We start from the raw sequence: 115,343 nt of genomic DNA on the forward strand, positions 1-115,343 counted from the left end.
AACGCCTGTCTTCGGTCGGCGCGAAAGGCACGTTACGGCGTGAAACCGCTACCCGTCCATGTCTGTAGAAGATGCAACTAACTCGTGACCAGGTACGAATGTGCGCAGGGTGAGCTTCGGGCGTGGCGGGGTGTGACAGAAAACGCACTCATGGCGCTGAGGAAGATACGGGCCGTGCACGGTCCGTACGCGCGACGGCCGGGGCCTCTCCTGTGGGGGGTGGCGGCCCCGGCCGTTGCCCTCACCGGTACGGCCGGCGAGCGCCGGCGTTCCGCCCCGGCGGGCCCGCCGCAGTGGGGTTTCCCGTCAGCGAGAGCCGTCCGCACGGCCGTTCGGGGCCCAGTCGTCACGGGGCCGGGTCCGCGCCCGGTGCACCCCCGCCGCACGGGCGGCGCGGAAGGCGGCCACGGCCCGCCGCTCGGCCTCCCGCTCCCGTTCGGGTGCGCCGCCGCCCGCACGCAGTGCCGCACCGAACCGCGTCTCGATTTCGGGCAGTCCAGGCCGTCCGGGGACGGGTTCGGGCAGTCCAGGCCGTCCGGACCCGGGTTCGGGCAGTCCAGGCCGTCCGGGGACGGGTTCGGGCAGTCCAGGCCGTCCGGGGACGGGTTCGGGCAGTCCAGGCCGTCCGGGGACGGCGGACGGCCCGCCTGTGCCGTGCCGTCGCATCATGTCCGCCACCGGTCCCGTCCTCGTCCCGTACGCCGGGCCGTTCGTCCCACGGTCCTGTCCGCTCACTCCGGCTCCCCCAGCGCCCGGGGCTCCGCATCCGTCACACCCGCGCCCGCCGCACCCGGCACACCCCTGTCCGCCCCGTCCGCCGCGTCCGCCGCGCCCCCGTCCGCCGCGTTCGGCAGGCCGAGTTGCCGGGCCAGCCGGCGCAGCCCGCGGTGGGCGGCCGTGCGGACCGCGCCGGGACGCTTGCCGAGGACGCGTGCGGCGGCCGGCCCGTCGAGGCCGACGACCACCCGCAGCAGCACGGCCTCGGCCTGGTCCCGCGGCAGCGCCCGCACCAGCTCCAGCGCCCGCTCGGTGGACAGGGACTCCAGGGCCTGGTCGTGCGTGCTGTGCCGGCCGGGCAGGTCCAGGGCGGCCTGGTCGAGCGCGGCCGCCCGGGGCCGGGTACGCCGGCGGCGCAGCTGGTCCAGAGCGCGGTGCCGGGCGATGGTCGCGGTCCAGCCGCGGAATCCGGCGCCGTCGCCCTTGAACCGGCCGAGATCCCGGGCGATCTCCAGCCAGGCCTCGGACGCCACGTCCTCGGCGTCGTCGCCGACCAGACCCCGCAGATAGCCGAGCAGCGCGGGCTGCACGATCCGGTAGGCCACCGCGAAGGCGGTCTCGTCCCCGGCCTGGGCCCGCGCGACGGCCGCGCCCAGCTCCGCGTCCCGCGGTCGCGGCCGGCGTTCCCCTCCCTGGTCCAAGACCGTCCTCGTCCGTGCCCAGTTCGGGCCGCCGCGTGGCGCGCCCCCCGGGGTGCGCCTGGCTGCGGCCGTGTCCGCGTCCTCCACGGTCATCAGCGCCGGGCCACACGGAAGTGTCACAGCGGCCCTGGGCACGCGCGACGGCAGTCCTCGTGCCGGTTCCCTCGTCACGGGCCGGTGTCCGCCACGTCCACGCCGGCGTCCGGTACGCCTGCGCCGGATTCCGGCACGCCTGCACCGGTTTCCGGTACGCCTGTGCCGGTTTCCGGTACGCCTACGCCGGCGCGCCCCCGCCGGACCGGATCAGGCCGGGGTTGTCGCGTCCCGGCACAGCAGGCGCAGCGACCCGTGACCGCCGAAGCAGCGCCGGGCCTCGTCGATGGGGTCCCACAGCCGGCCGTCCGGGGTGCGCACCCAGTACTCCCCGCCGGTCGCCCACCACTCGGCGCCGGCCCGGCGCACGATCACCTCGCCGGCGTAGGCGCCGAAGGCGCGCAGTTCGGTCTCCACCGCGACGTACGGCGGCCGCTCGTGGCGTATCTCCTCGATGATCCGGTCCACCCGCCACAGGCTCTGCGCCGAGTAGTCGAGCCGTATCCGCGCTCCCTCGCGCATGGTCGCGACCACGTCCGCCGCCCACCGCACGGGCTTCGCCGCGGCGTGCGGCCTGATCTGCTGCTGTGCTGTCACGTACTGGGCTGTCACATAGGGAAAAGCGGCCTGGGAGGGGTATCCGTCACGGAATTCCGGCGCGTTTCGCCAACCGGCGCAGGACCGCCCCATGTCCACCGCACGACAGTCACAGGACCCGCCCGGCCACGGGGTTTGAGCCGCCGAAGCGCCCTTTCCCCGGGTCTGCCGGCGGCGGGAGTCCGGGCGCGCGGGGCCCTCCGCGGCGGAGTCCCGCGCTCGGGGGTCCCCGGCTTCGGAGTCCTACTCTCCGGCGTCCGCGGTCTCCGCCGTGCCCCGGGCCCGGCGGGAGACCACCGCGCGCAGTACCCGGCGACCCTCGACCGAGACCTCCAGGGCGTGGCGCAGGCCGTTCGCGCCGTGGCCGGCGAGGAGTTCCAGGACGGCGATCTGCCGGCGCAGCTCGGCGGCGACCAGCGGCCGGAGATCCTCCGTGGCACCCGCGCGCCCGGCGTCGAGGCCGCCCTCGTCCGTGCTGCCGGTGGCGGGGTCGAGCAGCCGGTGGACACGCAGGGAGGCGACCGAGCAGGCGTCGGCCCAGGGCCTCACCGTGCCCGCGGTGCGCTCGGTCGGGGCGGCGTCCAGCATGCGGCGGGTGAGCCGGGCGGCCTCGTCCTCGGCGGCCGGTGCGGTACCGAGCGCGGCGCGCGCCTTGTCCAGGCCGCCGCCCCAGTCGGAGTTGTCGGCTAGGGCCGCCCACAGCGGGCGCAGCAGTTCGTCGTCACCGCCGAGCAGGGGCAGGCACCGATCCAAACAAGCCAAGCCGCTGGCCGCCAGTCCGCGCTCGTCGGCCTGTGCGATCAGTTCCACCAGGCTCATGAAAGCCTCCCTCGCCAGGGCACCGCCCGGTACGGAGCCCGCACTTCCCCTTACTGCGTGCGACGGCCCGGGAGTGTCACTGTCGAAGGGTTTCAGCCAAGCACCGGGGACGGCGGCGGGCCCTCGAGCACCTTGCGGCCCTGCATGGCGGTCAGTTTGAGGACCACCACGGCGCAGAGCACGGCGCCCGCGATGTCGAGAGAATCGCCGACGAGCATCAGCCGGGCCGCGTCGCGCATGTCGGCCGCCGTCCCGGCCCGCTCGGACCGGGAGGACGCGAACCGGCCGGCGACGAGGGAGACGAGCCACGTCGCCCACCAGGCGTTGACCACCACGTGCCCGGCCCATCCGTCCCGGGGGGCGCTGGCGTCCCAGCTGTCCAGGACGATCCGGCGGGGGAACCACAGGTTCACGACCGGGCAGAACCAGCCGGCGATCGCCCAGCCGCGCTTGAGGCTGTGCCGGGAGGCGTCGAACACCTCGGCGTTCACCCTCACCCGCCACAGCCAGCACAGGTAGACGGCCATGGTCGCCAGCATCGTGATCGTCTGGGCGACACCGGCGGCGCTGTAGAGCATGTCGGCACGGTCGATCCGGTGCGCTACGTCCGCTCCGCCGAGGCCGTCCGCGAGGTCTCCCGCGACGGCCTCCGTCGTGCGGTCCGCGAGGACGGCGAACAGGTCGGCCACGACGACGAGCCCGAGCAGGGCGGCGGTGGCCCGGCCGAGTACGGCCGGTGAGCGCAGCCAGGCGCCGTGGGGCGCCCCGGCGTACGGCGGTGCCTCGTGAGGCGGTGCGGGCGGCGGCGTGTCGGCGCACCGGTGACACAGGGTGCTGCCGGACGTCGCGGTGAAGTCGCGACAGCGCACGCAGATCATGCTGGGGATCCCCCGGGAACGGACGGAACGGGAAGGACGAGGGAACCCACGCGGCTCGCGGGCTCTCTCCCCTGAGCCCGGCGCGCGTGGGGAACCAGCGGAACCTACGTTCCGGGACCGGCCTCCGTCCACTCGGTCGTCCACTCGGTTCCCGGCGGGTGCCTCAGCCCAGCCGGTCCGCCAGCTGCTTGAAGTCGGCCCAGGTCAGTGCGGGCTTGCCCGGGTCCCACAGCTTCTGCGCGGTGGCCCGCAACGGCATCCGGATCCCGGCGGCGACCTGGTCCTGCGTCTGCGCGTTCGGGAAGTCGCCCCACACGGCGAACGTCCCGCCGAGGATCTGCCCGTCGTAGCGCGCCGGCACGGCGGTCGTGCCGCGCACCACCCGCGGGTTCCACTGCTCGTAGATCCGCTGCCCCGTCGGATACACGAAGGTCTGCGGCTGCCCGAGCACGTAGTACAGGAACTCGTCGTTGTAGTTGATCATCTTCCGCCCCGCGCCCAGATACTCCACCGGCTCCCGGGCGCCGATCTCCTTGCCGGTCCAGTAGGCGACCTGGAGGTCCTTGGCGGGCTGTACGGAGGTGCCCCGGAAGAAGCCGTCGTTCCAGGCCCGGATCGTCTTGTCGTGGGCGCGGACGGTGCCGGCCCGGTCGTTCAGCCAGCCCGTGGTGAGGTCGGCGACGGTGCCGCCGGAGCCGTAGGCCCGCCGTGCCGCCGCGGCCAGCTGCGGATAGGACGCCTGCGGGTCCTTCACCGTCAGCGCCTGGTACTCGTCGCCGCCGAGATGCCACTGGCCGCCGGTGAACAGGCCCGCGTACTCGTTCAGCAGATCGTCGACGATCTTCGCGGCGGCCGGCTTCGAGATGTCGACGGCGCCCCGGGTCGCCACCCCGTTCGCGTTGCGCAGCTGCAGGTCCGGGTGGGCGGCGATGACGGCGCCCAGGTGGCCCGGCGAGTCGATCTCGGGCACGACGGTGATGTGCCGGCTGTTCGCCAGGTCCACGATCCTCTTGACCTGCGCCTTGGTCAGATGGTCCTTGGAGACGATCTCGGGGTGGGTGCCGGATTCGATCCGGAAGGCCTGGTCGTCGGAGAAGTGCAGCCCCAGCTCGTTGTACTTCAGGTCGCCCAGCTCGCGGACGCGGTCCTCGATCCAGGCCTCGCTGTACGGCTTGCGCGCGATGTCCACCATGAACCCGCGCACCGGTTTGGCGGGCTCGTCCCGCACGACCCCCTCCGGAGCCGTGCCGCCGCCGTGGACCTCCTGCTTCAGCGTGCGGGTGCCGTAGAAGACCCCGGCCTGGCCGGGCCCGCGTACGTCGACCCGCCCGTCGCGGACGGTCATCGTGTACGACTCCGGGTTCCCGCCGCCGCCGAGCGCGAGCCGTACGTCACCGGCGCGCACGTCGTCCTTCTTCCCCGCGTAGGCCAGCCCCAGCTCGCCGGCCAGCAGCTTCCCCTCGTCGGCCAGGCCGGCGTCGGCGACCACCACCCGCTCGCCCCGCTGCGGCTTCCAGCCGGGGCCGCGCGCCGGGGTGTGGGAGCGGACCGCGGGGATGGTGTGCGGTGCCTGCGACAGCGGATAGGACCGGCTCGGCGACGGACTCGCCGACGGTGCGGCCTCTCTGCCGGCGTCGGCACCGGAGACCCGGGCGGAGGACTGCCGCGTACCGCCCTTCGCGTTCGCGTCGTCGCCGTTCGCCGAGGCCCACACGCCCACGCCGGTGCCGAGCGCGACGGTCCCGACGAACGCGGCGGTCACCACCGCGCGCTTCCGTATCACCTGCTGCGCCGTACCCCGGCGCTTGTGCTGGGTCACTCTGCCAACGTACGACCGATCGCCGCCTTATTCGTCACCCAGGCATCCCGAAACTCTTCCGTCCGGGTGAAATTCGGGCATCGTGCGGACACACAGTGACCATTCTCGATAACCTGACGACACACCTTTCACAGCATCCCCTGCCACACCGCATGTGACGCGAGGACCCACGCTGCCCGCCCACCGCCTTCCGTATCTCCCCACGCCCCTCGGCGCCTTCAACGGCGCCCCGGCCGACGAGGCCCGTGCCCTTCTGCTGCACTGCCTGCACAGCCTGCGCTGGGCCCACCGGCTCGCGGAGCACCGCCCCTACCCCGACCTCGGCGCCCTCCTGGCCGCCGCGGACGAGGCGGCCTACGACCTGTCGCCGGCCGACCTGTCGGAGGCGCTGGCCGGGGAGTCGCTGCCCGAGCTGCCCGAGGACGCCTACTCGGCGGCCCACATGGCGCTGAGCGCGGCGAACGCGGCCTACGAGGCCAGATTCGGACACGCGTTCGTCATCTTTCTGGGTGATGTGCACCCGGACGAGGCCCTCGATCGCATCCTGGAAGCGATCCGATCACGATTGGCGAACGATCCCGAGGAGGAGCGGGTCATGGCCGCGGAGGAGCTGCGGCGCCTCGCGAGGGGCCGGCTGGAGGAGCTCTTGAAGGCCGCGGGAAGCTGCGCGACCGGCCACAACGCGCCCGCGGCGGGTAAATGACGCCGCATACCTACCCGAATGCCGCGTCTCTAGCCCGTCCGGTGCCACTTTGATCACACAGTCAGGCCCCCCGTCGGGCACGGCGCAGCGCCTCGCTACGATGCTGGGGGCCGGTGGACCGTACCCGGCCGGGCCCGACCGACAGTGAAGCCGGCGCGGCCCTAGTCCCCGCTCCCGGAGGGTTCTTCCGTGCCGGCTGGAACGCTGTACCGCGGCCGGGAAGGAATGTGGTCCTGGGTGGCTCATCGAGTCACCGGCGTCCTCATCTTCTTCTTCCTGTTCGTCCATGTCCTGGACACCGCTCTCGTGCGTGTCTCCCCCGAGGACTACGACAAGGTCGTAGCCACGTACAAGACACCGATCGTCGCGCTGCTGGAGTACGGCCTCGTCGCCGCCGTCCTCTTCCACGCTCTCAACGGCCTGCGCGTCATCGCCGTCGACTTCTGGTCGAAGGGCCCGCGCTACCAGAAGCAGATGCTCTGGTGCGTCGGCGTCCTCTGGCTCGCCCTGATGGCGGGGGCGCTCAAACCCGTCCTCGGCCACGCCGCTCGTGTTCTGTTCGGGAGCTGACGCGCATGTCCACGACTGAAATCGCCTCCGGAGTCGGCCCCGTCGAGGGCGCCCCCGTGTACACCGTCGACAACCCCGCCCCGCTCATCGAGGCGCCGCGCAAGCGCACCAAGAAGTCCCCGAAGTCGACCCGGGGCAACTTCGAGATGGCGGCCTGGCTGTTCATGCGCCTGTCCGGCATCGTGCTGGTCGTCCTGGTCATCGGCCACCTGCTGATCCAGCTGGTGCTGGACGGCGGCGTCTCCAAGATCGGCTTCGCCTTCGTGGCCGGCCGCTGGGCGTCCCCGTTCTGGCAGGTCTGGGACCTTCTGATGCTGTGGCTGGCGATGCTGCACGGTGCCAACGGCCTGCGTACGGTCATCAACGACTACGCCGAGCGGGCGAACTCCCGGCTGTGGCTCAAGGGCCTGCTCTACACCGCCACGGTGTTCACCATCCTGCTGGGCACGCTGGTGATCTTCACCTTCGACCCGAACATCCGCTAGGCACGGGGCTGCGAGAATCATGAAGATCCACAAGTACGACACCGTCATCGTCGGCGCCGGCGGCGCGGGCATGCGCGCCGCCATCGAGGCGACGAAGCGCAGCCGCACCGCCGTGCTGACCAAGCTCTACCCCACCCGCTCCCACACGGGCGCCGCGCAGGGCGGCATGGCCGCCGCGCTCGCCAACGTGGAGGAGGACAACTGGGAGTGGCACACCTTCGACACGGTCAAGGGCGGTGACTACCTGGTCGACCAGGACGCCGCCGAGATCCTGGCGAAGGAGGCCATCGACGCCGTCCTCGACCTGGAGAAGATGGGCCTGCCGTTCAACCGGACCCCGAACGGCACCATCGACCAGCGCCGCTTCGGCGGTCACTCCCGCAACCACGGCGAGGCCCCGGTCCGCCGGTCCTGCTACGCCGCGGACCGCACCGGCCACATGATCCTCCAGACGCTGTACCAGAACTGCGTGAAGGAGGGTGTGGAGTTCTTCAACGAGTTCTACGTCCTTGACCAGCTGATCACCGAGGTCGACGGCGTCAAGAGGTCGGCCGGCGTGGTGGCGTACGAGCTGGCCACCGGCGAGATCCACATCTTCCAGGCGAAGGCCGTGATCTACGCCTCCGGCGGCACCGGCAAGTTCTTCAAGGTGACGTCCAACGCGCACACCCTCACCGGTGACGGCCAGGCCGCCGTCTACCGCCGGGGCCTGCCGCTGGAGGACATGGAGTTCTTCCAGTTCCACCCGACCGGCATCTGGCGCATGGGCATCCTGCTCACCGAGGGCGCCCGCGGTGAGGGCGGCATCCTGCGCAACAAGGACGGCGAGCGCTTCATGGAGAAGTACGCGCCGGTCATGAAGGACCTCGCGTCCCGTGACGTCGTCTCCCGCTCCATCTACACGGAGATCCGCGAGGGCCGCGGCTGCGGTCCCGAGGGCGACCACGTCTACCTGGACCTGACCCACCTGCCGCCGGAGCAGCTGGACGCCAAGCTCCCGGACATCACCGAGTTCGCGCGCACCTACCTCGGTATCGAGCCCTACACGGACCCGATCCCGATCCAGCCGACCGCGCACTACGCGATGGGCGGCATCCCGACGAACGTCGAGGGTGAGGTCCTGGCGGACAACACCACCGTCGTCCCGGGCCTGTACGCGGCCGGCGAGGTCGCCTGCGTGTCGGTGCACGGCGCCAACCGCCTCGGCACCAACTCGCTGCTGGACATCAACGTCTTCGGCCGCCGCGCCGGCATCGCCGCCGCCGAGTACTCGGCGAAGGAGGACTTCGTCGAGCTGCCCGAGGCCCCGGAGTCCCTGGTCGTCGAGCAGATCGAGCGGCTGCGCTCCTCCACCGGCAACGAGCGGGTGGCCACGCTCCGTCGCGAGCTGCAGGAGACCATGGACGCGAACGTCATGGTGTTCCGCACCGAGCAGACGATCAAGACGGCCGTCGAGAAGATCGCCGAGCTGCGCGAGCGCTACAAGAACGTGTCGATCCAGGACAAGGGCAAGCGGTTCAACACCGACCTCCTCGAGGCCATCGAGCTGGGCAACCTGCTCGACCTGGCCGAGGTCATGGCGGTGTCCGCCCTGGCCCGCAAGGAGTCCCGCGGCGGTCACTACCGCGAGGACTACCCGAACCGCGACGACGTCAACTTCATGCGCCACACCATGGCGTACCGCGAGGTCGGCGCCGACGGTTCGGAAACCGTCCGTCTCGACTACAAGCCGGTCGTCCAGACCCGCTACCAGCCGATGGAGCGTAAGTACTGATGGCTACCCCTGTTCTGGACAAGGCGGACGCGGCCGGCCAGCCCGAGCCCGGCTTCGCCGACTCCCCCTACATCACGGTCACCTTCCGCGTCCGGCGGTTCAACCCGGAGGTCTCGGCGGAGGCCACCTGGGAAGACTTCCAGCTGGAGATCGACCCCAAGGAGCGGGTCCTCGACGGCCTCCACAAGATCAAGTGGGACGTCGACGGCACCCTCACCTTCCGCCGCTCGTGTGCGCACGGCATCTGCGGCTCGGACGCGATGCGGATCAACGGCAAGAACCGCCTCGCCTGCAAGACGCTGATCAAGGACATCAACCCCGAGAAGCCCATCACGGTCGAGCCCATCAAGGGCCTGACGGTCCTGAAGGACCTGGTCGTGGACATGGAGCCGTTCTTCCAGGCGTACCGGGACGTCATGCCGTTCCTGGTCACGAACGACACCAACGAGCCGACCCGTGAGCGGCTGCAGTCCGCCGAGGACCGCGAGCGCTTCGACGACACCACCAAGTGCATCCTGTGCGCCGCGTGCACGTCGTCCTGCCCGGTGTTCTGGAACGACGGCCAGTACTTCGGTCCGGCCGCGATCGTCAACGCCCACCGCTTCATCTTCGACTCGCGCGACGAGGCCGCGGAGCAGCGGCTGGAGATCCTCAACGACCGCGACGGTGTGTGGCGTTGCCGCACGACCTTCAACTGCACGGACGCCTGCCCGCGCGGTATCGAGGTCACGAAGGCGATCCAGGAAGTGAAGCGCGCCCTGATCACGCGCCGCTTCTGATCCACACCGCAGCACGGCCGAGGGCCCCGTCTCCGTCAGGAGGCGGGGCCCTCGGCCGTGTTCGGACGGTGTCAGCCGCGCAGCGGGTTGCCCTGCTTGTCCGTGCGGTCGTTGCTGGTCAGGAACAGGATGCCGTCGATCAGCGCCCAGACGCCGAGGCCGCCGCAGGTGAACAGCTGCGCGATGGCGACACCCGTGGAGCCGACGTAGAAGCGGCCGGCGCCGAAGCTGCCGAGGAAGATCTGCAGGATGCCCGCGACGATCTTCGACTTCTCGGAGTAGGGGCGGCCCTGCGGGTCGACGCCGTAGGGGGCCTGGGGAGTGGGGACGGACATGTTCGTGCTCCTGAAGTGCCGTGAAGACGGAAGTGAGGAGCCCCGGGGACGGGGTGCTCCGACGTGCGCGCAGGGGAGAACCCGACGCGGCACACGACCGCCGTCCCCCCTGTGTCCGCGAGTATAGGGAGCGTAAAGAACGAAAAAACGCCAGGTGGCCGATTGTTCGTTTTTCGTGATCGTTCGCGGCCGGGCGCCGTGCGGCCACCGGCCGGGGTCACCCGGCGAGGTTGCGAACGACCGCCCAGACGAGGGCGGTCGCCGGCACCGCCACCTGCACCCACCGGGCCGGCCGGGGGCGCCAGGCGCGCCCGCGAAGCCCCTCCCACGTCCAACGGCCCCACAGCGCCAGCGCGAAGGGCGCGGCGAGCAGCAGGGCGCGGTTGTCCAGCCACGCCTGGGCGAGGTGACCGTGCATCAGGTCGTAGACCATGCGCGTGCCGCCACAGGCCGGGCAGAGCAGGCCGGTGACCAGATGGAACGGGCACCGCGGCAGGAACCGCCCCGGCCGGTGCGGGTCGGTGCCGTAGAGGTGGGCCAGCCCCGCCGCGCCCGCGACGAGCACCGCGACCGGTGCGGTCGCGGGGTTGCGCAGCAGGGGCCGGCCCAGCGCATCAGCCACGCAGGACGCGTCCCTGACCGTCGGTCTGGTTGTCGCTGACCAGCAGCATGATGCCGTCGATGAGTGCCCAGATGCCGAGGCCGCCGCAGGTGAACAGCTGCGCCAGGCCGATGCCGACGCTGCCTATGTAGAACCGGCCCACACCCAAGGTGCCGAGGGTCAGCTGGAGCACACCGGCGACGATCTTCGACTTGTCGGAGTAGGGCCGCCCGTAGAGGTCGTAGCCGTAGGGGGCGTTGGGGTCACCGGTGTAGGTCCCGGGCGGGGGCACGTAGGCCCCGGGGCCGGGGTAGCCGGGCGGCGGATAGCCGCCCTGGGGGTAGCCGCCCTGGGGGTAGCCGCCCTGGGGGTAGCCGCCCTGCGGCTGGCCCCCCTGGGGGGCAGCGCCCGCCGGATGGCCGGGGGGCTGGGGGTAGCCGTATCCGGGCTGGGGCGGCTGCTGCGGCTGTTCGGTCACGGTCGTTCTCCGGTGGCCTTGACTGGACTGACTTGGCTGACCGTCGGATGGCCGGAAATACGGCGTTCGACGGCGAAAGCACATCTTGCCGGAGAACGACGGCCGCTGAGAAGTCGATTCCGGCGCGGACCGATCACACGACACCGGCAATGTCCGGTTCCGGCCGACCTGACACCTAATCTGATGGCATGTCAGATGACCAGTCGTACGAGCTGCTCGGTTTCGACAACGTGCTGCTGCCCGTCGGCGACCTCGCCGAGGCGATCGGATTCTACGAGCGGGCCGGGTTCACCGTCGGATTCCGGTTCGACGAGGCCGGGATCGCGCTGCTGAAGGTCGGCGGGGAGACGCCCGGCCTCCTGCTGCGCGCCGAGGAGGCGGTGGCGCACCGGACGCCGCCCTGGCCCTCGCCGCGCATCTGGCTGGAGGTGCCGGACGCGCGGGTGGCGGCGCGGGAGCTGGCCGCGGCGGGCATCGAGCCCCTGGACGGGGTGTTCCCGGGGGCCACCGGCTGGACCCTGGAGATCGCCGACCCCTGGGGGAACATCCTCGGCCTCACGGACTACACCAAGCGCCCCGCGCTGGGCCGGAGAGCCTGACCGGCGCCCCGCGACCGGGTGGAGCACCCGGCCGGCGCCCCACGACCGGCCGGAGGGCCCGGCCGGAGGGGCCCGAGTCCGAGCCGACGTCCGGCCGACCTTGACTTGAACACGTTCAAAAACAGGTCTACAGTCATCCCCGTCAGCGTTTTGAACGCGTTCAAGAAGGGGTGGGGCATGGACCGCACCGTCATCGCCTACGTCATCTACCTGGTCGTCAGCATCGCGCTCACGGTCTGGGTGGCCCGCACGCTCAGCCAGAACGGCCGGATCTTCCTCGCCGACGTCCTGCGGGGCAACGAGAAGCTCGCGGACGCCGTCAACCACCTGCTGGTGGTCGGCTTCTACCTCGTCAACCTGGGCTTCGTGGCGCTGTACCTGAGCGACGACGCGACGATCGAGGACACCCGCGGCATCTTCGAGGCCCTGTCGACCAAGCTCGGCGTGGTCCTGCTGGTGCTCGGCGTGATGCACCTGGGCAACGTGTACGTCCTCAACAAGATCCGCCGGCGCGGGATGATGGAACGGGAGCAGGTGCCTCCCGTCACCCCGCAGGAGTGGGTCGCCCCGACGGCCGGCGCGTGACGGTCATGACCCCCGTGACCACCACGCAGGGGCGGGGCGCCACGAGCGCCCCGGTCCACGGGCTGACCGTCCTGTACGACGCCGAGTGCGCCCTCTGCACTCATCTGCGCGACTGGCTGGCGCGGCAGCCGCAGCTGGTGCCGCTGAGGCTGGTGCCGGCCGGCTCGGCCGAGGCGCGCGGCCGCTTCCCGGGGCTCGGCCACTCGGCCACCCTCGACGAGCTCACCGTCGTCGGCGACCTCGGACAGGTCTACCGGGGCCCGCGCGCCTGGATCGTCGTCCTGTGGGCGCTGCGCGCGCACCGCCCGCTCGCCCACCGGCTCGCCGGCCCGGCCGGTGCCCCGCTGGCCCGGGGTGCCGTGCTCGCCGCCGCGAAATGGCGTGGCGCGCACGGGCGGGGACAGGGGCCGGGGCCACGGCAAGGGCGGCCGCAGCAGGTGGGCGGCGCACCTTGGCGCGGTCCGCAGTGGGGAGGTCAGGCGTACGGCCGCGCGGACGGCTGGGTGTACCGCCCGGGCTCGGGCTGGAGCCACGAGCCGCCGACCTGCTCCGACGGCGCCTGCGCAAGTCGTTAGTCTCTTCTACCGTGTCCGCGAAGAACGCCGGCCCCGACGCGGCCGGCCCCCAGAGCAGCAAGTCCGAGCAGACCCGCGCGCTGATCCTGGAGACCGCGATGCGGTTGTTCCAGGAGGGCGGGTACGACAAGACGACCATGCGGGCCATCGCCAAGGAGGCCGGGGTCTCCGTGGGCAACGCCTACTACTACTTCGCGGGCAAGGAACACCTGATCCAGGGGTTCTACGACCGGATCGCCACCGAGCACCAGGCGGCGGTCCGGGAGGTCCTGGACCGGGAGACGGACCTGGAGGCACGGCTGGCCGGCGTGCTCACCGCCTGGCTCGACATCGCCCGGCCGTACCACGAGTTCGCCGTGCAGTTCTTCAAGAACGCCGCCGACCCCGACAGCCCGCTCAGTCCCTTCTCCCCGGAGAGCGAGCACGCCCGCGAGCAGGCGATCAGCGTGCACCGGGAGGTACTGGCCGGCTCCAGGTCCAAGGTGGCGCCCGAACTGCGAGAGGTGCTGCCGGAGTTGATGTGGCTCTCCCAGATGGGGCTGGTCCTGTACTGGGTCTTCGACCGCACGGAGGGGCGCGAGCGCAGCTATCGGCTGGCGCGGCGCGGGGCCCGGCTGACCGCGCGCGGGGTCGCCCTGGCCCGGTTCCGCGTCCTGCGCCCGCTCGTGCTGGAGATCCACGAGCTGTTCACGGACTTCCTGCCGGGCATGACGAAGGCACTGCCGGACCCGGGACGCAAGCGGGACGAGTGATCGCTTTCGGGTGAAGGCGCGGGAGGGGACACGCGCCCACCGCGTCCGCGCTCCCGGCGAGACCGTCACGCTGCCCGACTCGATCGGCGCCGGGGTCACGCTCGGAGTCGGGCATGGCGCCGGGGTCACGCTCGGCGTCGAGCATGGCCGGGGTCACGCTCGACGCCGGGCAGATCGTCGAGGCCGGGCAGAAGAAGGCCGGCTGATCAGATCCAGCCCAGCCGCCACAGCCGGAAGACGCCCGTGCCGTCGTCCAGGTACTGGCCGCCGCCCACGTCCTCCGTGCTGACCACGTACTCCTTGCGCTGCCACAGCGGGATCAGCGGCACGTCCCTGGCCACGTCGGCCTGCAGGTCGCGGAAGTCGTTGGTCACCCGGCTGCGGTCGGCGAACTGCTGGCTGTCCAGGATGAGATGGTCGACCAGCTTGTTGCTGTACCCGGTGCTCATGGTGGAGCCGGTGCCGACGAGCGGGCCGCCGAAGGTGTCCGGGTCGGGATAGTCCGCCACCCAGCCCACCGCCCAGGCGTCCATCTTCCCGGCGGCCCAGCGCTTCTGGAAGTCGGTCCACTCGTAGCCCTTGACGTCGACCTTGAACAGGCCGTCCGCCTCCAGCTGCTTCTTCAGCGCCGCGGCCTCCTCCGCACCGGCGCCGCGGCCGATGCCGTAGCCGAAGGTGAACCGTACCGGCAGGCTCACGCCGGCCTCGGTGAGCAGCGCGCGCGCCTTCTCGGCACTGCGCGCCGGGTAGTCGTCGAAGAACGACGTGGTGTGGCCGATGATGCCGGTCGGGACCAGGGAGTACAGCGGATCGACCGTGCCCTCGTAGACCGTCGCGGCCAGCTGCTCGCGGTTGACCAGCCAGGCCATCGCCCGCCGCACACGGGCGTCGTGCAGCGGGGAGGCGGCGCGGGTGTTGAGGTACAGGTTGCGGGTCTCGGAACTGTCGGACTCGGTGACCCGCATGGCGGGGTCGCTCGGATTCAGCTGCGACAGCACGTCCGGTGACAGCGTCCGGGTGGCGACGTCGACCTGCCTGGCCTTCCAGGCGCCGTCGAGCTTCTGCGAGTCGGGGTAGTAACGCAGCGCGATGGGGCGGCCGGTGCCGCCGAGGTAGCCCTTGTAGTGCGTGTTCGGCTCGAGGTCGGCCTTCTGGTCCTTGGCGTACCCCGTCAGCGTGTACGGCCCGGTGCCGTCGACCGCCGAGCCGGAACGCAGGGCACCGAACGGGTACTTGTCCTTGTCCACGATCGAACCGGCGCCCGTGGCGACCTTCAGCGGGAAGGTGGCGTCCGGCGAGGACAGATGGAAGGTGACCGTCTGCGCGTCGTCGGCGGTCACCGAGCCGAGCGTGCTGAACAGGGACACGGGGCCCACATCGGAATCGATCTTCTTCATGCGGTCGAAGGAGTACTTCACGTCAGCGGCCGTCATCTCGCGGCCGCTCGGGAAGGTGATCCCCGTGCGCAGCCTGCACTGGTACGTCTTCAGGCCGCTGCCCTCGAAACCGCAGCTCTTCGCCGCGTCCGGGACCGGTTCGACCCCGCCCGGCTCGAAGGTCAGCAGCGACTGGAAGACGTTGCTGAACAACGCCCAGGAACCGGCGTCATAGGCGCCGGCCGGATCCAGTGCGGTGACGGCGTCCGTCGTGCCGACCGTGATCGTCTTGTTCTTGTTCTCCTGCGACGGCAACAGCTGCCAGCCGCCGATTCCCACGACCGCCAGCACGAGCAGTGTCACGAGAATGCGCATGCGAACAGATCGCATGGTGGTGCCCTCCCCAGGCCCCCCAGGGCCCTACCCCTGGCCAGCACGATTCGGCCACTCCCCTAAGTGGCGCGGCTCACCTAATCACACCTGTTTCAGGTGGGGGAAGGCCTTTCTGGCGAGATGAGAAAGAACTTACCGAGGCGTTGTTTCCGCCCGATACATAGCACCTTCACAGGTATCCGGGTGCCCACGCGGGTGGGCGGGCCCCAGGCGCCCGCGCCCCGGCTGACGTACGGCGGACGGCCAGGGCGACGAGCGCGGGGGCGATGACCGCCCCGGGCCGTCCCCCGCTATGACGTACGGCGCAGTGCGCGCAGTCCGCGCAACCCGATGACCCCTATGACCGTCCCCAATACGAAGGAGACGACCGCCAGCAGCAGGTGCACCCAGAAGTACGCGGTCGGGTGACCGTCGTCGAAGGCGAGCCCGCTGCTGTCCTTGACGAGGTTCTTGACGAAAGTGACCCAGATGACCCAGCTCCACACCCCGAAGGCGAGCAGGAACCAGGAGACCGGGCGGCTGAGCTTCATAGCCCCAGTATCGCCGTCCCGTGTCCGGTTCCGTGCCGGGGGTGGGGCGGGAGGCGCGACTTCGCCGTTTGCTCCGGGTACGTTCTCGGTCGTGCCCGCAGTCAAGAAGACCGTCCGGCGATCGTTGCTGGTCACCTCCGCCACCCTGCTGTCCCTCTCCGTCACCGCGCCCGCCGCCCTCGCCGCGCCGACCCCCTCGGCGAGTCCGACGGCCACGCCACCGGCCCGGATGTCGGGGGTGGGCGGCGCCCGGCTCGGTCTGCCCGGCACCCAGGTGAACCTCGCGCACGGCGTGCCCGTGCTGCCCAAGGACCTCACCGCGCGTTCGTGGATCGTCTCCGACGCCGAGTCCGGTCAGGTGCTAGCCGCGCACAACGCGCACTGGCGGCTGCCCCCGGCGAGCACCCTGAAGATGCTGTTCGCGGACACCGTGCTGCCCAGGTTCCCCAAGGCCACCGAGCACAAGGTGGTGCCCTCGGACCTCGCGGGCATGGGCGCCGGCTCCAGCGTGGTCGGGATAAAGGAGGGGGACACCTACACGGTCCACGACCTGTGGCTCGGGGTCTTCCTTCGCTCCGGCAACGACGCCGTGCACGTGCTGTCCCGGATGAACGGCGGCATCAAGCAGACCGTGCGGGACATGCAGGCCCACGCCGAGGAACTGCAGGCCCTGGACACCCATGTGGTCTCCCCCGACGGCTACGACGAGCCCGAGCAGGTGTCGTCCGCCTACGACCTGACGCTGTTCGCCCGTTCCGGACTGCAGAAGAAGGACTTCCGCGACTACTGCTCGACGGTGCGGGCGACGTTCGGGGCCGGTGAGATCCGGAACACCAACCGGTTGCTGAGCGGCGACACCGACGTGCCCGTGTACCAGGGCATCGCGGGTGTCAAGAACGGCAACACCACCCACGCTGGCGCCACCTTCACCGGAGTCGCCGAGCGGGGCGGCAAGGTACTGCTGGTCACGGTGATGAACCCGGAGAAGCACGAGCACAACGAGGTCTACAAGGAGACCGCGAAGCTGCTCGACTGGGGCTTCCAGGCGGCCGGCAAGGTCACTCCGGTGGGCGAGCTGGTGCCTCCGCGGAGCGCCGCGCCGAGCTCCACGGAGCCGAATCCCCGCGCCTCCGCCACCGGGCGGGCGGCCGGGGGGACCGGGGTCGGCTCGAGGCCGGTGGCGAGCGCCGCCACGGGGTCCGGCTCCCGTGGCATCGGCATCGCCCTGGCCGTCGCCGGCGGGTTGCTGGTGCTGCTCGGGGGCGGCGTGTTCCTGATCAACCGCCGCTGGCCGCTGCCGGACCTGGTGCGGCGCCGGACGCGCCCCTGAGTTCGACCTCCTTGCTCTTCGTCGCCGTCCAGGAGGCGCAGAACAGGACGAGTTTCGCGGTGAAGTTGATCCACAGCAGCAGTGCCACCGGGACGCCGAACGCGCCGTACACGCTCTTCCCGGCGACCCCCTGGATGTAGCCGCTGATCAGCAGCTTCAGCACCTCGAAGCCGATCGCGCCGAGCAGCGCGGCGACCAGCAGGCGGCGCCGCTGCGGCTCGACCCCGGGCAGCAGGGTCAGGACGTAGAGCAGGACGAGGAAGTCGGCGAGGACCGCGACGGTGAACGCGGCGATCCGCAGCAGCAGACTGCCCCAGCTCTGCTCGTCCAGGCCGATCTGCCGGGACAGCCAGCCGACGGCGGCCGAGGCGAGCGTGGACGCGGCGAGCGTGACCAGCAGGGCGCCGCCGAGACCGAGGAGGATGCCGGCGTCCTTGGCCTTGGCGAGCACCGGGTTCTCCTCGCGGTCGGGCAGCTCCCAGACCGCGCGCAGGCAGTCCCGCACCTGGCCGACCCAGCCGATGCCGGTGAACAGCAGCGCGGCGCCCGCGATGACGCCGACGGTGCCGGCGTTCTGCGCCAGGGAGCTGACGTCCAACTGCTGGGAGAGGCCCGGGAACTGGTCGGCGATCTTGTGCTCGACCGTCTTCTGGCGGGACGGGCTGAGCGTGGCGGCGGTGAGGGCCGCGGCCACGGTCAGCAGCGGGAACAGCGCGACGAAGCTGACGAACGTCATGGCGGCGGCCAGCCGGGTCCACTTCACCCGGTCCAGCCGCTCGTAGCTGCGCCACGCGTGCGTGGTCATGAGCCGGGTGATGATCGGCCCGATGCCCGGCAGTCTCTTCAGCCAGTCCATGATCCGTTCCTGCCCCCGCGGTCCCTCTCCACACCGCTGAAATGACGTCAATATCAGGGGACATCCCACTAATCACCCGTTCTCAGGAAGGGTGGGGATGTTTTGTAACTAATGGGCTGTATCAGGGCGATACGGTCACCGGCATGTCTGGAGACACAGTTGCCGTCACCGGCTGGGGACGCACCGCCCCCACCGCCGCCCGTCTGATCCGCCCGCGCAGCTACGAGGAGGCCGCGGCGGCCGTCCGCGACTGCGGAGTGCGCGGGGCCGTCCCCCGCGGACTGGGACGGGCCCACGGCGACGCGGCGCAGAACGCCGGCGGCGCCGTCCTCGACATGACGGGCCTCGACCGCATCCATGTGGTCGACGCGAGCGAGGGCATCGTGCTGTGCGACGCCGGAGTCTCCCTGCGGCGGCTGACGGACGTCCTGCTGCCGCTCGGCTGGTTCGTGCCGGTCACCGCCGGTACCCGCCGGGTGACGGTCGGCGGGGCCATCGGCGCCGACCTGCACGGCAGGAACCACCACGTCTCCGGCTCCTTCTCCCGCCATGTGCTGTCCCTGGAACTGCTCACCGCCGACGGTGAGGTCCGCACGGTGAGTCCCGGCACCCCGCTGTTCGAGGCGACGGCCGGTGGCATGGGCCTGACCGGGATCATCCTGACGGCCACCTTCCGGCTGTTGCCGGTGGAGACGGCGTACCTGACGGTGGACACCGAACGCGCCGCCGACCTCGACGACCTGATGGCCCGGCTGAGCGCCGGCGACCACCGCTACCGCTACTCGGCCGCCCGGATCGACCTGCTGGCCCGCGGCGCGGCGACCGGCCGCGGCGTCCTCACCCGAGCCGAACACGCGCCCCTGGACGCCCTCGGCAAGGGCACGCGCGGGTGGCGGCACCCGCTGTCCGTCCGCCCGCGCCGGCTTCCGTCCACCCCCGCCCTGGTCCCGTCCGTCCCCGCCCGCGTCCCGTCCCTCGCCGCCCGCGTCCCGTCCGCGCCCGCCCTGCTCCCGGGCGGTCTGCCCGGCCCGGCCGCCCTGCTCCCGGGCGGTCTGCCCGGCCCGGCCGCCCTGCTCCCGGGCGGTCTGCTCGGCCCGGCCGCCGTCGCCCTCGTCAACGAACTGTGGTTCCGCACGGCGCCCCGCGCGCGTACCGGCGAGATCCAGCGCCTGTCCGCCTTCTTCCACCCCCTCGACGGCATGCCCCACCGCAGCCGCCTGCACGGCCGCGGCGGCTCCGTGCAGTACCAGTTCGTCATCGGCCACGGCCGGGAGGAGGCGCTGCACCGGATCGTGCGCCGCCTCGCCGAACGCCGCCTCCCGTCCTTCCCGGCCGTCCTCAAGCGCTTCGGGGACGCCGGCCCCGGCTGGCTCTCCTTCCCCGCGCCCGGCTGGACGCTCACCGTGGACATCCCGGCCGCGCTGCCCGGGCTCGCCGCGTTCCTGGACGAACTCGACGAGGCGGTCGCCGCGGCCGGCGGGCGGGTCTGCCTCGCGGAGGACTCCCGGCTGCGCCCGGACCTGCTCGGCGCCATGTACCCGCGTGTGGCCGACTTCCGGGACCTGCGCGCGCGGCTCGATCCGCGGGGGGTGTTCGTCTCCGACCTCGCCCGCCGGCTCCACCTCTGACCCCTGAGCCACGCACCCCCGTCCCCGCACCCGGGCCGGCGGCCCCGTCCCTCCTCCGGTCCACCCGCTCCCGTCCGGACCCCCACCCCGCCGCTCCCCCTCGGGCGCCGCCCCGCCACCCCGCCGCTCCCCTCTCCGGAGCCCCGTCCCCGGACTCCTCCCCGGACTCCCCCCGCCGGATTCCCGGCCTCCTCCAGACCCCTAGGAGCTGACGTGAAGGACGCCTTCGGCCTCCCCCAGTCCCTGCTCGTCCTCGGCGGCACGTCCGAGATCGCGCTGGCCACCGCGCGCCGTCTGATCGGCCGCCGCACCCGTACGGTGTGGCTGGCGGGCCGCCCCTGCGCCGCCCTGGAACAGGCCGCGGAGAGCCTGCGCGCGCTGGGTGCCGACGCCCGTACGGTCGCCTTCGACGCCCTCGATCCCGAGTCCCACGAGACGGTCCTCGGCAAGGTCTTCACCGAGGGCGACATCGACTTGGTGCTGCTCGCCTTCGGCATCCACGGCGACCAGGCCCACGACGAGCGCGACCCGGTGCGCGCGGTGCGGGTCGCCCAGACGAACTACACGGGAGCCGTCTCCGCGGGCCTGGTCGCCGCCCGGGCGCTGCAGACCCAGGGACACGGCTCCCTGGTGGTCCTCTCCTCCGTCGCCGGCGAACGGGCGCGCCGCGCCGACTTCATCTACGGCTCCAGCAAGGCCGGCCTCGACGCCTTCGCGCAGGGCCTCGGTGACGCGCTGCACGGCACCGGCGTGCACGTCATGGTCGTACGCCCCGGCGCCGTCCGTGCGAGGGTGCCGGCCGGCCGGCGGCAGGCCGCGCTCACGACCACCCCGGACGCGGTCGCCGCGGCGATCGAGCTGGGCCTGCGCCGCCGCTCGGAGGCGGTGTGGGTACCCGGCGCCCTTCGCCTGGTGATGTCGGCCCTGCGGCACGCGCCGCGATCGGTCTTCCGCAGACTGCCGATCTGAGCGGGGCTCCGTGGGGCCCCGTTCTCGGCGGCGCGTGGCGCGGTCGCGGCGGGGCGGGGCGGGGCGGGGCGGTGTCGCAGGGGCCGGTCGCGGCGGGGCGGACGGTGTGCCGCGGGGGCGGCGCGGGGTGCCGTGCGGTCTAGCGGCTGGCGATCGTCCCGCGCTCGACGCCGGCGTGGCCGGCCTGCGGCGGCACCACGGAACCCCCGAAGGTGTACTCCCGCAGCTTGCGCCACACCCCGTCGGCGCCCTGCTCGTAGAGCGCGAACCCGGTGCACGGCCACTCGGCCTCGAAGTCCGCCAGCTCCTCGAAGGCGCGGTCCATCGCCGCGTCGTCGATACCGTGCGCGACGGTGACGTGCGGGTGGTACGGGAACTGCAGCTCGCGCTCCACCGGCCCGGACTCGTCGCGCACCCGCAGCTGCAGCCAGGCGCACGCCTCGGCGCCCTGCACGACCCGGACGTAGACCACCGGTGACAGGGGGCGGAAGGTGCCGGTGCCGGACAGCCGCATCGGGAACGGCCGGCCGGCCGCGGCGACCCCGGCGAGGTGCGCCTCGACGGCCGGCAGCGCGGCCTCGTCGACCTCGGTCGGCGGGAGCAGCGTGACGTGCGTGGGGATGCCGTGGGCCGCGGCGTCGCCGAAGCCCGCGCGCCGCTCCTGGAGCAGGCTGCCGTGAGGCTCCGGAACCGCGATCGACACGCCGATCGTTACGGTCCCCACGTCGTCTCCTGTCGTCGCGTCTGTTGTGTTCTCAGTCGTCCGGGTATCGACTGTACGGCCATGACCGTCCTGGGGGCAGGCGCAACCGAAGTGATGTGCAGCGCTCCGCACTCGGGACCCACGTGCGGTCGTACGCCTCAGTGCTTCGCGGGCAGGAAGCCCACCCGGTCGTACGCCTGCGCGAGCGTCTCGGCGGCGACCGCACGAGCCTTCTCCACACCCTTGGCCAGGATCGAGTCGAGGGTCTCGGGGTCGTCCAGGTACTGCTGGGTGCGCTCCCGGAACGGCGTCACGAACTCCACCATGACGTCGGCGAGATCCGTCTTGAGCGCGCCGTAGCCCTTGCCCTCGTACTTCGCCTCCAGGCCGGCGATGCCCTCGCCGGTGAGCGTGGAGTAGATCGTGAGCAGGTTGCTGACACCCGGCTTGTTCTCGCTGTCGAAGCGGATCACCGTGTCGGTGTCCGTGACCGCGCTCCTGACCTTCTTCGCCGTCGTCTTCGGCTCGTCCAGCAGGTTGATCAGGCCCTTCGGCGTGGACGCCGACTTGCTCATCTTGATCGACGGATCCTGCAGGTCGTAGATCTTCGCCGTCTCCTTGAGGATGTACGGGCTCGGGACGGTGAAGGTCTGGCCGAACCGGCCGTTGAACCGCTCGGCGAGGTCGCGGGTCAGCTCGATGTGCTGGCGCTGGTCCTCGCCGACCGGCACCTCGTTGGCCTGGTACAGCAGGATGTCGGCGACCTGCAGGATCGGGTACGTGAAGAGCCCGACGGAGGCGCGGTCGGCGCCCTGCTTCGCGGACTTGTCCTTGAACTGGGTCATGCGGGAGGCCTCGCCGAAGCCGGTGAGGCAGTTCATGACCCAGGCGAGCTGGGCGTGCTCCGGGACGTGGCTCTGCACGAAGAGCGTGCAGCGGTCCGGGTCGAGGCCGGCGGCCAGCAGCTGGGCCGCGGCGAGCCGGGTGTTGGCACGCAGTTCCCGGGGGTCCTGCGCGACCGTGATCGCGTGCAGGTCGACGACCATGTAGAACGCGTCGTGGGTCTCCTGCAGGGCCACCCACTGGCGGACGGCGCCGAGGTAGTTGCCGAGGTGGAACGAGCCGGCGGTGGGCTGGATACCGGAGAGCACGCGGGGTCGGTCAGTCGCCATGCCCACCATTCTCTCAGGTGTCGGGGGCCGATCCGGAACTGGCCGGGCGTCCTCGGCCCCGGCGGTCCTCCGACACGCCGCACGGCGGCCCGGCGCAGTGCCGGGCCGCCGTGCGGGAGGAGCCTCGCCGGGGGCCGACCGGCCGGTGGCGGCCGGTGTTGCCCGGGGCAGGTCAGCCGAGGTCGATCTCCGGGTAGAGCGGGAAGCCGGCCACCAGGTCGGTCGCCCGCTGGGAGATCTCGTCCGCGACCTTGGGGTCGAGGATGTGCTGGGCCTTGGACGGGGCGCCCTTGCCGGTGGTGCCCGGCTCGGTGGTGGTCAGGACGCGGTCGATGAGGCCGGCGACCTCGTCCATCTCGGCGGTGCCGAGGCCACGGGTGGTCAGGGCGGGGGTGCCGATGCGGATGCCGGAGGTGTACCAGGCGCCGTTGGGGTCGGCGGGGATGGCGTTGCGGTTGGTGACGATGCCGGATTGCAGCAGGGCGGCCTCGGCCTGACGGCCGGTGAGGCCGTAGGAGGTGGCGACGTCGATCAGGTTGAGATGGTTGTCCGTGCCGCCGGTCACCAGGGTGGCGCCGCGCCGCCCCAGCCCCTCGGCCAGCGCACGGGAGTTGTCCACGATGCGCCGGGCGTAGTCCTGGAAGTCGGGACGGCGGGCCTCCGCGAGGGCGACCGCCTTGGCGGCCATGACGTGCGGGAGCGGTCCGCCGAGGACCATCGGGCAGCCGCGGTCGACCTGGTCCTTCAGCGAGTCGTCGCACAGGACCATGCCGCCGCGGGGGCCGCGCAGCGACTTGTGGGTGGTGGTGGTGACGATCTGGGCGTGCGGCACCGGGTCGAAGTCGCCGGTGAGGACCTTGCCGGCGACGAGGCCCGCGAAGTGGGCCATGTCGACCATCAGGGTCGCCCCCACCTCGTCGGCGATCTCGCGCATGATCCGGAAGTTCACGAGCCGGGGGTAGGCGGAGTAACCGGCGACGATGATCAGCGGCTTGAACTCGCGGGCCTGGGCGCGCAGGGCCTCGTAGTCGATGAGACCGGTGGCCGGGTCGGTGCCGTAGGAGCGCTGGTCGAACATCTTGCCGGAGATGTTCGGGCGGAAGCCGTGGGTGAGGTGGCCGCCGGCGTCCAGGGACATGCCGAGCATGCGCTGGTTGCCGAAGGCCTGGCGCAGTTCGGCCCAGTCGGCCTCGCTGAGGTCGTTGACCTGGCGGACGCCCGTCTTCTGCAGGAAGGGTGCCTCGACGCGGTCGGCCAGGACGGCCCAGAAGGCGACGAGGTTGGCGTCGATGCCGGAGTGCGGCTGGACGTAGGCGTGGCGGGCGCCGAAGAGCTCGCGGGCGTGCTCGGCGGCCAGGGACTCCACGGTGTCGACGTTGCGGCAGCCGGCGTAGAAGCGGCGGCCGACGGTGCCCTCGGCGTACTTGTCGCTGAACCAGTTGCCCATCGCCAGGAGGGTGGCCGGGGAGGCGTAGTTCTCGGAGGCGATCAGCTTGAGCATCTCGCGCTGGTCGGTGACCTCCTGGCCGATGGCGTCGGCGATGCGCGGTTCGACGGCGCGGATCACGTCGAGGGCGGCGCGGAAGGCGGTGGACTCGGTGGAGAGCGGCTGCTCTGGCATGGGGACCTCCGGACGGTGTGCGGACAGCGTTCGCGTTCGGCCCAGGCGCACGGCACTGTTTCCCGTTCGGGCCGCTTCCCGATGGTCCGTCCCATCCCAGCGCGCCAGTCACGGCCCGCTCGTCAGCCTACCGGGCGCGCCGTTCCGGGCAGGTCCCGCGTCCACCATGCGAGCGAGGATCGCCCGCGGGTCCACGGTGCGGCTCGCGCCGCCACGGGTCGTCGGCGGGGCCGGCCCGGACCGGGGGCCGGAGCGGCTGCGGACGGTGCCGGACGTCCGGGGCCGGGGCCGGGGGTGCCTAGAGGATCACGTGGGGCAGGAAGCGGGCGTACTCGTCGGTGATCAGGCCCGAGGACTCGCGGATGCCGAGGCCCGCCGGCTCCTCGCCGACGACCCAGGCACCGAGGACGACGTGGTTGCCGTCGAAGGCGGGCAGCGGGGCGAGCTGCTGGTAGCAGCAGGGCTCGTCGCGGAGCACCGCGGGCTCGCCGGGCGGGTGCACGGTGACGCCCTCGCCCTCGCGGCCGAGCAGGGGTTTGGCGACGTAGCCGGTCGACCGCGCCAGCTCGCGGGGGCCGTCGAGGTGGGCGGGCAGCAGGTTGGGATGGCCGGGGTACAGCTCCCAGAGGATCGCCAGCAGGGCCTTGTTGCTGAGGAGCATCTTCCAGGCGGGTTCGATCCACAGGGTGCTGCCGGTGCCGCCGCCGTTGTCGAGGGTGTCCAGGACGTGCCCCGCGAAGGCGTCGGTGGTGAGCCACTCCCAGGGGTACAGCTTGAACAGGGCCCGAATGAACCTGAGCCGGTTGTCGACGAAGCGGCCGGAGAGGGTGTCCCAGCCGATCTCCTCCATGGACAGCCAGTCCGTGTCGAGGCCGGCCTGTTCGGCGGTCTCCTTCAGGTAGGCGACCGTCATCAGGTCCTCGCCGAGTTCGTCGGCCGAGGAGTGCGCGAAGTGCAGCGGGCTGCCCGGGGGCAGCAGGGCGGCCTGCGCGCGCCAGGCGTCGACGAGGCGCTCGTGCAGGGAGTTCCACTGGTCGGCGCCGGGGAAGCGGTCCTCCATCCAGAACCACTGCGGCGAGGCCGCCTCGACCAGCGAGGTCGGGGTGTCGGCGTTGTACTCCAGCAGTTTGGCCGGTCCGGTGCCGTCGTAGCGGAGGTCGAAGCGGCCGTAGACGGACGGGAGTTCGGCGCGGCGGTGCCAGGCCTCGGTGACCGCGGCGGCCACCCGCGGGTCGGTGATGCCGAGGTCGGCGAGGCGGTCCTCGGCCACGATGTGCTCGGCGGCCGCGAGGCACATGCGGTGCAGTTCCCCGACGGTCTCCTCCAGCGCCTCGACCTCACCGAGGGGGAAGACGTAGTAGGCGCTCTCGTCCCAGTAGGGGCGCAGGGAGCCGTCGGGCTGCCGGGTGAGCGGATAGACGAGCCCCTGCTCCTCGACGGTCTGCTGCCAGCCGGGGCGGGGGGTGATCGTACGGCGTTCCATGTGGTGTTCCCCGGTCAGCCGCCGGAGCCGCCCTTCCCGCCGCCGAAGCCGCCGCGGTGGACTCCGCCGCCGCCCGAGGAACCGCCGGAGCCCTTGCTCGGCTTGGTGAAGGAACCGCTTCCCACCCAGGAGCCCTTCTTCTTGCCGCCGTAGTACCAGCCGGTGTGCGAAGAGGACTTGGTGGACTTGCAGTTCTTGTCGGAGACGACCTTGTAGCCCTTGCCGTAGGTGTAGCTGTCGCGGTCCACGCAGCGCTTGTCCGGGTCGGACGAGCAGGCGGTCAGGGCGGCGGCCAGCAGGCCCATGCCGCCGAGGACGACCGTGCCGGAGCGCAGCCGCCTGCGGGTCTGCGGGTGTGTGGTGGTCATGCTCTCGTGTCTCCCCCGTGCTCGGACCGAGCTGTTCTGTCACTGACACGTCAGCGTAGAGACCGGCGGGGACGGCCGTACAGGCACCCCGGTGCTTTCCCGGTCGCCTAGAGTCCCTCTGTGTTGTTCGGAATGGTGTGCGCCCTCGGCGCGGCGGTCTGCTTCGGCACCGCGACGGTGTTGCAGGCGGTGGCCGCGCGGGCGGCGGGCACGGACGGGGGTGGCGGGGATGCGGCGCTGTTGCTGCGGGCGCTGCGGCAGTGGCGGTACGTCGCCGGGCTGGCGCTCGACGGGGTGGGCTTCCTGCTGCAGATCGTGGCGCTGCGGTCGGTGCCGATCTACGCGGTGGGCGCGGCGCTGGCGGCCAGCCTCGCGGTGACGGCCGTGGTGGCGGCGCGGCTGCTCCGTGTACGGCTGAGCGGGCTGGAGTGGGCCGCGGTGGCGGTCGTGTGCGCGGGCCTCGGGATGCTCGGGCTGGCCTCGGGCGCGGAGGGTGCGCGCACGGGGCCGGACTGGCTGGGATACGCGCTGGTGGCGGTGGCGGTGGGCGTGCTGCTGCTCGGCGGGATCGGCGGGCGGCTGTCCGGCCGGACCCGGGCGTTGCTGATGGGACTCGGGGCCGGGTTCGGGTTCGGGGTGGTGGAGGTCGCGGTGCGGCTCATCGACTCGCTGCGGCCGGCCGAGCTGCTGGCCAACCCGGCGACGTACGCGCTGCTGCTGGGCGGCGGAGCGGCGTTCCTGCTGCTCACCTCGGCCCTTCAGCGCGGCTCCGTGACCACGGCGACGGCCGGGATAGTCATCGGCGAGACGATCGGCCCGGCGGCGGTCGGCGTGGTCTGGCTCGGCGACCGCACGCGGGAGGGGCTGGGCTGGCTCGCCGTCCTGGGCTTCGCGGTGGCGGTGGCGGGTGCGCTCCTGCTGGCGCGATTCGGCGAGGCGCCGGCGGAGGAGGGGGCGGCCCTCCCGGCTCCGGCGGGGAAGGGGTAGCCCCTCCCGGCTCCGGTGAGGGCGGCTCCAGTGCTGTGACCGATGCTGATCTCGCCGTACCGGTCCTGCACCTCGTCGGTGTAGAGCTGGTCGGCCTGGGCGATCTGCCGGTAGAAGGCCGCCTGGCCGGGGTCGCCGGGCCAGGGCCGGGCGAGCCGGTCGAGGACTGCCTCCATGCACTAGGGAAGCACCCGGCACAGTGCCTCCAGCGTGCCCGTCCAGGCGCTGTCCGGGGGTGTCGCGTATCCCACGACCAGTGCGTCCACCGCCTCCGCGACCGCCTCCGGATGCCGGTGGAACGCCAGCCCGTGCAGGGCCAGTCCCTGCCAGGCCGCGGCCTGCACCACCGACTGTTCCGTGCCCGGCGGCAGGCGCAGCACCGCGTGCAGCCCGGCCGCGATCCCCGTCACCCGCACCTCGGGCGCGCGGTCGGCCACAGCCTCGGTGAGGGCGTCCCGGCGGCGCCGGTAGCGCAGCCGGGAGGAGCGGACGTGCCGGTCGTAGGCGCCGGAGGCGATGAACTCGGCGAGCGTGAGCTGGTCGAGCACGCCGACGGTGTCCATGTCGCCCTTGGCCGACAGCGCGTCCTGCGCCAGGGCCGGTGGCAGCACCATCCAGCCCAGCCGCAGCCCGGGCGCGAGGGACTTGCTGGCGGTGCCGAGGTGGACCACGCGGTCGGGGTCGAGGCCCTGGAGCGCGCCGACGGGCTGCCGGTCGTAGCGGAACTCGCCGTCGTAGTCGTCCTCCAGGACCAGCCCGCCGGTGCGCCGGGCCCAGTCCACGACGGCCGCCCGCCGGTCGGGGTGCAGGGCCGTACCCAGCGGGAACTGATGGGCCGGAGTCAGCAGGACGGCCCCTTCGGTGGTCAACGGACTCGGGTCGGTGCCGAGTTCGTCGTAGGGCAGCGCGCGGGTGACGAGGCCCGCGCGCCGCAGCAGCCGCCAGTGCGCGTCGAGCCCGTACGACTCCACCGCCACCGTGCGCGCCCCGCGGGCCGCGAGCACGGTGGCGAGGATACGCAGCGCGTGCGCGAAACCCGAGGTGATCAGGACGGTGTCCGGGTCGGCGCGGACGCCCCGCGCGCGGGCGAGGTAGCCGGCGAGTGCGCAGCGCAGTTCGGCCCGGCCGCGCGGGTCGCCGTAGCCGAGGGAGTCGTGGGGGGCGGCGGTCAGGGCGCGGCGGGCGGCCTTCAGCCACTCGGTGCGCGGGAAGGCGGCCAGGTCGGGGCTGCCCGGGACGAGGCTGTACGCCGGGCGGGCGGGCTCCCGGTGATGGGGCGCCGTGGCCGCGTTTGGCGCCGGTACGACGGCGGCCCGGTCCGCCACGCGGGTGCCCGAGCCCTGCCGGGCGGTGAGCCAGCCCTCGGCGACCAGGTCGGCGTAGGCCTCGGCGACGGTGTTGCGGGCGATGCCGAGATCGGCGGCGAGGGAGCGGGAGGAGGGCAGCCGGGTGCCGGGAGCCAGGCGGCCGGTGCGGACCGCGTCACGCAGGGCGTCGGTCAGGCCCCGGCGCAGGCCCCCCGCACCGGCCGGTTCGAGGTGCAGGTCGACGCCCAGAGTGGCCCAGGATCTCGCCATGGAAATGGACCATACTCCTGGGCTGCCCGGCTCCTAGGGTCGAGGGCATGAGCACAGCACAGGAAACCCCCGCATACGCATCCGAGCAGGCCCCGCGACTGGCCTGGGCCCAGCACGCACCCGAGGTGTACAAGGCGATGATCCGGCTGGACACCGCCGCCAAGCAGGGACTGGACCCGAAGCTCTACGAGCTGGTCAAGATCCGCGCCTCGCAGGTCAACCACTGCGCGTTCTGCCTCGACATGCACACCAAGGACGCGCTCGCGGCCGGTGAGAGCGTGGAGCGGATCGTGCAGCTGAGCGCGTGGGAGGAGTCCCGGCACTTCTACACGGAGAAGGAGATCGCGGCGATCGAGCTGACCGAGGCGGTCACCGTGCTGACGGACGGGTTCGTGCCGGACGAGGTGTTCGAGCGGGCGGCCAAGCACTTCGAGGAGGCCGAGCTGGCCCAGCTGATCGCCGCGATCACGGTGATCAACGCCTGGAACCGGTTCGGTGTGACCACCCGGATGACGCCGGGCCACTACCGGCCGGGGCAGCACAAGTGAGCCGTGCCCAGGCCTCGGACCGGACGGCCGGCAAGGTCGGCGACTTCCGCGCGCTGCATCTCGGGCGGGCTCAGGGAGACCCGCTGGTGCTGCCCGGCCCCTGGGACGCGGCGAGTGCGCGGACCTTCGCGGCGGCCGGGTTCCCGGCACTGGCCACGCCGAGCGCCGGGGTGGCCGCCTCTCTCGGGTACGAGGACGGGAGCACCCCGGCCGACGAGATGTTCGCGGCGGTCGCCCGGATCGCCCGGTCGGTGGACGTGCCGGTGTCCGCGGACGTGGAGGGCGGCTACGGGCTCGCCCCGCAGGAGCTGGTGGAGCGGCTGCTGGAGGCGGGTGCCGTCGGCTGCAACCTGGAGGACTCGGCGCCCGGGGGCGTTCTGAAGGATCCGCACGGGCACGCCGAGTACCTCGCCGAGGTGTGCTCGGCCGCGGCCGGCCGGCTCTTCGTCAACGCCCGGGTCGACACCTTCGTCCACGGCGACGGCGACCCCGAACGGGCCCTGGAGCGATCCGCGTTGTACGTGGCGGCGGGCGCGGACTGCATCTATCCGATCGCGGCACCGCCGGCCGTACTACCACTGCTGCGGGCCGGGATCCAGGGTCCGCTGAACGCCCTGGCCGTACTGGACGGGGACGGCCCCTCGCCCGGCGCACTGGCCGGACTCGGGGCCACCCGGATCACCTTCGGGCCGGGGCTCCAGCGGCGGACGCTGGCCGCGCTGCGGGAGACCGCGGCCGGTCTGCTCGCGTAGGTACGCCGGTCCCCTCGGCCAGGACCGCCGGCCTTCCCGCCCGGCACCGGCGGCCCGCTCGCCCGGGGAGGTTCAGGACAGCCACCGCTTCCACACGGCCGGGTGGCTGTCCACCCACTTCTTAGCCGCGTCCTGGGGGCTCAGCTTCTGGTCGGCGATCATCAGCGAGACCTCGTTCTGGTCCTCCGTCGTCCACTTGAACTTCTTCAGGAAGGCCGCCGCCCTGCCGCCGGACTTCGCGAAGTCCGCGTTGAGGTACTTCTTCAGCGGGGTGTGCGGATAGGCGCAGGTGATCTTGGCCGTGTCCGCGTCACAGCCTTCCTTGTACGGCGGCAGCTTCACCTCCGTCATGGGGACCTTCTTCGACAGCCACTGGGGCGTGTACCAGTAGGTCAGGAAGGGCTTCTTCTCCTTGGCGAACTGCTTCATCTGGGTGATCTGCGCCGCCTCGGAACCGGCGAAGACGACCTGGTAGTCCAGCTTCAGGTTCTTCACCAGCGCCTTGTCGTTGGTGACGTAGGACGGGGAGCCGTCCATCAGCTGCCCCTTGCCGCCGCTCTCCGCGGTGCGGAAGAGCGAGGCGTACTTGTTCAGGTTCCGCCAGTCGGTGATGTCCGGGTGCTGCTCGGCCAGGTAGGTCGGCACGAACCAGCCGATGTGCCCGGTCACTCCGAGGCCGCCGGCGTCGGCGATCGTCTTCTTGTCCTCGACGTACCGCTTCTCCTGCTCCGGGTGGCCCCAGTCCTCCAGGAGGGCGTCGACCCGGCCCTGGCTGAGCGCGTCCCAGGCGGGCACCTCGTCCACCTGGACGGTGTCGACCCGGTAGCCGAGCTTGTGTTCCAGGATGTACTGGGCGACGGCCACGTCGGACTGCGCGCCCACCCAGGACTGCACGGAGAGCGTGACGGTCTTCGAGCCCTGCGCGTTGGCGAACGGGCTGGCCTGCTTGGTCATGTCGGCCGCGCCGCACCCGGCGGTCAGTCCCAGTGCGGCGACGGCGGCGGCGACCGAGGCGGTCGTACGGAATCGCATGTCAGGCTCCCTTCCTCGGACGCCGTTCGGTGGGCTGGGTCACCCGGTCGAGCATCAGGCCCAGGCAGACGATGGCCGCACCGGCCACCAGACCGGTCGCCAGGTCGCCCTGGGCGAGGCCGAACACCACGTTGTAGCCGAGCGCGCCACCGCCGACGAGGCCGCCGACGACGACCACGGCGAGGACGAGCACCACGCACTGGTTGACGGCGAGCAGCATGGCGTGCCGGGCCAGCGGCAGCTGGACCTGCCACAGTTGCTGGGCGCCGGTGGCTCCCAGCGAGCGAGCCGACTCCAGCGCGCCCGCGTCGACCTGGCGCAGCCCCTGGCTGACGATGCGTACGACGGCGGGCAGGGCGTAGATCACGGCGGCAGCGGCGGCGGGCGCCCGGCCCACACCGAACAGCGCCACGACCGGGATCAGGTACACGAACTGCGGCATGGTCTGGCAGACGTCCAGCACCGGTCGCAGCAGCCGCTCACAGCGGGCGCTGCGGGCCGCGGCGACGGCGGCGCCGAAGCCGATCACCAGGGTGACGGCCACCGCGGCCAGCACCTGGGAGAGGGTGTCCAGGGAAGGGTTCCACACCCCGAGGACGCCGATCGCGGCCATCGCCAGCACCGCGGTGAGGGCCGTGCGCCAGGTGCCGATCAGCCAGGCCACGGCGGCGACGATCAGGAGCAGGCCCCACCAGGGCAGCCCCTGCAGACCGTCCCGGATCGGGTTCAGCACCCAGGTGGTGAAGTGGGCGGCCCAGTCGGCGGTGCCGCCGACGACGGGGACGCCGCTGTAGAGGTGATCGACCATCCAGTCCTTGGCGGTGTTCACCGGCGCGGCGATGTCGGCGACCCAGGAGTCCGGCCAGGTCAGCCGGTCCGAGAGCCGTCCGGCCAGGAGCACGGCGACCGTCACCGCGGCCGGTACGGCCCAGCGGGCCGCCGGGCCCTGCGATGCGCTCTCGGCGCCGGAGCCCAGCCGTTCGCCGACGGCCGCGGTGACCCGGTCGAGCACGACGGCGAGCAGCACGATGGGGATGCCGGCCGCCAGCGCGGCACCGACGTCGACGGAGGCCAGCGCCTGGTAGACGCGGTCACCCAGGCCGCCGGCGCCGATCATCGAGGCGATCACGGCCATGGACAGCGCCATCATGATCGTCTGGTTGACGCCCAGCATGATCTCCTTGCGGGCGAGCGGCAGCCGGGCGGTCAGCAGCCGCTGCCGGAAGGTGGCGCCGAGCGACTGCACCGCCTCCATCACCCCGGCGTCCGCGGCGCGCAGACCGAGCGCGGTGAGACGGGCCATGGGCGGGGCCGCGTACACGACGGTGGCGAGGACGGCCGCGGGGACGCCGATGCCGAAGACCAGCACGACGGGGAGGAGGTAGGCGAAGGCCGGGAGCACCTGCATGGTGTCCAGGACCGGGCGCAGGGCGCGCTCCAGGCGCGTGGACAGCCCGGCGGCGAGGCCGAGGACCGCGCCGACGGCGACGGAGGCCACGACGGCGACGACCATGAGGGCGAGGGTCTGCATGGTCGGGACCCACATGCCGAGGGCCCCGCAGGCGAGGAAGGCGGCCGCGGTGCCGCAGGCCAGGCGGACACCCGCCACGCGCCATGCGACGACGGCGCCGAACACCGTGACGCCGGCCCAGCCCGCGGCGAGCAGCGTGAGGTAGACGGCGCGGACCGAGAGGACGACCGCGTTGCTGATGTAGCCGAAGAAGTACAGGAACAGGGGGTGGCTGTCCCGGTTGTCGATGACCCAGTCGCTGGCCGACTGCAGGGGTCTGGTCAGGTCGACGGTCAGCTCATGGGGCCATGTTCCGCTGCCCCAACGGGTGAGGAAGGGCAGCAGGACCGCGGTGAGGAGGGCGAGCAGGAGGAGCTTGCCCGCGGCCCGGCTCTTGAGGATGCGGGGCCTGCCGGCGCGGGACGCGGAGACCGTGAGCGTTGCCATCAGACGGCCTCCGGACTGGTGCGGGGGCTCGGCGGGGTCGCCTGCCGGGGCCGTACCGCGCCGGTACCGGCGGCGTCGGCGGCGGGGCCGGCCACGGCCGGGGCGGTGGGGCCGCCCGCCGGGGTCGTGCCCGCGACCACACCCAGGAGGGCGTCGGAGTCCACGACGCCCAGGCACCTGCCCGCGTCCATCACCCGGGCCGGAGCCCCCGCGCGGGCCACCGCCTCGATCGCCTCCGCGACCGTGGCCTCCGGGCGGACCGCCGGGCCGCCGGCCGTCTCCTCGGCGGACGCCGGACGCATGGCCGTACGGACCGTCAGCACCTGTTCGCGCGGCACGTCCCGGACGAACTCGCGGACGTAGTCGTCGGCCGGGGAGCCGACGATCTGTTCCGGAGTGCCGAGCTGGACCACCTGGCCGTCGCGCATCAGGGCGATGCGGTCGCCGAGCTTCAGCGCCTCGGAGAGGTCGTGGGTGATGAACACCATCGTGCGGCCCTCCTCACGGTGCAGGCGGACCACCTCTTCCTGCATGTCGCGCCGGATGAGCGGGTCGAGGGCGCTGAACGGCTCGTCGAACAGCAGCACCTCGGGGTCCACGGCCAGGGCGCGGGCCAGGCCCACCCGCTGGCGCTGGCCGCCGGAGAGCTGGCCGGGGCGGCGCTTCTCCATGCCTTCGAGGCCGACCTTTGCGACGACCTCGGCGGCCCGCTCACGCCGCTCGGACCGGCCGACGCCCTGGATCTCCAGGCCGTAGGCGACGTTGTCGAGGACGGTGCGGTGCGGCAGCAGGCCGAAGTGCTGGAAGACCATGGCGGCGCGGTGCCGGCGCAGCTCGCGCAGGCGGCCCCTGTCCATCGCGCGGACGTCCTCCCCGTCGATGGAGATCGACCCGGCCGTCGGCTCGATCAGGCGGGTCAGACAGCGGACGAGGGTGGACTTGCCGGAGCCCGACAGGCCCATCACGACGAAGACCTCGCCCTTGCGGACGTCGAAGGAGACGTCCCGGACGGCGGCGGTGCAGCCGGTACGGGAGCGCAGTTCGGCGGCGTCCAGGCCGCTCAGTTCGGGGTCGGCGGGAACGCGGTCGGCCTTCGGGCCGAAGACCTTCCACAGGCCGTCCACGGAGAAGACGGGGGCGTCGGTGGGGGGCTTACGGGTGGGGACGGTGAGAGTCATCGCAGGTCACCTCCGATAAGGTCGACGGCCTTCTCCCCGACCATGAGCACGCCGATCATCGGGTTCACGGCGGGCATGGTCGGGAAGACGGAGGCGTCGGCGATGCGGATGCCGGACAGACCTCGGATGCGCAGCTCCGGGTCGACCACGGCCGTTTCGTCGTCGGCGGCGCCCATCTTGCAGGTGCCGGCCGGGTGGTAGACGGTGTGCGCGACCTTGCGCGCGTACTCGCTCAGTTCGGCGTCGCCGAGGATCTCCGGACCCGGGCACACCTCGCGCTTGAGCCAGCCGGCCAGCGGCTCGGTCTTGGCGATCTCGCGGGCGATGCGGATGCCGTCGACGAGGGTACGGGCGTCGTAGTCGTCCTCGTCGGTGAAGTACCGGAAGTCCAGTGCCGGCTTCACGGACGGGTCGGCGCTGGTCAGGAACACGCGGCCGCGGCTCTTGGGCTTGGGGATGTTGGGGGTCATCGAGACGCCGTGGGCGGGGCGTTCGTAGCCGAGGCGCTCCGGGTTGTCCGTGAACGGGATCTGGTAGAAGTGGAACATCAGGTCCGGGCCCGCGTGTTCGGGGTCGCGGCGCACGAACAGGCCCGCGTCGGAGTCCATCGCGGAGTTCTCCGGGATCGGCCCGTCGGTCTCCCAGACGATCACCGACTCGGGGTGGTCGAGCAGGTTCTCACCGACGCCCGGCAGGTCGTGCGCGACCGGGATGCCCAGTGCCTCGAGGTCCTTGCGGGGCCCGATGCCCGAATGCAGCAGCAGCCGCGGGGAGTCGACGGCGCCCGCGCACAGGACGACCTCGTTGCGGGCCCGTATCAGCAGTTCCTCGCCGTCCGCGGTGCGGACGTGGACGCCCTCGGCGCGGGTGCCGTTCAGCTCCAGCCTGTACGCCCAGGTCTCCAGGAAGATTCGCAGGCCCGGGCGCTCGTCCAGCACCGGGTGGAGATAGGCGACGGAGGCGGAGGAGCGCTTGTTGTTCTCCGGGTGGTAGGCGAGGTCGAAGAAGCCGACGCCCTCGGTGAACGGCTTCTTGTTGAAGCCCTCGATCCGGGGCACTCCGAGCGCCGATTCGGCGGCGTCGACGAAGTCGCGGGCGATGGCGTTGCGGTCCTTCTCGTCGACGGAGACGATGTTGTTCTTCAGGCGGGCGAAGTAGGCCTCCATCGGGACCGCGCCCCAGCCCTCGGCGCCGGCGGCCTCCCACTCGTCCCAGTCGGAGGGCAGCGGCTTGAAGGAGATGAGGGTGTTGTGCGAGGAGCAGCCGCCGAGGACGCGGGCGCGGCTGTGCCGGATGTGGGAGTTGCCGCGGGGCTGCTCCGTCGTCGGGTAGTCGTAGTCGAGTTCCCCGCCGAGCAGGCCCATCCAGCGGCGCAGGGTGAGGACGTCGTCGCGGCCGACGTCGCTCGGGCCGCCCTCGATGACGGCGACGGTGACGTCGGGGTCCTCGGTGAGGCGGGAGGCGATGACGGAGCCCGCCGTGCCGCCGCCGATGACGACGTAGTCGAATTCGTGGGTGTGATCCGGCATGGGGTGGTTACTCCTGCAGGGTGGGAGGACGTACGGAGTGCTGCGGCTGGTTCGCCGGCGGGGCGTGGGGTCCCGGCCGGCGGACCGGCGCGGGGTCTCAGCCGGCGAACCAGCGCACCGGCGCGGGCGCGAGGTTCTGGTAGATGTGCTTGGTCTCGCGGTACTCGGCGAGCCCGGCGGGGCCCAGTTCGCGGCCGGTGCCGCTCCTGCCGAAGCCGCCCCATTCCGCCTGCGGCAGGTAGGGGTGGAAGTCGTTGATCCAGACGGTGCCGTGGCGCAGCCGGCCGGCGACCCGGCGGGCCTTGCCGGGATCGGTGGTCCACACGGCACCGGCCAGGCCGTACTCGGTGTCGTTGGCGAGGCGGACGGCCTCTTCCTCGGTCTGGAAGGTCTCGACGGTGAGGACGGGACCGAAGACCTCCTCGCGTACGACCTTCATCTCGCGGTGGCAGGCGTCGAGGATGGTGGGCTCGTAGAAGTAGCCGGACTCGGGCCGCTCGGGCGACGGTTCCGGCCGCTTGCCGCCGCAGCGCAGCACGGCGCCCTCGGCGAGCGCGGAGGCGACGTACGCCTCCACCTTGGCGCGCTGCTGCTCGGAGACGAGGGGGCCGCACTCGACGCCGTCCCCGGTGCCGCGGCCGAGCCTGATCTTCTGGGCGCGGCGGGCCAGTTCGCCGACGAAGCGGTCGCGGACCGACTCCTCGACGATGAGGCGTGCGCCGGCCGAGCAGACCTGGCCGCTGTGGATGAAGGCGGCGTTGAGGGCCTGGTCGACCGCGGTGTCGAAGTCCTTCTCGGTGGCGCAGGCGTCGGCGAAGACCACGTTGGGGTTCTTGCCGCCGAGTTCGAGGGCGACCTTCTTCACGCTCGGGGCGGCGGCCTGGGCGACCTTGGTGCCGCTGATCAGGCCGCCGGTGAAGGAGACCAGGTCGACGTCGGGGTGCTCGGCGAGCCGGGCGCCGACGGTGTGGCCGGGGCCGGTGACGATGTTGGCGACACCGGCGGGCAGCCCGGCCTCGGCCAGCAGCTCGATCAGTGCGACGGTGGTCAGCGGGGTGATCTCGCTCGGCTTGATCACGAAGGTGTTGCCGGCCGCGAGGGCCGGGGCGACCTTCCAGCTGGCCTGGAGGAGGGGGTAGTTCCAGGGGGTGATCAGCGCGCAGACGCCGACCGGCTCGTGCACGACGACGCTGTGGACGTCGGGTGTGCCGGCGTCGACCACCCGGCCCGGGGCCTCGGCGGCGACCAGGTCGGCGAAGTAGCGGAAGGCGTCGGCGACACAGTCGATGTCGACGCGGCCCTCCTCGACGGTCTTGCCCGCGTCCCGGCTCTCCAGCAGGCCCAGCTCCTCGCGGTCACGGGTGAGGAGATCGGCGACGCGGCGCAGCAGGGCGGCACGCTCGGCGACCGGGGTGCGGGGCCACGGACCGTGGTCGAACGCCTGCCGGGCGGCGGCCACCGCCCGCTCCGCGTCCGTCTCGTCACCCTCGGCGACCACGGCGAACGGCCGGGCGTCCGCGGGGTCGAGGATCTCGCGCGTCGCGCCGGAGCTCGCGCCCGCCCACTCGCCCCCCGCGTGAATGGTCTCCGGGGCCTGTCGTACCGTTCTTTCCGCCATGATCGGTGTTGCCTTCCGTTCCGGTGCCGTACCCCTGCGTCACGTGGGTGTCACGCTCGGGGACCGTGGCCGCCTGCCCAGGACCTGCGGATGGCATGCGCAATCGTGGCCGAAAGTGCGCGGCGTCACTGAAAATGTGGTCGAAAGCGGACAAAAGTGGGGCGGGGGCGGTCGCCCCGAGCCGCCGGAAGAGGCGCCGGTCCGGGAGGAGCGCAGACGCCGCTCAGCAGGCGGGCGTGACAGGGCGCAGGCACCGGTCCGGGGACGAACGTGAGCGGTCGGGAGCGGGCGGAGGTGCCGGGCCGGGGAGGGGCTAACCGGCCGCCGACCCCCGCAGCAGCAGCTCCCGCACGCAGCCGCGCAGCCAGGCGTGCGCGGGGTCGGCGTCGTGGCGCGGGTGCCAGGCGAACCCCACCCGCACCGTGGGCAGGGGCAGGGGGATCTCGAAGACGACCAGGCCGAGGACGTCGGCGAGCGGGCGGTCCCAGTGGCTGACCAGGCCGATCAGGTCGGTCTCGCGCAGCACGAACAGCGAGGCCGGGTAGGTGCCGACGGTGCCCACCACCCGCCGCCGCAGGCCGAGGCCGGCGAGCGCGTCGTCGATCGGGCCGCGCTGCCTGCCGCGCCGGGAGACGATGAGGTGCCCCGCCTCCCCGGCGAACCGCTCGGCGGTCAACTCCCCGTCGAGCAGGGGGTGTCCGGCCCGTACGACACCCAGCAGGCGGTCCTCGTGCACGGTCTCCACATGCACCTCGGGCGCGATCGAGTCGATCACGCCGACCTCCAGGTCGGCGGTGCCCTGCCGCAGGTACGGGGCGTCCTCGTGGCTCTCGGACAGGAAGCGCAGGCGGATCCCGGGCGCCTCGCGGGCGGCGCGGGCGAAGAGGGCCGCGCCCTGGGTGGCGGCGATCGCGTCGTGGCCGATGATCGTGAAGGTGCGGCTGACCGTGCGCAGGTCGGCGTCCCGGCCCGGCGCGAACAGTGCGCGGGCCCGCTCCACCACCGCGCTCACCTCGGCGCGCACGGCCAGCGCATGCGGGGTCGGCACCATCCGGCGGCCGGCGCGCACCAGCACGGGATCGCCGAGCGCCTTGCGGATCCGGCCGAGCGTCCGGCTCATGGCGGGCTCGGACAGGTGCAGCCGGCGGGCGGCGCCCTGCACGCTCTGCTCCTCCAGCAGCACGTCCAGCGCGACCAGCAGATTCAGATCCAGGCCCGCGGATTGCGTCATGTGCAGGTACCCCTTGCAAAGGTTGCACTGGAAGACAGGTCACCGGCGAGCCTACGGTGAGAGCGCGCGAGAGCGCAGCCCACACCCACCGCCTAGCTCCCCGGAGGAGCCGTGCCCTCGCACGCCCTGAAACGCCCGGTCCTGCTCACCCTGTGCGCCTGCGTCCTGGTCGCCCAGAGCATGGTCGCCGCCATCAACCTGCTGATCCCCCAACTGGGTTCGTCCGCCCTGCACCCCTCGCACACCGAGCTGCTGTGGACGATCGACGCCTATGTCATCGTCTTCGCGGGGCTGCTCGTTCCGGCCGGCGCGCTCGGCGACCGCTACGGCCGCAAGGGCGCCCTGCTCACCGGGCTCGGACTGTTCGCGGCGGGCGCCGCCACCAGCGCGCTCGCCACCGCCCCCGCCGTGCTGATCGCGGGGCGGGGCCTGTCCGGCGCCGGAGCCGCCCTGATCACCCCGGCCACGCTGGCGATCCTGATGCGGCTGTCCGCACCCGAGCACCGGGCCCGCTCGATGACCGCCTGGACCACGGCCCTCGGCATCGGCGGCGCGGTGGGCAACCTGGGCGGCGGACTGGCCGGCCAGTTCCTCACCTGGCGTGCCCTGTTCGCGGTGATGGTCCCGCTCGCGGTCCTGCTGGCCGGTGCCGTCGCGATCACCACCCCACGCACGGAACGCTCCGCCCGGAGCAACCCAGACCCGCTCGGCACCGCACTGCTGACCGCGGGCCTGGTCGCCGTGCTGTTCGGCGTCATCGAGGGCCCGGCGTACGGCTGGGCCTCCGCGCGCATCCTCGGTTCCTTCGCGGCGGGCGCGCTGCTGATCGCGGGCTTCACCCGGAACGCCCTGCGCTCCCCCGCCCCGCTGTTCGACCCGCGGGTCTTCGCCTCCGCCCGGCTGCGGGCGGCCTCGCTCGGCATGGCCACCGGCTTCTTCGGCCTGTTCGCCCTGTTCTTCGTCAACTCGCAGTACCTGCAGGGCACCAAGGGCTTCGGCGCGGCCGTCACCGGCCTCGCGATCCTGCCGCTGACCGTCGGCATGATGCTGGCGCCGAGGCTGGCCACCCGCTGGGCGAGGCACCCCCGGGCCGTCGTCGGCACCGGTCTCGCCCTGATCGGCCTGGGCCTGCTCGGCGCGTCCACCGCCGGCGCGGCCACCCCCTACTGGGCGTACGCCGGCTGGCTGCTGGTGATCTCGGCCGGCACCGGGCTGTCCATGCCCGCCCTGACCCTCGGCGTGGTCACCTCGCTCCCCGCCCACCAGTCGGGCCTAGGCTCCGGCCTCGGCACCACCGCCCGGGAGACGGGCGCCGCCCTGGGCGTCGCGGTCACCGGCACCGTGCTGTCCTCCCACGCCGACCTCACCGACGGCATGGGGCCGGCCCTGCGCACGGTCGCGCTGGCCGTGCTGGCGGCGACGGCACTGGTGGTGAAGGGCTACGGGAGCGGGACCGGCAGCGGCAGCGGCAGCGGCAGCGGCAGCGGCAGCGGCACGGTGGCGTCCGGAGCGAAGCGGGAGCCGGTACCGGCGGGCGCGGAGCGTCCTTGACGGGGTGCTGCCCGAGTGCGGGCGCCGCTCCCGGAAGAACCGCGTGGGCCCTGCTCCGGGAGAACCGGAGCGGGGCCCACGCGGGTTTCACGGCGTGCTCGCCGCAGGCTCGCTCAGAGGAGGCCGAGGGCGCGTACCGCCTCGCGCTCCTCCGCCAGCTCCTTGACGGAGGCGTCGATGCGGGCGCGGGAGAACTCGTTGATGTCCAGGCCCTGGACGATCTCGTACTTGCCGTCCTTGGTGGTGACCGGGAAGGAGGAGATCAGGCCCTCCGGAACGCCGTAGGAGCCGTCCGACGGGATGCCCATGGAGGTCCAGTCGCCTTCGGCGGTGCCGTTGACCCAGGTGTGGACGTGGTCGATGGCGGCGTTCGCGGCGGAGGCGGCCGACGAGGCACCGCGGGCCTCGATGATCGCGGCACCGCGCTTGGCGACGGTCGGGATGAAGTCCTCGGCCAGCCACTTCTCGTCGTTCACGGTCTCGGCGGCGTTCTTGCCGGCGACCGTGGCGTGGAAGATGTCCGGGTACTGGGTGGCGGAGTGGTTGCCCCAGATGGTCAGGCGCTTGATGTCGGCGACCGTCGAGCCCGTCTTCTTCGCGAGCTGGGTCAGCGCGCGGTTGTGGTCCAGGCGGGTCATCGCGGTGAAGCGCTCGGCCGGGACGTCCGGCGCGGCGGCCTGCGCGATGAGCGCGTTGGTGTTGGCCGGGTTGCCGACGACGAGCACCTTGATGTCGTCCGCGGCGTGGTCGTTGATGGCCTTGCCCTGCGGCTTGAAGATGCCGCCGTTGGCCTCCAGCAGGTCACCGCGCTCCATGCCCTTGGTGCGCGGACGGGCGCCCACCAGCAGGGCCACGTTGGCGCCGTCGAAGGCGACGTTCGGGTCGTCGGAGATCTCGATGCCCTGCAGCAGCGGGAAGGCGCAGTCGTCCAGCTCCATGGCCGTGCCCTCGGCCGCCTTGAGCGCCGGGGTGATCTCCAGCAGACGCAGCTTGACCGGCACGTCCGCGCCGAGCAGCTGGCCGGAGGCGATGCGGAAGAGCAGGGCGTAACCGATCTGGCCGGCCGCGCCGGTGACGGTGACGTTCACGGGAGTGCGGGTCATGGCGTTCTCCGTATGACAGCTGGCGGTGGGGCGTCCCTGCCCCGGGCGGATGATCGATCTCTTGGCGTCAAGAGAGATCCACCGGTCAGGCTATCGCGCATCCGGCATGCGAGACGTCCGGGGCCGTGTGGCTCACCCCACAAGGGGATCAACCGGGGCGGGACCCCGGAACGTCACCGCACACGAGGGCGGCCGCCCGGCCGGGAGGCCGCACACGAGGAGGCGGCCGCCCGTCCGGGAGAGGGGGGACGGAGACGGCCGCCGGGGGGATGCCGGCTTGCCGGACTCCCGTGGGGGTACGGTTCGCGTTCCCGGGATCGCGGCCGCCATGCGCCCTCTCCCGGAATCTCACCGCGTTGACGTCGGACGGCCCGTCGCCCCGGACGCCGGAGCGACCGTCCTGACTCGTGCAAGCCGTTCGTTCTGACGCCAGAGGCATCGCGCTGACGCCCGGGCCATCGCGCTGACGACGGACAGCCCGGCGCCCCGGACGCCCGAGCCACCGCGCTACCTCGTGCAGCCCGTCGCCCCGGACGCCAGGGTGGCGCAGGACTTCGCCTGTGCCGCGTTCTTCACGGCGACCATGGGGGTGTACGCGATGGTGTCCCCCGCGGAGGTGATGGTGCCCTTCTGCTCCGCCCCGCCCGCGCTCACCCGCACCTCGTCGCCCGGCACGGCGCCGGTGACGCGGCCCCAGGCGGTGCCACAGGTCTTGCTGTAGCGGACCTCCAGGGTGGCGGTGCCGACGGTGACGGACTCGGCCGTGGTCACCAGGTCGCCGCTGCACCCCATGGCCTCGGCGTCCTTGCCCGTGCACGCGGCACCGGCGCACTTCACCCCGGGCGGCAGGCTCGCGTGGCGGCCGGCGGCCGGCGAGGGCGACTTGGCGGCGCCCCCCTTCCCGTCGCGGTCGCCCCGCTCGGTGAAGAAGAAGACGGCGGCGATGACGACCAGGACGCCGACGAGACCCGCGAGGAACATCGTCACCCGCCGCCGGCCGGAACCCGCTCCGGGAGGGCCGCCCGCGGGCCCGGGCGCCTGCGGCCGGCCGTCGTTCGGGGACCGCCCGCCCGGAGTGCCGGCGGAAGCCTCGGGAACGACCGGCGGCCGCGTCCAGGAACCGGCGCCGAGAGCAGCACCGGCACCGGCACCCGCCTTCACGGAGGCGTCCGCGCCCGCCCCGGCACCGGCACCCGCACTGCCGTTGCCACTACCACCGGCACCGGGGCGGGCGCTCGCCGGGGAGGGGCCCCGGTATCCGGCCAGCCCCCAGGAGTTGCCGCCGGAGCCCGCACCCGTCGCGCCGCCGTCGGCGGACGGCCCACGGCTCCCGCCGTCGGCCACCTCGCGGTTGTCGCTCTCCGCGGCGCCGGCGCCTGCGCCGGGGGCCGCCGGCCGGCCGGGGAACGTCGGGGAGACACCCGCGGGACCGGCGACGCCCGGGGTGAGGGCGGAACCGCCGTTCTTGCGGGCGGACGGCCATCCGCCCGCCTTGCCCGTCCCGCCCGTCTTGGCCGCCGCGCTCGCCCCGCCCGCCTTGGCCGCCCCGCTCGCCGCGGCCGCCTTGGCCGCCCCGCTCGCCGCGGCCGCCCCGCCCGTCCCGGACTCTCCCAGTGCGGCGCGCGCCTGCGCGATCCGCATGGCCTCCATCGTGCGGTCGTGACGCATCTCCGCCCGGCTCCACGCCCGTTCGGCCAGCTCCCACAGGGTGACGAGGTGGACGGGGTTGGTACCGGTGGCCTCGGCGAGCGCGACGATCGCGCCCTTGGGCGCGAGGAGCCGGCCGCCCAGATAACGCTCCCACGACGCCTTGCCGTAGCCCGTGCTGTCGGCCAGTGCCGCGACGCTCAGGCCGCTGCGGTCCACGAGCCGCCGCAACTGGCTGGTGAACTCCGCGATCTGCGGGTCCAGATCCTCGGGCAAGGCCTTCCAACGAGGCATCGCTCCCCCTCTTCCCCCCGGTCGGTGCTCTTGTTTCTCACGCACGGCCCCCCGGTCCGCCCCCGCGTTCGGGTACCGGTGCCGGCTACCCACAGGGATGCGCTGGCCAAGGATCCCAGTTCCCGGAGTCGGAGCGCACGGGAGCGTGCACCGCCGCGGCGGTGCGGCCGTACGCCCGGTGCTGCGAGGTCCTCGTAAAATATCCCGAACCATCGATACATCGACACCTGAAGGGCGCCCACGGCAGTGCGCGCGGACACCGTAGCGGAACGGTCACTTCCGTGCCACAGCGCAGGGACAGGCGTTGAACAGGGAGTTCAGGGGCGGAAGGCTGAGCACGGACGGCGGCTCGTCCCTGCTCGGGGGAAGGGATGGGCCGTCGTTCCGTCGTGACGGGGCCTCAGCCGCCCGGCGTCACCAGTCCCGTCTCGTACGCGAGCACCACCGCCTGGGCCCGGCTGCCCAGATCCAGCTTGGTCATCGTGCGGTTGAGATGGGTCTTGACGGTGGCCTCGCTGATGTAGAGGCGGTCGGCGATCTGCATGTTGGACAGGCCGCGTGCGGTGAGTCGCAGGACCTCCACCTCGCGCGAGGTGAGCACATCGAGGTCGGACGGGGCCGCGGCGTCCCGGGCGGTGGTCCGCTGCCGGGCGAACGCCTCCACCAGGCGCCGGGTGACCGTGGGCGCGAACAGCGCGTCACCGCCGTCGACCGCGGTGATCGCGGCGAGCAGACGCTCGGGCCCGGAGTCCTTGAGCAGGAATCCCGAGGCCCCGGCACGCAACGCCCCGTAGACGTACTCGTCCAGGTCGAAGGTGGTCAGCACCAGTACCCGGGGCGGTCGGTCGGCGGCGTGGGCGAGGATGCGTTCGGTGGCCTCGATGCCGTTGACGCCGGGCATCCGGATGTCCATGAGGATCACGTCGGGGCGCATCTCAGCGGCGAGCCGTACGGCCTCCTCGCCGTCCCCCGCCGCGCCCACCACCTCGTAGCCGGGCGCGGCCTCGAGCAGGCCCACGAGTCCGGCGCGGATGAGGAACTGGTCGTCCACGACGAGCACTCTGATCATGCCGTACGGTCGTCCCCCCGCCCTGCGTCTACCGCTCCGCCTCCGGCACGGCCCCTCGGCCCCGCCCGGCCGCCGAGGTGGGCAGGGTCAGCCGGACCTCGTAACCGCCCGCGGGGCGCGGGCCGACGCTGATCGTCCCGCCGTAGAGCTTGGCCCGCTCGCGCATGCCGATCAAGCCGTGCCCGCCGCGCGTCGGCACTCTGGCCGGAATCGCCCCCCGCCCGTCGTCGCTGACGCGGACGGTCAGCTCGTGGGCGCCGTAGGAGAGTTCCACGCGCGCGCGTGCCGGGCCCGCGTGCTTGAGGGCGTTGGTGAGGGCTTCCTGGACGACACGGTAGGCACACAGTTCCGTGCCGGGCGGCAGCGGGCGTTCGGTCCCCTCGACGGCGAGGTCCACCGGCAGGCCGCCGGCCCGGACCCGGTCGAGTAGTTCACCCAGCCGGGCCAGGGTGGGCATCGGGGCCCGTTCCGGGGCCTCGGGGTCCTCCTCGCGCAGCACCTGCAGCATGCGCCGCAGCTCCTCCAGCGCCTCGCCGCTGGTGTCCGCGATGGTGCCGAGCGCGCCACGGGCCTTGGTGGGGTCGGAGTCGAGGACGAACCGGGCGAGGCCTGCCTGTACGGAGATCACCGACATGTGGTGGGCGACGACGTCGTGCAGTTCGCGGGCGATCCGGCCGCGTTCCTCGGCGACCGCGCGCCGGGCCCGCTCGGCCTGCTCGGCGCGCAGTCGCCGGGTCAGCTCGGCGGAGCGGCGGGCCAGCTGCCCGAACCAGACCAGCACCGAGGAGAACAGCAGCGCCTGCCCCAGCACCGACGCCATGGACGGGGTGTGGCTGACCACACCGGCGTAGACCCACACCGCGCTCATACAGGCGGCGCAGACCAGGGCGGTGCGCACCGGGCGCAGGGAGGCCACGGTGTACAGCGCGAGCATGGCGCCGAAGGTGCACACGACCGGCCAGTAGCCGAAGGTGATGTAGCCGGTGGCGGCCGCCTCGACGACGGCGAAGACGACGAGGGGCCGGCGACCGCGCAGGGCGACCGGCAGATGGGCGAGGGCGACCAGGGCGTAGGCGCGGGCGTCGAGGTCCGGCCAGCCCTGCGATCGCGACTCCCGCCCGAGCAGGACGGCGACCACGGCCATGGCGACCGCGATCAGCGTGTCCACCACGAGCGGGCGGGGAGTCCTCGGTCGCACCGCCGCAGGGTAGCGCTCACCGGTATGACGGCACGTCATACCTACGCGGTGCGGCGGAAGTTGCTGCCCACCGACCGCGGCCTCCCTTGCGTGCAACGGAAATTCAGGCGGGAGACGGGAGGCGGACGGCGGCGGCCCGCGCCACCGGGCGGAGGCGCGGGGCTCCTGGCGAAGGCGCGGGGCCCCTGGCCAAGGCGCGGGCCGGGGCTCCTGGCGAAGGCGCGGGCCGGGGCGCCGGGCGGAGGCGCGGGCCCAGGCACCTGGCGAAGGCGCCGGGGCCGGGGCCGGTTGCGCGGCTACTTGGTGATCGTGAAGTGCAGGGTGCCCTTGAGGAACGGGATCTGCAGCCACGGGTCGGGCTGGGCCATCAGCGTCAGCAGGACGATCGCCACGCCGAGGACGCCGTACGTGGCGATGTCCGTGAAGCGGGAGCGCACGGCGAGCATGCCGACCCTCGGCAGGATCCAGCGCATGACCGCGCCGGCCAGCAGTCCCGCGCCGATCAGCAGGGTTCCGTAGCGGAACACGTCGAGCGCGGTCAGCAGCAGACCGAGCGCGACCGCGCCGAGCACCACCAGCAGCGGCCACTGCCGGGCGGGGGCCGGAGCGTCGCCGGGCGCGGCCCGGCCGCCGCCCTCGGGGCGCGCGGTGTCCCTGGTGAACAGCGGGAAGCGGCGGGTGACCCGCCGCGGGCGCCCCTGCGCGTCGGGGGCGCTGATCGCGTCCCGGACCTTCGGTTCCGCGTGTCCGCGGGTGTCCTCAGCCGGCACTGCGCTCCGCCGCCTCGACCACGTTGACCAGCAGCTGCGCCCGGGTCATCGGGCCGACGCCGCCGGGGTTGGGGGAGATCCAGCCGGCCACCTCGAGCACGTCCGGGTGGACGTCGCCGACGATCTTGCCCTCGGCGTTGCGGGAGACGCCGACGTCCAGGACGGCCGCGCCCGGCTTGACGTCCTCGGCCCGGACCAGGTGCGGGAAACCGGCGGCCGCGACGATGATGTCGGCCCGCTTGAGGTGGGCGGCCAGATCGCGGGTGCCGGTGTGGCACTGGGTCACGGTGGCGTTCTCGCTGCGCCGCGTGAGCAGCAGCGGCATCGGGCGGCCGATGGTCACGCCACGGCCGACGACCACGACCTCGGCGCCCTTGATCTCCACGCCGTGGGCCCGCAGCAGGGAGATGATGCCGTTGGGCGTGCAGGGCAGCGGGGCGGGCTCGTTCAGGACGAGCCGGCCGAGGTTCATCGGGTGCAGGCCGTCCGCGTCCTTGGCCGGGTCCATCAGCTCCAGGATGCGGTTCTCGTCGATGCCCTTGGGCAGGGGCAGCTGGACGATGTAGCCGGTGCAGGCCGGGTCCTCGTTCAGCTCGCGCACCACCGCCTCGATCTCCGCCTGGGTCGCCGTGGCGGGCAACTCGCGCTGGATGGAGGCGATGCCGACCTGGGCGCAGTCGCGGTGCTTGCCGGCTACGTACTTCTGGCTGCCGGGGTCCTCCCCGACCAGGATCGTGCCGAGGCCGGGCGTGACGCCCCTCTCCTTCAGCGCCGCCACGCGGGCGGTCAGATCGGACTTGATCGCGGCTGCGGTGGCCTTGCCATCGAGAATCTGGGCGGTCATACCCCCATCCTCGCGGATGACCCGGTCCCGGTTCCAATCCGGGTGTCGGGAGGCCTCCTCGATCTCACCACCGGACGATCGGGAATGTGCCCCGGCATGATCGTCGATGTTGCACTTGCACAACGCATCGTGGCAGCGGCCGGACAAGCAGGAGGCGGCCGAAGAACGATGAGTACGATGAGTACACAGTGTCGCGGGCAGTACCGGGGGGACGGACCGCATCTGTAGAACTCTCCTCCGAACCGTGCCGCGTCGTCCCCGCACTTGAACATCGGAGGAAGCCCGCCATGAGCTTCGGCGACCCGAACAATCCCTACGGACCGCCACCGCCCCAGCCGCCGACCGCCGCACCGGGCTACGGCTACCCGCAGCAACCGGGCGTGCCCCCGCAGGGTTACGGCTACCCGCAGCAGCCCGGCTACCCCGGCTACCCCGCGGCGAACGTGATGCCTCAGACCATGCCCGGGCTCGTGACCGCCTCGCGGGTGCTGCTCTACATCGTGTCGGCCGTGCAGATCGTGGGCGGCATCATCCTCATCTTCGGCGCGGCGACGCTCAACGACGCCTCGAACGCAGGTGAGGACGCCTTCGGCGACAACGGCTTCTCCGACATCGGGCATGACGGAGCCGGCGTCATCCTCGTCTTCGCGCTGCTGGCGCTGGGGCTCGCCGCACTGTCGATCACGCTGGGCGTGAAGGCCTCCCGAGGCGGTCAGGGGATCCGCATCACCACGATGGTCTACGGCATCCTGGGCGCTCTCGTCGGCGTCCTGATCCTGGTCGGCGCGGCCAATACCGAATCCAGCGCCGCACTGGTGTGGGCGCTGCTGTGGATCGGCTTCGGCGGCGTGATGGCGGCGGCGATGCTCACGCCGTCGGGTGCGGCCTGGTTCAACCGCCCGCGCTACTGAGCAACGGCGACGGGCGTTCGACCGGGCTGTGCCCCCCACTGCGGGGGGCACAGCCCGGTCGCCGTCGGTACGCCCGCGCCGTCGGTACGCCCGCGCCGTCGGTGTCCGCCGACGGACGCGGCGGACACCGACGGCGTCCTCGTCTCAGTGGAAGAAGTGGCGCGTGCCCGTGAAGTACATGGTCACTCCGGCCTTCTTCGCGGCCTCGACGACCAGCTCGTCACGGATCGAGCCGCCCGGCTGGACGATGGCCCGGACGCCGGCGTCGATGAGGATCTGCGGGCCGTCGGGGAAGGGGAAGAAGGCGTCGGAGGCCGCGTAGGCACCGCGGGCACGCTCCTCGCCGGCCCGGTCGACGGCCAGCTTGCAGGAGTCGACCCGGTTGACCTGGCCCATGCCGACACCGACCGAGGCGCCGTCCTTCGCGAGGAGGATCGCGTTGGACTTCACCGCGCGGCACGCCTTCCAGGCGAAGGCCAGCTGTGCCAGCTCCTCGGGGGCGAGCGCCTCGCCGCTGGCCAGCGTCCAGTTGGCGGGCTCGTCGCCCTCGGCCTGGAGCCGGTCGGCGACCTGGAGCAGCGCGCCGCCGTCGATCGGCTTGACCTCGACGGGGTGGGCCGGGGCTTCGGGGCAGCGCAGCACGCGGATGTTCTTCTTCTTGGTGAGGGCCTCCAGCGCGCCCTCCTCGTAGCCGGGCGCCACGATGACCTCGGTGAAGATCTCCGCGACCTGCTCGGCCAGCTCCTTGCTGACCGGACGGTTGACCGCGATCACCCCGCCGTAGGCGGAGACCGGGTCGCAGGCGTGCGCCCTGCGGTGCGCCTCGGCGACGTCCGCGCCCACCGCGATGCCGCAGGGGTTGGCGTGCTTGATGATCGCGACGCACGGCTCGTCGTGGTCGTACGCGGCACGGCGGGCGGCGTCCGTGTCCGTGTAGTTGTTGTAGGACATCTCCTTGCCGTGCAGCTGCTCGGCCGCCGCGAGACCGCCCTCGCCGGAGGTGTAGAGCGCGGCGGGCTGGTGCGGGTTCTCGCCGTAGCGCAGGGTGTGCGCCCGCTCCAGGGCGGTGCCGATGAAGTCGGGGAACCGCTGCGCGGAGGAGCCGCTGCCGGACTCGGCGTCGGCGGGGGCGTACGAGGAGGCGAACCAGGAGGCGACGGCGATGTCGTACTCCGCCGTGTGCCGGAAGGCCTCCGCCGCAAGGTGCTTGCGGGCCGCGAGGTCGAAGCCGCCGTCCCGTACCGCGGCGAGGACGTCGGCGTAGCGCCGGGGGCTGGTCACCACGGCCACGGACGGGTGGTTCTTGGCGGCGGCGCGGACCATCGACGGGCCGCCGATGTCGATCTGCTCCACGCACTCGTCGGGCGAGGCGCCGGAGGCGACGGTCTCCCGGAACGGGTAGAGGTTGACGACGACCAGGTCGAACGGCTCCACACCCAGCTCGGCGAGCTGTTCGCGATGGCTGTCCAGACGCAGGTCGGCGAGGATGCCCGCGTGCACCCGCGGGTGCAGGGTCTTCACCCGGCCGTCCAGGCACTCGGGGAAGCCGGTCAGCTCCTCGACCTTGGTGACGGGGACGCCGGCGGCGGCGATCCGGCCGGCCGTGGAGCCGGTGGAGACCAGCTCGACACCGGCCTCGTGCAGCCCGCGCGCGAGGTCCTCGAGACCGGTCTTGTCGTAGACGCTGACGAGCGCGCGACGGATGGCCCGCTTGTTGCTCTCGGCGGTCACTGGATAACTACCTTTCGTCCCTCAATGCGATAGCCGTTGCGGGCGAGCCGCCCCACGACCTCGACGAGCAGCCTTCGCTCGACTTCCTTGATGCGCTCGTGCAGCGCGCTCTCGTCGTCCTCGTCCCGGATCTCGACCACGCCCTGGGCGATGATCGGTCCGGTGTCGACGCCGTCGTCGACGAAGTGGACGGTGCAGCCGGTGACCCTGGCGCCGTACGCGAGCGCGTCCCGCACGCCGTGGGCCCCCGGAAAACTGGGCAGCAGGGCGGGGTGGGTGTTCACGAACCGCCCGCCGAACCGGGCGAGGAACTCCTTGCCGACGATCTTCATGAACCCGGCGGAGACGACGAGGTCGGGCTCGTACCCGGCCACGGTCTCGGCGAGAGCGGCGTCCCACTCCTCCCGGGAGGCGTGGTCCTTCACCCTGCACACGAAGGTCGGCAGGCCGGCCCGCTCGGCCCGGGCGAGCCCCTCCACCCCGGTGCGGTCGGCCCCGACGGCGACGATCCGGGCGCCGTACGGCCCGGCGCCGGTGCGCTCGATCTCGTCCAGGAGCGCCTGCAGGTTCGTACCGGATCCGGAGACCAGCACGACGAGGCGCTTGACCGCTGGGCCAGCGGGGGTGGCGGCCACGGTGGGGCCCTTTCTCGGGGTGGCGATATGTCCGGCCGGCGGCTTTGTGCGTTCGTACCAATGCTTCACGCCCCGTGATACGGGGAAGTCTACGAAGCGGCCGACCGTCAGCAACGATACCGGCACTGCGGACGGCCCCCGCGGGACGGGGGCTTGGCCGGAAGGTAGCGTTCGCAGGGAATCGAGAACGGGCAGCCTCGGGAACGCGGTCGTCATGCGGTGCGTTGACGGGGAAGAAGCTCACGTCGGACAGCCGTAGACACCTAGGGGAAGACGCTCTTTTGATGGCCGATCGCAGCCTGCGACTCCTCACGTTCCCGCCGCACCCCGTCCAGGGGGGCGAGCGCGGTGCCGCGCTGCTGCGAGAGCGGCCGGCCTCGCCGCCCGAGGCGCCGCGCGGTGGCCGCGACGGTGACGGGCGGGGCGGTGAGCGGCAGGACGACAATCCGTTCGCGCCGCCGCCGGAAGGCACCCCGGACCGCCCGTGGCAGCCGCGCCGCCCCGAAGGTTCCTCCGGCCACGGGCAGGGTCACGGGCACGGGCAGGGCTCCGGCTCCGGTCCTGGCTCCGGTCCCGGCTCCGGTCCCGAGGGCGACTCCCCCTGGGGCAGCCAGTGGAGCGACCGTCAGCCCGGCCGCTCTCCCGGCGGCTTCGGTGAGCGGCCCGGCGGCAGTCCTCAGGAACCGGGCGGCCCGACCGGCTCCGGCATGCGCTGGGACCCGACCGACCCCGCCCAGCGGCGTGCGCGGTACGCACTGCTGTCGGGCATGTGGGCGGTCTTCTTCGCCCTGTTCAGCTGGCCGTACGTGGCCCTGCTGCTGGGTGCGCTGTCCCTGTACTGGGGCATCAGCGCGCTCCGCGCCAAGCCGCGCCCCCAGTCCCCGGACACGCCGCCGGCCCCCGCTCCCCCCGGCCGGCCGCAGACGACGGCGGCCGTCGCCGGCCTGGTGACGGCCTCCCTCGCCCTGGTCCTGGTGGCCTCGACCTTCACCGTCCAGCTGGTCTACCGCGACTACTACACGTGCGTCGGCGACGCCCTCACCCACCAGGCCAAGCAGTCCTGCGACAGCATGCTGCCGAAGGAACTGCGCGGCGTGCTGGGAGTCGGCGACGACTGACGCGAGGAGCGGGCACCGGCTGCGACGACTGACGCGAGGAGCGGGCACCGGCTGCGACGACTGACGCGAGAGGCGGGGACCGGCTGCGACAGCTGCCCCGAGGAGCGGGGACCGGCTGCGACGGCCGACCCGAGAGGCGGAAACCGGCTGCGACAGCTGCCCCGAGGAGCGGGCACCGGCTGCGACGGCCGACCCGAGGGCGGGTACAACGCGAGACGGCTGACGCGAGGGGCGGGTACGACAGGGCGGCTGAACCGAGGGCGGGTACGACGCGGGACGGCCGACGCGAGGGGCGGCTACGACGCGGGACGGCCGACGTCACCGGCGCGTCGGCGCCGGGGCGCATGTGCTCCTCCCCCCTGCGCCGTCCGCGCCGCACGCCGTCCGAGGATCCTGAGGCACCCCGCGCCGCATGCGGTCCGGGCGATCCGCGCGGTGCACCTTGCCGAAGCGCTCCGGTGGCTCCGAGTGCAGCGGTCAGGAGTCGCTTTCCGGCTCCTCGGGGCCGCTTCCGGGCGGGGGCGGCGGCGAGGAAGGTTCGCCCGACGGACCACTCCGCGTCCGTGACTGCGCCGAAGGGCTCTCGGAGACGTCGCGGGCGGTGGCCGCCTCGCGCAGGGCCGCCCAGCGGGAGGCGCGCGCCAGCTCGTCGTGCCAGTCGGAGGTGAACGGATCGTCGGCGGGGAGGAAGTCGTACAGCTCCTCCTCGGCGGCGCCGGCCGTGCCGGTACCGGCATCCGGCCGAGCGGTCGCCTTCGGCTTGATGAGCCCCGTGAACTTCGGGCCGCTCTTCGATTTGGCGGCGCCCTTCGGCTGAGTGACGCCCTTCGGCTGAGTGGCCTCCTTCGACTGGCCGGCGCCCTTCGACTGGGCGGCGCCCTTCAGCTGGCCGGCGCCCCTCGGCCGGGAGGCAATCTTCGACCGGGCGGCGTCCTTCGACTCGGCGTCCTTCGACTCGGCGGCCTGCCTGTCGGCGGCAGCATCCGCGGCCTTGCCGCCGTCCGTGCCCTCGCCGCCGTTCCCGGCCCGGGCGCCCTCCTCGCCCCTGCCGCCGTCCTCGGTCCCGGTGCCGGGCTGGGCATGGGCACTTTCCGCGGCCTTGGCGCTGTGCTGGGCCTCGGTGCCCTCCGCGGCCTCCGCGACGTTCTCCGCGGTGATGCCGGGCCCGGCCTCGGTGCCGTGCTCGCCCTCGGCGGTGCCGCCGGCCTTGGTGGTGCCGCCAGTCATGGTGGTGCCGCCGGTCATGAGGGCGGTGCCGGGTTTCGTGGCCCTCGGCTCGCCGTCCGTCGCGGGCTCCGCCGTCCCGGGCCGAGACGGCTCCGCCGTCCCGGGCTCCGCCGGCTCTCCGGACTTCCCCCGGGGATCCTGCCCGTCGTTCCCGGGGTGCGCCGGGGTCGCGGCCTCCTCCTCGGGCGCCTTCGTCGACGCCGGGTCCTGCGCCACACCCTTCGCCGGGGCCGCCACCGCCCCGACGACCGTCTCCCGCCGCGGCTCCGTGCCCCGCGCCGCACCCTGCGCCGCCCCTTGCGCCGGAATCGCGTCCGAGCGCTTTCGCCGGCCCCGCAGCCGCCAGGCCCGTACAAGGAGCGCCACCGGCATCGCGAAGAACGCCGTCCACACCCCCGCCGCACCCCCGGTCTGCCACCACACCGGGCCGAAGCGGGCCAGCGCGGCCACACCCAGCGGACCGCCGGCCAGCTCGGCGAGCAGACCCAGGAAAGCCGCGCAGACCGCCGCCGTCAGCAGGACCGCCCCGGCGGTGCGGCCGGCCGTCCAGCGGGCCCGCGCCGCCTGGCCGGCCTCCCGCCGCCGCACGGCCGCCCGCCCCACGAACCATCCCGCCGTCAGCCCGGCCACCGCCGGCACCAGCCCCGCCGCCCAGTTCGGCGGCGCTCCGGCGCCCGCGTCCGGCACCGCCGCCAGCAACGGGAACGGCGGCAGCAACGGGGCCGGATCCGAGGCGAACGGGTGCACCGGATGCCCGGCGCCGAGGGCGAATCCGGGGCCCAGGGCGTAGGACGCCGCCCACACCGCCGCGTTGGGGATCAGCGCGATGCCGAGCAGCAGTACGGCGAACCGCCCCGTCCAACCCTCCGTCAGCTGCAGGAAGGACGCCCGCGCCAGGTCGCCGTGCCACACCAGGGACACCCCGGTCAGCAGCGCCCCGCCCCCGAAGAGCACCGCCGTCGCGACACCGGCGGCCCGTACGGCCGTACCCAGCAGGGCCCGTGCCCCGGCGCGCGACAGCAACCGCCTTAGCGGCCCCGGCAGTACCAGCAGCACACCGGGTGCCGTCCACTCCGCTCCCGCCCCCGGTCCCGCGCCGTCCTCTTCCGGTTCCGTTCGGTCGGACAGGCGCCCCGCGTGCGGGCGGCCGTGCGCCGACCAGGTCCCGGCGGCCGCCGCGGCCATCGCGACGGCCGGCAGGCACACCGTCACCCATTCCCACGAAGGGCGCAGTTGGCCGCCGGAGCAGTACAGCGTGGCCGCGGCCCCCACGCCGAGGTAGCCGAGCACGACGCCCGTCCACGCCGTCAGCGCCGGTACCGGGGGCGGTCCGTCGGGGTCGGTGGAGACGTCCGAGGCGTCGCGCGCCGCCCGGTACAGCAGCCACACCGGCAGCACGAGCAGCAGCAGCGGGGTCAGGCCCACCGGCAGGGGCGCGCCGGAGAGCGTGTCGGTGCGGACCAGTTGCACCCCGTGCGCCAGCAGCCACAACGCGGCGGCCACGTGCAGCGCCCCGCCCGGCCCGCTGTCGGGGTACGGCGAACCCACCCACAAGGCCAGGACGAGTACGGCGAGCGAACCGAGCCCGAGTCCGGCCGCGACCGCACCGCCGGCAAGGCTCGCGGCCAGTCCGGGCGAGCGGTCACGCACGCGGGCCAGCAGAGGCGACGAGGACGGTCGGCGAGCGGTCATCGGGATCACGCACGCCATGGTCCCAACGACACGCGCTTTCCCGTCGTAACGGGCGAACCTCCGTAGTGTCGCTCAATATATGTTTATGTTCTTTTTCGTACGAAAGGGTGCATGGTGACGACGACGCAGAGTTCTGCCACCCCGCTGCCACCGCCGACGGAACGCCGACGGCTGCGCGTGTCCCACTCGCTGACACAGGCTCAGCTCGCGGCGCGGCTCGGCGTCAGCCGCACCACGGTGCGTGCGTGGGAGTCCGGCCGACGTGTCCCCGACGGAAGCGACGGCGAGGCGTACGCGCGCCTGCTGTCCAGGCTCGGCCGGCCGACGGCCCCCCAGGACCCACCGGGGAAGGCGGGCGCGCCGGTCCCCGGGGGCACGCCGTTCCCCGGGGGCACGCCGGCCGCGCCCGAGCCGCTGACGCCCGATCAGGCCTTCGACGCGCTGTACGCGTTCTGCGCACCCGCCCTCGTACGGCAGACCTACCTGCTCACCGGGCGCCGGGACCTGGCCCGGGAGGTCGTGGAGCAGGCCTTCCAACAGGCCTGGCAGCGCTGGCCCGAGGTGGCCCGGGACCGGGACCCGGCCGGCTGGGTGCGGGCGGTGGCGTACGACTGCGCGCTCTCCCCCTGGCACCGCTTCCGCCCCCGGTACCGGCACCCGGAGCCACCGCCGGCCGACCCGGCCGACCGTGCCCTGCTGCACGCCCTGCTCGGGCTTCCGCCGGCCTACCGGCGCACGCTCGTCCTGTACGACGGTGTCGGCCTGGACCTGCCGGAGACCGCGGCGGAGACGGAGGCGAGCACCCCGGCGGCCGCCAATCGGCTGACGCACGCCCGCGAGGCGGTCGCCGCGTGTCTGCCGGAGCTGGCCGATCCCGCCGAACTCCATCGCCGCCTGCTCGAACTGGCCTCGACGGAGCGCTTTCGCGCGGCCCAGCCGACGGTGGTGCGGACCGGCGGCGAACGCCGGAACGTCTTCTGGACCCGTGCGGCCATCGCGTTCACCGTGACGATCATCGGGGCGACTGCGCTGACGCTGCAGACGGCACCTACGCACTACGAGGCACCGATCGCGCCGGCGCAGGCGGTGCGGGGGGTGCCGCCGCGGGCCGCGCTGGGGCCCCTGTCCGGGGAGGAGATCGCGCTCCAGAAGAAGCTGCGGCAGTCGGCGGCGAGCGGTCCGGAAAGGCTGATGCCGGATCTCCGGTGACGGTACGGGTTCCCTCCCGGGGGGGGTGCCGTCCATGGGTTCGTCGTGGCAGCGGGGCGCCGGCCGGCCGCGGGGGCCGTCGGCCGCGGGCACCGTCACCGCGGGCACCGTCAGCCGTGGGCACCGTCAGCCGCGGGTACCGTCGGCCGCGGGGCGTCGCCAGCCGCAGGGGCCGTCAGCTGCGGAGCGTCGTCGGCCGCGGGTTTGTCGTGGCTGGTCGCGCAGTTCCCCGCGCCCCTTCGGGGGCGCGGCGGCGCTGGTCTCGCGGAGCTCCGCGCCTCTTCGGGGCGCGGCGGCGCTGGTCTGGCGGTTTTCCGTGGCCGTTTGGGGGCGCGGCGCTCGGGGTGCTGCCAGGGGGCCGGATGGGTGAGACGCCGGTGGGCCCGTCCCGGTGACGGGGCGGGCCCACCGGCAGCGGGCTGGGAGACCCAGCCGCAGCCTCGGAGCTGTTGGGCTCAGGCGCTCAGGATCTCGCGCGCCAGCTTGGCCGTCTCGGTCGGGGTCTTGCCGACCTTGACACCGGCGGCCTCCAGGGCCTCCTTCTTCGCCTGGGCGGTGCCGGACGAACCGGAGACGATGGCGCCGGCGTGGCCCATGGTCTTGCCCTCGGGCGCGGTGAAGCCCGCGACGTAGCCGACGACCGGCTTGGTCACGTTGTCCTTGATGTACGCGGCCGCACGCTCCTCGGCGTCGCCACCGATCTCGCCGATCATCACGATCAGCTCGGTCTCGGGGTCGGCCTGGAACGCGGCGAGGGCGTCGATGTGGGTGGTACCGATGATCGGGTCGCCACCGATGCCGACGGCCGTCGAGAAGCCGATGTCACGCAGCTCGTACATCATCTGGTACGTCAGCGTGCCGGACTTCGAGACCAGGCCGATGCGGCCCGGCTTCGTGATGTCGCCCGGGATGATGCCGACGTTCGACTGACCCGGGGTGATGATGCCGGGGCAGTTCGGGCCGATGATCCGGGTCTTGTTGCCCTTCTTGCCGGCGTACGCCCAGAAGGACGCCGAGTCGTGCACGGCGATGCCCTCGGTGATCACGACGGCCAGCGGGATCTCGGCGTCGATGGCCTCGACGACCGCGTCCTTGGTGAACTTCTCCGGCACGAAGATGACGGAGACGTCGGCGCCGGTCTTCTCGATGGCCTCCTTGACGGTGCCGAAGACGGGCACCTCGGTGCCGTCGAAGTCCACGGTCTGACCCGCCTTGCGCGGGTTCACGCCGCCCACGACGTTCGTACCGTCACCGAGCATGAGCTTGGTGTGCTTCATGCCGGTGGCGCCGGTCATGCCCTGGACGATGACCTTGCTGTCCTTGTTGAGCCAGATAGCCATGGTGGTTTGAGTCCTCGTCCTTGTGCTTACTTGGCGGCGGCCAGCTCGGCGGCCTTGTCGGCCGCGCCGTCCATGGTGTCGACGCGCTGCACCAGCGGGTGGGCGGCGTCGGTGAGGATCTGCCGGCCCAGCTCGGCGTTGTTGCCGTCGAGGCGGACGACGAGCGGCTTCTCGACCTTCTCGCCGCGGTCCTCGAGGAGCTTCAGGGCCTGCACGATGCCGTTGGCGACCTCGTCGCAGGCGGTGATGCCACCGAAGACGTTCACGAAGACGGACTTGACGTCCGGGTCGCCCAGGATGATCTCCAGGCCGTTCGCCATCACCTGGGCGGAGGCGCCGCCACCGATGTCCAGGAAGTTGGCGGGCTTGACGCCACCGTGCTTCTCACCGGCGTACGCGACGACGTCCAGGGTGCTCATGACGAGACCGGCGCCGTTGCCGATGATGCCGACCTCGCCGTCGAGCTTGACGTAGTTGAGGTTCTTCTCCTTGGCGGCCGCCTCGAGCGGGTTGGCGGCGTCCTTGTCGTGGAGTTCCGCGTACTCGGGGTGACGGAACTCGGCGTTCTCGTCCAGCGACACCTTGCCGTCGAGGGCGATGACGTCACCGGAGGCGACCTTCGCGAGCGGGTTGACCTCGACGAGGAGGGCGTCCGACTTGATGAAGGTGTCCCACAGCGTGACGAGGACGTTGACGACCTTGTCCGCGACCTCGGCCGGGAACTTGGCGGCCGCGACGATCTCGCGGGCCTTGGCCTCGTCCACACCGTCGATCGCGTCGATCGGCGTCTTTGCGACGGCGTCCGGTCGGGTGGCCGCCACCTCCTCGATCTCCATGCCGCCCTCGACGGACGCGATGGAGAGGAAGGTGCGGTTGGCACGGTCGAGGAGGAAGGAGACGTAGTACTCCTCGACGATCTCCGGAGCGGTCTCGGCGATCATCACCTTGTGGACCGTGTGGCCCTTGATGTCCATGCCGAGGATGTCCGTCGCGCGGGCGACGGCCTCGTCCGCGGAGGCGGCCAGCTTGACGCCACCGGCCTTGCCGCGACCACCGACCTTCACCTGCGCCTTGACGACGGACTTGCCGCCCAGCCGCTCGGTGATCTCGCGCGCCGCCTCAGGCGTGTCGATGACTTCACCGGCCAGCACCGGTACATCGTGCTTGGCGAAGAGGTCCCTCGCCTGGTACTCGAACAGGTCCACGCGCTTCCGTCCCTATCAGTGATCTCGCGGTTCGTTGGATGCGTGGGCGTGCCGCGAAGGGCAACGTGACGTCCGCATGGGTCACAAGGGATGCGCACACGGTGTCCGAGCGCGCGGCATGTCCGTCTCGCAGGTTATCTCTGCTTGCGGGAGGCCTCTAAATCGCGGGTCACACCTGAGCGGTGATACCTGTCACATGATGCCGCGATCGCTGGCACGGCGTGCCGGGACGGGGCGGCACGGGCACGCCACGAGCAACGAGACGGGCGCTCCCGCGGGGCCGGAGAGGGCGCTGCCGCGGGCTGGGGAGGGTGCTGCCGCGGGGGCGCGGAGGGTGCCGCGCGGGCAGGTGCGGGGGCTCTTCGGGCACAGGGCGGTGCTGCACGGGAAGGACGCGGGAGCTGCGGGGGCACGGGGCGCGAGGCCTCACCGGGATGGGGTTGGCCCGGTGAGGCCTCCGGAACGCCCCGGATGGCCGGAGCCGGGGCGGTCGATCCCCACCCCAATGGAAACCTCCCGCCCCGTCCCACGAGGGCCGGACCGGACGGACCGACGGCGTTCGGGCGTCCGGCTCCGTGCGCCCCCGCGGAGCCTGTCGCGCACCCTCGGGTCCGCTGCCCGCCGTCCCTGGGGGTCAGGACCGGACCCGGCACGTCGGGCCCGGACACGGCGGATGCTCTTGAACATGTGCGCGTCAGGTCGGTCCGAAACGGGGGGAACGGTTCCCATCCGGGAACACTTGGCCGGGCGCCGGTCCGGGGCCCCGGCGTCACGCGGTGTCCGGTATCGGCAGCGGCCGCTTCTCGAGTGCCGCCGCCATCACCTCCGGGAACAGGTCGGGGGTGCAGGCGAAGGCCGGTGCGCCGAGCGCGGCGAGCGCCGCCGCGTGCTCCCTGTCGTAGGCGGGCGTCCCTTCGTCCGACAGGGCGAGCAGCGCCACGAACTGCACTCCGGACGCCTTCATCGCCGCCACCCGCTTGAGCATCTCGTCCCGGATACCGCCCTCGTACAGGTCGCTGATCAGCACGACGACGGTCTCGGCGGGCCGGGTGATCTGCGACTGGCAGTAGGCGAGCGCGCGATTGATGTCCGTGCCCCCGCCGAGCCGGGTGCCGAAGAGGACGTCCACCGGGTCGTCCAGCTGGTCCGTGAGGTCGACCACCGCCGTGTCGAACACCACGAGCCGGGTGCTGATCGACCGCATGGAGGCGAGGACGGCCCCGAACACGGACGCGTAGACCACGGACGCGGCCATCGAGCCGGACTGGTCGATGCAGAGGACGACCTCCTTCTTCACCGACCGCGCGGCCCGCCCGTGACCGACGAGCCGCGCCGGTACGACCGTGCGGTGCTCGGGCAGGTAGTGCTTGAGGTTGGCCGCGATGGTGCGGTTCCAGTCGATGTCGTGGTGGCGCGGCCGGCTGGCGCGGGCGCTGCGGTCGAGGGCACCGGTGAGGGTGGCCCGGGTGCGGGTCGCGAGCCGCTTCTCCAGATCCCCGACCACTTTGCGCACCACCGCGCGGGCGGTCTCCTTCGTCGTCTCCGGCATCGCCTTCCCGAGCGAGAGCAGCGTGCCGACCAGATGCACGTCGGCCTCGACCGCCTCCAGCATCTCCGGCTCCAGCAGCAGTGCCGCGAGGCCGAGCCGGTCGATGGCGTCGCGTTGCATGACCTGGACGACGGAGGACGGGAAGTAGGTGCGGATGTCCCCGAGCCACCGCGCCACGGACGGCGCCGAGGCACCCAGCCCGGCCGAACGGTCCCGCCCGGCCTGCGGTCTGTCGCCCTTGCCGTAGAGCGCGGCCAGGGTGCCGTCCATCGCCGCGTCCCGGCCGGACAGCGCGTGTCCGGTGCCGTCGGCCTGGTCGCCGCCGAGCACCAGCCGCCAACGCCGCAGCCGCTCCCTGGCCGGGTCGTCCTTGCCCGTCACCGATGTCTCCCTCGTCATGCGCCCACCCCCGCGAAGCCGGTCCGGTCGGTCGTGCCGTGCTCGGCATCCAGGCCGAGCAGCAGTCGCAGCACCGGCAGCACGGCGTCGGCCCGCCCGGTGTCCGGTTCGGCGGCGAAACCGGTCGGCATGGCCTGGCGGCCTTCGTGTCCCGCGCCCTCTCCCGGTCCGCGCCGGGCCAGTTCCCCCAGGGTTCTGCGCACACCCGGCTCGTACGCCGAGAACGTGCGCCGCAGCAGCGGCAGTACGTCCGTGAACGCCTCCGCCGGCACCCCCGTCAGCCAGGTGTCGATCAGGCCGAGCAGCCGTTCGTCGTGCACCAGCAGCAGTCCGCCCCCGCCGCCGGCGAAGCCCTCGATCCACGCGGCCGCGTCGGCCGGCGGTGTCCCCGGCGACAGCGCCAGTCCCATCAGCCGCGCCGCCTCCTCGGCGGCCAGCCCACCGTCGTCGAGCAGCAGCCGCACGGACCGCCCCCGGACGACCCCGGGCGCGGTGTCCCGCGAGGACAGCACCCGCAGCACGCCACGCCAGCGTTCCCGCAGCTCGCCGAGGCCCCCGGCGACGCCCCCGCCCCTCCCGTGCCGCCCGGCGGATTCCCGGTGCGCCGTGCCACCGTCCTGCCCGGTCCATTCACCGTGGCCCGAAGACCCATTTTCCCGGTGCGCCGTGCCCCCGCCCTGCCTGGTCCATCCGCCGTGGGCCGAAGACCCGTCGCGCCCGGTCGATCCTCGCGGGGCCGGAGCACCGTCCCGCCCCGGTCCGGGGTCGGCCGGGGGCTCGTCGCGCCCGGTGGTGCCTCGGTGGGCCGTGGGCCCGGCCTCCCCGGCCTGCGCGCCGGCCTGCGCGCCGGCCTGGGCGCCGGCCTGGGTCTCCGCCAGCAGGCCCACCGCGCTGTGCACGGCGTCCACATGGCCGCGCATCGCCTCCGCGGCGTCCGCGTCCAGTCCGGCGCAGGCCGGGGGCAGGCCGACGAAGATCCGCTCGGCCAGACCCGCGGCCACCCCGGTCAGCGCTTCGGTGTCGGTGCCGCGCACGTCGCCGTAGCGCAGGGAGCGGACCAGAGCGGGCAGGGCCTGGGCGAGGTGGCCGACGTCCGTGTCGAGGGCCGCCCGCTCGGCGAGCACCCGCATGACCACGGGCAGCGCGTCCGGCAGGCCGGCCAGCAGACACCGCTCGGCCAGCGCGGTGACGTCGGCCAGCGCACGCGCGGCGGTGGCGTCCGCTTCGGCCTTGGCCCGCGCCGCGCCCGGCACGGTCGTCCCCCATACGCCGGCCTCGGCGACCCGTACCGACAACTCCGGTTCCCAGCGCAGCCGCCAGGTCTCCCGGAAGGTGCCCGTGCTCCCCCGGGACACGGCCGGCTCGCCCCAGTGGACGCCGAGCAGCCGCAGCCGGTGCAGCAGCCGGCTGCGGTTCGCGTCCGTGTCGCCGCGCAGGTCCAGTTCCAGCTCGCGGTCGGGCGCCTCCGGCTTGAGCCGCAGCGAACGCTGCCGGCGGGCGAGGTCCCGCTGCAACGGCACCGCGGGGGCCGACTCCGGGACCTCGCCCAGGACGTCCCCGACCACCAGCCGGTCGTGCACCAGCGCCAGCGGCACGTCCGAGCCGTCGCACAGCACCGCGCGCACCGCGTCGGTGGTCTCGCCCAGGCCGGGCAGCGGGCGCCCGCGCATCACCGCCAGGGTCTCGGCGAGCCGTACCGCCTCGATGACGTGCGCGGAGGAGACGATCCGGTCCTCCTCGCGCAGCAGCCTGGCGACCTTGGTCAGCCAGCGCTCGACCGGCCGGTCCGGGACCCGGAACAGGTGCCCGTACCAGCCCGGCGAGTCGATGCCGGCGCCGTATCCGCTGGACCGGGCCAGCCGGCGGTGGGTCCACGGGACCCACGTCAGGTCCGCCTTGATCTTGGGCAGGCCCTTCAGCAGCGCCCGGTCGGCGGCGACGGTGGTCTTCTCGCGCAACGCGGGCACGTGCCAGGCCCCGCAGACCACGGCGATCGTGTCCCCGAACTCCTTGCGTGCCTCGCGCAGCCGGAGCCGCATGTGGGCCTCGCGGACGGCGTCCCGGCGGTGCCCGACGACGCCGAACCGCTCGCGCAGCGCCCCCATGGCCTCGGCCAGCGCGGTGAACGCGGCGAAGGGGTCCCGCCCGCCCGGCCCCCGGTGCTCGACGACGTCCTCCCACCACCGCTCGGGATCGTCGTACCCGGCGGCCTCGGCAAGCGCGGCCAGGGGATCGACGCGAACCCGCTCTCCACCCGCCGGCGCGCTCCCGCCGGCGTCCGCCCCCTCACCGGTCCGGCCGGGCTCGCCGGCATCCCCCTCCTCGCCGGCGTGGGCGGGACCCTCCCCATGGGCGTGACCGGGCCCCCGCCAGCGGGCGTGGCCGGGCTCGCCGGCATCCCCCTCCCCGGCGCCCCCGTCGCCGGGGGCCGGGTCGGGGGGGTCCTCTCCGGTCTGCTGCCAGGCGAGCGTGTGCGTGGCGGGCAGGTCGATAAAGCGGGCCGGGACGTCGTGTTCCAGCGCCCAGCGGATGGCCACCCATTCGGGGCTGAACTCTGCGAACGGCCAGAATGCCGAGCGGCCGGGCTCGTCCACGGCGTGGGCGAGCAGGGCGACCGGCGGCCGCAGGTCCGGGTCGGCGGCCAGGGGGATCAGCGCGTCGGCCTCGGGCGGCCCCTCGATCAGGACGGCGCCGGGCCGGGCGGCGTCCAGCGCGGCACGCACCGCCCGGGCGGAGCCCGGCCCGTGGTGCCGCACGCCGAGCAGCAGCGGCCCGGAGGCATACGCCCTGCCCCAGCCGGTGTCGGTCATACGCTCACCTCCCGGCAGGCGCGGTAGAAGTCCGTCCAGCCCTCGCGCTCGCGGACGACCGCCTCCAGGTACTCCTGCCAGACGACCCGGTCGGCCGCCGGGTCCCGCACGACGGCGCCGAGGATCCCCGCGGCGACATCGGCCGGCCGCAGCACACCGTCCCCGAAGTGCGTGGCGAGGGCGAGGCCGCCCGTCACGACGGAGATCGCCTCCGCCGTGGACAGCGTGCCGCTCGGCGACTTCACCCTCGTGCGCCCGTCTGCGGTGATGCCGTCGCGCAGCTCACGGAAGACGGTCACGACCCGGCGGATCTCCTCGATGCCGTCCGGCACGGCCGGCAGTTCGAGGGAGCGGCCGATCTGCGCCACCCGGCGGGTGACGATGTCGACCTCGGCGTCGGCGCTCTCCGGCAGCGGCAGCACCACGGTGTTGAAGCGGCGGCGCAGCGCGCTGGAGAGGTCGTTGACGCCCCGGTCGCGGTCGTTGGCCGTGGCGATGAGGTTGAATCCACGGACCGCCTGCACCTCCTCGCCCAGCTCCGGGACGGGCAGGGTCTTCTCGGACAGGATCGTGATCAGCGTGTCCTGCACATCGGCCGGGATGCGGGTCAGCTCCTCCACCCGGGCCGTCATGCCCTCGGCCATGGCGCGCATGACCGGGCTGGGCACGAGGGCCTCGCGGCTCGGGCCGTGCGCGAGCAGCCGCGCGTAGTTCCAGCCGTACCGGATCGCCTCCTCCGGGGTCCCGGCGGTGCCCTGCACCAGCAGCGTGGAGTCACCGCTGACGGCGGCCGCCAGATGCTCCGACACCCACGTCTTGGCGGTGCCGGGCACGCCGAGCAGCAGCAGGGCGCGATCGGTGGCGAGCGTGGTGACGGCGACCTCGACGATCCGACGCGGGCCCACGTACTTGGGTGTGATCACCGTGCCGTCCGGCAGGGTGCCGCCGAGCAGATACGTCGCCACCGCCCACGGCGACAGCCTCCAGCGCTCCGGACGCGGGCGGTCGTCCTGCGCGGCCAGCGCCGCGAGTTCGGCCGCGAAGGCGTGCTCGGCGTGCGGGCGCAACGCCTGGGCGCTCTCGTCGCGGTCGGGTTCGGCGGTCGTCGGTTGCACGGACACAGACATGGCTGAGGCCCCCTCCAGCTCGGCCGGTTCGGATCTGGTGTCCACCGTGCACCACGCCACTGACAATCGCCCTGACCTGCGCAGTTATCGTCGCCGGGCCGATTGTCAGTGGCGGGCCCTACCGTCGTCGGCATGACTGAGCAGGGGGTGCGCTGGACCGCGGACCAGGTGCTGGCACTGGCGCCTGACGTCACGTCACGCAAAGCGGGGAGCAAACTCGCCACGGCCGGGCCGTGGTCCGGGGCGGCAAGCGGGGAGGGGACGGTGTGGGGGCTGTGCAAGGGCAGCGGCGGCAGGCCGTACCAGACGGTGGTGGACCTCACCGGCCCGGGCGGCCCGGCGTACAGGTGCAGTTGCCCGAGCCGTAAGTTCCCGTGCAAGCACGCGCTCGGCCTTCTCCTGCTGTGGGCGGCCGACGACGGCTCGGTGCCGGCGTCCGCGCGACCGCCGGACTGGGCGGCACGGTGGCTGTCGGGCCGCCGCACACGTGCCGAGAGCGAGCGGGCACCGGCCGAAGGGGGCTCGGCCGAGGGGGGCTCGGCCGCGGACGGGGCCGCCGATCCGGAGGCGGCTCGGCGCCGCGCCGAGCGCCGCGCCGAGCGGGTCACGGCGGGCGCCACGGAGCTGGAGCAGCGCCTGGCCGACCTGCTGCGCGGCGGCCTGGTCTCGGCCGAGCAGGCGGGGTACGGCATGTGGGACGAGACGGCGGCCCGCATGGTCGACGCCCAGGCACCCGGACTGGCGGCCCGCGTGCGCGAGTTGGGGGCGATCCCGGCATCGGGCGCGGGCTGGCCGGCCCGGCTGCTGGAGGAGTGCGCCCTGCTGCACCTGCTGGACGAGGGCTGGCTGCGCCGTGACCAACTGCCCGAGGCCCTCGCGGCCACCGTCCGCTCCCGGATCGGCCTGCCCGGCACCGCGGACGGCCCTCCGGTGCGCGACCGCTGGCTGGTCCTCGCCCAGTACGACACGGCGGACACGAAACTGACGACGCGCCGGATATGGCTGCACGGCGCCGAGTCGGGCCACGTTCGGCTGCTTCTCTCCTACGGTGCGGCGGGCAGGGCACCCGAGCTGGCCCTGCCGGTCGGCCTCGCCCTGGACGCGGAGCTGTCCGCCTACCCGGCCAGCGGCCGGTCCCGGGCCGCTCTGGGCGAGCGGTTCGCCCCGCCCGCACCGGCCGCGTTCCGGCCGCCCGGTGTGACCACGGCCGAGGCGGCGGCGGGATACGGCGATGCCCTGCGCGACGATCCGTGGCTCGAGTCGGTCCCGGTGACCCTGGACCGGGTGATCGCGGTCCCGGACGGCGACCGGTGGCAGTTGGCCGACGCCGGCACGGACTCGGCTCTGCCCCTGTCCCGGGCCGCCCATGGCCGCGCCGGCCTGTGGCGCCTGGTCGCCCTGTCCGGCGGTCGCCCGGTCAAGGTTTTCGGCGAATGCGGCCACCGCGGCTTCACCCCGCTCACGGCCTGGCAGGAGGAGACGGGCGAGGCGGTACCCCTGTGCTGACCCGACCGCCCTCGGCGCGCACCTCCCCCACCAGACACACGACGACGGACCCACCCGACGGCCCACTACCCCCGTCCACACCGTCCCGATCGCCGGCATACCAGGGCATCTCCGCCCAGCACTGGACCGAGGTCGCCCTCGCCAGCGGCACCGGCACCGGCACCGGCACCGGCACCTGCACCACGGAGCCCACCGGCCCCTCCGGGCCGGTCACGCCCCACGCCGGCACACACACGGCCCGACCCGCGCCCCACACCAGGGCGCACGCCACACAACCCGAACACAACCCGGGACCCGCGCCGGCACGCCCGCCGCACGCCCCGCGACCCACGGCGGCACGTCCGCCACACGAACCCACGCCCCACTCCCGCACGTCCGCCCGGCATCCACTCGGGCGCATCCTCCGGAAGGGACGGCCATGAACACGACCCCGGCCACGACGCCTCCCACGGGCCCCTCCCGAGCCCCCGCGACGCCTCCCGCAGTGCCCTGGGAGGACCTGGTAACCAACGCTCTGCTGGGCACCGGCCGGCGCCCTCCCGGACCCGGCGCGCCCGGGCGTACGGCGCCCGCCGCCCTGCTGGACGCGGCCGCCGTGGCGACCGTGCGGCGGCGGGCGGGGCTGCGGCCGGCGCGGGCGGCACGACGGCCCGAGCCCGCCCCTGACGACCCGCGCCCTCCCCTGCCCACCGCGGCGGCCCGCCGGCTCACGATGCTGCTGGCCGACCGTTCCGGCGGCACGGCCGGCGCCCGGCGAGGCAGCTCCCCGGACCTCATGGAGCTGCTCCCGCAGTGGCTCGCGGTAGCCGGGGCACAGGGGTACGCGGCGCCCCCGGAGACACTTCCGGCACTGCTCGACGCGGCCCGGGGCCGTACGGACCTGCGCCCGTCGGCGCTGGCCTTCGCGGGCCCGCGGGCGCTGTGGCTGGCCCGGCTGAACCCGGACTGGCGGTTCGCCCTGCGCGCGGCCCCCGGAGGCGGCGCGGCGCTGCCAGGTCCGGAGGACACCGAGGCGGTGCGCCGGCTGTGGCGGGAGGGGCTGTTCGCCGAGCGGGTGGCCCTGCTGGGGATGCTGCGCGCCCGTACGCCCGCGCTCGCGCGCGACCTGCTGGCCTCGACGTGGCCGACGGAGCGGGCGGAGGACCGGCTGATGTTCCTGGACTCGTTGCGCGCGGGCCTGTCCGGGCAGGACGAGCCGTTCCTGGAGCAGGCGTTGGGCGACCGTAGCCGCAACGTCCGCGCGACGGCGGCCGAGCTCCTCTCGGCGCTCCCGGATTCAGCCCTCGCCGCACGCATGGCCGTACGGGCCTCCGCGTGTGTGGCCCTGGACCCCATGGGGGGCTCGCCGTCGATCGTGGTGGAGGCGCCGCACGAGTGCGACTCCGGCATGGAGCGGGACGGTGTGGTGGCCAAACCGCCCGCCGGCCGAGGGGAACGGTCCTGGTGGCTTGGCCAGTTGGTGGAGGCGGCACCGCTCGGCAGCTGGCCGGGGCGGTTCGGTGGCCGGAGCGCGCGGGAGATCGTGGCGCTGCCGGTCACGGACGGCTGGCAGGACGAGCTGCACGCGGCCTGGTGCCGGGCGGCGGTGCGGCAGGCGGACGCCGCCTGGTCGAGGGCACTGCTCGGTTCGCCCTCGGCGCCTGAGGCGGGCGGTCCGGGAGCGGTGTCGCTGGCGGAGCGTGCCAAGCTGCTTGCCGCTCTGGAGCCGGCCGAACGAGCCGACTGGGTGGCCGGATTCATCGCGGCCCACGGCCTGTCGGAGGCATTTCAGCTGCTCGGCGTCTGCGCGGTGCCCTGGGCTCCGTCCTTGGGCCGGGCGGTGGTGGACTCCCTCAACATCGCTCGTGACGCGGGCAGTTATCCCTGGAGCTTCAGCGGGGTGATGGGACTGGCGGAGCGCTGCCTGGACCCGGCGGAGACCACCCGGCTGGAGGCGCTGCTGGCGATACCCGACGAGCGGGAGGACGCGGCGCCCGGTGCCGGCGGATACTGGGCGGAGGCCTTCCAGCGGCTGGTCACGACGCTGAGGCTGCGGGCCGAGATGACGGCTGAACTCGGCCCCGGCTCACCCGCCCGGCCGGCACGGGCACCCGCTCACCCGCGGCGGGCACCGGGATGACGGCCGTTCCAGGCCGCGCCGTCACCTCAGACGCCCGCCCGACCGGCTCGGACACCCTCCCGGCGTGCGGCTCTCGGCCGCTCAGCCGCCGGACGCGGCCGGCTGGCGGACGTTCTGGCGGACCCACTCCACGATCGACGTGGTCGTCGCGCCCGGCGTGAAGATCTCCGCGACGCCCTTGTCCTTCAGCGGCGCGATGTCCTCCTCCGGGATGATGCCGCCGCCGAAGACGAGGATGTCCTCCGCCTCCCGCTCCTTGAGCAGCTCGATCACCGCGGCGAACAGCGTGTTGTGCGCACCGGAGAGGATGGACAGGCCGATCGCGTCGGCGTCCTCCTGGATGGCGGTGTCGACCACCTGCTCCGGCGTCTGATGGAGCCCGGTGTAGATGACCTCCATCCCGGCGTCGCGCAGAGCGCGTGCGATGACCTTGGCCCCGCGATCGTGGCCGTCGAGCCCCGGCTTGGCCACCACCACGCGGATCGGACCGGCTGCCACACCCATCACTGCCTCCATCAAACGATCACGGAAGCGATCGCTTCCGTCCGTAACGACAAGTACCGCACTTTTGGCGCGTCCCGCCACCCGTCGCGAAGTGAACGAACGTTATCTCCAGCATCCCGCAACCGGCGGTTTTACGGTGCGCAGCGAGGGGGAAATCACACATTGGGACATGAGGGCACACGGGGGCCGAGCCGTCCTCCGCGTGCCGACGGGAGGTCGGCCATGAAGGTCAGCGGGATAGTGCCACTCTTCCTCCCGATCTGCCGCCGCCTGTGGCCCGGCAGACTGGCCGGACTCTCCGTGACGCTGCTCAAGGCGACGGCCCTGGAGGCCGCGATCCTGGCCGGTCACCTCCTGCTGTACCCGACGGGCCTCACTCCGGAACGGCGCGCCGCCGGCCTGCCCGCCGGAGCCGCGCCGGCCACCGGCGTCGGCGGCGCCGTCCCCCTGCCGGTGCGGACCGGTCCACCGGTGGTGCTGCTGCACGGTTTCATCGACAACCGTTCGGTGTTCGTACTGTTGCGCCGCAGCCTTGCCCAGCATGGCCGGCAGCGCGTGGAATCGCTCAACTACTCCCCGCTGACCTGCGACATCCGCGCCGCCGCGGAACTGCTCGGCCGGCACGTCGAGGAGATCTGCGAGCGCACCGACAGCGCGCGGGTGGACATCGTGGGGCACAGCCTCGGCGGCCTCATCGCCCGGTATTACGTGCAGTGTCTCGGCGGTGACCTGCGGGTGCGCACCCTCGTCACCCTCGGCACCCCGCACTCCGGGACGCGGGTGGCGCCGCTGGCCGACGCGCACCCGATCGTGCGGCAGATGCGGCCCGGCTCGGAGGTGATCGAGGAGCTGTCCCGGCCCGCGCCCGGCTGCCGTACGCGGTTCGTGAGCTTCTGGAGCGACCTGGACTCCCTGATGGTCCCGCTGGAGACGGCCTGCCTGGAACACCCCGATCTGGACGCGGAGAACGTCCGGGTGAGCGGCATCGGGCATCTCGCGCTCCCCTTGCATCCCGCCGTCGCGGCCGGGATACGCGAGGTTCTGGACGCCCCACACCCCGGGGAGCGGCGCGCCGGAGGCCTGACGGTCGCCTGACGGCGGCCTGGCAGCACGGCAGCGGAGGTGACTCATTGTCACCTGACATCGAACATTCATCGAACACAAGGCCAAACTCGCGCCCGCCCTCCCCCCAAACACGGCCGAATGCCCGTTTCCGGCCCACTCGAAACCGGCGGAAGATTGTCGCGCCCGCGTACTGCCGGGTACAGTCGCCGCACTGCTCTGGCAGCCCCTGTTGTCGAGGCGAAAGAGAAGTTGGTGAACGACCGTCACCCGCCGGGGAGCTCGACCGCCCCGGCTCCGGCTTCCGACGCCTCTGCTCAGCACTACACGCCCTATGGCGCCGCGGAAGTCACCTACGACGACCTCACCACGTACGGCGGCTACGACGCCACCGGTTTTGCGGGCGGTTCCGCGGGCATCACGGCCTTCGATCACGACCCCCTGTTCGGCAGCCTCCCGGGCAGCGCACAGTCGACCGGCGCGTACGACGCCACGCAGTGGCAGACCGGTACCGCCCAGACCCTCGACCACGACCCGTACGCGGCACAGCAGCACGCCGCCTACGGCTCCGGGGTGTACGACTCCACCGCCTGGACGGTTCCCGCGCAGGCCACCGGACACGACGCGAGCGGCCAGTGGGACGCGGGCGCCTGGCTGGAGCCCGACCGGGCCGCCGGCACCGACGGCACCCAGCAGTGGGAGTGGGGCACCCAGACCTTCGACACGGGCGCGTACGACGCCACGCAGTGGAACCTGGCCGGTCAGACCGCGCCGACGGAGCCCGAGCAGGCCGGCGAACCGTTCGCCCCGCAGGCCACCACCACGTTCGAGCAGGTCGGCGACGCGCCCGCGACCGCCGCCTTCGAGCAGGTGCCGTACGAGGACGCCGCCTTCGAGGAAGCGCACGGCGACGAGGGCGGGACGACCGCCACCGGTGAACTGCCCGGTGTGCACGCCCTGCTGGACGATCAGGAAGAGGTCACACCGCCTCCGGCGACCCGGGCGGGCTCGCGCGGCGCGGGGCGTTCCCGGCGCCGTACGCCCGCCAAACGGTCCGCTCTGCTGACGGTCGCCGTGCCCTCGGCCTGTGTGATGGGGGTCGCCGGGATCGCGGCGGCCTCGGTCAGCGCCCTGACCGAGGACTCGGGCGAGGCCGCCGCCTCCGCCCCGGACGACGCGCACGTGGTGCAGCCCTCGATCGCCAACAGCAAGCTGGACACCCAGCTCAAGACCCTCTCCGCCGGGGCCGACGACTTCGCCGACCGGGCGAGCCGTACGCAGGAGCGCATCGACCTCAAGGCGCAGCAGGCGCTGGAGCAGAAGAAGGCCGCCGCGGAGGCCGCGCTCAAGGAACGGCTGCGCCCCAAGTTCGCCCTGCCGGTCGCCCAGCGGGGGCTCAGCGCCTACTTCGGCCAGGCGGGCGTGAACTGGATGTCGGTCCACACCGGCATCGACTTCCCCGTCTCCTACGGCACCACGGTGCTGGCAGCCACCGACGGCACCGTCACCACCAAGTGGAACAGCGCCTACGGCAACATGATGATCCTGACGGCGAAGGACGGCACGGAGACCTGGTACTGCCACCTGTCCAGCTACCGCGTGGCGTCCGGTACGACCGTCAAGGCCGGCCAGCCGGTCGCCTACTCCGGCAACTCCGGCAACTCCACCGGACCGCACCTGCACTTCGAGGTCCGGCCGGCGGGCGGGGCGGCCATCGACCCCCTGCCGTGGCTGCGCAGCCACGGACTGGACCCGACCTGAGTCTCTGAGCTGAGCGGCCGAGCCCCGCCGAACCGGCGGGGCTCACTTCGCCAAGGGACTCACCACCAGGGCTTTCACCCGGGGCTTCGGCCCGGGGCTTCACCTAGGGTCCTCCCGGGCCTTCCCCCGGCTTTCCCTAGAGCTTCTCCACCGGTGCGTACCGCAGCAGCAACCGCTTCGGCTTGGTGTCACCGAAGTCGACCGTCGCCTCCCCGTTCGCGCCCGTGCCCTTCACCGCGACGACCGTGCCGAGCCCGAACTGGTCGTGGGTGACCCGGTCGCCGACGGCCAGCGCGACGACCGGCTTCTCCGCGGTGCGCCGCGTGGCGAACCCGGACGCGCCCGACGCCGAGGAGCGCGAGCGGCTCGACGACAGCGAGGCCGCGATACCCGAGGCCGGTCCGGAGGACACCGGTGCCGTCGCTCCCGTCCGCTTCCACTCCACGTGGGTGCCCGGGATCTCCTCCAGGAAGCGGGAGGGCGGGTTGTACGACGGCTGGCCCCAGGCGCTGCGCATCGACGAGCGCGTCAGATACAGCCGCTCCCGGGCACGCGTGATGCCGACGTACGCCAGGCGCCGCTCCTCCTCCAGTTCCTTGTTCTGGCCGAGGGCGCGCATGTGCGGGAAGACGCCGTCCTCCATGCCGGTCAGGAACACGACCGGGAACTCCAGGCCCTTGGCGGTGTGCAGGGTCATCAGAGTGATGACGCCGTCGCCGTCCTCCTCGTCGGGGATCTGGTCGGAGTCGGCGACCAGGGCGACCTGCTCGAGGAAGTCGGCGAGCGTGGCCTGCTCACCCTCTTCGCGCTCCTGCTCGAACTCCAGGGCCACCGCAGCGAGTTCCTGCAGGTTCTCGATGCGGGTCTCGTCCTGGGGGTCGGTGGAGTTCTGCAGTTCGGCCAGGTACCCGGTTCGTTCGAGTATGGCCTCCAGCACCGTCGCCGGCCCGGCGCCGGACTCGACGACGGTGCGCAGGTCCTCCATCAGCGTGTTGAACCGCTTGACCGCGTTGGTGGAGCGCGCGGCCATGCCGTACGCCTCGTCGACGCGCTTCAGGGCCTGCGGGAAGCTGATCTTCTCGCGCTGGGAGAGGGCGTCGATCATCGCCTCCGCGCGCTCGCCGATGCCCCGCTTGGGCACGTTGAGGATGCGGCGCAGCGGCACCGAGTCCTCGGGGTTGGCGAGGACACGCAGGTAGGCGAGGACGTCCCGGACCTCCTTGCGCTCGTAGAAGCGGACTCCGCCGACGACCTTGTAGGGCAGGCCGACGCGGATGAATACCTCTTCGAAGACCCGGGACTGGGCGTTGGTGCGGTAGAAGACGGCCACGTCTCCGGCCTTGGCCTCGCGCGCGTCCGTGAGGCGGTCTATCTCGTCGGCGACGAACTGGGCCTCGTCGTGCTCGGTGTCGGCGACGTAGCCGGTGATCTGCGCGCCCTGGCCGGCGTTGGTCCACAGGTTCTTCGGGCGGCGGGACTCGTTGCGCTCGATGACGGCGTTGGCCGCGGACAGGATGGTCTGCGTGGAGCGGTAGTTCTGCTCCAGCAGGATCGTCGTCGCGTTCGGGTAGTCCTCCTCGAACTGGAGGATGTTGCGGATCGTCGCGCCCCGGAAGGCGTAGATCGACTGGTCCGCGTCACCGACCACGCACAGCTCGGCGGGCGGCAGGTCGGCCTCGCCCGGCGGCACGTCGGCGTCCTCGGGGGCGCGCTCGCCCGTGCCGACCAGCTCGCGCACCAGTGCGTACTGGGCGTGGTTGGTGTCCTGGTACTCGTCGACCAGGACGTGGCGGAAGCGGCGACGGTAGTGCTCGGCGACGTCCGGGAAGGCGCGCAGCAGGTTGACCGTCGTCATGATCAGGTCGTCGAAGTCCAGCGCGTTCGCCTCGCGCAGCCGCGACTGGTACATCGCGTAGGCCTGGGCGAGGGTCTTCTCGAAGCCGTCGGTGGCCTGGGCGGCGAAGTCCTCCTCGTCGATCAGCTCGTTCTTCAGATTGCTGATCTTGGCGCTGAAGGACTTGGGCGGGAAGCGCTTGGGGTCGAGGTCCAGATCGCGGCAGACCAGTGCCATCAGGCGCTTGCTGTCGGCCGCGTCGTAGATCGAGAACGAGGAGGTGAAGCCGAGCTTCTTCGACTCGCGTCGCAGGATCCGCACACAGGCGCTGTGGAAGGTCATCACCCACATCGCGTTGGCGCGCGGGCCGACGAGGTGCTCGACGCGCTCCTTCATCTCGCCCGCGGCCTTGTTGGTGAAGGTGATCGCGAGGATCTGGCCGGGGTGCACGCCCCGCTCGGCGAGCAGGTGGGCGATGCGGTGGGTGAGCACGCGCGTCTTGCCGGAGCCGGCGCCGGCGACGATGAGCAGCGGGGAGCCGGCGTGCACGACCGCGGCGCGCTGGTTGTCGTTCAGCCCCGCCAGCAGGGCCGCCGCGTCGATGACGGGGCGCGGGGCGCCGTCCCGGTAGTAGGCGTCCCGGTCCGGGGGCACGTCGAACTTCCCGCCGAACAGATCGTCCGGAACCGGCTCCGGAGCGTGATCGTCCTCGGGTGGCGGGGGTTCCTCCTCGCGCCCGCGTGGGGCTTGGAGGTTCGCCAGGAAGCTGTCGTCAAAGAGGCTGCTCATCGCTCTCCGAGTCTAGGGCGCCCCACCGACAACCGGTCCCGGTCCCCGGAACACGGCCCGCGGGCGCAGTCCGCTATCGGACATCGTCCCGGAGCGCCGGCCGTCGCCCCGCCGGGGACCGATCATCCCCTCACGCTGCGGAAGCACCTGGTCACGGGCGTGTGAAACCTCCCCCAGGTCACAGAAATGTATCGGACATACCGCACACCAACCTTCACAGGAGTCACACGAGTTGGTTAGGTTTCCGTCAGGCCGTACGACCCCTCTCCGGCGAACCTCGCCGGGCCGAACGGCCTCCGCCGAGTCCGGCGCGCCCCGCACGGTGCCCGGAGCCGGGGACCCACCGTTCCTGGGGTGAATCGGCCGACTCCCGCACGGGACGACGCCGTAGGGCAACCCTTCCGAAGCACCCGCCCGAACCCGACAGCTAACCCGGTAGGCGGCATGTTGGAAGGAGTCGCCTCCCTTGGCGTCGCACCGCAAGCCGCGCCCCGGCGGCACTGGACCGGGCCTGCGCGGCCCCGTTCTCGCCACTGCCGCCCTCACCTCCGTGGCCGTCCTGTCCCAGACGGCCGAGGCCGCGCCCGCCGACGACGGCAGGCCGAGCCCGGAGGAGATCGAGAAGAAGATCGACGAGCTGTACCGCCTGGCCGACGCGCCATCGGAGGAGGAACCGGCGGCCCGGCACCGGGCCCGCGCCGATGAGACCCGCCAGGCGGAGGCCCAGCGCGCGGCCCGGCTCGCCAAGGCGCGCGAGGCGCGGGATCCGTTCGCGGCCGACCCGGACGCGGCCACCTCACTGCTCGCGGGGTATCCGCAGGACCACTTCGCCCAGAACAGGGTGATGAACCGGCTCGCCTCGCGCGTGAAGAACGCGGCCGAGCGGGGCAGAGCCGCCCGGAGCGCGGGAGCAACACAGGCAACGCAGGCAACGCAGGCAACGCAGGCAACGCAGGCAACGGCAGCGTCGTGGTACGACGTGACCGCGGCGGGGGCCGGCACCCCCGGCCCCGAGGCCGGGGCCACCGCCGCCGCCATCGCCCCGGAACGCGCCGCTCGCGTCCCCGTCGCGGACCGCGCGACGAGAGCCGCCACGGCGGACCGCGCCCCGAAGGCCACCACCCTGGATCAGGACGCCAAGGCCACCGCCCCGGACTACGACGTCAAGGCCGCGAAGGCCGCCGTACAGCGCAAGCTCTCGGTCACGCGCGAGTTGCTGTTCCGGCACACGGCCCGGGAGAACGACGGACGGGGCGCGCCCGCTCCCCGCGTCGCGACGCCCGCCGCGCTGCCGTACCCGGCCCTGACCGTCACCCCGGCCCTGACTGTCACCCCGGTCACGGCTCCGGCTCCGGCGTACCCGAGCTCGGCGACGCGGCCGGTCACCAAGGCCGAGAAGGCGGTCGCCTTCGCCCGCGCCCAGATCGGCAAGCCGTACGTGAGCGGCGCCAGCGGCCCCGGCTCCTACGACTGTTCGGGCCTCACCCAGGCCGCCTGGCGGGCCGCCGGCGTCACCCTCCCGCGTACCGCCCGGGAACAGGCCACCGCGGGCACCCCCGTCCCGCTCATCGACGCTCGCCCCGGTGACCTGGTCTTCTTCCGGGACGACAACGGCCGCGTCGGCCTCTGCACGGGCAACGGGATGATGATCCACGCCCCGGAGCCGGGCGCGTACGTCCGCGAGGAGTCCGTCGACCGCGGCGGCACGTCCGTCGTCCAGGGCGTCGTACGGCCCGCTTGACCGTCTCCCGTCGCCCCGCCTCTCGGACCCCCGGGGCGCCGTGCCTCCAAGAGCCGGGCCCCTGCGGAGCGGGCCTCGCAACGGTGAGGCGCACGCGCGTGCCGAGGTCTTGCGCCACACACACGCGTGCCGTCTTGCGCTGCACGCGCACGTGCCGGGTTCTGCGCGGCACACGCCCGTGCCGATGTCTTGCGCTGCACGCGCGCGTGCCGATGTCTTGCCGCTTCGCACGCGTGCGGTGTTTTTGCGCTCCGCGCGCGCGTGCCCTGCCCGGCCGGGTGGGTGCGGCTGCCTAGCATCGGGCGCATGCCCGGTGTCTCGAGTCTGCGCGCGTGGTGGGCGGGGCGGTCACCCGCGGCCGGGTCCGCCGTGATGGCGACCGGCATCGTGTCGGTGGGCCTGCATCTGGCCGGCGCCGAGACGGTCTCCCGGGTGGCGTTGGCGATGGCCTGCCTCGCCTGGCTCGCACTGGCCGCCGACTTCGTCCTGCGGCTGGTGGGCGAGCGGCAGCGCTGGGTGACCGAGGCGGAGAGCCCGGGAGCGCTGACCGCCGTCGCCGCGACGGCCGTACTGGGCACCCGGATCTCGGCACTGGGCCGGCAGACTCTGGCCGAGGCTCTGCTGGCGCTCGCCGCGCTGCTGTGGCCGGTGCTGATCGTCCTGGTCATGCGGCACTGGAAGCGACGCATGTCGGGATCGGTGTTCCTGTGTTGTGTGGCCACACAGGGGCTCGCGGTGCTCGCGGCCACGCTGGCCTCTGCGGAGAGCACGGCCTGGCTCGCGCACACCGCTCTGGTGCTGTTCTGGCTGGGCCTGGTGCTCTACGGGCTCGCCCTGGCCCGCTTCGAACCCCGGGAGGTCGTCAAGGGCGCCGGGGACCACTGGATCGCGGGCGGCGCCCTGGCGATCTCGGCGCTGGCCGGGGCGAATCTGCTCGGCGCCGACAGCGGACGCCTCTACCTGTGGGACGAGGACGACCGCGGCGTACTGAGCACCACGACGGTCACGCTGCTCGTCCTGGACCTGGCCGGCTACCTCGTACTGCTGGCGGCCGAGGCGGCCCGGCCACGGCCCGGTTACGACATGCGGCGGTGGTCGACGGTGTTCCCGATGGGGATGACGGCGGCGGCGGTGCTGTCCGTCGCGTCCACCGTGGACGTCGGGTGGCTCAGGGTGCCGGGGCAGGTGCTGGTGTGGGTGGCGGTGGCGGCGTGGCTCGCGGCCGTCACCGGCGCGCTGCTCGCGGCCCGCGCCGGCGCCCGCGACGACGTCCACCGCCCGCCGGACGGCGACCGGCGACCGGCGACCGGTGACCGGTGACCGGTGACCGGCGGGCGGCGGCCGTGGGCAGGTGGCGGCCGGCGGCCGCGGGCGCAGACCGTCGGCCGTCAGGTCCAGAGCACGGCGATGAAGATGTTCGTCACGGTCAGCAGGCCGACCAGCGCGAAGAGGCCCTTGTCGACCCGCTCCTCGTCCCGCTTCACGTAGACCAGCCCGAGGATCACGATCAGCAGGGCGAGCTTCACGCCGATCTTGAAGTTGTTGACATGCTGGTCGTCCGCCTGGTTGAGGCCGACCAGGGCCACGCCGGTGACCAGCATGGTCAGGGCACCGTGCAGCATGCCGGGGACGAACCGGGCCGTGCCCTCGCCCATCGCCTTCATCTGGGTGAGGAAACCACCGAGCAGCGCGGCGATGCCGATGATGTGCAAGCCGACGAAAAGATGGATGAGTACGTCCATGAGGCCGGAGCCTAACGAGGGGCACTCGGGGCTCCGTCCACCGGGCCCGCCCGTCACCGTCTCACCCTCTGTCGCCCCGCATCGTGGACCTTGCATATATGCGTCCCATAGCACCCCACGGATCCCGCCGTCACCCTTTCGGCGCTTCGGTCATCACTGTGCGTGAAGGCGACGACTCCACCCGGGAAACACGGTCGCACAAGGCCACCTCCCGGTCCGTCCAGGTCAGTTGCGAACACCGTGTTACCGATTCGTCACGGACCGGCCTAGCGTCCTCCCCCAGGTGACCGGCTCCCCACCGCCGTCCGGGTCAGGGGCGGCAGCCGGCCACCACCGCCGAGAAAGGCCTGGCGGAGGCCCACTCCCCCTGTGCGGGCCTCCGCCGGGCGCACCTACGGCTCGGTCCCACGAGCCTTGGTAGTTCCACGAGCCCTACGAGTCCACGAGCCCTACGAGTCCACGACTCCTCCGAGTCCACGACTCCTGCGAGTCCTACGGAAGGACGTGACGGTCCAGGTGGCAGCGCACCGCAAGCCCCGGCAGAGCCCGTTCAGCGGCCATACGGTCCGCACGGCCGCCACGCTCGCTCTGGCAGGCGCGGCCACGGCCACGGGCTTCGACGGGACGGGGCACGCCGAGCCACAGCTGACGCCGACGCAGGTGAAGGCCAAGGTCGACGAGTTGTACCAGGACGCGGAGTCCGCCACCGAGAAGTACAACGGGGCGAAGGAGAAGGCCGACACGGCTCAACGGCGGCTGAAGGCCCTGCGCGACCAGGCCGCCCGCAAACAGGAGAAGCTCAACTCGACCCGGGACGCCCTGGGTTCGATCGCGGCGGCGCAGTACCGCGACGGCACGATCGCCCCGGCCTGGCAGCTGGCCCTGTCCGGCGATCCCGACCGGTATCTGGAGGGCGCCGCGTTGGCGGAGCGGGTGGGCGACCGGCAGGCGGTGGCCGTGTCGGGGGTGCGCGAGCAGCTGCGGGAGATCGAGCGCCTGCGCGGCGCCGCACGCGTCGAGCTGTCTTCCCTGCGGTCGCGGCAGGCCGAACTGAAACGGCGGAAGAAGACCATCACCGGCAAGCTCGACGAGGCCCGCCGGCTGCTGGCGCGGCTCACCCCGCGACAGCGGATCGAGGCAACCGGTGACGTCCCGCCGGCCGGCCACGTCTCGCGCTCGGCCTCCGAAAGCCGGGAAGCACTCGAGCCGGCCGGGCCCACCACGGCCCCGAACGGGCGCGCGGCAGCCGCAGTGTCCTACGCATACGCCAAGCTCGGCAGCCCCTACGTGTGGGGCGCGACCGGCCCGAGCGCCTTCGACTGTTCGGGCCTGGTCCAGGCCGCCTACCGCTCCGCCGGCCTCTCCCTGCCCCGCACCACCTACGCCCAGATCAACGCGGGCCGGCGCGTCTCCCGCGCCGAACTGCAGCCGGGCGACCTGGTGTTCTTCTACTCCGGCATCAGCCACGTCGGGCTCTACGTCGGACACGGCCAGATGATCCACGCCCCGAACCCGTCGGCACCGGTCCGGCTGGCGCCCATCGACCAGATGCCGTTCGCCGGGGCGACGCGGGTGGCCTGAGGCGCTGAACCGGGCGGCGGCCGCGACCCGGGTCAGACCAGCCGGCGTGCCGTCGCCCAGCGGGTCAGCTCGTGGCGGTTGGACAGCTGGAGCTTGCGCAGGACCGCCGAGACGTGGGACTCGACCGTCTTCACGGAGATGAACAGCTGCTTGGCGATCTCCTTGTAGGCGTATCCCCGGGCGATCAGGCGCAGCACCTCGCGCTCGCGCTGGGTGAGGCGGTCCAGGTCCTCGTCCACCGGCGGGGCGTCGGTGGAGGCGAAGGCGTCCAGGACGAAGCCGGCCAGCCGCGGGGAGAAGACGGCGTCGCCCTCCTGCACCCGGAAGATCGAGTCGACCAGGTCGGTGCCGGTGATGGTCTTGGTGACATAGCCGCGGGCGCCGCCGCGGATCACACCGATGACGTCCTCCGCCGCGTCCGACACGGACAACGCGAGAAAGCGCACGGGCCGCTCGGCGTCCGCCATCAACGGCGCGCACCGGCGCAGCACTTCGACACCGCCGCCGCCCGGCAGATGGACGTCGAGGAGGACCACCTCGGGGCGGGTCGCGGTGATGATCGTGACCGCCTGGTCGACGTCCGCGGCCTCGCCGACCACCTCGACGCCGGTCTCGGCGGTCTGGCCGATCTCGGCCTGGACGCCGGTGCGGAACATCCGGTGGTCGTCCACCAGCACCACCCGGACGTGCCGCCCGCCCTTGCCGTCGTCGGCGGGCCGGCCGGATCCGGCCCTCCCCGCCGCTCCCTCGGTGCCGTTCGCCTCGGTCGCGTCGCTCATGACGTCTTCTCCGCCCTCTCCATCTCCAGCTCGACCTCCGTGCCGCCGCCCGGCACCGCCCGCAGCCGGGCCGTGCCGCCGTTGCGCTCCATGCGGCCGATGATCGATTCTCTGACGCCCATCCGGTCGGCGGGTATCGAGTCGAGGTCGAAACCCGGGCCGCGGTCGCGCACGGACACGAAGACCGTCTTTCCCTCGACCTCGGCATAGACCTGTACGGCGCCGCCCTCGCCACCGTACTTGGCGGCGTTCACCATCGCCTCACGCGCTGCCTGCATCTGCGCGCTCGTCCTCTCGTCCAGCGGGCAGTCGCCGACGACGACCACCTCTATGGGCACGCCGTGCTTGTCCTCCACCTCGGCGGCGCTGTGCCGCACCGCCTCGGCGACCGTGTCGGGCTCGTCGGCCTCGTCCTTGCCGGTGCCCTCCGGCTTGTACAGCCAGGTGCGCAGGTCGCGCTCCTGGGCACGGGCGAGGCGGCGCACCTCGCCGGCGTTGTCGGCGTTGCGCTGGATCAGGGTGAGGGTGTGCAGCACGGAGTCGTGGACGTGGGCGGCGACCTCGGCTCGCTCCTGGGCGCGGATGCGCATCAGGCGTTCCTCGGAGAGGTCCTGCGTCATGCGGACGAGATAGGGGCCGGCGAGCAGCGTGATGCCGACGAGCACGGCGAGCGCGGCCTGCAGGACGGCGCCGAGGTGGGCGGCCGAACCCTGCAGCACGAAGATCGCGGAGACGCCGGCCGTGACGAGCAGGACGCCGCCGGCCGCGCGCAGCAGGGTGAGGGTGCGCCGTCGCCGGCCGACCTCCATCCAGCGGGCGCGGCGGGCGTTGTCGGCCTGCCGCCAGACCAGGGCCACACCGGCCGCGACGAGCACGGCGGGCCACAGATACGCCTTGGCCCCACTGCCCAGGTTGACGCTGCCCACGAAGACCACGGACACGACGACCATGAGGAGCAGCGCGACGATCTGTCCCCGGTCCGGCTTGCGGGCCACGAGTCTGCGCCGGCCGTCCGGCGCGGTCTCCGTCGCGACCAGCGTCGGCGGTCTCTGGTCGCCGACACCGCCGACGCCGAGGGGGACGAAGAACCAGAAGGCCGCGTACAGCAGCGCCCCGAGTCCGTCGGCCATGAACAGGCCGGCGAAGACGAGCCGCACCCAGATGACGGGCAGCCCGAGATGCCCGGCAAGGCCCCGCGCCACTCCGCCGAGCCAGCGTCCGTCGCTGCTGCGGTAGAGCTTGCGCGGCGGCCGCGGGTCGTCGAGAGGCTGGCTTGCGGCTTCCGGCATGGCAACGATGGTCACACGCCCGGCGGGACAGGGCATCAGGGTCGGTCCCCGAGACGCCCCTGATCTTCGGCGGGGACTTCGGCGGGATCCGCTCCTCGAGCGCCGGAGAGGCGCCGGAGAGCCGGCGGCGACGGCTGGGAGCACGGGGATCCGCGCCGGAGAGGCGCCGGCAAAGGCCGGGGAGCGCCGGGGAACGCGCAGGACAGGGCGGTCCCCCGCCGCTCGAACGCTTCCCCGCCCCGTCTCAGGGCCGATTTCAGGGTTCGCCCAGGGTCGTCCCGGCTGCCGTCGCGGCCACCGGGCCGCCACCATGGACGCATGACGGATCACGAGCACGCCGCGACGGGTCCGGGACCCGGCACCGGCCCGCGCCCGGCCCCGGGCACCGGACCGACGGATGCCGCGCCCGCCGCGACGCAGGGGACGGGAGCGGCCGGCACGGACACCGGCACCGGCAACCCGGAGCAGGGGCATGGGCGAGGGCAGGATCAGGCGCGTCGGGCGGAGCACGGCCCCGCAGAGGCCCCCGCCCGGTTCCGGCGCGATCGCCGGCACAAGGTGATCGCGGGCGTGTGCGGGGGGCTCGGCAAGCAGACCGACCTGGACCCGGTGATCTTCCGCATCACCCTGGCCGTGCTGTCGGCGACCGGCGGCTTCGGCCTGATCTTCTACGGCTTCGCCTGGCTCCTGGTGCCGTACGAGGACGACGAGGAGAACGAGGTCCGCAAACTGCTCACCGGCCGGGTCGACGGTCAGGCGCTGGCCGCCGTGCTGTTCGCGCTCGTCGGCTGCGGCATCTTCCTGACCATGCTGAGAAACGGCGGGGTGCTGACCTTCGCCGTGGTGCTCTCGCTGCTGCTGGCGGGCGCCGGGTACTGGTCGCGGCGCCGTGGCGCCTCGGACCCCGACCCGCTCGCCGCCCAGGCCGCCGCCGATGCCCCGCCGGAGGCCCAGGCGCCTCCGGTCGTCACCTTCTACCCGTCCTGGTGGCGTGACCCCATCGTCAAGGACGGCACCCACGTCGGAGGCACCGGCTATCTGTGGGGTCCCGGCGATGCCCGCGAGCCGGCTCCCGGCCCGGTCCTCGACGTCGGCATCGCCGTCCCCTGGACCCACCACGGCCCCGCCGAGCCGCCGCGGCCCGCGAGAGCGAGAGCGCGCGGTCCACGCTGGATCGGCGGCTGGGTGTTCCTGCTCGCTCTGCTGGCCGGTGGCCTGGGGACCGGACTGACCTGGGACACACGCCCGCTGGGCACCAGCCTGCAGACCGGGCTCGCCTGTGCGCTGGCCGTCCTCGGCCTGGGCGTCGCGGTCAGCGCGTTACTGGGCCGTACGGGGGCGGGGACGGTGTTCCTGGCGATCGTCACGTCGGCACTGCTCGCCGGGGCGTCGGCCATGCCCGAGGACATCACCACGCACTGGCGGGACGCGTCGTGGAAGCCCGCGACGACGGCCCAGGTGCAACCGGCCTACGAACTCGGCACCGGGAGGGGCACGCTGGACCTGACCCGGGTGCTTCCGGGCAAGGGCCGGGAGGTCGCCACGAGCGCCCATGTGGGCGCGGGGCAGTTGAAGGTGCTCGTGCCGGCGGACGCGACCGTGCGGATGAGCATCGATGTGGGAGTGGGCGACATCCGGTTGCCCGGGGACGACAGGAAGGACGTGGACGTGCGGGCGGGCAGGCACAAGGACGTGACGCTGGCGCCGGCGAAGGGCGCCGCGGCATCCGGGACGCTGGATCTGACGCTCCGGGTCGGAGCGGGAGAGGTGGAGGTCAGCCGTGCTGCGTCATGAGTTCCAGCCCGGGAAGCTGGTGGCCGGGCTCGCCCTGATCGCCACCGGTGCCGTCTACGCAGGGGACGCGGGCGGTGCATGGCGGACACCCTGGTTCGTGATGGTCCCGCTGATAGTCGGCGGCCTGTGCCTGGCCGGTGCCACGGCCGCCCTGACCCGCGGAATACGCGGCCGGGGCGGCGCCGAAGAGGGTCGCTGACCTCGGCCGGTCGCTAGGGGCTCCTTGACTCCGCAGGGCGCTACGGGCCTCCTGGACTCCGCCGAGCGCTACGGGCCTTCTGGACTCCGCCGAGCGCGGCGGCGCTCCTGGACTCGGCCGAGCGCGGCGGAGCGCTGGCCCCGGCCAGGTGCAGCGGGTCAGGTGCAGCGGGACGCGGCCCGGTGTCGTTCGGTTCAGTAGCCGTAGCCGACGGACCGGTGCCGGCGTCGTGCGCGCCAGGCCGCGTCGACCGAGAGGTAGGGGGCGCCGGCGAGGATCAGCGGAAGCCAGGCCATCAGGTAGGCGAGGTCGTTGCCGTAGTAGTACGGCTCCGTCGGCCAGCTGACGGTCAGCCAGAGGCTGAGGGAGATCAGCGCGCCGCCGAGCGCTGCCAGCCGGCCGAGCAGACCTAGCAGGGTGCCGATGCCGACGGCCAGTTCGCCGAAGGCGATGGCGTAGCCGAAGCCGACGGGGCTCTTGAGGGCCATGTCGATCAGGGCGGGAATGGCGGCGGAGTCCCGGGCCGCGCGCATGGTGTCGCCGATCGATCCGGCGCCGCCGGACTTCAGGAAGGCGCTGTCCGTGAGCTTGTCCAGACCTGCGTAGAGGAAGGTGATGCCGAGGAAGATGCGCAGCGGCAGCAGGGCGTAGTGGGCGGCGGAGTCCCGCAGGTCGCGGCGTCCGTCGAGCCGAGCGGTCTGTGTGTCCGTCCGAATGCTGTGTGTCATCGTTGCCAGCCGCCTTTCACCGCCGTCCGCCCCCCTCACTGACGATACGTACGACGAGTGGGCCCCGTTCAATCCTTCCCGGACGATTTTGCGGATTTCGGGGGTTCGTGCGAAGGGCGGGGGCGGGCGGGCTCCGGGCCGCGTCCCGGGACGCCGGAGGGCCGGGGAGTGGGGGGCAAGTGGGCCGGGGGCCGCTCCGCGGGGATCGGTTCTTCGGGACGACGGCGCATGCCGCGGTTTCGGGCGGTGGTCTTCGAGGGGGCGAAACCACACGGCCAGACGTAGCCCGGCCGGTCCAAGGAGGTGACGGTGCGACGGTGGCGGAGCGAAGGGCGGTCAAGTCGTCGGCGTCGTCACTCCGTGACCTCGACGACGCACCGGTTGGTGGCCACGCCGGCCGCGGCCACCACCTGGACCGCCACCGAGCCGGGCTCGACCTCGGCCGGGACGGGGACCGTCAGGACGGTGTCCGTGGGGTTGCGGAAGCCGCCCGCGACGGGGACGAGCGGCACGTGGACGTCGACCGTGCCGATGCGGACGACCATCCGCGAGAGCCGGTCGGCGCCGTGCGCGCCGGGCGGGACGAAGCCGATGCCGCGGATCTCGATGTCGTCCCCGGTGCGGATCGGGCCGTCGAGGTCGCCGGGTTCGCGGGCGCGGACCACGGAGAGGATGGCCGGGCGGCCGCCTTCGGCGTACTTGCCGGCGAGGTAGGTGGCGGCCGAGATCAGTACGATCACGCCCAGCCCCCAGGGCAAGTCGGGCAGTCGGTCGGGGCGGCGGGCGAGCCGGACGGCGGCGAACAGCAGGGCGACGGCGCTGATGGCGACGTACTGGATGTCGGTGAAGGCGCCCCGGCCGGAGTCGTCGGTGAGCAGGTCGGCGGCGCGCGGCCGGTGGGCGGGCACCTTCTGCAGCCGCTGGGCGAGGACGCGCAGGCCGACCACCCGGCGAACCAGGACGGTGATGCCGCACACCACGCACAGGACGGTCACGGTGCCGGCGCCGCGGGCGAGGTCGAGCCCGGAGAGCAGCGCGTCGCGTTCCGTGTGGTCGGAGGCGGCCGCGAGCCGGGCGGCCAGCAGGAGGATCGCGTAGGCGACGAACAGCACCCAGCAGGCGGCGACGGTACGGGAGGTGGAGATCCGGTTGTCCTCGCCGATCACCGGGGCGAGTGCGCCGCCGCACGCCCGGTGGAGCCCGCAGGCGGTGGTCAGGGCGGCGGCGACGACCAGCGCGGCGAGCAGGGCGGCGGTGCGGGCATCGGTCCAGCCCGGCCCGATCGCGGTGAGCGCCTCGATGAGCAGCAGAGTGACGACGGCGGCCCACACCACGTACAGGGTCCGCAGCCACAGCCGCGCGAGCCAGGCCTCGCCCTCCGCGCGGCCGCGGCCGGCGACGGCCTCGGCTCGCTGTGTCAGCTCCTCGGACACCCACTGGCGGGACGCCGAGGCCGAGTGCGCCACGGCAGCCGGCAGCCCCTGTCCGGCCGCGAACTCGTCGCGCCTGCGCAGGAACGCGGCGACGGCCCGCCGGTGCCCCTCCCGGGCGCCGTGCGGACAGTCTCCGCAGGTGCAGCCGCCCTCGTGGATCCCCTGGGGGTCCGTGCCCCCTCTCGCCTCCTGCACCGCCACGCCCGACGCCCGCCTTCCCCACGACCTTCCGGCACGGCCGCCGACACCCGCGATGGGCGCGCCGGGGCCGCGCAACTCCCCAGTGCCGAGAGCGAATTGTGCCCTACTGCGGGCCTTCCGGGGGCGCCCGGCGGGGTCACCGCGGGTGAAGCCGGGCCCGCCGTGTTGACCCGGCTGCGAGAATCCCCGTATGGCCGAGATCATCCAGCGGGACGGGACCTGGGCCTTCGACGGGAGCACGATCCGGATCACCCCCGGTCTGCACCGTTCCGTGGCACTGTTCCGGCAGACGTACGGGGAGATCTCCGTGCCGCTGGAGGCGGTCGCGGGGGTCGTCCACGAACCCGATCGCCGGCGTGGCCGGCTGCGGCTGCGGCTGCGGCTGCGCGAGGGCGCCGATCCGCTGCTGCAGGCCACGGGCGGCCGGCTGCCCGGCGCGGCCGATCCCTACCGGCTGACGGTGGCCGCGGACCGTTCGGGGGTCGCGGAGTACGTCGTCGAGGAGATCCGGCAGGCGCTGTTCCTGGAGAAGGTCCCCAAGGAGCCCACGACCGGTTACCTGCTGCCGGGTCCCCCGGTTCCGGTGTCGGTGCGGTCCTCCGACGGCACGGTCTCGTTCGACGGCAACCGGGTGCGCATCGACTGGGCCGACACCTCCGGCCGGGTCAAGCGCGCGACCGGCCCGCGGATCCTCGGTCTCGGCGATCTGGTGCGGGTGGAATGGCTGCCCAACTCCGGTCACGGGGACGGTTTCCTGCGGTTCGTGACGCCGGAGACGATGTACAGAGAGCTGCCGCCCGAGCGGGACCCCCACAGCCTGGACCTGTGGGGGAACGCGCGGCGCGATCTGCTGACCGCGCTGGTCGCGGCGGCCGTCACCGCCCGGCTGCCGCATCCCTCCACGGGCGCGGGTACCGCCCGGTTGCCGCATCCCTCCACGGGCGCGGGCGGCGTCTGCGGCGGCTCCGACCGGCGGCGGGGGGTCGTACCGGCGCGGCCCGGCCACCACGACGTGCTGCTGCGCCGGCTGCGCGAGCTGGGAGAGCTGCACCGGGACGGGGTACTGACCGACGAGGAGTTCGCGACGACGAAGGCAGCCGTGCTCAGAGGGTTCGGCTGAGCGGTGCCGGGCACGCCCCCCTGCTCACTGGATCGGCCGGGCAGGCGGGTCCGCGCCCTCGGCCGGCGCCGCCGGATCCGCAGTCAGCCCCTGCTCCGGGAGTCGGCCGGACGGGCCGGGATCACCGCGCTGCTCCCGGGGTTCAGCTGAGCAGGTCGGGTTCGCTGCGGCTGATGTCCTGCCACAGCGGCTGGTAGTTGATCCAGGCCACCAGGTCGCCGCCGAGCTGTTCCCGGGTGGCGACGGCCTGCTTGTGGTCGATGAGGACCGGGCGGCCGGCCGCCTTCGCCATCAGCTGCACCTGGCAGGAGCGTTCCAGGGACAGGAACCACCAGGCGGCCGCGTCCACCGAGTCCCCGACGGTGAGCAGCCCGTGGTTGCGCAGCACGAGGGCCTTGCGGGAGCCGAGCGCGGCCGCGATCCGGCGGCCCTCCTCGGCGTCGACGGTGACGCCGGTGTAGGCGTCGTAGAGTGCCACGTCCTCGTAGAAGGCGCAGCTCTCCTGGGTGATGGGGTCGACGAGGTCGCCGAGCGCGGCGACGGCGCGGCCGTGCACGGAGTGGCAGTGGGCGACGGCCACGACGTCCGGGCGGGCGGCGTGGACCTGCACGTGCACGGTGAACGCGGCCTGGTTGACGTGGTAGCGGCCCTCGACGACCTGCCCGTCCTGGTTGGCGAGGACGAGATCGCCGACGGTGACGTGCCGGAACGGCATCCCGAACGGATTGACCCAGAAGCAGTCGGTGAACTCGGGGTCCCGGGCGGTTATGTGCCCGGACACTCCGTCCTCGAAGCCGTTGCGCCCGAAGATCCGCAGGGCGCCGGCGAGCCGCTCCTTACGGTGCCGTCGTTCGTCCTCGACCGAGTCGTGCATCGGCGGCATGGCGAACTGCAGCTGGTCGGTGGGCAGCGGCAGGGGCGGGGTGGGCCCGTGCATAGTTCCTCCAGCGTGGGAATTGCCGTACGGGCCGGAAGGTACCTCCGGCCGGCGCGAAAGGGCAGAGCCGGTTCGTGAAGATGACGTACGCAGCGAATACCCGGCAGGGGCTTCCGGTATCGGCCGGGAGACCGGCGTGTATGAACCGGGCAGCCTTCGCCACCGCCGCACCCGGACCGGCGGCGATCACCGGGGCCGCTTCGGCGCGGGCGGATCCGGGCCCGGGCCTGCGCAGCGGGGACGTCCGGATCAGCGGGCGGGCCTGGAGGCCGAGGGCGGCACGGCCAGGGCCGCATATGCGGAAGAGGTGGAACGGCCGCGGCGGTTCCACCTCTTCCGCACCGAGCTGACGGAGGTCGTACGGACCTGCGTCGAGGACGATCGGCTCCTGGCCGTCCAGGTCTGGAATCCCCAGGAGCCGGCGCGCACTCTCAGGAGGACCCTCAGGAGGACCTGGGGCCCGGGAGCCTCGGGACTACTCCCACTCGATGGTGCCCGGCGGCTTCGACGTCACGTCGAGGACGACCCGGTTGACGTCCCGGACCTCGTTGGTGATCCGGGTCGAGATCTTCGCGAGGACGTCGTACGGCAGCCGGGACCAGTCGGCGGTCATGGCGTCCTCGGAGGAGACCGGGCGCAAAACGATCGGGTGGCCGTAGGTGCGGCCGTCGCCCTGGACGCCGACCGAGCGGACGTCCGCGAGGAGGACCACAGGGCACTGCCAGATGTCGCGGTCCAGGCCGGCCGCGGTCAGCTCCTCGCGGGCGATGGCGTCGGCGTCGCGGAGCAGGTCCAGGCGCTCCTTGGTGACCTCACCGACGATGCGGATGCCGAGGCCCGGGCCCGGGAAGGGCTGGCGCTGGACGATCTCCTCCGGCAGGCCCAGCTCCTGGCCGACCATCCGGACCTCGTCCTTGAACAGCTTGCGCAGCGGCTCGATCAGCTGGAACTCGAGGTCCTCGGGGAGGCCGCCGACGTTGTGGTGCGACTTGATGTTGGCGGTGCCGGTGCCGCCACCGGACTCGACGACGTCCGGGTACAGGGTGCCCTGGACGAGGAACTCCACGGCCGGGCCCTCGTCGGCGATGATCTCGGCCTGCGCCTGCTCGAAGACGCGGATGAACTCGCGCCCGATGATCTTCCGCTTCTCCTCGGGGTCGCTGACGCCCTTGAGCGCCGCGAGGAAGCGCTCCTCGGCGTCCACGACGACCAGCTTGACGCCGGTCGCGGCCACGAAGTCCTTCTCGACCTGCTCGGTCTCGCCCTTGCGCATCAGGCCGTGGTCGACGTACACGCAGGTCAGCTGGTCGCCGATGGCCCGCGCCACGAGGGCGGCGGCCACGGCGGAGTCCACGCCGCCGGACAGACCGCAGATGGCGCGCTTGTCGCCGACCTGCTCACGGATCGCGGTGACCTGCTCATCGATCACGTTGCCGGTGGTCCAGTCCGGCTTCAGGCCGGCACCGCGGTACAGGAAGTGCTCCAGTACCTGCTGGCCGTGCGTGGAGTGCATGACCTCGGGGTGGTACTGGACGCCGTAGAGCTTCTTCTCGTCGTTCTCGAACGCGGCGACCGGGACGACGTCGGTGGACGCCGTGACCGAGAAACCCTCGGGGGCGGCGGAGCAGGCGTCGCCGTGCGACATCCACACGTGCTGCTCGTCCGGGGTGCCCTCGAAGAGGGTGGAGGAGTTCTTGGAGACGTGCAGGTCGGTGCGGCCGTACTCGCGGGCACCGGTGTTGTCGACGGTGCCGCCCAGGACCTGGGCCATCAGCTGGAAGCCGTAGCACATGCCGAAGACGGGGACGCCGGCCTCGAAGAGCGCGCCGTCGAGTCGGGGGGCGCCCTCCTCGTAGACGGACGAGGGGCCTCCGGAGAGGATGATCGCCGCGGGGTTCTTGGCGAGCATCTCCTGGACCGGCATGGTGCTCGGCACGATCTCGCTGTAGACCCGCGCCTCGCGGACGCGACGGGCGATGAGCTGGGCGTACTGCGCGCCGAAGTCGACGACCAGGACGGTGTCGGGGGCGGCGGCAGACTGGGTCGCTGATGACACGGGGTGCCTTCCGGCGGTGGGGCGGGGGTCTGTACTTCCGATTCTAACGGGGTGGGCATCGCGCCCGGACCAGCGTCGAGGACGGCCGTGGCATACTGACGGCATGCTCACGCAGACGACCCGCTTCTTTACCTATGGCATCCGGCCCGCCGGCTGCCATGGTCGTGCTGCTTGAGCTGAACGCCAAGCGACTTCCCAGGCGCCCCGGGCCGACAAGGCCCGGGGCGCCTGTCGTTTTCCGGGTTCTGCCGTTCCAGGGCCTCCGCCTCCCGAACCCTTTCGAATCAGGAGCCCGACGTGACCACCACCACCCCGGAAGCGACCTCCACCCAGGAAAAGGCCGCCGCCCCGGCAGCGACCTCCGCCCCGAAACCGGCCGCCACTCCCGAAGCGGCCATCGCCGGGGCCCGGGAGCGCATCGACGCGCTCGACGACCGGATCATCGGACTCGTCCAGGAGCGGATGGCCGTCTCCGCCGTCGTCCAGCAGACCCGGATCGCCTCCGGCGGCCGCCGGGTGCACCTCTCCCGCGAGATGGAGATCCTCGGCCGCTACCGCGACGCCCTCGGCAAGCCGGGCACCGCCCTCGCCATGACCCTGCTGGAGCTGAGCCGGGGTCGTATCTGAGTTCGGCCCCGCTCTCACCCGTACGGCGCGTGACCGGCCGGCGCACCGCTTCGTTGAGGGGGATGTCCGTGCCAGCCAGGGGCGGGCCCGACAGAACCACGCGTGGCTCGCTGGAGCGATGAGGCGTACGGGTCGTGCCGCACGCCGTGGGACCTCGCTCCAGGAAGTGACCGGACGGCAGGGGACAGCAGCCCGGTCATCCAAGAGAACGGTCGGCTCCGGGGACGCCCGGGGCCGGCCGGCGGAAAACTGCACACAGGTACCACTGCCAGGTCGGACGCGTGCGGATGCCATGGCCGTCCGGCACGCTGCGCCTCAGCCCCGAGTCCCGGCGCAGACCCGGGCGGCGGGTGCACCGGCTCCGCCCCGAGAGCGAAACCGTCCGCCACACGGCACATGAACGAGCGGCGCAACCCCCCGGCGCCGCCTGCCGGCACCGGCGCCGCCCCGGCGTCGGTGCCGACCGGAAGAAGGGCCCCGCGGCCTCTCCGCCTCGCGGGGCCCTTCGTCATGCCCGTTGCGGGCGCCTGGATGTGACCCATCCCACACGAACAAGCCGGGCAAGCGGAGCAACCCTTCGCGCTTTTCGCTGATCAAACCTGCCGGATCGAGAAAACGCTGAGAGGGACCTGCCTTCGGAGGGGGAGGCAGGTCCCTCTTCGCCGTCCGCGCCCGCTAGCGCCAACGCCCGTCCGCGCCCGCACGCACCGCCCGCTACGTCCGCGCCCGCACGCACCGTCCGCCCGTCCGGCCGTGCGGCCGGGCTTCGAGGAACGGCAGCCGGCCGGGGGCCGCCGCCGCCTACTTCGGGGGTACCGCCGGCATCCCGAGGAACGGCAGTCGCAGTGCGCCGAAGGCCTCCGCCGGCACGGCCGGGGACTGCGGTTCCACCGGCTTCAGCCGCTCGTACACCGCTCCCGGTGCCGGGCGCGGGTCCTCCTCGCCCTTGTTCGGCCAGAAGGACATCGCCCGCTCGGCCTGTGCGGTGATCGTCAGCGAGGGGTTCACACCCAGGTTCGCCGAGACCGCCGCGCCGTCCACGACCGAGATGCCGGGGTGGCCGTACAGCCGGTGGTACGGGTCGATCACGCCGGTCTCCGAGGAGTCGCCGATGGGGCAGCCGCCGAGGAAGTGCGCGGTGAGCGGGGTGCCCATCAGCTCGCCGACGTTGCTGCCGGCGAATCCGTTGATCTCGGCGGCGAGCACGGAGGCGGCCTCCGTGGCGGCCTTGATCTGCGTGGGGTTCGGCGAGCCGTGCCCCTGCCGTGCGGTGAGCAGGCCCTTGCCGAGACCGCCGGGCTTCAGGTACGTCGTCAGGGAGTTGTCCAGCGACTGCATCACCAGGCCGATGATGGTCCGCTCCGACCAGCGCCGGTTGGACAGCGAGCGGGCGACCTGCAGGGGATGCCGGGCCGCGTTCGCCAGCCAGGCCAGCGCCCGGGAGGAGCCCTCGGCGTACGGCACCTGCAGGATCGACAGGCCACCCATGGAGTTGGAACCCTTGCCGTAGCGGACGGGTTCGATGTGGGTGTTCTCGTCGGGGTGGATCGAGGACGTGATGGCGACGCCGCGCGTGAAGTCGGCTTTGGGCTCCCCGGTCGCCTTGCGGTAGCGGCGGTTGTCGGTCTGCGCGCCGACCAGCGCCTCGGAGTTGGTGCGGGTCAGCTCGCCCAGCCGGTCCGACAGGTGTGGCAGCCGGCCGCTGCCCTTCATCCGGTGCAGCAGGGTCTGGGTGCCGTAGGTGCCGGCCGCGAGGACGACCTTGCGCGCGGTGAAGATCCGGCCCTCGCCCTTCTTCCTCCGGTCCGTGGGCAGGGTCGCCACCGCGTACCCGCCGCGCGAGTCGTCCGTGACGGACACGACCGTCGTCAGCGGGTGGACCACCGCGCCCGACTTCTCGGCGAGGTAGAGGTAGTTCTCGTTGAGGGTGTTCTTCGCGCCGTGCCGGCAGCCGGTCATGCACTCGCCGCATTCGGTGCACGCCCTGCGCTCGGGGCCGGCACCGCCGAAGTACGGGTCGGCCACCCGCTCGCCCGGCTTCGCCTTCGCCGCCCCGTCGGCGTCCTCACCGTCGCCGAAGAAGACCCCGACCGGCGCGAGGTGGAAGGTGTCGCCGACGCCCATCCGCTGTGCCGCCGCCTTCAGATGCACGTCGGAGGGGGTCATCGTGGGGTTGAGCCGTACGCCGAGCATGCGCCGGGCCTGGTCGTAGTACGGCTTCAGCTCCGCGTGCCAGTCGGTGATGTCCTTCCACTGCGGGTCGTCGAAGAAGGGCTTCGGCGGAACGTAGAGGGTGTTGGCGTAGTTGAGCGAACCGCCGCCCACTCCCGCGCCGGCCAGCACCATCACATTGCCCAGCAGATGGATGCGCTGGATGCCGAACATGCCGAGCTTCGGCGCCCAGAGGTAGTTCTTCAGGTCCCAGGAGTTCTTCGGCAGGGACTCCCGGGTGAAACGGCGGCCGGCTTCCAGGACGCCTACCTTGTATCCCTTCTCGGTGAGGCGCAGGGCGGAAACCGAACCGCCGAAGCCTGAGCCGACGATGAGGACGTCGTAGTCGTAAGCGTCCTGGGGCACGGGTGTCTCCTCGTCGAGTGTCGCGTGCGGGCCGTCAGTGGCCGGGAGTCAGTGGCCGGAGTCGCGGCCGGAAGTCGGTGGCCGGACTGGGGGGCCGGAGTCGGGGGCCGGAGTCGGGGGCCGGGCGCCCCGGGGCGCGCGGCCGCGTGTCGACACGGCCGCGCCCCTGCGGGGGCTACTTGAAGCGGAACGCCTTCATCAGGCGGAGACTGCGGCTCATGAAGGCGGCGTACTTCTCGTCGTCCATGCCCAGCGAGGGCGCCATCGGCAGCAGGCGCTGCTGGGCCACCGTCTGGGCCTCGGTGTACTTGAGGATGCCCTCGGAGCCGTGGCGACGGCCGAGGCCGGAGTCCTTCATGCCGCCCATCGGGGACTGGACGCTGCCGTAGGCGGGGGCATAGCCCTCGTTGACGTTGACCGTGCCGGTGCGCAGCCGGGAGGCGATGTCCAGGCCGCGGCGGGCGTTCTTCGTCCACACGGACGCGTTCAGCCCGTACGGCGTGGCGTTGGCGCGCTGGACGGCCTCGTCCTCGTCGCGGAAGCGGTAGACCGAGACGACCGGCCCGAAGGTCTCCTCCCCGCACACGGCCATCGAGTCCTCGACGTCGTCGAGAATGGTGGGTTCGAAGAAGTAGGGGCCGATGTCGGGGCGGGCCACTCCGCCCGCGACCACCTTCGCGCCCTTGGCGACGGCATCCTGGACATGCTGTTCGACGGTCTTGAGCTGGCGTTCCCCGACCAGCGAACCCATGTCGGCACCGTAGGCGAGGGAGTTGCCGAGCCGCATGGCCCTGGTGCGGGCGGCGAAGCGCTCCAGGAAGGCCTCGGCGATCGACTCGTGGACGTACAACCTCTCTATGGAGATGCACAGTTGGCCGGCCGAGGAGAAGCAGGCGCGGACGGCGCCGGCGGCCGCCTTCTCGATGTCGGCGTCCTCCAGCACCAGCATGGCGTTCTTGCCGCCGAGTTCGAGGGAGACGCCGATCAGGCGGGCGGCGGCGCCCTGGGCGACCTCGCGGCCGGTGCGGGTGGAGCCGGTGAAGGAGACGTAGTCGGCGTGCCTGACCAGTTCCGGGCCGACGACCGGGCCCTCGCCGAGGACGACCTGGAAGACGCCCTCCGGCAGCCCCGACTCGATGAGCAGGTCACGGGCCCACAGGGCGGTGAGGCAGGTCTCGGTGTCCGGCTTCATCACCACCGCGTTGCCGGCGACGAAGGCGGGCAGCGCGTCACCGACGGACAGCTCCAGCGGGTAGTTCCAGGGTGCGATCTGGCCCACGACCCCGCGCGGGTGGCGCAGTTCGACCGCCTTGGTGAGGGCAGGTACGGCACCGGCGTGGCGCTTCGGGCGCAGGTAGGCGGCGGCCCGGCGACCGTAGTGGCGGGACGCGACGGCGACCGCCTGCACCTCCTCGTGCGCGTGCAGCCGGGCCTTGCCGGTCTCCAGCTGTACGAGGTCGAGGATCTCGGCCTGCCGTTCCAGGAGCAGATCGTGGAAGCGGAGCAGCACTGCGGCCCGCTGCCGTACCGGGACCTTCGCCCACACGGTCTGCGCGGCACGGGCCGCCTCGAAGGCCTGCCGCACGTCCCCGGGGGTGGACTCGGGCAGGTCGGCCAGCTTCTCGCCGGTGAACGGGGTGTGGTTGGCGGTACGGCCGGAGCCGACGACGCCCTTGGTCAGCTGGGCCACCAGTTCCGGCGTGACCACGCCGGCGGCGGTGCGGGCGCCTTGGGGGGCGGCCGCGAGGGGGTTGGTACCGGCGATGTCCGGGGCCTGCGTGTCGGTCATGAGGCGCAGGGTATGCCGGTACGGAAACTTTGTGTACCCGTCGGTAACGGGGATTCACCGACCGCTCACACACTGCCAGTGATCACTGGCAGCGAATGTGCTGATCAGGCCGTTGACGCACCGGCGAGCACGACGATCAGTCGGCTCCCGGTTTTCTCGCCAGGAGCAGGCCGAGAACTGCGAGCGGGCCACGGCGACGGGGATCGGCGGGACGGGCGCGGGGTGCTTCGCCGGGCGGGGCGGGGTGTGCGTCGACGGCGCGGGTGGCGGCCACGTCCGCAGACGAGGCGGGGGGCGCGTCGGCGGGCGAGGCGGGTGCGTCGGCGGGCGAGGCGGCGGGTGGGGCCGCGAGCGAGGCGGGGGGCGGGTCCGCGGGCGAGGCGGGGGGCGGGTCCGCGGGCGAGGCGGGAGCGGGTCCGAGGGTCACCGCTCGGGCCCTCGGCACTGGGCCCGGCACTGGGCTCGGCACCGGGCCACGCTCCGTTTCCGGCACCGCCACCGACTGCGACTCCGGCTCCGGCTCCGGCTCCGGCTCCGGCTCCGGCTCCGGCTCCGGCTCTGACTCCGGCTCCGGCTCCGGCTCCGGTGGGGTGTGCCGCGGGGCGGGTGGTACGGGTGTCGCGCCCAGGAGGTCGCGCAGCGCCGCGGCGGCCTCCTCCGCGCCGGGCCGCTCCTCGGGCGCGTCGGCCTGCAGCCGGTCCAGCAGGGGGCCGAGCGGGCCGGGGCCCGCGCTGCCGAGGGCCGCCCGGAGCAGCGCACCGAGCGACCACAGGTCGGAGGCGGGTCCGGCGCCCGGACCCGCCGCCCGCTCCGGGGCCACGAACCCGGCGGGCGCGACGTCCGGGTGCCCGTCGCCGATCCCGAAGTCCGTCAGGACGACCCGTCCACTGCCGGATTCGAGCAGGACGTTGGCCGGCTTGACGTCCCGGTGCACGATGCCGACCGCGTGGGCGGCGCGCAGCGCACCGAGCACCGCCAGACCGATGCGGGCCGCCTCGGTGTGCGCCAGAGGCCCGCGCCGCAGGACCTCGTGCAGGGACTCGCCCGCCACCAGCTCCATGACGATCCAGGGGACTCCACCCTCGGTGACGACGTCGTACACCCTGACGGCTGACGGGTGCCGTACCCGGGTGGCGGCGCGGGCCTCGCGGTAGAGGCGGTGCGCGAGCCGCCGGCTCTCCTCTTCGTCGGCCGGATCGCCGGGCAGCAGCGGCTCCTTGACGGCTACGGCGAGGCGCGCCTGCTCGTCCCGGGCGCGCCACACGGTACCGGCCGGCCCGGAGCCGAGGCGCCCGGTCAGCCGGTAGCGGCCGCCGATCAGACGTCCGTCGGGCGGGTGTTCGCCGTCTTCAGCCATGCCCCATGACTATCGTGCGCACCACACCGTTGTCGAAGCGGGCGGTCAGGCGGCCCATCGGTGCGCGGTCAGGCGGCCCATCGGTGCAGGGAGAAGCCGTGCCGCGCCTTACGCACCTCCACGGCGCCGGCGCCGCCGAAGTGGGCGGGTACGACCAACTCCCGCTCGTCGGCCGCACGTTCCAAGATGCGCCGCCTGGTCGCGGCCGCCTGTGCCGGGTCGAGGCAGAAGCCGCTGTTGCACTCCGGCCGCAGGATCTGGACCGGGCTGTGCAGCAGGTCACCGACGAACACCGCGCGCTCTCCCCGGGACTCCACGCGCAGCACGGAAGAGCCGGGGGTGTGACCGGGCGCGGCCTCGAGGGTGAGGATCCCGTCGAGCCGGTAGCCGCCCTCCCACAGCACGGCCTGCCCGGACCGGTGCACGGGCGCGATGCTGTCCTCGTAGATCAGCCGGTCGACGAGGCGCTTCCCGCCGCCGTAACCGCCAGCGGGGCCGAAGTGGTGGTCGTCGAGGGCGGGGATCAGGTACCGCGCGTGCGGAAAGGCCGGCACCCACTCGCCGTCGGCGTCCACGGTGTTCCAGCCGACGTGGTCGCCGTGCACATGGGTGTTGACGACGACGTCGACGTCCTGCGGGCGGACCCCGATCCGTTCCAGGGACGCCAGGAAGTCGCCCTCCCTGTGGTGGAAGAACGGATTGCCGGGCCGTTCCCGCCCGTTGCCCACACCGGTGTCGATCAGGATCGTGCGCCCGCCCGTCCGCACCACCCAGGTCTGCAGGGTCACCACGGCACGGCCGCCGCCGGGTTCCCGGTGATCGGGGACGAGTTGCGCCTCGTGGGCGTCCCACACCTCGGGGTCGCAGTCCGGGACCAGGGCGGTGGTGGGCACGTGCGCCCCCTGCCACTCGATCACGCGGGACACCTCGACGTCGCCGACCATGAAGCCCTGTGCGTTGTCATCAGCCATACCGAAGAGCCTAGGAACCCGGCATGAGCCGACCAATGCTCCTGTGGCTCCATCGAATACGCGGCCGTCTCACAGGCCGTCCCGAAAGGGCCGTCGTGCCGTGCGCGGTCCTCTCCTACGCTGTCGGTCATGGATGTGGTGAGTGACGCGATCTCCGCCGTACGCGTGGGCAGCCCGTCCTCGAACCGGCTCCGGGTGAGCGGCGACTGGTGTGTCCGGTTGCCGCCGTACGAGGGGGCGGGCTTCCATGTCGTCCTGAGCGGCGCCTGCCTGCTGCTGCCCGACGGCGGTGGCGATCCGGTGACGCTGGGTCCCGGGGACGTGGTGCTGCTCCCGCACGGCACGGGCCATGTGCTGGCGGATGCGACGGCGGGAGCGGCCGGGGCACGGCGGGCGGCGGTGCCCTTCGAGGAGGTGCGGGACGCCGACGTACGGCTGCCAGGGTCCGGCCCCGAGGTCGAGCTGTTGTGCGGCAAGTACCGCCTCGATCGCAGCCGTGCCCATCCGCTGATGGCGGAGCTGCCGCGGGTGGTCCATCTGCCCCACCGGATCGGCGCCCACCCCGAACTGCGCACGGCGGTCGACCTGCTGGCGCGCGAACTGGACGAACGCCGCCCGGGGGCCTGCCTCGCGCTGCCGAGTCTGCTGGACCTCCTGCTGATCTACCTGGTCCGGGCCTGGATGACCGAGGCGGAGACGGGCGCCTGGCCGGCGGTGCTGAACGACCCGGTGACGACGGCCGCGCTGCGTGCGCTGCACTCCGATCCGGCGGCGCCCTGGACGGCAGGCCGGCTGGCCGCCGAGGCCGGAGTCTCCCGCGCCACCCTCGCCCGCCGCTTCGCCGCCCTGGTAGGCCGCCCGCCGATGGCCTACCTGACCTGGTGGCGGCTGACCCTGGCGGCGGCCCGGCTGCGCGACTCCCGGGCACCGCTCGCGACGGTGGCCCGGGAGACGGGGTACGGCAGCCCGTACGCGCTCTCACACGCCTTCAGCCGGGAGTTCGGGATCACACCCGGCCGGTACCGGGACCTCAGGGCCTCGTGATGTCCAGGTTCGCGATCGCCGCCGCCGCCACCTCCCGGCCGCGGGCCGTGAAGTCGCCCTTGCCCGGGTAGCCGACGGTCAGCTCATACATGTCCCCCGACTTCGTGCGGTAGTAGAAGATCTGCAGTTCGCGCGGCCGGGGGTCCTGGCTGTCGTCGGTCTCGTACACGACCGTGTTCTTCGCGGCCTGCCCGCCGCGGTAGGTCGCGGTGTCGTCGGGGTGCGTCCGCGCGCCCTCGGGCATGTCCAGCCGGTACTCGCCGTCGTTCCTGAACTTCTCGTCGTCGGCGTACATCTGGGACCGCGCGGTGTTCTTGATCTCGTGCAGGGAGTCGTCCGACCTGCGGGACACGTGCAGCTTGATCGCGACGGCACCGCTCCAGTCCGAGTACACGACCCAGTTCTTGTCGGTGTCGTCCTTCCCGGGCCCGGCGGCCCGGTAGTCCGCGGGGACCGCCAGCGTGGCGCCCAGGGCGGCCTGGCGCTTCTTCGCCCAGCCCGCCGGCGGCGACCCGGTGGAAGGGCCGGACAGGACGAGGTAGCCCGCCACGGCGGCGGCGACGAGCGCCGCGCCCGCAACCAGCCACGCCGTGCGGCCGAGGCGCCGGGCGGCGGCGGCCGGACCGGTCACCGGGAGGGTCCCGGCCGGCGCCGGCACGGGCACCGGGGGCGTCGGAGGCGCCGGGGGGTTCGCCGCCTCCTCCAGCAGGGCGCGGACCCGGTCCGCGGCCGGCCGGTGCGCGGGGTCCTTGCGGAGCAGCCCGTCGATGACCTCGGCCAGCGGTCCCGCCGCGGCCGCGGGCGGCGCCGGGGTGGCGTTGAGGACGGACTGGAGGGTCGCCGGGGTGTTGCTGCGGCGGAACGGGGAGACGCCCTCGGTGGCCGTGTAGAGGACCACGCCCAGCGACCACAGGTCGCTCGCCGGTCCGGGCTGCTGCCCCAGCACCCGTTCCGGCGCGATGTACTCGGGCGAGCCCACGAAGCCACCGGTGTCCGTGAGCCGTGTGTCACCCTCGATCCGGGCGATCCCGAAGTCCGTCAGGACCACCCGGCCGTACCGGCCGAGCAGGACGTTGTCGGGCTTGACGTCCCGGTGCAGGACACCCGCCGCGTGCGCCGCCTCCAGCGCGCCGAGCACCTGCAGGCCGATCCGGGCCGCCGTGCGCGCGTCCAGGGTGCCCTCCTCCAGCGCGCTGCCGAGGGTGCGGCCGCGCACCAGCTCCATCACGATCCACGGCCGGCCGTCGACGACAGCGACGTCGTGCACGTTCACCACCGCGGGGTGGTCCAGCCGGGCCGCCGCGCGGGCCTCGCGGCGCATCCGCTCGAAGGCGTTGGCGCTTTCCCGCTCGGGGAGGTGGTCCGGTACGCGCGGCTCCTTGACGGCGACCTCGCGGTCCACCGTCTCGTCCTTCGCCCGCCACACGGTGCCCATCCCGCCGTGGCCCAGCTTGCCGAGCAGACGGTAACGGCCCGCGACGAGCCGCCCTTCACCCCGGCCCGGGTCGGGGCTCACGGGGGCCGGACGGGCCGCGTGGGCCGACGGGACGGCCTGGGCCGGAGGGGCTGCGGCGGCCGGCCGGGCGTGAGCCTCCGGCCGGGCGTTGGCCTCCGGCCGCGGAGCGGTGGGGTGCCGCCTGGGCTGCGGGGTGGGGGGCGGCTCCGGCTGCGGCTGCGGCTGCGGCTGGTGCTGATGCTGCGGCGGCGGGGACTGCGGATGCGGATGCCGATGCGGCTGCGGCTGCGGCTGCGGCTGCGGCAGGGACTGCGGTGGCTGTGGCGGGTGTGGCTGTGGCTGTGGCTGCGGTGGTTGCAGAACAAAGCTCGTCGTGTCGTCGGTTCCGTGGCCGACTCCCCCGTCACTGCTCATGGGTCATCCATATCGCGCCGTCGGCGCCCGAAGCCACAGTGGGCGGAAACCGGTCACACACCCGTGACCGAGTGACCGCGCGACCGCGACACGGCTCAGCCGCCCGCGGCCGCGAAGGTACCGACCGCCACGTCGAAGTACTCCCGGGCCTCGCGCACGTCGCCCACCGGCGCCGACACCCACACGTCGTACGTACGCCCCGCCTCCTCCCAGCACAGGTCGTAGGTGTGCCGGGGGCCCTCCGCGGCGCTGAAACCGTCCCAGGTGAACTCCCACAGCGCGGCGGGGTGCCCACGGTGCACGGTCGGCTTGACCCGGCCGTCGTGATAACCGGGGTTGGTGGCCGGCCCCTTGGCGGCCGAGCGGTCCATCACCGCTTGCGGACCACCCGGTTGGGGCCCGGAGACCTTGATGCCGAGACGGAAGGTCTCAGCGGGCGACAGGTAGAAGACGCGCTCGCCCTGGGGGCTGCGGGTGAAGCCCTCCGGTACGGCGAGGGTGAAGCCCTCCGGGTCCCGTGCGGTGCGGTAACCCGAGGGTGCCGCGGGCGTGTCGGTGGTGGTCGCGCCGGTGCTCGCCGGGCGCGCCCCCTTGGGCGCCGGCGAGGTTCCCGGGCCGGTCGGGCGTGGCGTGCCGGCGGTCGACCCCGGGCTCGTGCCCGCGCCGGTCCCGGGCGCCGGGGTCGTCGCCGTACCGCCCGGCGTGCCGCCGCCCCCGTCACCGCCGTGGTGCAGCAGCAGCGCCGCGGCCGACACACCGGCCCCGGCCAGCGCGGCCACGAGCACCGCCGCGATCAGCACCGTGCGCGGCGACGGCCGGGCGGTCTGCGCCGGCGGGCGGGTCGCGGCGGAGGGGGACGGGCCGCCGTGCGGCAGGTCCGGCTGGGTCGGGGTGTAGGGCGCCGGGGTCTCGGGCGGCCGGCCGCCGAAGGGCCCGGACGCCCCGGACCTGGTGGCAGGAGTTCCGGCGGCGCCGGGTCTCGGCGTACGGCCGAGCCTGTGAATGCGGGCGTTGCCGTGCCCACCCGCCGTGCCGGTGCCACCCGCCGTGCCGGTGCCGCCCGGTGCGGCCGGGGTACGGCCCGTCTCCAGAAAGGTCCGCAGCATCCGCTCGGCGTCCGCCGCGGCCAGCCGCCGGTCCGGGTCGCGTTCCAGCAGGCCCCGGACGACGGGCAGCAGCGGCCCGGCCTGCTCGGGGGGCCGGATGTCGTCGGCGACGACGGCGTGCAGGATCCCGCCCAGCGAGTCGCGCCGGAACGGCGACTCGCCGCTGAGCACCGTGCACAGCAGCGCGCCCAGCGACCACAGGTCGGACTCCGGCCCGGTGCGCAGCCCGGACATCCGCTCCGGCGCGGTGTACTCGGGCGAGCCCACGAAGGAACCGGTCTCGGTCAGCGTGGTGGCGCCCTCGACCTGTGCGATGCCGAAGTCGGTGAGCACGACCCGGTCGGTGCCGGACTCGATCAGGACGTTGGCGGGCTTGATGTCCCGGTGCAGCACGCCCGCCTCGTGCGCGGTGTGCACCGCGCTCAGCAGCGCGATGCCGATCCTCGCGGCCTCGACGGCGTCGACCGGGCCCTGCCGGGCGATCCGGTCGGCGAGCGAACCGCCGTCCACCAACTCCATGACCAGGTAGGGGCGTTCGTCCTGCTCCACCACGTCGTGCACGACGATGATGTGCGGGTGCCGCAGCTGGGCGACCGCCCGGGCCTCGCGGAAGGTGCGGTCACTGCGGCGGCGCGCGTCGCTCTCGGGGAGCGAGTCGTCCGGGAGGAGTTCCTTGACCGCCACCCGCCGGCCGAGCACCTGGTCGCTCGCCCGCCATACGACTCCCATGCCGCCGCGCCCGATGCGTGCCTCCAGGCGGTAACGGCCCGCGATCACCCGGAAGTCGGCGCCCTCGGTCCCCATGGGCCCATCATGCCGCACCGGACCCATGCGCTCCGGGGCGCCGATCGGCCAAGCGGGCCGCGCAGCCTGCCATTTTCAGCCGACTCGCCGCCCGCGGCCCACCCGACGCCGTCGGCCGCGCCGGTGGCGTCCCGGCCCCGAACCGTCACCGTCCCGGAGACCTCGAAGCCCCGACACCCGCACCGTCCGGGTGACTTCGACGTCCCAGAACCCGCACCGCCCGGGTGACTTCGCGGCGCCAGAACCCGCACCGCCCGGGTGACTTCGCGGCGCCCGAACCCGCACCGTACGGGTGACTTCGCGGCCCCGGCATCTCCACCGTCCCGGTGCCCTCGGCCGGTCAGCCCTCGCTCGGCTGCTGCCAGCTCTGCAGCATCCACTTGAACTGCTTGCTGGTCTTCTCCCAGTCCTCGGCAGGCGTCGACATGTAGAGGGCGTACTCGGTGCCCTGACGCGAGAAGTACGTCTCCTCCACGGCGTGCCGGGGACCGGCGACGTAGGGCGGATCCTTCGCCAGCGCCGTCCAGGTGTACTCCCACAGCGAGCCCTTGCGGTCGCGGTAGATGTTCTCCTTCAGGGCCACGCGGTCGTAGTCGACCAGCCGCTGCAACTGCTGCTCGAGGTCCTTCTGGTGCTGGGTGGCGTCCGCGAAGTCGGGTGAGCCGTCGATGGCGATCCGGACGAAGTGCCTGCCCTCGTCCGGCGTGTAGTCGATCTGCTTGAGGTCGCCCTGGATGCTGAACACCTTGCGCTTCCAGCCCTTGGGCAGGGAGAGGCTGAAGCCCAGCGGGTCGTGGTGGGTCTCCCAGCCCGCGGGGCTCCCCTGACCGTGTGCGCCGTCCGCGGAGGTGTTCGGGGCGGGGCTCGAGCCGCCGCTAGCGTCGTCCCGCGCGAAGCCGTCCCACTGCTGGAAGGCGACCGCCGCGCCACCGCCGAGCACGGCCGCGACGGCGACGACGAGCGCGAGGGTGCGCAGCCGGCGCCGGGGCCGTCCGCCGGCCGGGTGGGGCCGGCCCGTCGGGCCGGCGGGCGCGGGCGCCACGGCCGTCGGCCCGATCACCGAACGGCCTCCGCCCGCGGGCCCCGCGGCGCCCTGGCCGGCCGCGGCCGCTCCCGGGCCGTAGCCGGCCGCGGCCGGTCCCGGGCCATGGCCCGGGCCGTAGCCGTGTCCCGCGGTTCCGGGGCCCGGTCCGGGTGTCCCGGAGTGGTGGCCCGAACGCACGCCCGAGCCCCGCGTCGGCACGAAGGCCTGTGCCGCGTCCGGCCGGCGGCCCTCCGCAGCCTCGGCGAGCATCTGCTCCGCCTCCTCCGCGCCCGGCCGCCGGTCGGGTTCCTTGCACAGCAGGGCGGCGATGACCGGTCCGAGCGGGCCGGCGTGGGCCGGATCGCCCGCCTCCTCCTCGACGACCGCCTGCATGGTGGTCAGCGGTGACGTCCGGCGGAACGGCGAGCGCCCCTCGACGGCCGTGTACAGCGTGGCGCCGAGCGCCCACAGGTCCGAGGACGGGCCGGGGTCGTGACCGCGCACCCGCTCGGGGGCGAGGTAGTCGACCGAGCCGACGACCTCTCCGGTACGGGTGATGGTGGTGTCGCCCTCGATCTGGGCGATGCCGAAGTCGGTGAGCAGTACCCGGCCGTCCCGGCCGAGCAGCACGTTGCCGGGCTTGATGTCCCGGTGGAGCACGCCGGCGGAGTGCGCGGCGCGCAGCGCCCGCAGCACCCACAACCCGATCCGTGCGGCCTCGCGCGGCTCGATGCGCCCCTGTTCCTTGACCGCGTCGGCCAGCGAGTGGCCCTCGACCAGCTCCATCACGATCCACGGTCGGCCGTCGTGCTCCAGCACGTCGTGCACGGTGACTACGGCGGAGTGGTTGATGCGCGCCGCGGCCCTCGCCTCGGCCCGGGTGCGGGCCAGCAGAATGGCCTGGTCGCTGTCGGAGACGTAGAGCGCGGCGGTCAACTCCTTGACGGCGACGGTACGGTGCAGCACCTCGTCGTGTGCCCGCCATACCCGGCCCATGCCGCCGCTGCCGATCGAGTCGGCGAGCCGGTAGCGGCCCGCTATGAGCAGGCCCTGCATCTGATTCACGTTGCCCCGCAATGCTCTTGACAGGGTCAGACTAAGGACCGGCCCCCACTCTGGGAACAAGCGGGGTACCAAGGTGACAGTCCTGTGACGGTTGGCGCCCGCGCGCGCGGACGGCGCCCCGGTCCGGGCCCGCCCGGACGGTGCACGGAGCGCTCAGCCCGTGTAGCCGTACGTCGCGGCGGCCTGCTCGTACAGCCGTGTGACCTCGTCCCGTTCGGCTTCCGGACCGCGGACCTGGACGATGTGGTAGCGGCCGTTCAGCAGGATCGCCGTGTTGCGCACGAACAGGTCGCGCCCGTGCCCGTCGGTCCAGGTGAACTGTCCTTCCGCCATGGTCCGTCCGCCCACCTCTATGGTCTTCAGGCCGGTGGCCGTGGCCCAGCTCGAGTCCCGGTACGGCTGCAGTTCGCGTTCCTTGTCCCGCTGATAGGCCATCGGATCACCGCCGTAGGTCGAGGCGCTGTCCCTCCCGGGTACGACGATCAGCTCGAAGTTCCCGTGTGCGTAGACCACCTGGCCGCTGCCGTTCCTGGGGGTGCGGTCCCAGCCCTTGGCCACGGCGACGCGGAAGCCGTCCGGGTCCTTGCGCAGGGTGAAGCCGTCGGCGACGGAGGGGTCACCGCCGGTCTGGGTCTCGGTGGCGGGCGCCGACGCGGCGGGGCTGCCGTCCGGCGCGCCCTGCCCGGACGACGGCTGTGCCGATCGGGAGGGCGCGGGGCTAGCCTGTCCGGCGCTGCCGGTACGGTCAGCGCCGTCCGCGCCGCCGTCCTGCTGCTTCGGCATGAAGAGCATCGCGTACGCGATCGCCCCGGCCAGCAGGAGCAGGATCAGCAGGATCAGGGTGCGGCCCAGGCTCAGCGGTGAACGGCCCTCCTCCCGGCCCCGCTTGTGCCGGCCGTGCGGATGGGGGGCGGGCACTCGGGCGCGGCGCCGCCGCACCAGCTCGCCGCGGCGCCGGACGATCGGCAGCCGGCTCGGGTCGGCGGGCGGGACGGGGACGACCCGGGTGCCGGCGTCCGGTTCGGGCGCGGACCGCACCAGCGACCGCAGCCAGCCGCTCAGCTCCTCGAAGTCGAGCCGGTCGGTGGGGTCCTGACGCAGCAGGGACTCCACGACCGGCCGGAGCGGGCCGCACTCCTCGGCGAACGCGGGCGGCTCGGCGCACACCAGTTGGACCAGTTCGGCCGTCGACTCCTCGGGGTAGGGCGCATGGCCCTGCACCGCCCGGAACAACAGCGCGCCCAGGGCCCACAGATCGGTCGCCGGGCCGATCGGCGCCGCCAGTTGCCAGTTCTCGTGCACCGGGCCCGCCTGTTCCGGCGACCACCGCTCGGTCACCGGTCCCACGACGGTCATCCGCACCTGCCGCGCCCGCTCGGCGGCCAGCGCGGTGGCGGGCCCCCGGCGTCGGTCCCCTGCGCCGCCCGGCTCGTCCCACTGGGCGACGGGCTGTGCGGGGACAGGGGGGCGCGGGACGGGCGCGGCGCCCTGCGTGCCGGCGACCAGGCCGGCGCGGGCGGCACCGGCGTCGTCCTCGGCGGCCGGTCTTGCCGCGGGCAGGGCGGCACGCCCGTTCTGCTGGGCCTCCTGTACCCGGGCGGCAGCGCGGGTGCCCGCGCGGTAGGCGGCGATGGCACCGGCCCGGGCGGCGCGGACGTCCTCGCCGCTCTCCAGGGCCCGCTGTCCCGCCGGGCGAGGTCTTGCGGGGGTTCCCGACCCGCCGGACACTCCGCCCGGCACCGGCAGCCCGCCGGCCGCCCTCGCCTGGATCGCGGCCCGCCGCGCGGCCTCGGGATCGGCGTCCACACCCGGCCCACCGCCGGCCCCGCCGGTCCCTCGCACCTCACCGACCGGAGCCCGGGCCGCGCCACCCGCACCGCCGGCCGCACCGCCCGTTCCACCGGGGCCGACGGGTGCACCGGGCGCACTGCCCGTCCCACCGAACGCGCCGCCCGTACGTCCGCCCGAGCCGAAGAAACCGTCCGGCCCGCGCCCACCGGCCGGGACCACTCCGAGCCCCCCGGCGGAACCCGGCCCCGGCCCCCCGGCGGGGGCCGTCGCGGGACCGGGTGCCGTCCCCTCGGGGCCGCCGGACGCCGCCGCCCGGATCCCCGGGCCGTCCTGTACCGGCACCGGGTCGTATCCGCACAGCGCCTCCTCCGCCGCGCCGACCGCGAGTCCGGTCAGCATCACGCGCCCGTCGTCGCAGACGAGGACGGTGCGGGCGGTGACGTTGCGGTGGACCCAGCCGTGCGCGTGCAGCACCCGCAGCGCCATGAGCACGTCGGAGGCGACCTCGGCCGCCCGGTACGGCGTCAGCGGCTGCTCGGCGAGCAGCGCGGACAGCGGGCGCGCGGCCACCAACTCGCTGACGACCCACAGCGAGCCGCCCTCGGCGAACACGTCGAAGACCTGGTCGAGCCGCGGATGGTCGGGAATGCGGGCCGCCGCCTGCACCGCCTCGACGGCGCGCCGCACCGCGGGATCGGCGGGCCGCCGGGTGGCGTCGCGCGTGGCCGGCGCCGGGCGGCTGCCGCGCGCGCGTGTGGTGAAGCCCTCGGGCAGGCCCTCCGCGTCGAGCACCTCGGCCTCGACGACCTCCGGCAACGGCACCTGCCGGACCAGCACTTCCTGACCGCTGTAGGTGTCGAAGGCGCGGGTCTCGGTGAGTTCGTACTCGTCCGAGGGTGGCAGCGGCAGGCGGTAGCGGTCGGCGAGCACCCGACCCGCGTAGTCGTCCACTTTGCCTCCCCCGGCCGCCCGGTTGGTCACATCCGCTCGCGTCACGACCGGTTTCGCACACCTATCCGGCTGCGTACGGTCCGCAACCATTCACGATACGTGCCGGAGGCAACCCGCATTGAGTGGATGACGGATTCTCACGCGGCAAACCGGCCCCGCACGCCTATGACTTGGGCTTGAAGGACTTCGTCAGCGTCTTCCAGGTGTCCTTGCGCAGCCCGCTGTCCCACTTCGCGGCCTTGGCGGTGTACATCAGCCCGTAACCGAGATGGCCGTTCACCACGAAGCCCCGGTCGATGCTGCGGTACTCGGTGCCGCCCTCGACGTAGGTGAACTCCCAGTCGGCGGTGTTCCAGCCGCGGTAGTCCACCTTCTCGATGCGGATCTTCCGGTACTGGGAGCGGATCATGCCGTGTTCCTGGTTCTTCCAGTCCGCCACCGGGTCGTTCTTGGGCGACCCGGTCCACCCGACGAGCAGCCGCTGTCCGTCGGGGCCGGTGTAGCGGTCACCGGCGCTGCCGGAGGACTTGTACGACCAGCCCGCGGGCAGGCCGATGGAGTAGCCCTGGCCGCTCCTGTGGGTCGAGGAGACCGGCGCGCTGCCGCCCTTCCCGGACGCGTCCGCCGATCCGGAGTCGCCGGCGGACGCGCTCGTGCTCGCGTCGGTCGCCTTGTCCGACCCCGAACCGCTGCTCGCGGTGGCCGAGTCCGCCCCGCCCGTCCGCGTGCCGCCGTCCTTGCCGTCGGCCCGGCCGGTGCCGCCGTCCTGCTTGGTGGACGCGTGGGCACTGGCCGCGGCCCCGGCCCCGCCGCCCTTGCCGCCGTTGCCGTCGCCGCCGCCCAGCACGAGGGCCAGCACCGTGCCGATGACCGCGAGTGCGGCCACCACGGCGATGATCACCAGTGTGCGCTTGGGCACCACGTCGGTCAGCGGTGCCCTCGGCACCGGTCGCGGCCGCAGGTCGAGGTCCGGCGGCGGCACCACGGGCCAGCCCGAACTCGATCTGCCCGGGCCGGTGTCGGAAGCGGCGGCGGCACCAGCGGCGGGGCCCCCCGGCCGCCCGCCCGGAGCCGTCGGCCGGCCCGCGGATCCCGTACCCGGCGTAGCGGAGGAGGCGGGTTGCGTCCCGCCGGCGGCCGTGCCGCCCGTGCCGCCCGTGCCGCCCGTGCCGCCCGTGCCGCCCGTGCCGCCTGTGCCCGCAACGCCACCGGTGGCCGCCGTGTCACCGGCACCCGGCGCCGGCGTACCGCTCCCGCTCTTCGCCCGTGCCGCGGCCGCGGCGCCGGCCGCACCGGCCGCCTTGCGCACCGAGCGCAGCGCGCCGCGCAGCTTCTCCGCGGCCTCCTCGCCCCGCCTGCCCTCGGGCGGACCGGGCTGGGCCGGCAGCGGAACCACCCGGGTGGCGTCCATCGGTTCCGGCTCGGGGGCGTGGATGACCGCGTTGAGCATGCTCCGGGCCCCGGCGTCGTCGAGCCGCTTCGCCGCGTCCTTGGTGAGCAGCCCGTGGATGACGTCGCGCAGCGGACCCGCGTTCTTGGGCTCCTCCAGGGGTTCGGTCATCACCGCGGTGAGCGTGGCGATCGCCGAGCCCTTGTCGTAGGGCGGCACACCCTCGACCGCCGCGTACAGCAGGCCGCCGAGCGACCACAGGTCGGCCGCGGGGCCCGGCTTGTGGCCACGGGCGCGCTCGGGCGAGATGTAGGAGGGGGCGCCGACGAGCATGCCGGTCGAGGTGATGGACGGGTCACCCTCGACCTGTGCGATGCCGAAGTCGGTGAGCACGACCCGGCCGTCCTCGGCGATGAGCACGTTGGACGGCTTGACGTCCCGGTGCAGGATGCCCTCACGGTGCGCCGAGCGCAGCACGTCGAGGACGGCGAGCCCGACCTCGGCGGCGCGCCTGGGCTTCAGCAGCCCGTCCTCGCGGATGACCTCGGCGAGGGACTTGCCCTCCACCAACTCCATGACGATCCAGGGCCGGTCGTCCTCGTCGACCACGTCGAAGACCGTCACCGCGCTGTTGTTGCGGATCCGGGCGATCGCCTTGGCCTCGCGCAGGGTGCGCGTGATCAGGCGCCGCTTCTCCTCCTCGTCGATGTTCGACGGGAACCGCAGTTCCTTGACGGCCACCGTCCGGCCCAGGGTCTCGTCCTCGGCCCGCCAGACCGTGCCCATGCCGCCGCGGCCCAGCACGTCTCCCAGCCGGTACCGCCCGGCGAGGAGACGCCGCTCGTTCTTGCCCTGACGAGTCTCCTGACGAGATGTGCCCGCCCGCTCCGCCTCCGACATGCGTCCCCTCATACAACCCGCCCTGACAGAGCTTCCATTGTCTCTCACCCGACAAGTGGCCGACGCCCAGGGTGCCCGAGGCCCCGGGCCGGCCTCCGGGCACCGCAAGACACCTCGAAGCGGGCGTTCCGCTCGGCCGGGTGACGGGTCGTAAGCCCCCCGAACCCCGCACCTCGCCCGCCGCGGGACATATGCCCCCGTGGCCGGATCCGGCCGGTCAGGTGAGCGGCACGATGTCCGGCGCCCCCAGCCGTGCGGCGTCGGCCGTCTGGTCGTCCGGCTGGAGCTGGGACTCCCGCTCGGCCTCCACCCGCTTCTCGTAGTGCTCGACCTCGCGCTCCGTCTGACCCTTGTCCCAGCCGAGCACCGGCGCCATCAGCTCGGCCGCCTCACGGGCGCTGCGCGTGCCCCGGTCGAAGGTCTCGATGGAGATGCGGGTGCGGCGGGTGAGGACGTCGTCCAGGTGCCGGGCGCCCTCGTGGGAGGCGGCGTAGACCACCTCGGCGCGCAGGTAGTCGTCGGCGGCGTGCAGCGGCTCGCCCAAGGAGGGGTCGGCGGCGATGAGGTCCAGTATCTCCTCGGCCATCGAGCCGTAGCGGTTCAGCAGGTGTTCCACACGGACCACGTGCAGTCCGGTGCGGGCGGCGATCCGCGCTCGCGCGTTCCACAGCGCCTGGTAGCCCTCGGCGCCCAGCAGCGGGGTCTCCTCCGTCACGCAGTCGGCGACGCGCCTGTCCAGGCCGTGCACCGCCTCGTCGACGGCGTCCTTCGCCATGACCCGGTAGGTCGTGTACTTGCCGCCCGCCACGACCACCAGCCCCGGCGCCGGATGGGCGACCGTGTGCTCGCGCGACAGCTTGCTGGTGGCGTCGGACTCGCCGGCCAGCAGTGGCCGCAGGCCCGCGTAGACACCCTGGACGTCGTCGCGGCTCAGCGGCACGGAGAGCACCGAGTTGACGTGCTCCAGCAGGTAGTCGATGTCGGCGCTGGACGCGGCCGGGTGGGCCTTGTCCAGGTCCCATTCGGTGTCGGTGGTGCCCACGATCCAGTGCCGGCCCCAGGGGATGACGAAGAGGACGGACTTCTCGGTGCGCAGGATCAGGCCGGTGGAGGAGTGGATGCGGTCCTTGGGCACGACCAGGTGGATGCCCTTGGAGGCACGGACGTGGAACTGGCCGCGCTCGCCGACCATGGCCTGCGTGTCGTCAGTCCACACGCCGGTGGCGTTGACGATCTGCTGGGCACGGATCTCGTACTCCCCGCCGCCCTCCACGTCCCGCACCCGGGCGCCCACGACCCGCTCGCCCTCGCGCAGGAACCCGGTCACGCGCGCGCGGTTGGCCACCTTCGCGCCGTAGGACGCCGCCGTGCGCACCAGGGTGGCGACGAAGCGGGCGTCGTCCATCTGGGCGTCGTAGTACTGCAGGGCGCCGACGAGGGCGTCCTTCCTCAGGCAGGGCGCGACGCGCAGGGCCTGATGGCGGGTCAGGTGCCGGTGCATGGGCAGGCCCCGGCCATGTCCGCGGGCCATGGACATCGCGTCGTACAGCGCGACGCCCGAGCCGGCGTACAGCCGCTCCCAGCCCCTGTGCTGCAGCGGGTACAGGAACGGCACCGGCTTGACCAGGTGCGGGGCGAGCCGCTCCAGGAGCAGCCCGCGCTCCTGGAGGGCCTCGCGGACCAGCGCGAAGTCCAGCATCTCCAGATAGCGCAGGCCGCCGTGGATCAGTTTGCTGGACCGGCTCGAGGTGCCGGACGCCCAGTCGCGTGCCTCCACCAGACCGGTGGACAGGCCGCGGGTGACCGCGTCCAGCGCGGTGCCGGCCCCGACCACTCCCGCACCGATCACCAGGACGTCCAGCTCGTGCTCCGCCATCGCCGCCAGTGCCTCGGCGCGCTGCGCCGGGCCCAGAGTCGCTGTCCTCACCGCTGCCTCCCGCTGTCGCACAACCCGCTCGCGTCGGCCGCACCCGGTGGGCGAAGCCCGGCTCATCCCCTCCTCATGCCCAAATTCTGACGGCGTTGCCCGACTTCAGCCACCACGGCCCTCCCAGCCTGTGGACAACTTGCGCACAACCCTCGGAAGACACACGAACACAATCACACGTAACGGTCATATTTGTACCTAGTCTGACATCGCACTCGCTCGTCCTGTGCACAGCGGTTGCGCACCTGTCCCGCTTCGGCTATTGGGAAGGACGGCCCACGCATGCCCGCAGACCTCGCCGTCATCGGACTCGGCCCCTACGGCTTGCCGCTGGCCCAGGCCGCCGTCGCGGCAGGCATCCACACCGTCGGCTACGCCACCGGCCCGGAGGTGGGCTCGCTCAGCCCTGCCGAGCTGCGCCGGATGCACTCCGCGGGGTTCCGGCCCGGCACCGACCCGGCCCAGCTCGGCCGGGTGCGCACCGCGGTGATCTGCGCGCCGACCCCGCGCGGCGCCGACGGCGGGCTCGACCTCGGCCAGGTGGAGGCCGCCGCCCGCACCCTGGCCGAGCGGCTCCGCCCGCACACCACGGTCATCCTGGAGTCGCCCGTGCTGCCCGGGACGACGGAGGAGTTCCTGCGCCCCCTGCTGGAGAAGGGCTCGGGGCTGCGCGCCGGGCGCGACTTCCACCTCGCCTACTCCCCCAGCCGCGTCGATCCCGGCAACCGCGACCACACCCCGGCCAACATCCCCAAGGTCATCGGCGGGCTCACGCCCGCGTGCACCGAGTCGGCGGCCGCCTTCTACGGCCGGCTCACCGACAAGGTGGTACGCGCGCGTGGCCTGCGCGAGGCGGAGACCGTGCGGCTGCTGGAGACCAACTTCCGGCACGTCAACATCGCGCTGGTCAACGAGATGGCCGTCCTCTGCCACGAGCTGGGCGTCGACCTGTGGGACGTCATCCGCTGCGCGGAGACCAAGCCGTTCGGCTTCCAGGCGTTCCGGCCCGGCCCGGGCGTCGGCGGTCACGCCGTCCCGCAGGACCTGACCGGGCACGCCACCCGCACCCTGCGCATGGTGGAGCTGGCCCAGCAGGTCAACACCCGCATGCCCCGCTACGTCGTACAGCGCGCCGCCACACTCCTGAACGAGCACGGCAAGTCCGCCCGCGGCGCCCGCGTCCTGCTGCTCGGCGTCACGTACAAGGCCGATCTCGCCGACCAGCAGGGCACACCCGCGCAGGAGATCGCGGTCCGGCTGATGGAGCTGGGCGCGTCCGTGAGCTACCACGACCCGTACGTGCCGGCCTGGAACGTCCTGGACCGCCCGGTCCCGCGCGCCGACTCCCTCTACGAGGCGGCCGCCGACGCCGACCTGACGATCCTGCTCCAGCAGCACCGCACCTACGACCTGCAGGGCCTGTCCGTGAAGGCCCAGCTGCTGCTGGACACCCGCGGCGCGACCCCGACGGGGGCGGCGCACCGGCTCTGATCCGGCCAGGGGCGGGAATCGGTCACGAACTGGGAACGGTCGCATACGGAAAGGGGTCACGGGCGGAAAACGGCCGGAGGGCTGTCATTCCCGGCTGTTAGTCTCCCCCGGACCTGCCGCACACGCGTGCGTGCCGGTCTTCCGTTCCCATCAGTCATGCTCCATCTCGGGGGGATTTCTGTCATGAGCCAGTCAGCTCCGCCACCGCAGTCGCCGCAGCCCGGTCCGGTCGACGGCAACCCGTACGCACAGCAGGCGCCGGCCGGAGTGCCGGCCGCGCCGGGCACCCCGTACCCGCCGCAGCCGGGCGCCTTCGCGCCGCCGGCCGCTCCCTCCGCGCCCGCGCGCAACAACGTCGTCCTGGGCCTGGTCGCCGCGGTCGTGGCCGCGGTCGTGGTGGCGGGCCTGTACGGCCTCATCATCGGCGCCACCAAGCACGAGATCGGCTGGGCGGCCGTCGGCGTGGGCTTCGTCGTCGGCCTCGCCGCGGGCAAGGCGGGCGGCCGCAACCCCGCCCTCCCGGTCATCGGCGCCGTCCTCGCGCTCGGCTCGGTCTACCTCGGCCAGCTGATCGGCACGGCCATGATCGGCGCGGACCAGCTGCACGTCGACTTCGGCGAGCTGTTCTTCGACCACTTCGACGTGGTCCAGAAGGTCTGGAAGGAAGAAGCCGACCCGCTCACGTTCGTCTTCTTCGCCATCGCCGCGTTCGCCGCGTTCTCGGGTGCCAAGAAGGCCGCCCAGTAACGAGGCCCGGCGTACGGCGCCCGGCGACGGGCGCCCCCGCACGGGAAAGGGCCCGGCCACCGCATCGGTGGCCGGGCCCTTCCTGTGTGGGCGGGTCAGCGACGGTGCTGGCTGTCGGCGACCGTCACCTCGACCCGCTGGAACTCCTTCAGGTCGCTGTAGCCCGTCGTGGCCATGGCGCGGCGCAGGGCGCCGAAGAAGTTCATGGAGCCGTCGGGGGTGTGGGAGGGCCCGGTGAGGACCTCCTCGATGGTGCCGACCGTGCCGAGGCCGACCTTCTTGCCGCGGGGCAGCTCCTCGTTGACCGCCTCCATGCCCCAGTGGTGGCCCTTGCCGGGCACGTCCGTGGCGCGGGCCAGCGGGGAGCCGATCATCACCGCGTCGGCGCCGCAGCCGATCGCCTTCGGCAGGTCGCCGGACCAGCCGACACCGCCGTCGGCGATCACGTGCACGTAGCGGCCGCCGGACTCGTCCATGTAGTCACGGCGGGCCGCGGCCACGTCGGCGACGGCCGTGGCCATCGGGACCTGGATGCCGAGCACGTTGCGCGTGGTGTGCGCGGCGCCGCCGCCGAAGCCCACCAGGACCCCGGCCGCGCCGGTGCGCATCAGGTGCAGTGCGGCCGTGTACGTGGCGCAGCCGCCGACGATGACCGGCACGTCCAGCTCGTAGATGAACTGCTTCAGGTTCAGCGGCTCGTGCGAGGAGGACACGTGCTCCGCCGAGACCGTCGTACCGCGGATGACGAAGATGTCCACGCCCGCGTCGACGACGGCCTTGGAGAACTGGGCGGTGCGCTGCGGGGAGAGCGCGGCCGCCGTGACCACGCCGGAGTCGCGCACCTCCTTGATGCGCGCGCCGATCAGCTCCTCCTTGATGGGCGCGGAGTAGATCTCCTGCAGACGCCGGGTCGCCGCCTCGGACGGCAGCTCCGCGATCTCGTCGAGCAGCGGCTGCGGGTCCTCGTACCGCGTCCACAGGCCTTCGAGGTTGAGCACGCCGAGGCCGCCCAGCTCGCCGATGCGGATGGCGGTGGCCGGGGAGACGACGGAGTCCATCGGAGCGGCCAGGAAGGGCAGCTCGAAGCGGTAGGCGTCGATCTGCCAGGCGATCGAGACCTCCTTCGGGTCCCGCGTACGGCGGCTGGGGACGACGGCGATGTCGTCGAAGGCGTACGCCCGGCGGCCGCGCTTGCCGCGCCCGATCTCGATCTCAGTCACGTCTGTGGCCTTTCCCTATGCGTTGCAGCGCCTTCCAGTATCGCCGACGGGTGCGACGACGGCGGCCCCGGATGTCCCGGAGCCGCCGTGGCGGGGCCGTCACGCGTGCGCGTGCGTCACTTCTTGCTGCTGTAGTTCGGCGCCTCGACCGTCATCTGGATGTCGTGCGGGTGGCTCTCCTTCAGGCCCGCCGAGGTGATCCGCACGAAGCGGCCGCCCGCCTGCAGGTCGGGCACCGTCCTGCCGCCGACGTAGAACATCGACTGGCGCAGGCCGCCGACCAGCTGGTGGACCACGGAGGACAGCGGGCCGCGGTAGGGCACCTGGCCCTCGATGCCCTCGGGGATCAGCTGCTCGTCGGAGGCGACGCCCTCCTGGAAGTAGCGGTCCTTGGAGAACGACCTGCGCTCGCCGCGGGTCTGCATGGCACCGAGGGAGCCCATGCCGCGGTACGACTTGAACTGCTTGCCGTTGATGAACATCAGCTCGCCCGGGGACTCCTCGCAGCCCGCGAGCAGCGAACCGAGCATCACCGTGTCGGCGCCGGCGACCAGGGCCTTGGCGATGTCACCGGAGTACTGCAGACCGCCGTCGCCGATCACCGGGACACCGGCTTCCTTGGCGGCCAGCGCGGCCTCGTAGATCGCGGTGACCTGCGGGACGCCGACGCCGGCGACCACGCGGGTGGTGCAGATGGAGCCGGGGCCGACACCGACCTTGATGCCGTCGGCGCCCGCGTCGACCAGCGCCTGGGCGCCGTCACGGGTGGCGATGTTGCCGCCGATGACGTCGGCGCCGGAGGAGTTCGACTTGATCTTGGCGATCATGTCGCCGACCAGGCGAGAGTGGCCGTGCGCGGTGTCCACGACGATGAAGTCGGCACCGGCCTCGATCAGGGCCTGGGCGCGCTCGAAGGCGTCACCGGCGACACCGACGGCCGCGCCGACCAGCAGGCGGCCCTCGGAGTCCTTGGCCGCGTTCGGGTACTTCTCCGCCTTGACGAAGTCCTTGACGGTGATCAGGCCCTTGAGGACGCCCTCGTCGTCGACCAGCGGAAGCTTCTCGATCTTGTGCTTGCGCAGCAGCTCCATGGCCTCCGGACCGGAGATGCCGACCTTGCCGGTGACCAGCGGCATCGGGGTCATGACCTCGTGCACGCGGCGGCTGCGGTCGCTCTCGAAGGCCATGTCACGGTTGGTGACGATGCCCAGGAGCCTCTTGTCGCCGTCGGTCACCGGCACACCGCTGATGCGGAACTTCGCGCACAGCGCGTCGGCCTCGGCGAGCGTGGCCTCCGGGTGGATGGTGATCGGGTCGGTGACCATGCCGGACTCGGAGCGCTTCACCAGGTCGACCTGGTTGGCCTGGTCCTCGATGGAGAGGTTGCGGT

Annotated in this window: 91 protein-coding genes, 2 pseudogenes and 2 riboswitches (1 of these 95 running past the window's edge); of the genes and pseudogenes, 34 read left to right on the forward strand and 59 right to left on the reverse strand. The window is 73.1% G+C overall.

Features of this window, described 5'->3' with window-relative positions:
• Positions 1-731 precede the first annotated feature (731 nt).
• The 5 genes from ACGFT2_RS09080 to ACGFT2_RS09100 form a co-directional block, all read right to left on the reverse strand.
• Positions 732-1,418 carry an RNA polymerase sigma factor gene (locus ACGFT2_RS09080; RefSeq protein WP_393275062.1) on the reverse strand — a complete coding sequence of 229 codons (687 nt, stop codon included), beginning with the start codon at positions 1,416-1,418 and terminating at the stop codon, positions 732-734.
• Between the two features lie 303 nt (positions 1,419-1,721).
• Positions 1,722-2,108 (reverse strand): hypothetical protein, encoded by a 387-nt coding sequence (locus ACGFT2_RS09085; protein ID WP_393275064.1) that lies wholly within the window; start codon positions 2,106-2,108, stop codon positions 1,722-1,724.
• 243 nt (positions 2,109-2,351) lie between these two features.
• A complete protein-coding gene (locus ACGFT2_RS09090; protein ID WP_393275067.1) occupies positions 2,352-2,927 on the reverse strand; it encodes a hypothetical protein in 576 nt (191 codons plus the stop codon).
• Positions 2,928-3,019: 92 nt separating this feature from the next.
• Positions 3,020-3,805, reverse strand: coding sequence for a DUF4328 domain-containing protein (locus ACGFT2_RS09095; protein WP_393275069.1), 786 nt, complete (start codon positions 3,803-3,805; stop codon positions 3,020-3,022).
• Between the two features lie 163 nt (positions 3,806-3,968).
• Positions 3,969-5,624: a glycoside hydrolase family 20 protein gene (locus ACGFT2_RS09100; protein WP_393275071.1), complete on the reverse strand. Its 1,656-nt coding sequence runs from the start codon at positions 5,622-5,624 to the stop codon at positions 3,969-3,971.
• A 154-nt stretch (positions 5,625-5,778) separates the two neighbouring features.
• Here ACGFT2_RS09100 and ACGFT2_RS09105 point away from each other — a divergent pair, with 154 nt between their 5' ends.
• The 5 genes from ACGFT2_RS09105 (at position 5,779) to ACGFT2_RS09125 (ending at position 9,935) form a co-directional block, all read left to right on the forward strand.
• Positions 5,779-6,327, forward strand: coding sequence for a 2-oxo-4-hydroxy-4-carboxy-5-ureidoimidazoline decarboxylase (locus ACGFT2_RS09105; RefSeq protein WP_393275073.1), 549 nt, complete (start codon positions 5,779-5,781; stop codon positions 6,325-6,327).
• A 189-nt stretch (positions 6,328-6,516) separates the two neighbouring features.
• Positions 6,517-6,897, forward strand: a complete 381-nt coding sequence (gene sdhC, locus ACGFT2_RS09110) for a succinate dehydrogenase, cytochrome b556 subunit (RefSeq protein ID WP_393275075.1) — start codon at positions 6,517-6,519, stop codon at positions 6,895-6,897.
• A gap of 5 nt (positions 6,898-6,902) precedes the next feature.
• Entirely contained in the window at positions 6,903-7,382 is a 480-nt protein-coding gene (locus ACGFT2_RS09115; RefSeq protein ID WP_393275077.1) for a succinate dehydrogenase hydrophobic membrane anchor subunit, read from the forward strand.
• A gap of 19 nt (positions 7,383-7,401) precedes the next feature.
• Positions 7,402-9,156, forward strand: a complete 1,755-nt coding sequence (gene sdhA, locus ACGFT2_RS09120) for a succinate dehydrogenase flavoprotein subunit (protein WP_393275079.1) — start codon at positions 7,402-7,404, stop codon at positions 9,154-9,156.
• Positions 9,156-9,935 (forward strand): succinate dehydrogenase iron-sulfur subunit, encoded by a 780-nt coding sequence (locus ACGFT2_RS09125; RefSeq protein WP_393275081.1) that lies wholly within the window; start codon positions 9,156-9,158, stop codon positions 9,933-9,935. Before sdhA ends, ACGFT2_RS09125 begins: the two co-directional genes overlap by 1 nt.
• Before the next feature lie 71 nt (positions 9,936-10,006).
• Here the strand turns inward: ACGFT2_RS09125 and ACGFT2_RS09130 are convergent, their stop codons facing one another.
• The 3 genes from ACGFT2_RS09130 to ACGFT2_RS09140 all read right to left on the reverse strand — a co-directional run bounded on the left by ACGFT2_RS09130 (position 10,007) and on the right by ACGFT2_RS09140 (position 11,349).
• On the reverse strand, positions 10,007-10,270 hold the full coding sequence (locus ACGFT2_RS09130) for a TM2 domain-containing protein (protein ID WP_393275083.1): 264 nt from the start codon (positions 10,268-10,270) through the stop codon (positions 10,007-10,009).
• 217 nt (positions 10,271-10,487) lie between these two features.
• Positions 10,488-10,892, reverse strand: a complete 405-nt coding sequence (locus tag ACGFT2_RS09135) for a DUF2752 domain-containing protein (protein WP_393275085.1) — start codon at positions 10,890-10,892, stop codon at positions 10,488-10,490.
• Positions 10,885-11,349: a TM2 domain-containing protein gene (locus ACGFT2_RS09140; protein WP_393275087.1), complete on the reverse strand. Its 465-nt coding sequence runs from the start codon at positions 11,347-11,349 to the stop codon at positions 10,885-10,887. The genes ACGFT2_RS09135 and ACGFT2_RS09140 overlap by 8 nt, the downstream gene beginning before the upstream one ends.
• A 188-nt stretch (positions 11,350-11,537) precedes the next feature.
• Between ACGFT2_RS09140 and ACGFT2_RS09145 the strand changes: the two genes are divergently transcribed.
• The 4 genes from ACGFT2_RS09145 to ACGFT2_RS09160 all read left to right on the forward strand — a co-directional run bounded on the left by ACGFT2_RS09145 (position 11,538) and on the right by ACGFT2_RS09160 (position 13,860).
• Positions 11,538-11,948: a VOC family protein gene (locus tag ACGFT2_RS09145; protein ID WP_393275089.1), complete on the forward strand. Its 411-nt coding sequence runs from the start codon at positions 11,538-11,540 to the stop codon at positions 11,946-11,948.
• A gap of 177 nt (positions 11,949-12,125) precedes the next feature.
• Positions 12,126-12,533 carry a hypothetical protein gene (locus tag ACGFT2_RS09150; protein WP_393275092.1) on the forward strand — a complete coding sequence of 136 codons (408 nt, stop codon included), beginning with the start codon at positions 12,126-12,128 and terminating at the stop codon, positions 12,531-12,533.
• 5 nt (positions 12,534-12,538) lie between these two features.
• Positions 12,539-13,108: a thiol-disulfide oxidoreductase DCC family protein gene (locus ACGFT2_RS09155; RefSeq protein ID WP_393276279.1), complete on the forward strand. Its 570-nt coding sequence runs from the start codon at positions 12,539-12,541 to the stop codon at positions 13,106-13,108.
• A gap of 11 nt (positions 13,109-13,119) precedes the next feature.
• Positions 13,120-13,860, forward strand: a complete 741-nt coding sequence (locus ACGFT2_RS09160) for a TetR/AcrR family transcriptional regulator (protein WP_393275094.1) — start codon at positions 13,120-13,122, stop codon at positions 13,858-13,860.
• Between the two features lie 206 nt (positions 13,861-14,066).
• Here the strand turns inward: ACGFT2_RS09160 and ACGFT2_RS09165 are convergent, their stop codons facing one another.
• Entirely contained in the window at positions 14,067-15,611 is a 1,545-nt protein-coding gene (locus ACGFT2_RS09165; protein WP_393275096.1) for an ABC transporter substrate-binding protein, read from the reverse strand.
• A gap of 308 nt (positions 15,612-15,919) precedes the next feature.
• A complete protein-coding gene (locus ACGFT2_RS09170; protein WP_356818531.1) occupies positions 15,920-16,159 on the reverse strand; it encodes an SCO4848 family membrane protein in 240 nt (79 codons plus the stop codon).
• Between the two features lie 91 nt (positions 16,160-16,250).
• Between ACGFT2_RS09170 and ACGFT2_RS09175 the strand changes: the two genes are divergently transcribed.
• On the forward strand, positions 16,251-17,489 hold the full coding sequence (locus ACGFT2_RS09175; RefSeq protein ID WP_393275099.1) for a D-alanyl-D-alanine carboxypeptidase family protein: 1,239 nt from the start codon (positions 16,251-16,253) through the stop codon (positions 17,487-17,489).
• On the opposite strand, the gene ACGFT2_RS09180 is transcribed toward ACGFT2_RS09175, so the two are convergent.
• A complete protein-coding gene (locus ACGFT2_RS09180; RefSeq protein ID WP_393275101.1) occupies positions 17,437-18,345 on the reverse strand; it encodes a YihY/virulence factor BrkB family protein in 909 nt (302 codons plus the stop codon). The two genes, ACGFT2_RS09175 and ACGFT2_RS09180, sit on opposite strands and share 53 nt — an antisense overlap.
• A 143-nt stretch (positions 18,346-18,488) precedes the next feature.
• Between ACGFT2_RS09180 and ACGFT2_RS09185 the strand changes: the two genes are divergently transcribed.
• Together ACGFT2_RS09185 and ACGFT2_RS09190 are read left to right on the forward strand one after the other, a co-directional pair.
• Positions 18,489-19,973 carry an FAD-binding protein gene (locus tag ACGFT2_RS09185; protein WP_393275103.1) on the forward strand — a complete coding sequence of 495 codons (1,485 nt, stop codon included), beginning with the start codon at positions 18,489-18,491 and terminating at the stop codon, positions 19,971-19,973.
• 213 nt (positions 19,974-20,186) lie between these two features.
• Positions 20,187-20,942: a decaprenylphospho-beta-D-erythro-pentofuranosid-2-ulose 2-reductase gene (locus tag ACGFT2_RS09190; protein ID WP_393275105.1), complete on the forward strand. Its 756-nt coding sequence runs from the start codon at positions 20,187-20,189 to the stop codon at positions 20,940-20,942.
• A 139-nt stretch (positions 20,943-21,081) separates the two neighbouring features.
• On the opposite strand, the gene ACGFT2_RS09195 is transcribed toward ACGFT2_RS09190, so the two are convergent.
• From ACGFT2_RS09195 to ACGFT2_RS09215, 5 genes are all read right to left on the reverse strand, one after another.
• Positions 21,082-21,666 carry a 2'-5' RNA ligase family protein gene (locus ACGFT2_RS09195; RefSeq protein ID WP_393275107.1) on the reverse strand — a complete coding sequence of 195 codons (585 nt, stop codon included), beginning with the start codon at positions 21,664-21,666 and terminating at the stop codon, positions 21,082-21,084.
• A 137-nt stretch (positions 21,667-21,803) separates the two neighbouring features.
• Complete coding sequence (gene trpS / locus ACGFT2_RS09200) at positions 21,804-22,817, reverse strand: tryptophan--tRNA ligase (RefSeq protein WP_393275109.1); 1,014 nt, start codon at positions 22,815-22,817, stop codon at positions 21,804-21,806.
• Between the two features lie 172 nt (positions 22,818-22,989).
• Entirely contained in the window at positions 22,990-24,438 is a 1,449-nt protein-coding gene (locus ACGFT2_RS09205) for a glycine hydroxymethyltransferase (RefSeq protein WP_393275111.1), read from the reverse strand.
• 32 nt (positions 24,439-24,470) lie between these two features.
• Positions 24,471-24,560, reverse strand: a riboswitch (ZMP/ZTP riboswitch).
• A gap of 176 nt (positions 24,561-24,736) precedes the next feature.
• A complete protein-coding gene (locus tag ACGFT2_RS09210) occupies positions 24,737-25,921 on the reverse strand; it encodes a glutathionylspermidine synthase family protein (protein WP_393275113.1) in 1,185 nt (394 codons plus the stop codon).
• Positions 25,922-25,935: 14 nt separating this feature from the next.
• A complete protein-coding gene (locus ACGFT2_RS09215; protein ID WP_393275115.1) occupies positions 25,936-26,289 on the reverse strand; it encodes a hypothetical protein in 354 nt (117 codons plus the stop codon).
• A 132-nt stretch (positions 26,290-26,421) separates the two neighbouring features.
• Here ACGFT2_RS09215 and ACGFT2_RS09220 point away from each other — a divergent pair, with 132 nt between their 5' ends.
• Complete coding sequence (locus ACGFT2_RS09220) at positions 26,422-27,276, forward strand: hypothetical protein (RefSeq protein ID WP_393276282.1); 855 nt, start codon at positions 26,422-26,424, stop codon at positions 27,274-27,276.
• Positions 27,277-27,317: 41 nt separating this feature from the next.
• On the opposite strand, the pseudogene ACGFT2_RS09225 reads toward ACGFT2_RS09220, so the two are convergent.
• Together ACGFT2_RS09225 and ACGFT2_RS09230 are read right to left on the reverse strand one after the other, a co-directional pair.
• Positions 27,318-27,446 (reverse strand): annotated as a pseudogene (locus tag ACGFT2_RS09225) (alpha/beta hydrolase); the annotation flags it as partial.
• 9 nt (positions 27,447-27,455) lie between these two features.
• Positions 27,456-28,853 carry a PLP-dependent aminotransferase family protein gene (locus tag ACGFT2_RS09230; RefSeq protein WP_393275117.1) on the reverse strand — a complete coding sequence of 466 codons (1,398 nt, stop codon included), beginning with the start codon at positions 28,851-28,853 and terminating at the stop codon, positions 27,456-27,458.
• A gap of 47 nt (positions 28,854-28,900) precedes the next feature.
• On the opposite strand from ACGFT2_RS09230, the gene ACGFT2_RS09235 reads away from it, so the two are divergent.
• Positions 28,901-29,401 (forward strand): carboxymuconolactone decarboxylase family protein, encoded by a 501-nt coding sequence (locus ACGFT2_RS09235; RefSeq protein WP_393275119.1) that lies wholly within the window; start codon positions 28,901-28,903, stop codon positions 29,399-29,401.
• Positions 29,398-30,153, forward strand: coding sequence for an isocitrate lyase/phosphoenolpyruvate mutase family protein (locus ACGFT2_RS09240; protein ID WP_393275121.1), 756 nt, complete (start codon positions 29,398-29,400; stop codon positions 30,151-30,153). Before ACGFT2_RS09235 ends, ACGFT2_RS09240 begins: the two co-directional genes overlap by 4 nt.
• Before the next feature lie 72 nt (positions 30,154-30,225).
• Here the strand turns inward: ACGFT2_RS09240 and ACGFT2_RS09245 are convergent, their stop codons facing one another.
• The 6 genes from ACGFT2_RS09245 to ACGFT2_RS09270 form a co-directional block, all read right to left on the reverse strand.
• Positions 30,226-31,185 (reverse strand): ABC transporter substrate-binding protein, encoded by a 960-nt coding sequence (locus tag ACGFT2_RS09245; protein ID WP_393275123.1) that lies wholly within the window; start codon positions 31,183-31,185, stop codon positions 30,226-30,228.
• Position 31,186: 1 nt separating this feature from the next.
• Positions 31,187-33,142 (reverse strand): ABC transporter permease, encoded by a 1,956-nt coding sequence (locus tag ACGFT2_RS09250; protein WP_393275125.1) that lies wholly within the window; start codon positions 33,140-33,142, stop codon positions 31,187-31,189.
• Positions 33,142-34,320: a glycine betaine/L-proline ABC transporter ATP-binding protein gene (locus ACGFT2_RS09255; RefSeq protein ID WP_393275127.1), complete on the reverse strand. Its 1,179-nt coding sequence runs from the start codon at positions 34,318-34,320 to the stop codon at positions 33,142-33,144. Before ACGFT2_RS09255 ends, ACGFT2_RS09250 begins: the two co-directional genes overlap by 1 nt.
• Positions 34,317-35,849, reverse strand: coding sequence for a GMC family oxidoreductase (locus ACGFT2_RS09260; RefSeq protein ID WP_393275129.1), 1,533 nt, complete (start codon positions 35,847-35,849; stop codon positions 34,317-34,319). The genes ACGFT2_RS09255 and ACGFT2_RS09260 overlap by 4 nt, the downstream gene beginning before the upstream one ends.
• Before the next feature lie 97 nt (positions 35,850-35,946).
• Positions 35,947-37,467, reverse strand: a complete 1,521-nt coding sequence (locus tag ACGFT2_RS09265; protein ID WP_393275131.1) for an aldehyde dehydrogenase family protein — start codon at positions 37,465-37,467, stop codon at positions 35,947-35,949.
• Between the two features lie 313 nt (positions 37,468-37,780).
• Positions 37,781-38,698 (reverse strand): LysR family transcriptional regulator, encoded by a 918-nt coding sequence (locus tag ACGFT2_RS09270; protein ID WP_393275133.1) that lies wholly within the window; start codon positions 38,696-38,698, stop codon positions 37,781-37,783.
• A 111-nt stretch (positions 38,699-38,809) separates the two neighbouring features.
• On the opposite strand from ACGFT2_RS09270, the gene ACGFT2_RS09275 reads away from it, so the two are divergent.
• Positions 38,810-40,249, forward strand: coding sequence for an MFS transporter (locus ACGFT2_RS09275; RefSeq protein ID WP_393275135.1), 1,440 nt, complete (start codon positions 38,810-38,812; stop codon positions 40,247-40,249).
• Positions 40,250-40,362: 113 nt separating this feature from the next.
• Here the strand turns inward: ACGFT2_RS09275 and ACGFT2_RS09280 are convergent, their stop codons facing one another.
• The 6 genes from ACGFT2_RS09280 to ACGFT2_RS09305 all read right to left on the reverse strand — a co-directional run bounded on the left by ACGFT2_RS09280 (position 40,363) and on the right by ACGFT2_RS09305 (position 47,174).
• Entirely contained in the window at positions 40,363-41,352 is a 990-nt protein-coding gene (locus ACGFT2_RS09280) for a malate dehydrogenase (protein WP_393275137.1), read from the reverse strand.
• 507 nt (positions 41,353-41,859) lie between these two features.
• A complete protein-coding gene (locus ACGFT2_RS09285; protein WP_393275139.1) occupies positions 41,860-43,293 on the reverse strand; it encodes a DUF2690 domain-containing protein in 1,434 nt (477 codons plus the stop codon).
• A 400-nt stretch (positions 43,294-43,693) separates the two neighbouring features.
• On the reverse strand, positions 43,694-44,362 hold the full coding sequence (locus ACGFT2_RS09290) for a response regulator (protein WP_393275141.1): 669 nt from the start codon (positions 44,360-44,362) through the stop codon (positions 43,694-43,696).
• 28 nt (positions 44,363-44,390) lie between these two features.
• Positions 44,391-45,506 carry a sensor histidine kinase gene (locus tag ACGFT2_RS09295; protein ID WP_393276285.1) on the reverse strand — a complete coding sequence of 372 codons (1,116 nt, stop codon included), beginning with the start codon at positions 45,504-45,506 and terminating at the stop codon, positions 44,391-44,393.
• Positions 45,507-45,856: 350 nt separating this feature from the next.
• Positions 45,857-46,330 carry a DUF3017 domain-containing protein gene (locus tag ACGFT2_RS09300; protein WP_393275143.1) on the reverse strand — a complete coding sequence of 158 codons (474 nt, stop codon included), beginning with the start codon at positions 46,328-46,330 and terminating at the stop codon, positions 45,857-45,859.
• On the reverse strand, positions 46,320-47,174 hold the full coding sequence (locus ACGFT2_RS09305) for a bifunctional methylenetetrahydrofolate dehydrogenase/methenyltetrahydrofolate cyclohydrolase (RefSeq protein WP_393275145.1): 855 nt from the start codon (positions 47,172-47,174) through the stop codon (positions 46,320-46,322). Before ACGFT2_RS09305 ends, ACGFT2_RS09300 begins: the two co-directional genes overlap by 11 nt.
• Before the next feature lie 287 nt (positions 47,175-47,461).
• Here ACGFT2_RS09305 and ACGFT2_RS09310 point away from each other — a divergent pair, with 287 nt between their 5' ends.
• Complete coding sequence (locus tag ACGFT2_RS09310) at positions 47,462-48,085, forward strand: hypothetical protein (protein ID WP_393275147.1); 624 nt, start codon at positions 47,462-47,464, stop codon at positions 48,083-48,085.
• Positions 48,086-48,229: 144 nt separating this feature from the next.
• Here ACGFT2_RS09310 and purH read toward each other — a convergent pair whose 3' ends face one another.
• Together purH and purN are read right to left on the reverse strand one after the other, a co-directional pair.
• Positions 48,230-49,816 (reverse strand): bifunctional phosphoribosylaminoimidazolecarboxamide formyltransferase/IMP cyclohydrolase, encoded by a 1,587-nt coding sequence (gene purH / locus ACGFT2_RS09315; RefSeq protein ID WP_393275149.1) that lies wholly within the window; start codon positions 49,814-49,816, stop codon positions 48,230-48,232.
• Positions 49,813-50,451, reverse strand: coding sequence for a phosphoribosylglycinamide formyltransferase (gene purN / locus ACGFT2_RS09320; RefSeq protein ID WP_393275151.1), 639 nt, complete (start codon positions 50,449-50,451; stop codon positions 49,813-49,815). The genes purH and purN overlap by 4 nt, the downstream gene beginning before the upstream one ends.
• A gap of 284 nt (positions 50,452-50,735) precedes the next feature.
• Between purN and ACGFT2_RS09325 the strand changes: the two genes are divergently transcribed.
• Complete coding sequence (locus tag ACGFT2_RS09325; RefSeq protein ID WP_393275153.1) at positions 50,736-51,569, forward strand: hypothetical protein; 834 nt, start codon at positions 50,736-50,738, stop codon at positions 51,567-51,569.
• A 477-nt stretch (positions 51,570-52,046) separates the two neighbouring features.
• Here ACGFT2_RS09325 and ACGFT2_RS09330 read toward each other — a convergent pair whose 3' ends face one another.
• Entirely contained in the window at positions 52,047-54,488 is a 2,442-nt protein-coding gene (locus tag ACGFT2_RS09330) for a DUF6350 family protein (protein WP_393276288.1), read from the reverse strand.
• Positions 54,489-54,599: 111 nt separating this feature from the next.
• Between ACGFT2_RS09330 and ACGFT2_RS09335 the strand changes: the two genes are divergently transcribed.
• Entirely contained in the window at positions 54,600-55,697 is a 1,098-nt protein-coding gene (locus ACGFT2_RS09335) for a sigma factor-like helix-turn-helix DNA-binding protein (RefSeq protein ID WP_393275155.1), read from the forward strand.
• A 455-nt stretch (positions 55,698-56,152) separates the two neighbouring features.
• Here ACGFT2_RS09335 and sucD read toward each other — a convergent pair whose 3' ends face one another.
• The 5 genes from sucD to ACGFT2_RS09360 form a co-directional block, all read right to left on the reverse strand.
• Positions 56,153-57,037, reverse strand: coding sequence for a succinate--CoA ligase subunit alpha (gene sucD / locus ACGFT2_RS09340; RefSeq protein WP_393275157.1), 885 nt, complete (start codon positions 57,035-57,037; stop codon positions 56,153-56,155).
• Positions 57,038-57,063: 26 nt separating this feature from the next.
• Entirely contained in the window at positions 57,064-58,242 is a 1,179-nt protein-coding gene (gene sucC, locus ACGFT2_RS09345; RefSeq protein ID WP_393275159.1) for an ADP-forming succinate--CoA ligase subunit beta, read from the reverse strand.
• Positions 58,243-59,011: 769 nt separating this feature from the next.
• The gene (locus ACGFT2_RS09350) at positions 59,012-60,190 is read right to left on the reverse strand and encodes a VWA domain-containing protein (protein WP_393275161.1); all 1,179 of its coding nucleotides are present in this window, start codon (positions 60,188-60,190) and stop codon (positions 59,012-59,014) included.
• Positions 60,187-63,000 (reverse strand): DUF5682 family protein, encoded by a 2,814-nt coding sequence (locus ACGFT2_RS09355; RefSeq protein WP_393275163.1) that lies wholly within the window; start codon positions 62,998-63,000, stop codon positions 60,187-60,189. Before ACGFT2_RS09355 ends, ACGFT2_RS09350 begins: the two co-directional genes overlap by 4 nt.
• Positions 62,997-64,127: an AAA family ATPase gene (locus tag ACGFT2_RS09360; RefSeq protein WP_393275165.1), complete on the reverse strand. Its 1,131-nt coding sequence runs from the start codon at positions 64,125-64,127 to the stop codon at positions 62,997-62,999. Before ACGFT2_RS09360 ends, ACGFT2_RS09355 begins: the two co-directional genes overlap by 4 nt.
• 132 nt (positions 64,128-64,259) lie before the next feature.
• Between ACGFT2_RS09360 and ACGFT2_RS09365 the strand changes: the two genes are divergently transcribed.
• Together ACGFT2_RS09365 and ACGFT2_RS09370 are read left to right on the forward strand one after the other, a co-directional pair.
• Entirely contained in the window at positions 64,260-65,633 is a 1,374-nt protein-coding gene (locus ACGFT2_RS09365; RefSeq protein WP_393275167.1) for an SWIM zinc finger family protein, read from the forward strand.
• A 418-nt stretch (positions 65,634-66,051) separates the two neighbouring features.
• On the forward strand, positions 66,052-67,752 hold the full coding sequence (locus tag ACGFT2_RS09370; protein WP_393275169.1) for a DUF5691 domain-containing protein: 1,701 nt from the start codon (positions 66,052-66,054) through the stop codon (positions 67,750-67,752).
• A gap of 81 nt (positions 67,753-67,833) precedes the next feature.
• On the opposite strand, the gene ACGFT2_RS09375 is transcribed toward ACGFT2_RS09370, so the two are convergent.
• Complete coding sequence (locus ACGFT2_RS09375) at positions 67,834-68,256, reverse strand: cobalamin B12-binding domain-containing protein (protein ID WP_393275171.1); 423 nt, start codon at positions 68,254-68,256, stop codon at positions 67,834-67,836.
• Positions 68,257-68,478: 222 nt separating this feature from the next.
• On the opposite strand from ACGFT2_RS09375, the gene ACGFT2_RS09380 reads away from it, so the two are divergent.
• Together ACGFT2_RS09380 and ACGFT2_RS09385 are read left to right on the forward strand one after the other, a co-directional pair.
• A complete protein-coding gene (locus tag ACGFT2_RS09380; protein WP_393275173.1) occupies positions 68,479-69,351 on the forward strand; it encodes a lipase family alpha/beta hydrolase in 873 nt (290 codons plus the stop codon).
• A 222-nt stretch (positions 69,352-69,573) separates the two neighbouring features.
• The gene (locus ACGFT2_RS09385) at positions 69,574-71,079 is read left to right on the forward strand and encodes a M23 family metallopeptidase (protein ID WP_393275175.1); all 1,506 of its coding nucleotides are present in this window, start codon (positions 69,574-69,576) and stop codon (positions 71,077-71,079) included.
• A 136-nt stretch (positions 71,080-71,215) separates the two neighbouring features.
• Here ACGFT2_RS09385 and pcrA read toward each other — a convergent pair whose 3' ends face one another.
• Positions 71,216-73,702, reverse strand: coding sequence for a DNA helicase PcrA (gene pcrA, locus ACGFT2_RS09390; protein WP_393275177.1), 2,487 nt, complete (start codon positions 73,700-73,702; stop codon positions 71,216-71,218).
• A 287-nt stretch (positions 73,703-73,989) separates the two neighbouring features.
• Positions 73,990-74,161, forward strand: a riboswitch (cyclic di-AMP (ydaO/yuaA leader).
• Positions 74,162-74,168: 7 nt separating this feature from the next.
• Between pcrA and ACGFT2_RS09395 the strand changes: the two genes are divergently transcribed.
• Both ACGFT2_RS09395 and ACGFT2_RS09400 read left to right on the forward strand, forming a co-directional pair.
• The gene (locus tag ACGFT2_RS09395) at positions 74,169-75,443 is read left to right on the forward strand and encodes an NlpC/P60 family protein (RefSeq protein ID WP_393275179.1); all 1,275 of its coding nucleotides are present in this window, start codon (positions 74,169-74,171) and stop codon (positions 75,441-75,443) included.
• A gap of 306 nt (positions 75,444-75,749) precedes the next feature.
• A complete protein-coding gene (locus tag ACGFT2_RS09400) occupies positions 75,750-76,763 on the forward strand; it encodes a tellurite resistance/C4-dicarboxylate transporter family protein (RefSeq protein WP_393275181.1) in 1,014 nt (337 codons plus the stop codon).
• A 68-nt stretch (positions 76,764-76,831) separates the two neighbouring features.
• Here ACGFT2_RS09400 and ACGFT2_RS09405 read toward each other — a convergent pair whose 3' ends face one another.
• A complete protein-coding gene (locus ACGFT2_RS09405) occupies positions 76,832-77,185 on the reverse strand; it encodes a hypothetical protein (protein ID WP_393275183.1) in 354 nt (117 codons plus the stop codon).
• A gap of 516 nt (positions 77,186-77,701) precedes the next feature.
• On the opposite strand from ACGFT2_RS09405, the gene ACGFT2_RS09410 reads away from it, so the two are divergent.
• Positions 77,702-78,766: an NlpC/P60 family protein gene (locus tag ACGFT2_RS09410; protein WP_393276291.1), complete on the forward strand. Its 1,065-nt coding sequence runs from the start codon at positions 77,702-77,704 to the stop codon at positions 78,764-78,766.
• 32 nt (positions 78,767-78,798) lie between these two features.
• Here the strand turns inward: ACGFT2_RS09410 and ACGFT2_RS09415 are convergent, their stop codons facing one another.
• Together ACGFT2_RS09415 and ACGFT2_RS09420 are read right to left on the reverse strand one after the other, a co-directional pair.
• Positions 78,799-79,545 carry a LuxR C-terminal-related transcriptional regulator gene (locus ACGFT2_RS09415; protein ID WP_393275185.1) on the reverse strand — a complete coding sequence of 249 codons (747 nt, stop codon included), beginning with the start codon at positions 79,543-79,545 and terminating at the stop codon, positions 78,799-78,801.
• Positions 79,542-80,870, reverse strand: a complete 1,329-nt coding sequence (locus tag ACGFT2_RS09420) for a PspC domain-containing protein (RefSeq protein WP_393275187.1) — start codon at positions 80,868-80,870, stop codon at positions 79,542-79,544. Before ACGFT2_RS09420 ends, ACGFT2_RS09415 begins: the two co-directional genes overlap by 4 nt.
• 282 nt (positions 80,871-81,152) lie before the next feature.
• Between ACGFT2_RS09420 and ACGFT2_RS09425 the strand changes: the two genes are divergently transcribed.
• On the forward strand, positions 81,153-82,628 hold the full coding sequence (locus ACGFT2_RS09425) for a PspC domain-containing protein (RefSeq protein ID WP_393275189.1): 1,476 nt from the start codon (positions 81,153-81,155) through the stop codon (positions 82,626-82,628).
• Positions 82,615-82,827 (forward strand): hypothetical protein, encoded by a 213-nt coding sequence (locus tag ACGFT2_RS09430; protein ID WP_393275191.1) that lies wholly within the window; start codon positions 82,615-82,617, stop codon positions 82,825-82,827. Before ACGFT2_RS09425 ends, ACGFT2_RS09430 begins: the two co-directional genes overlap by 14 nt.
• A gap of 194 nt (positions 82,828-83,021) precedes the next feature.
• Here the strand turns inward: ACGFT2_RS09430 and ACGFT2_RS09435 are convergent, their stop codons facing one another.
• Positions 83,022-83,555 (reverse strand): DoxX family membrane protein, encoded by a 534-nt coding sequence (locus ACGFT2_RS09435; RefSeq protein ID WP_393275193.1) that lies wholly within the window; start codon positions 83,553-83,555, stop codon positions 83,022-83,024.
• Positions 83,556-83,908: 353 nt separating this feature from the next.
• Positions 83,909-85,189 carry a hypothetical protein gene (locus ACGFT2_RS09440; RefSeq protein ID WP_393275195.1) on the reverse strand — a complete coding sequence of 427 codons (1,281 nt, stop codon included), beginning with the start codon at positions 85,187-85,189 and terminating at the stop codon, positions 83,909-83,911.
• 190 nt (positions 85,190-85,379) lie between these two features.
• Between ACGFT2_RS09440 and ACGFT2_RS09445 the strand changes: the two genes are divergently transcribed.
• Positions 85,380-86,309, forward strand: a complete 930-nt coding sequence (locus tag ACGFT2_RS09445; protein WP_393275197.1) for a DUF4429 domain-containing protein — start codon at positions 85,380-85,382, stop codon at positions 86,307-86,309.
• Positions 86,310-86,451: 142 nt separating this feature from the next.
• Here ACGFT2_RS09445 and ACGFT2_RS09450 read toward each other — a convergent pair whose 3' ends face one another.
• Positions 86,452-87,246 carry a class II aldolase/adducin family protein gene (locus ACGFT2_RS09450; RefSeq protein ID WP_393275199.1) on the reverse strand — a complete coding sequence of 265 codons (795 nt, stop codon included), beginning with the start codon at positions 87,244-87,246 and terminating at the stop codon, positions 86,452-86,454.
• Positions 87,247-87,452: 206 nt separating this feature from the next.
• On the opposite strand from ACGFT2_RS09450, the pseudogene ACGFT2_RS09455 reads away from it, so the two are divergent.
• Positions 87,453-87,688, forward strand: a pseudogene (locus tag ACGFT2_RS09455) (pyridoxamine 5'-phosphate oxidase family protein); the annotation flags it as partial.
• Positions 87,689-87,721: 33 nt separating this feature from the next.
• On the opposite strand, the gene guaA reads toward ACGFT2_RS09455, so the two are convergent.
• Positions 87,722-89,302: a glutamine-hydrolyzing GMP synthase gene (gene guaA / locus ACGFT2_RS09460; RefSeq protein WP_393275201.1), complete on the reverse strand. Its 1,581-nt coding sequence runs from the start codon at positions 89,300-89,302 to the stop codon at positions 87,722-87,724.
• Between the two features lie 297 nt (positions 89,303-89,599).
• Between guaA and ACGFT2_RS09465 the strand changes: the two genes are divergently transcribed.
• Positions 89,600-89,929, forward strand: a complete 330-nt coding sequence (locus ACGFT2_RS09465; protein WP_393275203.1) for a chorismate mutase — start codon at positions 89,600-89,602, stop codon at positions 89,927-89,929.
• 801 nt (positions 89,930-90,730) lie between these two features.
• Here the strand turns inward: ACGFT2_RS09465 and ACGFT2_RS09470 are convergent.
• From ACGFT2_RS09470 to ACGFT2_RS09485, 4 genes are all read right to left on the reverse strand, one after another.
• Entirely contained in the window at positions 90,731-92,506 is a 1,776-nt protein-coding gene (locus ACGFT2_RS09470) for a GMC family oxidoreductase N-terminal domain-containing protein (protein ID WP_393275205.1), read from the reverse strand.
• Between the two features lie 175 nt (positions 92,507-92,681).
• Positions 92,682-94,295 carry a succinic semialdehyde dehydrogenase gene (locus ACGFT2_RS09475; protein ID WP_393275207.1) on the reverse strand — a complete coding sequence of 538 codons (1,614 nt, stop codon included), beginning with the start codon at positions 94,293-94,295 and terminating at the stop codon, positions 92,682-92,684.
• Between the two features lie 136 nt (positions 94,296-94,431).
• Positions 94,432-95,652: a serine/threonine-protein kinase gene (locus ACGFT2_RS09480; RefSeq protein WP_393275209.1), complete on the reverse strand. Its 1,221-nt coding sequence runs from the start codon at positions 95,650-95,652 to the stop codon at positions 94,432-94,434.
• A 68-nt stretch (positions 95,653-95,720) separates the two neighbouring features.
• Positions 95,721-96,623 carry an MBL fold metallo-hydrolase gene (locus ACGFT2_RS09485; RefSeq protein WP_393275211.1) on the reverse strand — a complete coding sequence of 301 codons (903 nt, stop codon included), beginning with the start codon at positions 96,621-96,623 and terminating at the stop codon, positions 95,721-95,723.
• A 129-nt stretch (positions 96,624-96,752) separates the two neighbouring features.
• Between ACGFT2_RS09485 and ACGFT2_RS09490 the strand changes: the two genes are divergently transcribed.
• The gene (locus ACGFT2_RS09490) at positions 96,753-97,667 is read left to right on the forward strand and encodes an AraC family transcriptional regulator (RefSeq protein WP_393275213.1); all 915 of its coding nucleotides are present in this window, start codon (positions 96,753-96,755) and stop codon (positions 97,665-97,667) included.
• On the opposite strand, the gene ACGFT2_RS09495 is transcribed toward ACGFT2_RS09490, so the two are convergent.
• The 6 genes from ACGFT2_RS09495 to ACGFT2_RS09520 form a co-directional block, all read right to left on the reverse strand.
• Positions 97,654-99,537 (reverse strand): serine/threonine-protein kinase, encoded by a 1,884-nt coding sequence (locus ACGFT2_RS09495; RefSeq protein WP_393275215.1) that lies wholly within the window; start codon positions 99,535-99,537, stop codon positions 97,654-97,656. The two genes, ACGFT2_RS09490 and ACGFT2_RS09495, sit on opposite strands and share 14 nt — an antisense overlap.
• A gap of 95 nt (positions 99,538-99,632) precedes the next feature.
• Positions 99,633-101,447 (reverse strand): protein kinase, encoded by a 1,815-nt coding sequence (locus tag ACGFT2_RS09500; protein ID WP_393275218.1) that lies wholly within the window; start codon positions 101,445-101,447, stop codon positions 99,633-99,635.
• A gap of 340 nt (positions 101,448-101,787) precedes the next feature.
• Complete coding sequence (locus ACGFT2_RS09505) at positions 101,788-103,527, reverse strand: serine/threonine-protein kinase (protein WP_393276294.1); 1,740 nt, start codon at positions 103,525-103,527, stop codon at positions 101,788-101,790.
• A gap of 162 nt (positions 103,528-103,689) precedes the next feature.
• On the reverse strand, positions 103,690-106,278 hold the full coding sequence (locus ACGFT2_RS09510) for a protein kinase (RefSeq protein ID WP_393275220.1): 2,589 nt from the start codon (positions 106,276-106,278) through the stop codon (positions 103,690-103,692).
• Positions 106,279-106,441: 163 nt separating this feature from the next.
• Positions 106,442-108,568 carry a serine/threonine-protein kinase gene (locus ACGFT2_RS09515; protein WP_393275223.1) on the reverse strand — a complete coding sequence of 709 codons (2,127 nt, stop codon included), beginning with the start codon at positions 108,566-108,568 and terminating at the stop codon, positions 106,442-106,444.
• Positions 108,569-108,785: 217 nt separating this feature from the next.
• Positions 108,786-110,495, reverse strand: coding sequence for an FAD-dependent oxidoreductase (locus ACGFT2_RS09520; protein ID WP_393275225.1), 1,710 nt, complete (start codon positions 110,493-110,495; stop codon positions 108,786-108,788).
• A gap of 282 nt (positions 110,496-110,777) precedes the next feature.
• Between ACGFT2_RS09520 and ACGFT2_RS09525 the strand changes: the two genes are divergently transcribed.
• Both ACGFT2_RS09525 and ACGFT2_RS09530 read left to right on the forward strand, forming a co-directional pair.
• Positions 110,778-111,986 (forward strand): nucleotide sugar dehydrogenase, encoded by a 1,209-nt coding sequence (locus ACGFT2_RS09525; protein WP_393275227.1) that lies wholly within the window; start codon positions 110,778-110,780, stop codon positions 111,984-111,986.
• A 183-nt stretch (positions 111,987-112,169) separates the two neighbouring features.
• Positions 112,170-112,733 carry a hypothetical protein gene (locus tag ACGFT2_RS09530; RefSeq protein ID WP_393275229.1) on the forward strand — a complete coding sequence of 188 codons (564 nt, stop codon included), beginning with the start codon at positions 112,170-112,172 and terminating at the stop codon, positions 112,731-112,733.
• A gap of 95 nt (positions 112,734-112,828) precedes the next feature.
• Here the strand turns inward: ACGFT2_RS09530 and ACGFT2_RS09535 are convergent, their stop codons facing one another.
• Positions 112,829-113,953: a GuaB3 family IMP dehydrogenase-related protein gene (locus ACGFT2_RS09535; protein ID WP_393275231.1), complete on the reverse strand. Its 1,125-nt coding sequence runs from the start codon at positions 113,951-113,953 to the stop codon at positions 112,829-112,831.
• A 116-nt stretch (positions 113,954-114,069) separates the two neighbouring features.
• Positions 114,070-115,343: the 3' portion of an IMP dehydrogenase gene (gene guaB, locus ACGFT2_RS09540; protein ID WP_393275233.1), read on the reverse strand. 235 nt of this gene lie beyond the right edge of the window; 1,274 of the gene's 1,509 nt are visible here — the last part of the coding sequence; its start codon lies beyond the right edge, outside the window; it ends in the stop codon at positions 114,070-114,072.

It is taken from the genome of Streptomyces sp. NPDC048514 (assembly GCF_043199955.1).
Taxonomy (GTDB): Bacteria; Actinomycetota; Actinomycetes; order Streptomycetales; family Streptomycetaceae; genus Streptomyces.

Coding starts and splice junctions, on each gene's coding strand:
- ACGFT2_RS09090 (WP_393275067.1), bottom strand. CDS start 2,927: ATGAGCCTGGTGGAACTGATCGCACAGGCCGACGAGCGCGGACTGGCG.
- ACGFT2_RS09095 (WP_393275069.1), bottom strand. CDS start 3,805: ATGATCTGCGTGCGCTGTCGCGACTTCACCGCGACGTCCGGCAGCACC.
- ACGFT2_RS09115 (WP_393275077.1), top strand. CDS start 6,903: ATGTCCACGACTGAAATCGCCTCCGGAGTCGGCCCCGTCGAGGGCGCC.
- sdhA (WP_393275079.1), top strand. CDS start 7,402: ATGAAGATCCACAAGTACGACACCGTCATCGTCGGCGCCGGCGGCGCG.
- ACGFT2_RS09125 (WP_393275081.1), top strand. CDS start 9,156: ATGGCTACCCCTGTTCTGGACAAGGCGGACGCGGCCGGCCAGCCCGAG.
- ACGFT2_RS09130 (WP_393275083.1), bottom strand. CDS start 10,270: ATGTCCGTCCCCACTCCCCAGGCCCCCTACGGCGTCGACCCGCAGGGC.
- ACGFT2_RS09145 (WP_393275089.1), top strand. CDS start 11,538: ATGTCAGATGACCAGTCGTACGAGCTGCTCGGTTTCGACAACGTGCTG.
- ACGFT2_RS09150 (WP_393275092.1), top strand. CDS start 12,126: ATGGACCGCACCGTCATCGCCTACGTCATCTACCTGGTCGTCAGCATC.
- ACGFT2_RS09155 (WP_393276279.1), top strand. CDS start 12,539: ATGACCCCCGTGACCACCACGCAGGGGCGGGGCGCCACGAGCGCCCCG.
- ACGFT2_RS09165 (WP_393275096.1), bottom strand. CDS start 15,611: ATGCGCATTCTCGTGACACTGCTCGTGCTGGCGGTCGTGGGAATCGGC.
- ACGFT2_RS09170 (WP_356818531.1), bottom strand. CDS start 16,159: ATGAAGCTCAGCCGCCCGGTCTCCTGGTTCCTGCTCGCCTTCGGGGTG.
- ACGFT2_RS09180 (WP_393275101.1), bottom strand. CDS start 18,345: ATGGACTGGCTGAAGAGACTGCCGGGCATCGGGCCGATCATCACCCGG.
- ACGFT2_RS09185 (WP_393275103.1), top strand. CDS start 18,489: ATGTCTGGAGACACAGTTGCCGTCACCGGCTGGGGACGCACCGCCCCC.
- trpS (WP_393275109.1), bottom strand. CDS start 22,817: ATGGCGACTGACCGACCCCGCGTGCTCTCCGGTATCCAGCCCACCGCC.
- ACGFT2_RS09205 (WP_393275111.1), bottom strand. CDS start 24,438: ATGCCAGAGCAGCCGCTCTCCACCGAGTCCACCGCCTTCCGCGCCGCC.
- ACGFT2_RS09210 (WP_393275113.1), bottom strand. CDS start 25,921: ATGGAACGCCGTACGATCACCCCCCGCCCCGGCTGGCAGCAGACCGTC.
- ACGFT2_RS09215 (WP_393275115.1), bottom strand. CDS start 26,289: ATGACCACCACACACCCGCAGACCCGCAGGCGGCTGCGCTCCGGCACG.
- ACGFT2_RS09220 (WP_393276282.1), top strand. CDS start 26,422: ATGGTGTGCGCCCTCGGCGCGGCGGTCTGCTTCGGCACCGCGACGGTG.
- ACGFT2_RS09230 (WP_393275117.1), bottom strand. CDS start 28,853: ATGGCGAGATCCTGGGCCACTCTGGGCGTCGACCTGCACCTCGAACCG.
- ACGFT2_RS09235 (WP_393275119.1), top strand. CDS start 28,901: ATGAGCACAGCACAGGAAACCCCCGCATACGCATCCGAGCAGGCCCCG.
- ACGFT2_RS09245 (WP_393275123.1), bottom strand. CDS start 31,185: ATGCGATTCCGTACGACCGCCTCGGTCGCCGCCGCCGTCGCCGCACTG.
- ACGFT2_RS09250 (WP_393275125.1), bottom strand. CDS start 33,142: ATGGCAACGCTCACGGTCTCCGCGTCCCGCGCCGGCAGGCCCCGCATC.
- ACGFT2_RS09255 (WP_393275127.1), bottom strand. CDS start 34,320: ATGACTCTCACCGTCCCCACCCGTAAGCCCCCCACCGACGCCCCCGTC.
- ACGFT2_RS09260 (WP_393275129.1), bottom strand. CDS start 35,849: ATGCCGGATCACACCCACGAATTCGACTACGTCGTCATCGGCGGCGGC.
- ACGFT2_RS09265 (WP_393275131.1), bottom strand. CDS start 37,467: ATGGCGGAAAGAACGGTACGACAGGCCCCGGAGACCATTCACGCGGGG.
- ACGFT2_RS09270 (WP_393275133.1), bottom strand. CDS start 38,698: ATGACGCAATCCGCGGGCCTGGATCTGAATCTGCTGGTCGCGCTGGAC.
- ACGFT2_RS09280 (WP_393275137.1), bottom strand. CDS start 41,352: ATGACCCGCACTCCCGTGAACGTCACCGTCACCGGCGCGGCCGGCCAG.
- ACGFT2_RS09285 (WP_393275139.1), bottom strand. CDS start 43,293: ATGCCTCGTTGGAAGGCCTTGCCCGAGGATCTGGACCCGCAGATCGCG.
- ACGFT2_RS09290 (WP_393275141.1), bottom strand. CDS start 44,362: ATGATCAGAGTGCTCGTCGTGGACGACCAGTTCCTCATCCGCGCCGGA.
- ACGFT2_RS09295 (WP_393276285.1), bottom strand. CDS start 45,506: ATGGCCGTGGTCGCCGTCCTGCTCGGGCGGGAGTCGCGATCGCAGGGC.
- ACGFT2_RS09305 (WP_393275145.1), bottom strand. CDS start 47,174: ATGACCGCCCAGATTCTCGATGGCAAGGCCACCGCAGCCGCGATCAAG.
- ACGFT2_RS09310 (WP_393275147.1), top strand. CDS start 47,462: ATGAGCTTCGGCGACCCGAACAATCCCTACGGACCGCCACCGCCCCAG.
- ACGFT2_RS09325 (WP_393275153.1), top strand. CDS start 50,736: ATGGCCGATCGCAGCCTGCGACTCCTCACGTTCCCGCCGCACCCCGTC.
- ACGFT2_RS09330 (WP_393276288.1), bottom strand. CDS start 54,488: ATGACCGCTCGCCGACCGTCCTCGTCGCCTCTGCTGGCCCGCGTGCGT.
- ACGFT2_RS09335 (WP_393275155.1), top strand. CDS start 54,600: ATGGTGACGACGACGCAGAGTTCTGCCACCCCGCTGCCACCGCCGACG.
- sucD (WP_393275157.1), bottom strand. CDS start 57,037: ATGGCTATCTGGCTCAACAAGGACAGCAAGGTCATCGTCCAGGGCATG.
- ACGFT2_RS09350 (WP_393275161.1), bottom strand. CDS start 60,190: ATGACGAGGGAGACATCGGTGACGGGCAAGGACGACCCGGCCAGGGAG.
- ACGFT2_RS09355 (WP_393275163.1), bottom strand. CDS start 63,000: ATGACCGACACCGGCTGGGGCAGGGCGTATGCCTCCGGGCCGCTGCTG.
- ACGFT2_RS09360 (WP_393275165.1), bottom strand. CDS start 64,127: ATGTCTGTGTCCGTGCAACCGACGACCGCCGAACCCGACCGCGACGAG.
- ACGFT2_RS09365 (WP_393275167.1), top strand. CDS start 64,260: ATGACTGAGCAGGGGGTGCGCTGGACCGCGGACCAGGTGCTGGCACTG.
- ACGFT2_RS09370 (WP_393275169.1), top strand. CDS start 66,052: ATGAACACGACCCCGGCCACGACGCCTCCCACGGGCCCCTCCCGAGCC.
- ACGFT2_RS09375 (WP_393275171.1), bottom strand. CDS start 68,256: ATGGGTGTGGCAGCCGGTCCGATCCGCGTGGTGGTGGCCAAGCCGGGG.
- ACGFT2_RS09380 (WP_393275173.1), top strand. CDS start 68,479: ATGAAGGTCAGCGGGATAGTGCCACTCTTCCTCCCGATCTGCCGCCGC.
- pcrA (WP_393275177.1), bottom strand. CDS start 73,702: ATGAGCAGCCTCTTTGACGACAGCTTCCTGGCGAACCTCCAAGCCCCA.
- ACGFT2_RS09400 (WP_393275181.1), top strand. CDS start 75,750: ATGCCCGGTGTCTCGAGTCTGCGCGCGTGGTGGGCGGGGCGGTCACCC.
- ACGFT2_RS09405 (WP_393275183.1), bottom strand. CDS start 77,185: ATGGACGTACTCATCCATCTTTTCGTCGGCTTGCACATCATCGGCATC.
- ACGFT2_RS09415 (WP_393275185.1), bottom strand. CDS start 79,545: ATGAGCGACGCGACCGAGGCGAACGGCACCGAGGGAGCGGCGGGGAGG.
- ACGFT2_RS09420 (WP_393275187.1), bottom strand. CDS start 80,870: ATGCCCTGTCCCGCCGGGCGTGTGACCATCGTTGCCATGCCGGAAGCC.
- ACGFT2_RS09425 (WP_393275189.1), top strand. CDS start 81,153: ATGACGGATCACGAGCACGCCGCGACGGGTCCGGGACCCGGCACCGGC.
- ACGFT2_RS09435 (WP_393275193.1), bottom strand. CDS start 83,555: ATGACACACAGCATTCGGACGGACACACAGACCGCTCGGCTCGACGGA.
- ACGFT2_RS09445 (WP_393275197.1), top strand. CDS start 85,380: ATGGCCGAGATCATCCAGCGGGACGGGACCTGGGCCTTCGACGGGAGC.
- ACGFT2_RS09450 (WP_393275199.1), bottom strand. CDS start 87,246: ATGCACGGGCCCACCCCGCCCCTGCCGCTGCCCACCGACCAGCTGCAG.
- ACGFT2_RS09475 (WP_393275207.1), bottom strand. CDS start 94,295: ATGACCGACACGCAGGCCCCGGACATCGCCGGTACCAACCCCCTCGCG.
- ACGFT2_RS09480 (WP_393275209.1), bottom strand. CDS start 95,652: ATGGCTGAAGACGGCGAACACCCGCCCGACGGACGTCTGATCGGCGGC.
- ACGFT2_RS09485 (WP_393275211.1), bottom strand. CDS start 96,623: ATGGCTGATGACAACGCACAGGGCTTCATGGTCGGCGACGTCGAGGTG.
- ACGFT2_RS09490 (WP_393275213.1), top strand. CDS start 96,753: ATGGATGTGGTGAGTGACGCGATCTCCGCCGTACGCGTGGGCAGCCCG.
- ACGFT2_RS09495 (WP_393275215.1), bottom strand. CDS start 99,537: ATGAGCAGTGACGGGGGAGTCGGCCACGGAACCGACGACACGACGAGC.
- ACGFT2_RS09500 (WP_393275218.1), bottom strand. CDS start 101,447: ATGGGGACCGAGGGCGCCGACTTCCGGGTGATCGCGGGCCGTTACCGC.
- ACGFT2_RS09505 (WP_393276294.1), bottom strand. CDS start 103,527: ATGCAGGGCCTGCTCATAGCGGGCCGCTACCGGCTCGCCGACTCGATC.
- ACGFT2_RS09515 (WP_393275223.1), bottom strand. CDS start 108,568: ATGTCGGAGGCGGAGCGGGCGGGCACATCTCGTCAGGAGACTCGTCAG.
- ACGFT2_RS09525 (WP_393275227.1), top strand. CDS start 110,778: ATGCCCGCAGACCTCGCCGTCATCGGACTCGGCCCCTACGGCTTGCCG.
- ACGFT2_RS09530 (WP_393275229.1), top strand. CDS start 112,170: ATGAGCCAGTCAGCTCCGCCACCGCAGTCGCCGCAGCCCGGTCCGGTC.